This window comes from Kitasatospora sp. MAA4, assembly GCF_029893355.1.
Classification (GTDB): Bacteria; Actinomycetota; Actinomycetes; order Streptomycetales; family Streptomycetaceae; genus Kitasatospora.
Genome location: NZ_JARZAI010000017.1, coordinates 56,370 through 168,276 on the forward strand (window position 1 = coordinate 56,370; position 111,907 = coordinate 168,276).

The 111,907-nt window shown below is 71.7% G+C and carries 104 protein-coding genes, 2 tRNA genes, 1 other RNA gene and 2 pseudogenes (1 of these 109 running past the window's edge); 26 read left to right on the forward strand and 83 right to left on the reverse strand.

Annotated elements, in window-relative coordinates:
* Positions 1 to 79: 79 nt before the first annotated feature.
* The 4 genes from P3T37_RS22775 to P3T37_RS22790 form a co-directional block, all read right to left on the reverse strand.
* On the reverse strand, positions 80 to 859 hold the full coding sequence (locus P3T37_RS22775) for an HAD-IIA family hydrolase (protein WP_280725644.1): 780 nt from the start codon (positions 857 to 859) through the stop codon (positions 80 to 82).
* A 173-nt stretch (positions 860 to 1,032) separates the two neighbouring features.
* Positions 1,033 to 1,230: a hypothetical protein gene (locus tag P3T37_RS22780; RefSeq protein ID WP_280725645.1), complete on the reverse strand. Its 198-nt coding sequence runs from the start codon at positions 1,228 to 1,230 to the stop codon at positions 1,033 to 1,035.
* 634 nt (positions 1,231 to 1,864) lie between these two features.
* Positions 1,865 to 2,926 carry a polyprenyl synthetase family protein gene (locus tag P3T37_RS22785; RefSeq protein ID WP_280725646.1) on the reverse strand — a complete coding sequence of 354 codons (1,062 nt, stop codon included), beginning with the start codon at positions 2,924 to 2,926 and terminating at the stop codon, positions 1,865 to 1,867.
* A gap of 143 nt (positions 2,927 to 3,069) precedes the next feature.
* Positions 3,070 to 4,095, reverse strand: a complete 1,026-nt coding sequence (locus P3T37_RS22790) for a hypothetical protein (RefSeq protein ID WP_280725647.1) — start codon at positions 4,093 to 4,095, stop codon at positions 3,070 to 3,072.
* A 275-nt stretch (positions 4,096 to 4,370) separates the two neighbouring features.
* Between P3T37_RS22790 and uppS the strand changes: the two genes are divergently transcribed.
* The gene (gene uppS, locus P3T37_RS22795) at positions 4,371 to 5,198 is read left to right on the forward strand and encodes a polyprenyl diphosphate synthase (protein ID WP_280725648.1); all 828 of its coding nucleotides are present in this window, start codon (positions 4,371 to 4,373) and stop codon (positions 5,196 to 5,198) included.
* Positions 5,199 to 5,325: 127 nt separating this feature from the next.
* Positions 5,326 to 6,273, forward strand: a complete 948-nt coding sequence (locus tag P3T37_RS22800; RefSeq protein WP_280725649.1) for a MauE/DoxX family redox-associated membrane protein — start codon at positions 5,326 to 5,328, stop codon at positions 6,271 to 6,273.
* Positions 6,274 to 6,621: 348 nt separating this feature from the next.
* Here the strand turns inward: P3T37_RS22800 and P3T37_RS22805 are convergent.
* A pseudogene (locus P3T37_RS22805) lies at positions 6,622 to 6,891 on the reverse strand (hypothetical protein); the annotation flags it as partial.
* Between P3T37_RS22805 and P3T37_RS22810 the strand changes: the two are divergent.
* From P3T37_RS22810 to yidC, 3 genes are all read left to right on the forward strand, one after another.
* The gene (locus P3T37_RS22810) at positions 6,890 to 7,957 is read left to right on the forward strand and encodes a Gfo/Idh/MocA family oxidoreductase (protein ID WP_280725650.1); all 1,068 of its coding nucleotides are present in this window, start codon (positions 6,890 to 6,892) and stop codon (positions 7,955 to 7,957) included. The pseudogene P3T37_RS22805 and the gene P3T37_RS22810 overlap by 2 nt on opposite strands.
* A gap of 59 nt (positions 7,958 to 8,016) precedes the next feature.
* A complete protein-coding gene (locus P3T37_RS22815) occupies positions 8,017 to 8,316 on the forward strand; it encodes a DUF6412 domain-containing protein (protein ID WP_348533273.1) in 300 nt (99 codons plus the stop codon).
* A 64-nt stretch (positions 8,317 to 8,380) separates the two neighbouring features.
* Positions 8,381 to 9,115 carry a membrane protein insertase YidC gene (gene yidC, locus P3T37_RS22820; protein ID WP_280725651.1) on the forward strand — a complete coding sequence of 245 codons (735 nt, stop codon included), beginning with the start codon at positions 8,381 to 8,383 and terminating at the stop codon, positions 9,113 to 9,115.
* Here yidC and P3T37_RS22825 read toward each other — a convergent pair.
* The 16 genes from P3T37_RS22825 to P3T37_RS22900 all read right to left on the reverse strand — a co-directional run bounded on the left by P3T37_RS22825 (position 9,088) and on the right by P3T37_RS22900 (position 22,030).
* Entirely contained in the window at positions 9,088 to 10,119 is a 1,032-nt protein-coding gene (locus P3T37_RS22825) for an adenosine deaminase (RefSeq protein WP_280725652.1), read from the reverse strand. The two genes, yidC and P3T37_RS22825, sit on opposite strands and share 28 nt — an antisense overlap.
* A gap of 71 nt (positions 10,120 to 10,190) precedes the next feature.
* Positions 10,191 to 11,480 (reverse strand): DUF445 family protein, encoded by a 1,290-nt coding sequence (locus tag P3T37_RS22830; RefSeq protein WP_280725653.1) that lies wholly within the window; start codon positions 11,478 to 11,480, stop codon positions 10,191 to 10,193.
* Between the two features lie 14 nt (positions 11,481 to 11,494).
* Positions 11,495 to 12,787 (reverse strand): nucleotide sugar dehydrogenase, encoded by a 1,293-nt coding sequence (locus tag P3T37_RS22835; protein ID WP_280725755.1) that lies wholly within the window; start codon positions 12,785 to 12,787, stop codon positions 11,495 to 11,497.
* A 14-nt stretch (positions 12,788 to 12,801) separates the two neighbouring features.
* Positions 12,802 to 13,986 (reverse strand): glycosyltransferase family A protein, encoded by a 1,185-nt coding sequence (locus P3T37_RS22840; protein ID WP_280725654.1) that lies wholly within the window; start codon positions 13,984 to 13,986, stop codon positions 12,802 to 12,804.
* A complete protein-coding gene (locus P3T37_RS22845) occupies positions 13,983 to 14,951 on the reverse strand; it encodes a Gfo/Idh/MocA family oxidoreductase (protein WP_280725655.1) in 969 nt (322 codons plus the stop codon). Before P3T37_RS22845 ends, P3T37_RS22840 begins: the two co-directional genes overlap by 4 nt.
* Complete coding sequence (locus P3T37_RS22850) at positions 14,948 to 16,048, reverse strand: DegT/DnrJ/EryC1/StrS family aminotransferase (RefSeq protein ID WP_280725656.1); 1,101 nt, start codon at positions 16,046 to 16,048, stop codon at positions 14,948 to 14,950. The genes P3T37_RS22845 and P3T37_RS22850 overlap by 4 nt, the downstream gene beginning before the upstream one ends.
* 99 nt (positions 16,049 to 16,147) lie before the next feature.
* Positions 16,148 to 16,684 carry a hypothetical protein gene (locus P3T37_RS22855; protein ID WP_280725657.1) on the reverse strand — a complete coding sequence of 179 codons (537 nt, stop codon included), beginning with the start codon at positions 16,682 to 16,684 and terminating at the stop codon, positions 16,148 to 16,150.
* Between the two features lie 23 nt (positions 16,685 to 16,707).
* Positions 16,708 to 17,058, reverse strand: a complete 351-nt coding sequence (locus P3T37_RS22860; protein WP_280725658.1) for a hypothetical protein — start codon at positions 17,056 to 17,058, stop codon at positions 16,708 to 16,710.
* A gap of 23 nt (positions 17,059 to 17,081) precedes the next feature.
* A complete protein-coding gene (locus P3T37_RS22865; RefSeq protein WP_280725659.1) occupies positions 17,082 to 17,279 on the reverse strand; it encodes a hypothetical protein in 198 nt (65 codons plus the stop codon).
* A gap of 137 nt (positions 17,280 to 17,416) precedes the next feature.
* Entirely contained in the window at positions 17,417 to 17,677 is a 261-nt protein-coding gene (locus P3T37_RS22870; protein WP_280725660.1) for a hypothetical protein, read from the reverse strand.
* A 58-nt stretch (positions 17,678 to 17,735) separates the two neighbouring features.
* Positions 17,736 to 18,695, reverse strand: coding sequence for an ATP-binding cassette domain-containing protein (locus P3T37_RS22875; protein ID WP_280725661.1), 960 nt, complete (start codon positions 18,693 to 18,695; stop codon positions 17,736 to 17,738).
* 25 nt (positions 18,696 to 18,720) lie between these two features.
* The gene (locus P3T37_RS22880; RefSeq protein WP_280725662.1) at positions 18,721 to 19,566 is read right to left on the reverse strand and encodes an ABC-2 family transporter protein; all 846 of its coding nucleotides are present in this window, start codon (positions 19,564 to 19,566) and stop codon (positions 18,721 to 18,723) included.
* Positions 19,559 to 20,371 (reverse strand): ABC-2 family transporter protein, encoded by an 813-nt coding sequence (locus P3T37_RS22885; RefSeq protein ID WP_280725663.1) that lies wholly within the window; start codon positions 20,369 to 20,371, stop codon positions 19,559 to 19,561. The genes P3T37_RS22880 and P3T37_RS22885 overlap by 8 nt, the downstream gene beginning before the upstream one ends.
* Before the next feature lie 246 nt (positions 20,372 to 20,617).
* Entirely contained in the window at positions 20,618 to 21,118 is a 501-nt protein-coding gene (locus tag P3T37_RS22890; protein WP_280725664.1) for a hypothetical protein, read from the reverse strand.
* Between the two features lie 118 nt (positions 21,119 to 21,236).
* A complete protein-coding gene (locus P3T37_RS22895; RefSeq protein WP_280725756.1) occupies positions 21,237 to 21,563 on the reverse strand; it encodes a co-chaperone GroES in 327 nt (108 codons plus the stop codon).
* 125 nt (positions 21,564 to 21,688) lie between these two features.
* Positions 21,689 to 22,030 carry a DUF3618 domain-containing protein gene (locus P3T37_RS22900; protein ID WP_280725665.1) on the reverse strand — a complete coding sequence of 114 codons (342 nt, stop codon included), beginning with the start codon at positions 22,028 to 22,030 and terminating at the stop codon, positions 21,689 to 21,691.
* Between the two features lie 142 nt (positions 22,031 to 22,172).
* On the opposite strand from P3T37_RS22900, the gene bcp reads away from it, so the two are divergent.
* A complete protein-coding gene (gene bcp, locus P3T37_RS22905; protein WP_280725666.1) occupies positions 22,173 to 22,649 on the forward strand; it encodes a thioredoxin-dependent thiol peroxidase in 477 nt (158 codons plus the stop codon).
* 72 nt (positions 22,650 to 22,721) lie between these two features.
* Here bcp and P3T37_RS22910 read toward each other — a convergent pair whose 3' ends face one another.
* Genes P3T37_RS22910 through P3T37_RS22920 form a run of 3 tightly spaced genes read right to left on the reverse strand, consistent with a single transcriptional unit; the run spans position 22,722 to position 26,339 of the window.
* Positions 22,722 to 23,747, reverse strand: coding sequence for an ABC transporter permease (locus tag P3T37_RS22910; protein WP_280725667.1), 1,026 nt, complete (start codon positions 23,745 to 23,747; stop codon positions 22,722 to 22,724).
* Positions 23,744 to 25,279, reverse strand: coding sequence for a sugar ABC transporter ATP-binding protein (locus P3T37_RS22915; protein WP_280725668.1), 1,536 nt, complete (start codon positions 25,277 to 25,279; stop codon positions 23,744 to 23,746). The genes P3T37_RS22910 and P3T37_RS22915 overlap by 4 nt, the downstream gene beginning before the upstream one ends.
* A 10-nt stretch (positions 25,280 to 25,289) precedes the next feature.
* Entirely contained in the window at positions 25,290 to 26,339 is a 1,050-nt protein-coding gene (locus tag P3T37_RS22920; RefSeq protein ID WP_280725669.1) for a substrate-binding domain-containing protein, read from the reverse strand.
* 262 nt (positions 26,340 to 26,601) lie between these two features.
* Between P3T37_RS22920 and P3T37_RS22925 the strand changes: the two genes are divergently transcribed.
* Together P3T37_RS22925 and P3T37_RS22930 are read left to right on the forward strand one after the other, a co-directional pair.
* Positions 26,602 to 27,474 (forward strand): HNH endonuclease signature motif containing protein, encoded by an 873-nt coding sequence (locus tag P3T37_RS22925; RefSeq protein WP_280725670.1) that lies wholly within the window; start codon positions 26,602 to 26,604, stop codon positions 27,472 to 27,474.
* A gap of 68 nt (positions 27,475 to 27,542) precedes the next feature.
* Positions 27,543 to 27,617 (forward strand) — tRNA-Leu (locus tag P3T37_RS22930).
* Positions 27,618 to 27,673: 56 nt separating this feature from the next.
* On the opposite strand, the gene rdgB is transcribed toward P3T37_RS22930, so the two are convergent.
* The 4 genes from rdgB to P3T37_RS22950 form a co-directional block, all read right to left on the reverse strand.
* Positions 27,674 to 28,285: an RdgB/HAM1 family non-canonical purine NTP pyrophosphatase gene (gene rdgB, locus P3T37_RS22935; RefSeq protein ID WP_280725671.1), complete on the reverse strand. Its 612-nt coding sequence runs from the start codon at positions 28,283 to 28,285 to the stop codon at positions 27,674 to 27,676.
* Positions 28,286 to 28,305: 20 nt separating this feature from the next.
* Positions 28,306 to 28,695, reverse strand: coding sequence for a hypothetical protein (locus P3T37_RS22940; RefSeq protein WP_280725672.1), 390 nt, complete (start codon positions 28,693 to 28,695; stop codon positions 28,306 to 28,308).
* A gap of 160 nt (positions 28,696 to 28,855) precedes the next feature.
* Positions 28,856 to 29,581, reverse strand: a complete 726-nt coding sequence (rph, locus tag P3T37_RS22945; protein ID WP_280725673.1) for a ribonuclease PH — start codon at positions 29,579 to 29,581, stop codon at positions 28,856 to 28,858.
* A gap of 117 nt (positions 29,582 to 29,698) precedes the next feature.
* Positions 29,699 to 29,932, reverse strand: coding sequence for a PTS glucose/sucrose transporter subunit IIB (locus P3T37_RS22950; protein ID WP_280725674.1), 234 nt, complete (start codon positions 29,930 to 29,932; stop codon positions 29,699 to 29,701).
* A gap of 329 nt (positions 29,933 to 30,261) precedes the next feature.
* On the opposite strand from P3T37_RS22950, the gene P3T37_RS22955 reads away from it, so the two are divergent.
* Both P3T37_RS22955 and P3T37_RS22960 read left to right on the forward strand, forming a co-directional pair.
* A complete protein-coding gene (locus P3T37_RS22955) occupies positions 30,262 to 31,509 on the forward strand; it encodes a PTS transporter subunit EIIC (RefSeq protein WP_280725675.1) in 1,248 nt (415 codons plus the stop codon).
* Between the two features lie 199 nt (positions 31,510 to 31,708).
* Positions 31,709 to 32,983, forward strand: coding sequence for a PTS transporter subunit EIIC (locus P3T37_RS22960; protein WP_280725676.1), 1,275 nt, complete (start codon positions 31,709 to 31,711; stop codon positions 32,981 to 32,983).
* Positions 32,984 to 33,051: 68 nt separating this feature from the next.
* On the opposite strand, the gene P3T37_RS22965 is transcribed toward P3T37_RS22960, so the two are convergent.
* Together P3T37_RS22965 and P3T37_RS22970 are read right to left on the reverse strand one after the other, a co-directional pair.
* Complete coding sequence (locus P3T37_RS22965; protein WP_280725677.1) at positions 33,052 to 33,798, reverse strand: MBL fold metallo-hydrolase; 747 nt, start codon at positions 33,796 to 33,798, stop codon at positions 33,052 to 33,054.
* 201 nt (positions 33,799 to 33,999) lie between these two features.
* A complete protein-coding gene (locus P3T37_RS22970; protein WP_280725678.1) occupies positions 34,000 to 34,194 on the reverse strand; it encodes a MerR family transcriptional regulator in 195 nt (64 codons plus the stop codon).
* Positions 34,195 to 34,367: 173 nt separating this feature from the next.
* On the opposite strand from P3T37_RS22970, the gene P3T37_RS22975 reads away from it, so the two are divergent.
* A complete protein-coding gene (locus P3T37_RS22975) occupies positions 34,368 to 34,814 on the forward strand; it encodes a type II toxin-antitoxin system PemK/MazF family toxin (protein ID WP_280725679.1) in 447 nt (148 codons plus the stop codon).
* Between the two features lie 27 nt (positions 34,815 to 34,841).
* Here P3T37_RS22975 and P3T37_RS22980 read toward each other — a convergent pair whose 3' ends face one another.
* The 7 genes from P3T37_RS22980 to clpS form a co-directional block, all read right to left on the reverse strand.
* Positions 34,842 to 35,810, reverse strand: a complete 969-nt coding sequence (locus tag P3T37_RS22980; RefSeq protein ID WP_280725680.1) for a cysteine synthase — start codon at positions 35,808 to 35,810, stop codon at positions 34,842 to 34,844.
* Positions 35,810 to 36,088, reverse strand: a complete 279-nt coding sequence (locus P3T37_RS22985; RefSeq protein ID WP_280725681.1) for a MoaD/ThiS family protein — start codon at positions 36,086 to 36,088, stop codon at positions 35,810 to 35,812. The genes P3T37_RS22980 and P3T37_RS22985 overlap by 1 nt, the downstream gene beginning before the upstream one ends.
* Before the next feature lie 107 nt (positions 36,089 to 36,195).
* Positions 36,196 to 36,312 carry a putative leader peptide gene (locus P3T37_RS37080; protein WP_348533274.1) on the reverse strand — a complete coding sequence of 39 codons (117 nt, stop codon included), beginning with the start codon at positions 36,310 to 36,312 and terminating at the stop codon, positions 36,196 to 36,198.
* Between the two features lie 119 nt (positions 36,313 to 36,431).
* Positions 36,432 to 36,863 (reverse strand): M67 family metallopeptidase, encoded by a 432-nt coding sequence (locus P3T37_RS22990; protein WP_280725682.1) that lies wholly within the window; start codon positions 36,861 to 36,863, stop codon positions 36,432 to 36,434.
* A gap of 34 nt (positions 36,864 to 36,897) precedes the next feature.
* Positions 36,898 to 38,340, reverse strand: a complete 1,443-nt coding sequence (locus P3T37_RS22995; protein WP_280725683.1) for an amino acid permease — start codon at positions 38,338 to 38,340, stop codon at positions 36,898 to 36,900.
* Positions 38,341 to 38,438: 98 nt separating this feature from the next.
* Entirely contained in the window at positions 38,439 to 39,014 is a 576-nt protein-coding gene (locus P3T37_RS23000; RefSeq protein ID WP_280725684.1) for a DUF2017 domain-containing protein, read from the reverse strand.
* Between the two features lie 56 nt (positions 39,015 to 39,070).
* A complete protein-coding gene (clpS, locus tag P3T37_RS23005) occupies positions 39,071 to 39,364 on the reverse strand; it encodes an ATP-dependent Clp protease adapter ClpS (RefSeq protein ID WP_280725685.1) in 294 nt (97 codons plus the stop codon).
* Positions 39,365 to 39,546: 182 nt separating this feature from the next.
* Between clpS and P3T37_RS23010 the strand changes: the two genes are divergently transcribed.
* Positions 39,547 to 40,899 (forward strand): nicotinate phosphoribosyltransferase, encoded by a 1,353-nt coding sequence (locus tag P3T37_RS23010; RefSeq protein ID WP_280725686.1) that lies wholly within the window; start codon positions 39,547 to 39,549, stop codon positions 40,897 to 40,899.
* A gap of 96 nt (positions 40,900 to 40,995) precedes the next feature.
* Entirely contained in the window at positions 40,996 to 41,592 is a 597-nt protein-coding gene (locus tag P3T37_RS23015) for a nicotinamidase (RefSeq protein ID WP_280725687.1), read from the forward strand.
* 11 nt (positions 41,593 to 41,603) lie between these two features.
* Here the strand turns inward: P3T37_RS23015 and P3T37_RS23020 are convergent, their stop codons facing one another.
* Entirely contained in the window at positions 41,604 to 42,656 is a 1,053-nt protein-coding gene (locus P3T37_RS23020) for a hypothetical protein (protein ID WP_280725688.1), read from the reverse strand.
* A gap of 290 nt (positions 42,657 to 42,946) precedes the next feature.
* Here P3T37_RS23020 and P3T37_RS23025 point away from each other — a divergent pair, with 290 nt between their 5' ends.
* Both P3T37_RS23025 and P3T37_RS23030 read left to right on the forward strand, forming a co-directional pair.
* Positions 42,947 to 43,384 carry a hypothetical protein gene (locus P3T37_RS23025; RefSeq protein WP_280725689.1) on the forward strand — a complete coding sequence of 146 codons (438 nt, stop codon included), beginning with the start codon at positions 42,947 to 42,949 and terminating at the stop codon, positions 43,382 to 43,384.
* A 67-nt stretch (positions 43,385 to 43,451) separates the two neighbouring features.
* The gene (locus tag P3T37_RS23030; RefSeq protein WP_280725690.1) at positions 43,452 to 43,766 is read left to right on the forward strand and encodes a hypothetical protein; all 315 of its coding nucleotides are present in this window, start codon (positions 43,452 to 43,454) and stop codon (positions 43,764 to 43,766) included.
* Positions 43,767 to 43,775: 9 nt separating this feature from the next.
* Here P3T37_RS23030 and P3T37_RS37085 read toward each other — a convergent pair whose 3' ends face one another.
* The 5 genes from P3T37_RS37085 to P3T37_RS23055 form a co-directional block, all read right to left on the reverse strand.
* Positions 43,776 to 44,630 carry an HIT domain-containing protein gene (locus P3T37_RS37085; RefSeq protein WP_348533275.1) on the reverse strand — a complete coding sequence of 285 codons (855 nt, stop codon included), beginning with the start codon at positions 44,628 to 44,630 and terminating at the stop codon, positions 43,776 to 43,778.
* Positions 44,631 to 44,641: 11 nt separating this feature from the next.
* The gene (locus P3T37_RS23040) at positions 44,642 to 45,829 is read right to left on the reverse strand and encodes a S8 family serine peptidase (protein WP_280725691.1); all 1,188 of its coding nucleotides are present in this window, start codon (positions 45,827 to 45,829) and stop codon (positions 44,642 to 44,644) included.
* 44 nt (positions 45,830 to 45,873) lie between these two features.
* Positions 45,874 to 47,292, reverse strand: a complete 1,419-nt coding sequence (locus P3T37_RS23045) for a hypothetical protein (RefSeq protein WP_280725692.1) — start codon at positions 47,290 to 47,292, stop codon at positions 45,874 to 45,876.
* 94 nt (positions 47,293 to 47,386) lie between these two features.
* Complete coding sequence (locus P3T37_RS23050) at positions 47,387 to 48,061, reverse strand: DUF2563 family protein (RefSeq protein ID WP_280725693.1); 675 nt, start codon at positions 48,059 to 48,061, stop codon at positions 47,387 to 47,389.
* A gap of 120 nt (positions 48,062 to 48,181) precedes the next feature.
* Positions 48,182 to 48,880, reverse strand: a complete 699-nt coding sequence (locus tag P3T37_RS23055; protein WP_280725758.1) for an endonuclease V — start codon at positions 48,878 to 48,880, stop codon at positions 48,182 to 48,184.
* Between the two features lie 249 nt (positions 48,881 to 49,129).
* Between P3T37_RS23055 and P3T37_RS23060 the strand changes: the two genes are divergently transcribed.
* Positions 49,130 to 49,390 carry a hypothetical protein gene (locus P3T37_RS23060; protein ID WP_280725694.1) on the forward strand — a complete coding sequence of 87 codons (261 nt, stop codon included), beginning with the start codon at positions 49,130 to 49,132 and terminating at the stop codon, positions 49,388 to 49,390.
* 36 nt (positions 49,391 to 49,426) lie between these two features.
* Here the strand turns inward: P3T37_RS23060 and P3T37_RS23065 are convergent, their stop codons facing one another.
* A complete protein-coding gene (locus P3T37_RS23065) occupies positions 49,427 to 50,110 on the reverse strand; it encodes an RDD family protein (RefSeq protein WP_280725695.1) in 684 nt (227 codons plus the stop codon).
* Between the two features lie 81 nt (positions 50,111 to 50,191).
* Positions 50,192 to 51,340 (reverse strand): RDD family protein, encoded by a 1,149-nt coding sequence (locus P3T37_RS23070; RefSeq protein ID WP_280725696.1) that lies wholly within the window; start codon positions 51,338 to 51,340, stop codon positions 50,192 to 50,194.
* A gap of 258 nt (positions 51,341 to 51,598) precedes the next feature.
* Between P3T37_RS23070 and P3T37_RS23075 the strand changes: the two genes are divergently transcribed.
* Positions 51,599 to 52,015, forward strand: a complete 417-nt coding sequence (locus P3T37_RS23075; RefSeq protein WP_280725698.1) for an SsgA family sporulation/cell division regulator — start codon at positions 51,599 to 51,601, stop codon at positions 52,013 to 52,015.
* 36 nt (positions 52,016 to 52,051) lie between these two features.
* Here P3T37_RS23075 and P3T37_RS23080 read toward each other — a convergent pair whose 3' ends face one another.
* The 4 genes from P3T37_RS23080 to P3T37_RS23095 all read right to left on the reverse strand — a co-directional run bounded on the left by P3T37_RS23080 (position 52,052) and on the right by P3T37_RS23095 (position 57,441).
* Positions 52,052 to 53,362 (reverse strand): glycosyltransferase 87 family protein, encoded by a 1,311-nt coding sequence (locus P3T37_RS23080; RefSeq protein ID WP_280725699.1) that lies wholly within the window; start codon positions 53,360 to 53,362, stop codon positions 52,052 to 52,054.
* Positions 53,363 to 53,557: 195 nt separating this feature from the next.
* Positions 53,558 to 55,138, reverse strand: coding sequence for a cellulose binding domain-containing protein (locus P3T37_RS23085; protein WP_280725700.1), 1,581 nt, complete (start codon positions 55,136 to 55,138; stop codon positions 53,558 to 53,560).
* Positions 55,139 to 55,267: 129 nt separating this feature from the next.
* A complete protein-coding gene (locus P3T37_RS23090) occupies positions 55,268 to 56,680 on the reverse strand; it encodes a HAMP domain-containing sensor histidine kinase (RefSeq protein WP_280725759.1) in 1,413 nt (470 codons plus the stop codon).
* Between the two features lie 53 nt (positions 56,681 to 56,733).
* Positions 56,734 to 57,441, reverse strand: coding sequence for a response regulator transcription factor (locus P3T37_RS23095; protein ID WP_280725701.1), 708 nt, complete (start codon positions 57,439 to 57,441; stop codon positions 56,734 to 56,736).
* A gap of 73 nt (positions 57,442 to 57,514) precedes the next feature.
* Here P3T37_RS23095 and P3T37_RS23100 point away from each other — a divergent pair, with 73 nt between their 5' ends.
* The gene (locus tag P3T37_RS23100; protein ID WP_280725702.1) at positions 57,515 to 58,045 is read left to right on the forward strand and encodes a hypothetical protein; all 531 of its coding nucleotides are present in this window, start codon (positions 57,515 to 57,517) and stop codon (positions 58,043 to 58,045) included.
* A gap of 69 nt (positions 58,046 to 58,114) precedes the next feature.
* Here P3T37_RS23100 and hppD read toward each other — a convergent pair whose 3' ends face one another.
* Positions 58,115 to 59,263 (reverse strand): 4-hydroxyphenylpyruvate dioxygenase, encoded by a 1,149-nt coding sequence (gene hppD / locus P3T37_RS23105; protein WP_280725703.1) that lies wholly within the window; start codon positions 59,261 to 59,263, stop codon positions 58,115 to 58,117.
* 221 nt (positions 59,264 to 59,484) lie between these two features.
* Between hppD and P3T37_RS23110 the strand changes: the two genes are divergently transcribed.
* Positions 59,485 to 59,982, forward strand: a complete 498-nt coding sequence (locus P3T37_RS23110) for an Lrp/AsnC family transcriptional regulator (protein WP_280725705.1) — start codon at positions 59,485 to 59,487, stop codon at positions 59,980 to 59,982.
* Positions 59,983 to 59,985: 3 nt separating this feature from the next.
* Here P3T37_RS23110 and P3T37_RS23115 read toward each other — a convergent pair whose 3' ends face one another.
* From P3T37_RS23115 to P3T37_RS23130, 4 genes are all read right to left on the reverse strand, one after another.
* Positions 59,986 to 60,723, reverse strand: a complete 738-nt coding sequence (locus tag P3T37_RS23115) for a S16 family serine protease (RefSeq protein WP_280725760.1) — start codon at positions 60,721 to 60,723, stop codon at positions 59,986 to 59,988.
* Positions 60,724 to 60,863: 140 nt separating this feature from the next.
* Positions 60,864 to 61,514, reverse strand: a complete 651-nt coding sequence (locus P3T37_RS23120) for a helix-turn-helix domain-containing protein (protein WP_280725706.1) — start codon at positions 61,512 to 61,514, stop codon at positions 60,864 to 60,866.
* Positions 61,515 to 61,852: 338 nt separating this feature from the next.
* Positions 61,853 to 62,512, reverse strand: coding sequence for a response regulator transcription factor (locus tag P3T37_RS23125; protein ID WP_280725707.1), 660 nt, complete (start codon positions 62,510 to 62,512; stop codon positions 61,853 to 61,855).
* Positions 62,513 to 62,597: 85 nt separating this feature from the next.
* Entirely contained in the window at positions 62,598 to 63,533 is a 936-nt protein-coding gene (locus P3T37_RS23130; RefSeq protein ID WP_280725708.1) for an ATP-binding protein, read from the reverse strand.
* Between the two features lie 206 nt (positions 63,534 to 63,739).
* Here P3T37_RS23130 and P3T37_RS23135 point away from each other — a divergent pair, with 206 nt between their 5' ends.
* Positions 63,740 to 64,123 carry an SsgA family sporulation/cell division regulator gene (locus tag P3T37_RS23135; protein ID WP_280725709.1) on the forward strand — a complete coding sequence of 128 codons (384 nt, stop codon included), beginning with the start codon at positions 63,740 to 63,742 and terminating at the stop codon, positions 64,121 to 64,123.
* Here P3T37_RS23135 and P3T37_RS23140 read toward each other — a convergent pair.
* The 5 genes from P3T37_RS23140 to P3T37_RS23160 all read right to left on the reverse strand — a co-directional run bounded on the left by P3T37_RS23140 (position 64,120) and on the right by P3T37_RS23160 (position 70,057).
* Positions 64,120 to 65,949 (reverse strand): DEAD/DEAH box helicase, encoded by a 1,830-nt coding sequence (locus P3T37_RS23140; protein ID WP_280725761.1) that lies wholly within the window; start codon positions 65,947 to 65,949, stop codon positions 64,120 to 64,122. The two genes, P3T37_RS23135 and P3T37_RS23140, sit on opposite strands and share 4 nt — an antisense overlap.
* Positions 65,950 to 66,100: 151 nt before the next feature.
* Entirely contained in the window at positions 66,101 to 66,484 is a 384-nt protein-coding gene (locus P3T37_RS23145; RefSeq protein ID WP_280725710.1) for a type II toxin-antitoxin system death-on-curing family toxin, read from the reverse strand.
* Positions 66,481 to 66,684 carry an Arc family DNA-binding protein gene (locus tag P3T37_RS23150; protein ID WP_280725711.1) on the reverse strand — a complete coding sequence of 68 codons (204 nt, stop codon included), beginning with the start codon at positions 66,682 to 66,684 and terminating at the stop codon, positions 66,481 to 66,483. Before P3T37_RS23150 ends, P3T37_RS23145 begins: the two co-directional genes overlap by 4 nt.
* A 41-nt stretch (positions 66,685 to 66,725) precedes the next feature.
* Complete coding sequence (locus tag P3T37_RS23155; protein ID WP_280725763.1) at positions 66,726 to 67,322, reverse strand: class F sortase; 597 nt, start codon at positions 67,320 to 67,322, stop codon at positions 66,726 to 66,728.
* Between the two features lie 62 nt (positions 67,323 to 67,384).
* Positions 67,385 to 70,057 (reverse strand): phosphatidylglycerol lysyltransferase domain-containing protein, encoded by a 2,673-nt coding sequence (locus P3T37_RS23160; protein WP_280725712.1) that lies wholly within the window; start codon positions 70,055 to 70,057, stop codon positions 67,385 to 67,387.
* 274 nt (positions 70,058 to 70,331) lie between these two features.
* Between P3T37_RS23160 and P3T37_RS23165 the strand changes: the two genes are divergently transcribed.
* Both P3T37_RS23165 and P3T37_RS23170 read left to right on the forward strand, forming a co-directional pair.
* Positions 70,332 to 71,612 carry a hypothetical protein gene (locus P3T37_RS23165; RefSeq protein ID WP_280725713.1) on the forward strand — a complete coding sequence of 427 codons (1,281 nt, stop codon included), beginning with the start codon at positions 70,332 to 70,334 and terminating at the stop codon, positions 71,610 to 71,612.
* 182 nt (positions 71,613 to 71,794) lie between these two features.
* Positions 71,795 to 72,367, forward strand: a complete 573-nt coding sequence (locus tag P3T37_RS23170) for a hypothetical protein (protein ID WP_280725714.1) — start codon at positions 71,795 to 71,797, stop codon at positions 72,365 to 72,367.
* Between the two features lie 32 nt (positions 72,368 to 72,399).
* Here P3T37_RS23170 and P3T37_RS23175 read toward each other — a convergent pair whose 3' ends face one another.
* The gene (locus tag P3T37_RS23175; RefSeq protein WP_280725715.1) at positions 72,400 to 73,857 is read right to left on the reverse strand and encodes an MFS transporter; all 1,458 of its coding nucleotides are present in this window, start codon (positions 73,855 to 73,857) and stop codon (positions 72,400 to 72,402) included.
* 295 nt (positions 73,858 to 74,152) lie between these two features.
* On the opposite strand from P3T37_RS23175, the gene P3T37_RS23180 reads away from it, so the two are divergent.
* Positions 74,153 to 74,227: transfer RNA gene (locus P3T37_RS23180), tRNA-Cys, on the forward strand.
* 139 nt (positions 74,228 to 74,366) lie between these two features.
* Here P3T37_RS23180 and P3T37_RS23185 read toward each other — a convergent pair.
* The 6 genes and pseudogenes from P3T37_RS23185 to P3T37_RS23210 all read right to left on the reverse strand — a co-directional run bounded on the left by P3T37_RS23185 (position 74,367) and on the right by P3T37_RS23210 (position 81,924).
* Complete coding sequence (locus P3T37_RS23185) at positions 74,367 to 76,718, reverse strand: xanthine dehydrogenase family protein molybdopterin-binding subunit (RefSeq protein WP_280725716.1); 2,352 nt, start codon at positions 76,716 to 76,718, stop codon at positions 74,367 to 74,369.
* 812 nt (positions 76,719 to 77,530) lie between these two features.
* Positions 77,531 to 77,992, reverse strand: a pseudogene (locus P3T37_RS23190) ((2Fe-2S)-binding protein); the annotation flags it as partial.
* 59 nt (positions 77,993 to 78,051) lie between these two features.
* On the reverse strand, positions 78,052 to 78,933 hold the full coding sequence (locus P3T37_RS23195) for an FAD binding domain-containing protein (RefSeq protein ID WP_280725764.1): 882 nt from the start codon (positions 78,931 to 78,933) through the stop codon (positions 78,052 to 78,054).
* A 334-nt stretch (positions 78,934 to 79,267) separates the two neighbouring features.
* Positions 79,268 to 80,923 carry a beta-N-acetylhexosaminidase gene (locus P3T37_RS23200; protein ID WP_280725717.1) on the reverse strand — a complete coding sequence of 552 codons (1,656 nt, stop codon included), beginning with the start codon at positions 80,921 to 80,923 and terminating at the stop codon, positions 79,268 to 79,270.
* Positions 80,924 to 80,997: 74 nt separating this feature from the next.
* Positions 80,998 to 81,282 (reverse strand): DUF3039 domain-containing protein, encoded by a 285-nt coding sequence (locus P3T37_RS23205; protein WP_280725718.1) that lies wholly within the window; start codon positions 81,280 to 81,282, stop codon positions 80,998 to 81,000.
* Positions 81,283 to 81,354: 72 nt separating this feature from the next.
* A complete protein-coding gene (locus P3T37_RS23210) occupies positions 81,355 to 81,924 on the reverse strand; it encodes a YqgE/AlgH family protein (RefSeq protein WP_280725719.1) in 570 nt (189 codons plus the stop codon).
* Positions 81,925 to 82,222: 298 nt separating this feature from the next.
* On the opposite strand from P3T37_RS23210, the gene murA reads away from it, so the two are divergent.
* Positions 82,223 to 83,569: a UDP-N-acetylglucosamine 1-carboxyvinyltransferase gene (gene murA / locus P3T37_RS23215; RefSeq protein ID WP_280725720.1), complete on the forward strand. Its 1,347-nt coding sequence runs from the start codon at positions 82,223 to 82,225 to the stop codon at positions 83,567 to 83,569.
* Between the two features lie 223 nt (positions 83,570 to 83,792).
* Here murA and P3T37_RS23220 read toward each other — a convergent pair whose 3' ends face one another.
* From P3T37_RS23220 to ftsE, 12 genes are all read right to left on the reverse strand, one after another.
* Positions 83,793 to 85,073, reverse strand: coding sequence for a HAMP domain-containing sensor histidine kinase (locus P3T37_RS23220; protein ID WP_280725721.1), 1,281 nt, complete (start codon positions 85,071 to 85,073; stop codon positions 83,793 to 83,795).
* Positions 85,070 to 85,744, reverse strand: a complete 675-nt coding sequence (locus P3T37_RS23225) for a response regulator transcription factor (RefSeq protein ID WP_280725722.1) — start codon at positions 85,742 to 85,744, stop codon at positions 85,070 to 85,072. Before P3T37_RS23225 ends, P3T37_RS23220 begins: the two co-directional genes overlap by 4 nt.
* Before the next feature lie 85 nt (positions 85,745 to 85,829).
* On the reverse strand, positions 85,830 to 86,111 hold the full coding sequence (locus tag P3T37_RS23230; RefSeq protein ID WP_035793433.1) for an HU family DNA-binding protein: 282 nt from the start codon (positions 86,109 to 86,111) through the stop codon (positions 85,830 to 85,832).
* A gap of 515 nt (positions 86,112 to 86,626) precedes the next feature.
* Positions 86,627 to 88,102: an NAD-dependent malic enzyme gene (locus P3T37_RS23235; RefSeq protein ID WP_280725723.1), complete on the reverse strand. Its 1,476-nt coding sequence runs from the start codon at positions 88,100 to 88,102 to the stop codon at positions 86,627 to 86,629.
* Between the two features lie 394 nt (positions 88,103 to 88,496).
* On the reverse strand, positions 88,497 to 90,809 hold the full coding sequence (locus P3T37_RS23240) for a UvrD-helicase domain-containing protein (protein ID WP_280725765.1): 2,313 nt from the start codon (positions 90,807 to 90,809) through the stop codon (positions 88,497 to 88,499).
* A gap of 276 nt (positions 90,810 to 91,085) precedes the next feature.
* Positions 91,086 to 91,455, reverse strand: a transfer-messenger RNA (tmRNA) gene (ssrA, locus tag P3T37_RS23245).
* Between the two features lie 136 nt (positions 91,456 to 91,591).
* Entirely contained in the window at positions 91,592 to 92,872 is a 1,281-nt protein-coding gene (locus tag P3T37_RS23250; protein WP_280725724.1) for an alpha/beta hydrolase-fold protein, read from the reverse strand.
* A 62-nt stretch (positions 92,873 to 92,934) separates the two neighbouring features.
* Positions 92,935 to 93,411, reverse strand: a complete 477-nt coding sequence (gene smpB, locus P3T37_RS23255; RefSeq protein ID WP_280725725.1) for an SsrA-binding protein SmpB — start codon at positions 93,409 to 93,411, stop codon at positions 92,935 to 92,937.
* Positions 93,412 to 93,419: 8 nt separating this feature from the next.
* Positions 93,420 to 94,604, reverse strand: a complete 1,185-nt coding sequence (locus P3T37_RS23260; RefSeq protein WP_280725726.1) for a S41 family peptidase — start codon at positions 94,602 to 94,604, stop codon at positions 93,420 to 93,422.
* Positions 94,605 to 94,756: 152 nt separating this feature from the next.
* Entirely contained in the window at positions 94,757 to 95,239 is a 483-nt protein-coding gene (locus tag P3T37_RS23265) for a hypothetical protein (RefSeq protein WP_280725727.1), read from the reverse strand.
* A 342-nt stretch (positions 95,240 to 95,581) separates the two neighbouring features.
* On the reverse strand, positions 95,582 to 96,493 hold the full coding sequence (gene ftsX / locus P3T37_RS23270) for a permease-like cell division protein FtsX (protein ID WP_280725728.1): 912 nt from the start codon (positions 96,491 to 96,493) through the stop codon (positions 95,582 to 95,584).
* A gap of 60 nt (positions 96,494 to 96,553) precedes the next feature.
* The gene (gene ftsE / locus P3T37_RS23275; protein ID WP_280725729.1) at positions 96,554 to 97,243 is read right to left on the reverse strand and encodes a cell division ATP-binding protein FtsE; all 690 of its coding nucleotides are present in this window, start codon (positions 97,241 to 97,243) and stop codon (positions 96,554 to 96,556) included.
* A 488-nt stretch (positions 97,244 to 97,731) separates the two neighbouring features.
* Between ftsE and P3T37_RS23280 the strand changes: the two genes are divergently transcribed.
* On the forward strand, positions 97,732 to 97,926 hold the full coding sequence (locus P3T37_RS23280; protein ID WP_280725730.1) for a hypothetical protein: 195 nt from the start codon (positions 97,732 to 97,734) through the stop codon (positions 97,924 to 97,926).
* Positions 97,927 to 98,001: 75 nt separating this feature from the next.
* On the opposite strand, the gene prfB is transcribed toward P3T37_RS23280, so the two are convergent.
* The 3 genes from prfB to P3T37_RS23295 all read right to left on the reverse strand — a co-directional run bounded on the left by prfB (position 98,002) and on the right by P3T37_RS23295 (position 102,510).
* Positions 98,002 to 99,117 carry a peptide chain release factor 2 gene (prfB, locus tag P3T37_RS23285; RefSeq protein WP_280725731.1) on the reverse strand — a complete coding sequence of 372 codons (1,116 nt, stop codon included), beginning with the start codon at positions 99,115 to 99,117 and terminating at the stop codon, positions 98,002 to 98,004.
* Between the two features lie 9 nt (positions 99,118 to 99,126).
* Positions 99,127 to 100,401, reverse strand: coding sequence for a serine/threonine-protein kinase (locus tag P3T37_RS23290; protein WP_280725732.1), 1,275 nt, complete (start codon positions 100,399 to 100,401; stop codon positions 99,127 to 99,129).
* A 198-nt stretch (positions 100,402 to 100,599) separates the two neighbouring features.
* Positions 100,600 to 102,510 carry a serine/threonine-protein kinase gene (locus P3T37_RS23295; protein WP_280725733.1) on the reverse strand — a complete coding sequence of 637 codons (1,911 nt, stop codon included), beginning with the start codon at positions 102,508 to 102,510 and terminating at the stop codon, positions 100,600 to 100,602.
* 354 nt (positions 102,511 to 102,864) lie between these two features.
* On the opposite strand from P3T37_RS23295, the gene P3T37_RS23300 reads away from it, so the two are divergent.
* Positions 102,865 to 105,612, forward strand: coding sequence for an FtsK/SpoIIIE domain-containing protein (locus P3T37_RS23300; RefSeq protein WP_280725734.1), 2,748 nt, complete (start codon positions 102,865 to 102,867; stop codon positions 105,610 to 105,612).
* Positions 105,613 to 105,679: 67 nt separating this feature from the next.
* Here the strand turns inward: P3T37_RS23300 and P3T37_RS23305 are convergent, their stop codons facing one another.
* Positions 105,680 to 110,626 carry an NAD-glutamate dehydrogenase gene (locus tag P3T37_RS23305; protein WP_280725735.1) on the reverse strand — a complete coding sequence of 1,649 codons (4,947 nt, stop codon included), beginning with the start codon at positions 110,624 to 110,626 and terminating at the stop codon, positions 105,680 to 105,682.
* A 379-nt stretch (positions 110,627 to 111,005) separates the two neighbouring features.
* Positions 111,006 to 111,907 carry the 3' portion of an L-glutamate gamma-semialdehyde dehydrogenase gene (gene pruA, locus P3T37_RS23310; RefSeq protein WP_280725766.1) on the reverse strand. It continues 724 nt past the right edge of the window, so 902 of the gene's 1,626 nt are visible here — the last part of the coding sequence; its start codon lies off the right edge, out of view; the stop codon is at positions 111,006 to 111,008.

The following is a 111,907-nucleotide window of genomic DNA, read 5'->3' on the forward strand; positions in this document are numbered from 1 at the left end:
GCCCCGCCCCTTCTTGCACCACGCACGGTACACAGCGGCACCGACAACGGCCCAAAAGGGGCGGGACGCCGGGACCGGGTCAGACCAGGTCGATCAGGTCCGCGATCGAGTCGACCACCCGGGTCGGCCGGTACGGGAACCGCTCGACGTCGGCGGCCGCGGTGAGCCCGGTCAGCACCAGCACGGTCTCCATACCCGCCTCCATGCCCGCCACGATGTCGGTGTCCATCCGGTCGCCGATCATCACCGCGCTCTCCGAGTGGGCTCCCGCGGTGTTCAGCGCCTCACGCATCATCAGCGGGTTGGGCTTGCCGACGAAGTACGGGTCCACACCGGTCGCCTTGGTGATCAGCGCGGCGACCGAGCCGGTGGCCGGCAGCACGCCCTCGGGCGACGGGCCGGTCTCGTCCGGGTTGGTGCAGATGAACCGGGCGCCGTTGTTGATCAGCCGGATCGCCTTGGTCAGCGCCTCGAAGCTGTAGGTGCGGGTCTCGCCGAGCACCACGTAGTCCGGGTTGCTGTCGGTGAGCACGTAGCCGACCTGGTACAGCGCGGTGGTCAGGCCGGCCTCGCCGATCACGTAGGCGGTGCCGCCCGGGCGCTGCCCGGCCAGGAACTTGGCGGTCGCCAGCGCCGAGGTCCAGATGCACTCCTCCGGCACCTCCAGGCCCATCCCGGCCAGCCGGGCGGCCAGGTCGCGCGGGGTGTAGATGGAGTTGTTGGTGAGCACCAGGAACGGCTTGCCGGACTCCTTGAGCCGGCGGAGGAACTCGTCGGCCCCGGGGATCGGCGTGCCCTCGTGGATGAGGACCCCGTCCATGTCGGTCAGCCAGGACTCGATGGGCTTGCGCTCTGCCACGTAGGTGTCTCCTAGATCTGATTCTGAAACGATCTTGCACATCGCTCCGGACCGGACACCGTCGGCCGACCGGGCACCACTGGCTGCCCCAACGCGGACCAGCGTAGTCGCGCCCACCAGCAACGGCCCCACCGCACACCCCCTCAGCCGCTCCTGACCACCCAGTTCGACTGCTACGTGCAGTTACTCCACGTAGCCTCAAGGCCACCCTCGGCCGGTTCGGGAGACGGCTGGCCGGCCTGCAACCGCATCTGCTCGCGCCTCGTGTCCTCGGTGATCTCCAGCCGACGCGTCTCGGCCTCAATCTCGGCCTTGCGGACCTCGGCCAGGGCCTCGATCTTCGCCTTCGCGACCACCCCTGCTGTCGTCACCACAGCGCCCAGCCCGGCCGACATTCTCGCCGCCGACACAAGGGCCAGAGCCCTCCTCGGCGTTGGACCTTGAGTTGGTTGACATAGCGCCAGGCCACGGGCCTGTCCCCAGCGCGAGTAAGGGGTTCGTTGCCCGTCGGCAGCCGACCGGACGGTCAGCCGCGGTGCTGTCCCTGTGCGGCGACCGCGCCGGTTGCTGGCTGGTCCATCACGTCGTTGGATGTCTTCGCCCTCCTCGCGCTAGGACACCTCACCCGCCGCCTGGCCCCGGCGCCACCGCAGCAGATATCGGTGCCGTCACCGGGACGTCCCGGTGAACCTTGAGTGATCGCGTTCGCCGCCACCGGCCACTCCTCGCGGGCAGGGCCCACGGACAACTCCGGGGCCTGCCCCGGGGGAAGACCATCGGGACCGTACCCAAAGTCGTCGAGGGGCTGTACGAAAGTTTGGTCGGTGATCCGCACTGGGGCCCCAGCCCTTCCCTGCCCGGGTGGTCCCGAACTACCCGGCGTCCAAGCACCACTTGCCCGCGCGCCAGCCTCGGGGTCGGGTCGACGACACGACGATCGAGTCGGAGAGGGCTGCCATCTTTGAGTTCGCCCGACTCCTGGTGCGCCCTCCGGGCTGACCGCGGTCAACCATCGGAAGATCTGTGCCCGTTTCGGATCACGTCGTCGGCGAGGAGCGCCAACCGCGTGCGACTAGGCGTGGCCGGCAAGGCGGCGAGCGCATCGCGGGCGTGGCCGATGTGTTGTCGGGCCATGCGGCGAGCGGCAGTCATAGCACCGGTGCGGTGGACCACCTCGCGGATCTGGCCGTGTGCCGTGTCCGGGCTGAGGAACCCGGCCAGCATCTGCTCGATGACGTCGCGGTCGCCGGCCTGCGCTGCCTGGTAGGCCAGCAGGATCGGGAGTGTAGGACGGCGATTGCGCAAGTCGCTGGTCCCCGGCTTGCCTGTGGCGGGACTGTCGTGGTCGTAGGGCAGCAGGTCGTCGTGGATCTGGAAGGCGGTGCCGAGTTGGTCTCCGTAGACGCCGAGGGCATGGACTTCCTCGGATGTGCCGCCTCCCAGGATCGCCCCGACCTGGCACGCGCCCCGGATCCCGGCCGCGGTCTTGAGCCGGGTCATGGTGAGGTAGCCCTCCACCGTGCTGGAGGCGTCACCGCACAGCGCCAACTCGACCATCGCGCCACGACACAGGTCCGCCCCCATTTCGGCGAAGACACCCAAAGCCTGGACGATCCGCTCGGTGGCGACGCCCCGGTCCTGGCATTCGGCCAGACCTTGGAACATCGAGAAGATCAGCCTGTCCCCGGCCAGGATCGCACGGTCGATCCCGAACTGATGTTGCACGGAGGGTCGGCCACGCCGGGTGTCGTCCCCGTCGATGATGTCGTCGTGGATCAGGCTGGCCACATGACCGCCTTCGATGCCGAGTGCGGCCGGCACCACCTGTGCGGCCGTGCCGCCCACTGCGGTCGCCGACTCCAGACACAGCAGCGGGCGCACGAGCTTGCCCGCCGGGAGCAGCGCGTGACGACAGATCGTCTCCGGCTCGTCCTGTTCGCCGCGCCAGCGCCGCTCGGCCTCGGCCCCCAACTCATCACGGCGGGCCCGCAGCGTGAGCCGGTACCCGCCCGCTTGGTCGGGAGCCTGAGATGGGTCGCAGGTGCCGACCTGCGGCGGGTGGGGCATGACGATCCTCTCATCTGCTCGTGGGGACCTTTGGTCCGGTTCTGGCCGGCCTGCGGACAGACGCAACCGCCGCTGGTCGAACTCGACCTTGCGCCTGGCGCGGGGTGAGGCGGTGTGGGCCGCCTGGCTCGGGTGCGTGCTTGTCATGGCGTTTGCGGTGCCCCCGCTGAGGCTTCGTCGGAGCCGACGGGCACGTAGATGGTCCGCTCGGGGTGAAGAACCATGGTTCCCTCGGTGGTGCCGTCGTATTCGAATCCCTTCCCGTGGTAGCGGGGGGTGAGCCGGCTCCAGTGGAGGTTGCCCGCCAACCAGTATTCGAAGGCGGTGATGAACGCGCGCACGCCGGGATCGGATCCCGCCGGGCTGGCCAGGAGGCGGTCGCGCAGCTCGTAGCAGCGTTGTTCCTCGCGCAGCGTCCACTGGGCAACCGCAGTGACCGCGTCGGCGAAGCTGATGCCGCGCTCTCGTGCCAGGGCGGGGACGACGTTGAAGCGCCCTGCGCCGCTGTAGTACTCCTTGCGCAGCGAGAAGATGTCGTTGACGAGTACACCCGCCGAGCAGCCCGCATGGTAGTACTGCCGCAGCAGGCTGTCCGAGTCGAGGTAGGCGGAGAGATCGACGCCGATGGCCAACTCGAGGATCAACTCGGCCACCCAGATCCAGCCCGAATTCAGGTGCCTGTCGTAGATCTCCCCACTGGATTGCTCGCGGACAGAGGCATCACGCTGTTTGCCGATATGGTCGAAGGCTTCGGCCACCGCGACCATCAGACGCTCATACTGCCGCGGGGAAAGCAGCGCCTGGGCCTGGGCCGCGAGGCCGGCGAAGACATCGATGTAGCCGGCAAGGCCGTGGCCGGCGGCCTCGCCGCCGTCGATATCATCGAACACGAAGTCGGTGGCGTACGCGAACTCGTTGATCGCCACAACCAGCGCCAACCGCGCCTTCTTGAGCGTCGGATAGGACCAGTAAGTGAACTCGAAGGCCCGCTGCGCCTGGTAGTCGGCATAGGCCGAGGCGGCGGGAAGCAGCCGGTGAGCCCCAGGTGTGGACCAGAACGCCTCGGCCGCCGACCGCACGGCCTCCGCATCCGGGTAGGGACACGGGCGCGGCAGACGACGCGTCAGCATTGGAATCGGGACCTCAATAAGGGCCAAGCGCTCGGGCACGGTTATTTCGCCTTCCCTGTCCTGTCCAGCACAGCGGCGGATGAAACGCCTCGGCGCGATACACCGCGGATTCAAGGCGGCGAGGACCCGCTGAGATCTATGGCCGGCAACGACTGCCTCGCAGCCATCAATGCCCCATCGCACCCGTGTGACACCGGCAACCCAGCCACTCATTAGTGTGTGATTTGTCGCCGGTCACGGTGGGCACTACTTACGCGATTGGTGACCGGGGTGATCGCGCCTCAGTCCACGCGGGCGGTCAACGGAGGTGGGCAGTGGGCACTCTTCCTGTGGAGAGCGCAGCAAGCGGCCGGCATTGTGCCGGCGAAGACGAAAACGGAGGTGCGACGCCGTCTGGCGTACCGGATGCCGAGATGCCGACGTTGCCGCCCGACCGGATCCCGGCACATGTCGCCCTGGTGATGGATGGCAACGGCAGATGGGCCGAACAACGCGGGCTCGCCCGCTCCGAAGGCCACCGCACAGCCCTGGCCAGGATGTTCGAGATCGTGGACGGCGCACTGGCGATCGGTGTGACGAACCTGTCGGTGTTCGCCTTCTCCAGCGAGAACTGGCAGCGTTCCACTGACGAGGTCACAGGGCTGCTCCAGTGCTGCAAAGACGGCGCCCAAGAACGGATCGGCGAGATCCTCACCCGCGGGATCCGGTTCCGATGGTGCGGCCTGCCTGAGGGGATGCCCGACGACCTGGTCGAATCCCTGCACATGCTGGAAGCGGTCACCGCCTCGGGCACCGCGATCACCTGCAACCTGTGCTTCAACTACGGAGGACGCGCGGACATCGTCCAGGCAGCCCGAACTGCCATGCACCAGGCGCAAACCGGCCAGCTGCACGCAGAGGATCTGGACGAGACCACACTGGGCCGCTTCATGCTCACCGCGGGCCTCCCGGACGTCGACTTGCTCATCCGCACCGGCGGCGAGCAACGACTGTCCAATTTCATGCTCTGGCAAAGTGCCTACGCCGAAATCGAATTCTCGCCCCACCTGTGGCCGGACTACACCCGTCAGCACCTCTGGGAGGCGATCGACACCTACACGCACCGCAATCGGCGGTTCGGCGGATCACCCATCGCGCAATAGCGGCCACCGATCACCCACACGCCTCCTCCACGCACGCGGGCAACTGCGGCACTGGCTGGCCGCTACTTCACGGGTGACGCCCTCTCAGGCGTCTGAGCAAGCTTCGGCGTGTGGAAGGCTGGCTGACATGATCGGTGAGTGTGCGGGGTGGCTGGCGCGGCTGGCGTTCGCCGCAGTGTTCGCCTCGGCAGCTTTCGGGAAGCTGACAGGCAGGGCGCAGGCGCGGGCCGCGGTGGCCGGGTTCGGGGTGCCGCAGCCGTGGGTGCCGCCGGTGGCGTGGGCGTTGCCCAGCGTGGAGGCCGTGGTGGCCGCCGGGGTGCTGGTCTCGCAGACGGCGTCGAGCGCGGCGGCTGGCGGGGTGCTGCTGCTGGCGGCCTTCAGCGTAGTCGTGGCGGTCCACCTGGCTCGGGGTCATCGGCCGGTGTGCGCGTGCTTCGGCACGCTGAGCGCGGAGCCGGTCGGGCCGTGGACGCTGGTGCGCAACGGCCTGCTGATCGCAGTGGGCGCGGGTGCGTGGTGGGCAGGTGCGGCGCTCCCGCGACCGCCTGCGGGCCCGAGTGTCGCGCTCGCGGTGGGGGTGGGCCTAGGCGCGGTGCAGTTGTGGCAGGGCCTGGTGCTGCGCGAGCTGCGTCGGCAACCGGCCCCGCCGCTCGCGGCGCCCGTCGGGCTTCCGGTGGGCGCGCTGGCCCCGGAGTTCGACCTTCCGGCCTCCGCCGAGACGCCCTCGACCCTGGCCGGGCTGCTCGCCACGGGCCGCGGGCAGATTCTGGTGTTCCTGCATCCCGAGTGTGCCCCGTGCCGGATGATCGCCGGGGAACTGCCGGTGTGGGCCGCCAAACCGGATGCCGCCTACCAGATCACGGTCATCGGCACAGGAACCTTGCCGGACAACCGGTTGTGGGAGGAGCAGTACGGGATCACCCGGTACCTGGTGCAGCGCGGCAACGAGGTCGCCGCACGATACCTGGTGCGTGGCACCCCCTACGCGGTACCCGTCGACGCCGACGGGCGCATAGCCGGGCCGGTGGCGGCCGGCCCGGTTCAGATCAGGGAACTGCTGGCAGCCACCCGGTGACCGCACCGGCCGTCACCGCGGATAGTCGCAGACCATGAGTGTCTGGTTCCAGGTCAACCCTTCAGGACACGCCCTCACGTACGCGACGCCGTTGTTGCACTCGACGAAGACCGTAGGGTCGTTCGGAAACGGGTAGTACTCGTCCTGGTCCCAGGGCGCCTTGCATAGAACGTCGAGACCCGGATTTCTGCCCAGCGGGGTCGGCATGGATGCTGCTCCTCACGCTTGTTACGTTGCGGGATGGGATCTCCACACAGTGTAAGAGGGCGGAACGGGCGCTGATGTCCGTTTCGCCATAGCGGAGGAAGTAGCCGCGCCGAACGGCTACGGTCGCAGCAGGTTGAACAGGCCCGGTGCCGTCTCGGCCAGGAACTTGGCGGTCGCCAGCGCCGAGGTCCAGATGCACTCCTCCGGCACCGCCAGGCCCATCCCGGCCAGCCGGGCGGCCAGGTCGCGCGGGGTGTAGATGGAGTTGTTGGTGAGCACCAGGAACGGCTTGCCGGACTCCTTGAGCCGGCGGAGGAACTCGTCGGCCCCGGTGTACGGCGCGCCCGCCCACCGGACGGCCGGGCGCTGCTGCGGCCGTCCGGGCGGGCCGCTGTGGTGAAGTAGGAGCATGAGCACCGCCCCCCACACCCCGTACCGCGTCGGCCTGATCGGCTACGGCCTGGCCGGCTCCGCCTTCCACGCACCGCTGATCGCCAGCACCCCCGGGCTGCGGCTGACCGCGGTGGTCACCAGCGACCCGGGGCGGCGCGAGCAACTCGCCCGCGAGCACCCCGATGCCCGCGCGCTGGACACTCCCGAGCAGCTGCTGTCCGACGCCGGCTCGTACGACCTGGTCGTCATCGCCTCCCCGAACCGCACCCACGTCCCGCTCGCCAGGGCCGCCCTGACGGCGGGTCTGGCCACGGTGGTCGACAAGCCGCTGGCGGCCACCGCCACCGAGGCGCACGCCCTGTGCGGCCTGGCCGAGTCCCGCGGCACGCTGCTCACGGTGTTCCAGAACCGGCGCTGGGACGGCGACTTCCTGACCGTCCGCCGCCTGCTGGACGAGGGCGCTCTCGGCCGGGTGCACCGCTTCGAGTCCCGCTTCGAACGCTTCCGCCCCAAGCCGAAGGCCGGCTGGCGCGAACTGGCCGACCCCGCCGAGGTCGGCGGCACGCTCTACGACCTGGGCAGCCACCTGGTCGACCAGGCGCTCACCCTGTTCGGCCCGGTGAGCAGCGTGTACGCCGAGATCGACATCCGGCGCGACGGCGCCGCGGTGGACGACGACGCCTTCCTCGCCCTCACCCACACCGGCGGCACCCGCTCCCACCTGTGGACCAGTGCCATCACCCCGCTGGCCGGCCCGCGCCTGCGGGTGCTCGGCGACCGCGCGGGCTACGTCAGGTACGGCATGGACCCGCAGGAGGCCGACCTGCGCGCCGGCCGCCGGCCCGACACCCACCCGTGGGGCATCGAGGACCCGGCCCACCAGGGCCTGCTCGGCACCGACGGTGCCTCCGTCCACCTCCCCACCCTCCCCGGCGACTACCCCGCCTTCTACGCCGGCCTGGCCACCGCCCTCGCCACCGGCACCCCGCCCCCCGTCGACCCGCGCGACGCCGTCGCCGTCCTCACCGTCCTCGAGGCCGCCCGCGACTCCGCCGTCACCGGCCACGTGATCCCCATGGGCTAAGCGGGCCCGGTCCCGTACCATCGGCCGGAGAGTCCCCGAGAGCCTGAGGAGGTCCGCCCGTGCATCCGCTCGCGCTGCTCCTCGGGCTGCTCCGGCTGCTGGTCGGCGACCTGTCCGTGCACGACCCGACGGCCGGCCTCACCGCGCTCGCCGCGGCCGCCGCCCTGCTGCTGCTGGCCGGCGTGGTCAGCGGGACGTACCTGGTGGCCCGGCTGCTCGGCGCGGGTGCGCCGCACGCCGTCCGGGACGGCACGATCCGCCGACGCGCGCTCGCCACCGCCTTCCTCCCGCAGCGCGATCCGGACGCCAGGGGCCGTCGCCGTCCCAGGGCACCGGGCGCGGCCCTGACGGCCGCGTAAGCCCTGTTATTGCGCTGCCGTCCTCCGCCGCACCTGTCGTCAGACTCCGGAGGGCCCGCCCAGCATGTCCATCTTCTCGATCTTCGACCCCGCCGTCGGCCTCGCCCACAGCGCGGTCGACTCGCTCGCCCATCTGCTCCCGGCCGCCGCCGCGATCGTGCTCTTCACGGTCTGCGTCCGCCTCGCCCTGCACCCCTTCGCCCGGGCCGCCGCCCGCGGCGAGAAGCACCGCACCCGGCTGGCGCCCCGGGTCGCCGAGCTGAACCGCAAGCACAAGGGCCGCCCCGAGCAGCTCCAGGCCGCGCTGGCCGCGCTGTACAAGGAGGAGCAGGCCTCACCGCTGACCGGCTGCCTGCCGATGCTGGTGCAGATCCCGTTCTTCTCGGTGATGTACCGGCTCTTCACGCTGCCGACGGTGGGCGGCGTGCCCAACGACCTGCTGCACCACACCCTGCTCGGCGTCCCGCTCGGCACCCACCTCACGGCGGCGCACGGCCCCGCGCAGTTCGCGGTCTTCGGCGCGCTCTACGCGGCGCTGGCGGCCGTCGGCTGGGTGGGCTTCCGGCGGGCGCGCCGCGCGACGGCGGCGAACCCGCAGGCGCCCGGGGCCGCGATCATGCCGTACCTCGCGTTCGGCACGGTGCTCTTCGCCGCGCTGGTTCCGCTGGCGGCGGGGCTCTACCTGCTCACCACCACGGCCTGGACGGCCGCCGAGCGCGGCCTGCTGCACCGCGAGCCGGCGCCGGCGGTGCCGCCGACGCCGGCCAGGCGTCAGGTGCGGTCCCAGGCCGCCAGGTAGGCGTCGATCTCGCCGGTCAGCTTCGCCTTGCCGCCCTGGTCCAGGAACGAGGCCTCGACCGCGTTCCTGGCCAGGCCGGCCACACCCGCCGTGTCCAGGCCCAGCAGCTTGGCGGCGACCGCGTACTCGGTGTTGAGGTCGGTGCCGAACATCGGCGGGTCGTCGCTGTTCACGGTGACCAGCAGGCCGGCGTCGACCATCTGCCGGATCGGGTGCTCCTCGATCCGCTCCACCACCCGGGTGGCCAGGTTGGAGGTCGGGCAGACCTCCAGCGGGATCCGGTGCTCGCCGAGGTGGTCCATCAGCGCGGGGTCCTTGACCGCCTGCGTGCCGTGCCCGATCCGCTCGGCGCCCAGCGACCGCAGGGCGTCCCAGATCGTCTCCGGGCCGGTGGACTCACCGGCGTGCGGCACGCTGTGCAGGCCGGCCGCCCGGGCCCGGTCGAAGTACGGCTTGAACTGCGGGCGCGGCACGCCGATCTCGGGGCCGCCGAGGCCGAAGCTGACCAGGCCGTCGGCGCCGACGTCCAGAGCGAGCCGGGCGGTCTCCTCGGCCGAGGCGAGACCGGCCTCGCCGGGGATGTCGAAGCACCAGCGCAGCACCACGCCGAAGTCCCGCTCGGCGCTCTTGCGGGCGTCCTCGATCGCCTCCATGAAGGCGACGTCCGGGATGCCCCGCCTGACCGAGCTGTACGGCGTGACGGTCAGCTCGGCGTAGCGGATCTGCTGGCGGGCCATGTCCTCGGCGACGCCGTAGGTCAGCGCCCGGACGTCCTCGGCGTCGCGGATCAGGTCGACCACCGACAGGTAGACCTGGATGAAGTGCGCGAAGTCGGTGAACGTGAAGTACTCGGCGAGCGCCTCCGGGTCGGCCGGCACAGCGGTCCTGCCCTCGTACCGGGCGGCCAGCGCGGCCACCACGCGCGGCGAGGCGGAACCGACGTGGTGCACGTGCAGCTCGGCCTTGGGCAGGCCGGCGATGAACGCCTCGATCCCTCGGGACATCTGCGTCACTCCCTCACAGTTCGACTGGATCTCGCATCTTTTCACGGGCCCGTCCCGGGCTGCGCCGGGGTTCAGCCGCCCAGCGCCGTCGCCAGCGTGTGGATCAGCAGGCCGGCCAGCGCGCCGACCACCGTGCCGTTGATCCGGATGAACTGGAGGTCGCGGCCGACGTTGGCCTCGATCTTGCGGGACGCCTCGTCGGCGTCCCAGCCGGCCACGGTGTCGGAGATCAGCGAGGTGATCTCGGCTCGGTAGGTCTCCACCACGTACTGCGCCGCGTCCTGCAGCCAGCCGTCCGTCTTGCTCTGCAGCCGCTTGTCGCGGGCGAGCCGGCGCCCGAACGAGCGCAGCGCGTCGCGGAGCCGGATGCGCAGCTCGCTGTTCTCGTCGTCGGCTGCGTTCAGCACCAGCGAGCGGATGGCCGCCCAGGAGGAGGCGATCAGGTCCTGGACCTCGTCGCGGGCCAGCAGCTCGGCCTTCGCCCGCTCGACCCGGGCCTTGGTCGCCTCGTCGGTCTGCAACTCGACCGCGAAGTCGGCCAGGAAGTTGTCGATGGCACCGCGGGCAGGGTGGGCCGGGTCGTCGCGGATCGCGGTGACGAACCGCATCAGCTCCTTGTAGACCCGCTCGCCGACCTGGTGGTCCACGAACTTGGGCGTCCAGCCGGGCGACTTGAGCGCGACCCGGTCCACCACGTCGCCGTGGTGCTCGGCCAGCCAGTCGTGCACCCGCACCGCGACCAGGTCCACGACGCCGCGGTGGCCGCCGTCGGCCACCACCTTGCCGAGCATCCGCCCTATCGGCTCGGCGACCTGGGTCGCCGCGGCCCGCCGGGTGACCGCCTCGCTGACCACCGCCTGGACGTCCTCGTCGCGCAGCACCGCCAGCACCCCGCGCAGCGCGGCGGCGGCCTCGGTGGTGACCCGCTCGGCGCTGCCGGGGGTGGCCAGCCACTCGCCGAGCCGGCGGGCGATGCCGAGCGAGGCCAGCCGGGTGCGGACCACCCGGGCGGAGAGGAAGTTCTCACCGACGAAGTCGCCGAGCGACTTGCCGAAGGCGTCCTTCTTGGTCGGGATGATCGCGGTGTGCGGGATCGGCAGGCCGAACGGGCGGCGGAACAGCGCGGTGACGGCGAACCAGTCGGCCAGCGCACCGACCATGCCGGCCTCGGCGGCAGCCGCGACGTACCCCGTCCAGCTCCCCCAGCCGGACGCACCGGCCCAGGTCGCCAGCGCGTAGACGACGGTGGCGACGGCGAGGAAGCCGGTCGCGATCGCCTTCATCCGGCGCACGCCCTGCCGCTTCTCCTCGTCAGCGGCGGTGAACCGCACGCCGTTGCTCTCGCTTCTGGTCTCCTCCACCCAATCAGTGTGACCTAGACCGACCGGCCACCGATCACCAGACGCCGGACCCCGCGCCAGCGCGCCGGGTCGGTCACGCCGCGCCCGTCCAGCAGCACCCGCGCCCCCGGGAAGTCGACCGAGCCGACGTGCCCGTACTCGGCGTGGTCGGCCTGCACCACCACCGCGTCGACCGGCTCACCCGCGTACGGGGGCAGCCCCAGCGCCGCGAGGGCCGCCGCGTCGTACAGCGGATCGCTGACGTACGCCGTCGCGCCGGCCGCCCGCACCGCTGCGACCAGCGGGAACACGCCCGAGCAGGCGGTCTCCCGCACCCCGCCGCGGTAGGCCGCGCCGAGCACCAGGACCGCCCGGCCGGCCAGCGCCCCGAGCGCCTCGTGCAGCAGCCCCACCGCGTAGCCGGGCATCGCCTCGTTGGCCTCCCGGGCGGCCCGCACCACGCTCGCCTCCGGGTCGTTCCAGAGGTAGAGCCTCGGGTAGACCGGGATGCAGTGGCCGCCGACCGCGATCCCGGGCCGGTGCAGATGGCTGTACGGCTGGGTGTTGCAGGCCTCCAGGACGGGCGCCAGGTCGATCCCGCTGCGCTCGGCGAACCGCGCGAACTGGTTCACCAGCGCGATGTTGACGTCCCGGTAGGTGGTCTCGGCGAGCTTGGCCAGCTCGGCCGCCTCCGTCGAGCCGAGATCGCGGACGCCGTTGCCTCCGGGCAGGTCCGGCCGCGGGTCGAAGTCCAGCACGGCCTGGTAGAACTCCACCCCGCGCCGGGCCGAGGCGGCGTCGATGCCGCCGACCAGCTTGGGGTAGCGGCGCAGGTCGGCGAAGACCCGTCCGGTGAGCACCCGTTCGGGACTGAAGACCAGGGCGAAGTCCCGCCCGGCCGCCAGCCCCGAGCCGGCCGCCAGCCGGTCGGCCCAGCGCCCGCGGGTGGTACCGACCGGCAGGGTGGTCTCGTAGCTGACCAGGGTGCCGCGGCGCAGGCCGGCCGCGACGTCCGCGGTGGCGGCGTCCAGCGCGGTGAAGTCCGGCGCGCCCGCAGCGTCCGTCAGCAGCGGGACGACCACGACCACCGCCTCCGCGCCCGCGACGGCCGCGGCCGTGTCGGTGGTGGCGGTCAGCAGTCCGTCGGCGACCACCCGCTTGAGCCGCTGCGCCAACTCCGCCTCGCCGGGGAACGGCTCACGGCCCTCGGCGACGGCCGCGACCACGGCCGGCACCAGGTCCGCCCCGGTGACCCGGTGGCCCTTGCCCGCGTACTGCACCGCCAGCGGCAGCCCGATCTTGCCGAGCCCGACCACGCAGATGTCCATACCCCTCGCCCCCGTCATGCCCAGCGTTCGTACGTCCGCTCGGTGAACTCCCGCCAGCCCGAGCGCTGGTGCAGCCGGCGCCGGACCTGGGCCGGGACCAGCCCGCGCCAGAGCTGCACCGGCATCGGCAGCTGCCTGGGCTCCGGCGCAGCCTCCTGCACCACCTCGGGTGACTGCTCCCCCTGCTCCACCACCGGGGCGGACCGCTCGCCGTAGGCCGCCTGGTAGCGGATCAGGCGGCGCAGCGCGGCGACCCGGCCGCGCCGGGCCAGGTCCAGGCGCAGCCGGTCGCGCGCCGGGAGCTCGGCCAGAGCGGCCTCCTCGCCGTGCAGCGCGACCAGTCGGCCGACCCCGGCGCAGACCCGCCGCTGGGCCGGCTCGGGCAGCGCGAGGAAGTCGGCCGTCAGCAGGCGCGGGATCTCCCAGGAGAACGCCCGCGCGCACAGCGCGTCGCGCTCGGCGCCGGGCTCGGCCAGCCGCTGCGCCACGCCGAGCATCGCGGCCACCCCGCGCAGCCGGTCCTCGTGCCGGGCCCGCACGGTCACGTTCCCGTGGTCCTCCCGCAGGACCGCGTAGTAGCAGTCGTAGTCGGCCAGCACCGAGATCCGCCGCGAGCGCAGGCAGGCCTCCAGGGTGAACGGCTGGTCGGAGTAGGCCGGCAGGTCCTCGCGCTTGCGCAGCCCGTGCCGCTCGATCAGCTCGCGCCGGAACAGCTTGGTGTCCGAGAGCGCCCAGGCCAGCGCGGAGTCGGTGAAGCCGATCCGGTCCCGGTTGGCCTCGAAGATGCCCTGCGGCACCTGGCGGCCGCCGACCCCGACCATCCTGCCGAGCACGACGTCCGACTCGGCCCGGTCGGCCAGCGCCACCAGCCGCTCCAGCGCCTGCTCGCCGAGCCAGTCGTCGGCGCCGAGGAAGAACACGTACCGGCCGCGGGCCAGTTCCAGCGCACGGTTGCCGGGCGCCGCCGGGCCGCCGGAGTTGGGCTGGTGGACGACCCGGACCAGCCCCGGGTGGCGGGCGGCGAAGGCGCACAGCTCGGCGCCGCCGCCGTCGGTGGAGCCGTCGTCGACCGCGACCACCTCCAGGCCGCCGCCGGGCCTGCGGCGGATGGACTGGCCGGCCAGTGACTCCAGGCAGGCCGTCAGGTAGGGCATCGCGTTGTAGACGGCGACCACCACCGTCACGTCGACGTCGTTCACGGGATCAGTGCCTCCTGGCCGTGCCGGGCGGCGGCCAGTACGTCCTCCGCCAGTTCCACCGCGCGCAGCCCGTCCCGCAGCGTCACGGTCGCGGTCACGCCGGCTCCTCCCGCCACCGCGTCGCGGAACCGCTCGTGTTCGGCCACCAGCGGCTCCCGCCCGGGGACGGCGCAGCCGGTGGACGTGCCGTCGGCCTGGAAGGTCAGCGTCCCCGCCAGGGTGTCGGCGACCAGGCAGCCGCGCTCGCCGGTCACCGCGACCAGCCGTTCGCGCACCGGGCTGAGCCGGCTGACCAGGTGGCTGACCATCGTGCCGTCGTCCAGCGTGCCGATCACGGCCGCCAGATCCTCGTGCCCACCGCCGCTGCGGCGCACCGTACGGGCCGACAGCCGGCCGTACTCCGCGCCGGTGATCCACCGGGTCAGGTCGAGGTCGTGGGTGGCCAGGTCCTGGACCACGCCGACGTCCACCATCCGCCCGGGGAACGGTCCCTGACGCCTGGTCACCACCTGGTGCAGCACGCCGAGTTCACCGGCGGCCACCCGGGCGCGGAGCCCGCGCAGCGCCGGATTGAAGCGCTCGACATGGCCGACCCCGGCCACCAGCCCCCGCGATTCGAAGGCGGTGACCAGGCGGCCGGCGGCGACGGCGGAACCGGCCAGCGGCTTCTCGATCAGGGCGGCCACCCCGTGCGCCGCGAGCCTCAGCCCGACCTCCTCGTGCAGTCCGGTCGGGCAGGCCACCACGGCGTAGTCCAGGCCCCGGGCGAGCAGACCGGCCAGCTCGGCGAAGACCGGCGTCCCGTGCGCCGACCCGGTCGGATCGCCGGCCGGGTCCACCACGCCGACCAGCCGTACGCCGGGCAGCGCGGCCAGCACCCGGGCGTGGTGGCGGCCCATCGCGCCGATCCCGACCAGCCCGGCGCGCAGCGGCGGGCCGGCAGCGGCACCCGTGGCGGCGCTCACAGCTCGCTGCCCAGCAGCGCCGCGACCGCGTCGACCGCCGTGGCCACCCGGTCCAACTCGCCCTCGGTCAGGCCCGGGTGGACCGGTAGCGAGAGCACCTCGGCCGCCGCCCGGTCGGTCTGCGGCAGCTCCTCGCCACCGCCCGCGTAGGCCGGCTGCCGGTGGATCGGGACCGCGTAGTGCACCGCGCTGCCGATCCCCCGCTGCGCCAACTCGCCCTGGAACCGCGCCCGCTGCTCGGCGACGCGCACCGTGTACTGGTGGTAGACGTGCCCCGCCCCCACCGCCACCGGCGGGGTCGGCACCCCGCGCAGCCGGGCGTCCAGCGCCTTGGCGTGCTGCCGGCGGCGTTCGGTCCACCCGGCCAGCGCGGCCAGTTGGACCCGGCCGACGGCCGCCGACACGTCCGTCATCCGCAGGTTCGCGCCGACCAGCTCGTGGCGGTACCGCTCGGCCATCCCCTGGTTGCGCAGCATCCGCAGCTTCGCCGCCAGCCGAGCATCCTGCACGACCACCATGCCGCCTTCCAGCGCATGCATGTTCTTGGTCGGATAGAAGCTGAAGCAGCCCGCCGCACCGAAACTGCCGACCGGGCGCCCGTGCAGGGTGGCGGCGTGCGCCTGGCAGGCGTCCTCGACCACCGCCAGGCCGTGCCGCGCGGCCAGTGGCAGCAGCCGGTCCATCGCGGCCGGGTGCCCGTACAGGTGCACCGGCAGCAGCGCCGCGGTACGCGGCCCGACGGCGGCCGCCGCAGCCTCCGGGTCCAGACAGAAGCTGTCCGCCTCGATGTCCGCGAACACCGGCTCGGCACCCACCAGCCGGACCGCATTGGCGGTGGCCGCGAACGAGAACGACGGCACCACCACCTCGTCGCCCGGCCCGATCCCCAGCGCCAGCAGGCTCAGATAGAGCGCCGACGTCCCGGAGTTGACGGCCACACACGCGCGCCCGTCCACCAGCTCGGAGAACTCCCGCTCGAAAGCCGCGACTTCAGGCCCCTGCACCACCGACCCACTACGCAGCACCCGCACCGCGGCGGCGATCTCCGCCTCCCCGATCACCGGCCGAGCCACCGGGACCGTCTCAGCCCCTGCCATCCCCGAGCTCCCTAGCGCCGGTCCGAACGTCCGGCCCTGTCAACGCCCCCAGGCCCACCCGGGTTACTCACCCCACCCGTTCGAGTGGCGCCAGCCGAACTATCCTTCGGACCGGGCTACGCCGGAGCGTTCCCAGCCCTGCGGATCGAGTTCGTCCAGCACGTCGTGGTCGAGCGCGACGATCGGCTCGGGGTTCAGGTGCTGGTCCCAGGTCTTGAACCGGACCATGGCCAGGGAGAAATCGGCAGAACGATTCTCGGTGCCGAAGCCGCCGCCTCGCTCGAAGAGCATGATCAGTGGCTCGAACGGGTCATCGAGAGCGGGCAGTTGTTCCAGGCCGGCATCAAGGAGCGCGGCCCAGTGCAGAGCACGGAAGCAGCTGTCATAGGCGATGGGCAACCCGACTCTTCCATCCAGGGCCTCCTCCATCCAGGCGACCAGGGCGGGATCGGCACGCACCGACGGGTCAATACGGGCTGCGAGATCGAAGAACGGCCACTCGTCCTCGATACGGTAGGCCTCCGCCCACAACGCAGCCCGCCGCAGGTACTCCCGCATCAGCAGGACTCGCGACCAGTCGTGTGCATAGGCCCCTTCTGGATCCGTCCACTTGACAGCCACCAGACGGTTCGCCATCTGCTGCTCTCGACTGCCCTGCCTCATAGCCCCAGTCCTCTCTTCGCGGCCTCGACCACCTCGTCCAGGTTGGACAGGTCAGGAAGGATCGGTACCGCCGGCCCTTCGATGCCGTAATGGGGCCACAGCTTCAGTGAACCAGAAGGCTCGGTGGTCTGGTACAGCTCGTGCGAATTCCCGTCGGGCTTCTCTGGATAAATGAAACCGTCACCGGAATCGTAACCACCGAGTCCCGGCCGCCCGTCCGCGGTGGCACCCGTATAGCCACCGGGCTTCCCCCGCCCTCCGCCAGGACTCGCCGCGCCGCCCACCGCGCCGGCCAGGACGTCGAGGGGGTTGACGTTTCCGTCGTTCGAGTGGCGCCAGCCAAACATCCACTCGACCTCACCCGCGGAGCTCAGTCGGGGGGCCGGGGCGCCTGCTCTCCCTTGAGGAAGAGGAAGACATAGACCTCCTGCAGGTATTCATACAGTTCGGCATCGGTCTCAAACTCGATGAATGTGAGATCACAGTACTCGCCTCGCGACAGGCTCCTCTCCCTCAGAAGACGCTGAAATCCCAGCCGGAGGCCCTCCATCGTTTCAGGGGCCGCCATTTCGACAGTCCCCCTGAAGGATTGATTTCCAAGGCTGCCCTCACGGATGCTTCCCCTGCACGGGGTTTGCGTATGATGTCAACAGTCTGTAGCCGCCATTCCCGTCCGGAAGATAGACGGCCACGATATTTCCGCCCTCAAAATCCACCGGAAGATCCTGACCAGGATTCGTGGGATCCTTGTAAAATCCGCTGAATTTTTGATGCCCCTGACTGCTTGGCTTTGGCGACCTGGTCGGCGTACTGGGTGAGCGCCCTGGCCATCGCGCGGCAGGATGCGGAGGCATCGCCCAGATTCGCCACCGCAGCCTTGATGTTCTCGCTGTCGGAGGTGAACTCCGGTGCCGCTGCCAGGATCTCCGCCGGGCGGACGGAGAAGCCCCCCTGCTGAATCTGCATGGGACCGGTGCCCTGCGGCAAGCGCCCCAACCGCGCGCCTGCCGCAGGGCTCCAAGGCTCAGCCGATCGGGACCTTGGCGTACATCCGGGCGATCACGTCCTCGATGGCCGGCTCGCGGACCGACAGGTCCAGGAGGGGGTAGCCGGCGGCCACGGCGGCGACGATGGGGGCCGCGCTGTCCTCGGCCGGGAAGGCGAGCCACTGGCGGGCGCCGTCCACCTTGACCACCCGGGCGCCGGGGACCTCGATCGGCGCGGACGGGCCGGCCAGGTCGACGACCAGGGTGCGTTCGCTCTGCCCGGTCGCGTGCAGGCCGTCGAGGCCGCCGTCGTAGACCATCCGGCCGTGGTCGATCACCATCACCCGGCCGCACAACTGCTCGATGTCGGTGAGGTCGTGGGTGGTGAGCAGCACGGTGGTGCCCGCACCGGTGTTGATCTCGCGCAGGAACTCCCGCACCCGCACCTTGCTGACCACGTCCAGGCCGATCGTCGGCTCGTCCAGGTACAGCACCTGCGGGTCGTGCAGCAGCGCCGCGGCCAGGTCACCGCGCATCCGCTGGCCGAGCGAGAGTTGGCGCACCGGGGTGTCCAGCAGCGGTCCCAGCTCCAGCAGTTCGACGCAGCGGTCGAGGTTGGCGCGGTAGCGGGCGTCCGGGATCCGGTAGATCCGGCGGGCCAGTTCGTAGGAGTCGCGCAGCGGCAGATCCCACCAGAGCGTGGTCCGTTGGCCGAACACCACCCCGATCCGGCGGGCCAGCCGGGTGCGTTCTCGGGCCGGGTCGACGCCGGCCACCCGTAGCCGCCCGGCGCTGGGGACCAGGATGCCGGTGAGCATCTTGATGGTGGTGGACTTGCCCGCGCCGTTCGGGCCGATGTAGCCGACGCACTCGCCGGCCTGGACGGTGAAGCTCAGCCCGTCCACCGCGCGCACCTCGCGGCGCTCGCGGCGCAGCCGCCCGACCTTCGCGCGGATGGTGAACGTCCGTGCCACATCTTCGAGTTCGATCAATGCCATGTCGGATGCTCCTGTTCGATGGAGGTCAGTTCCCGGCGCCGCGGTAGGCCCGCAGCCCGGCCCGCCAGGCCACGCCGGCCACCAGGACGCTGCCGGCCGCCGCCAGCGGCGAGGCGAACTGGAAGGCCGCGGGCAGGCCGAGCGGGTCCGGCTTGCCCAGGATGTGCAGCAGCGGGAGCCAGTTGACGAAGGCCAGTGGCAGGCCGAAGGTGACGCCGGCGACCAGCTCCTTGGCGAAGACCGTCGGCGGGTAGTGCAGCAGCGTGGCGCCGCCGTACGTGAAGGAGTTCTGCAGCTCCTTGGCCTCGCCCCACCAGAACTGCAGGGTGGCGCCGCCGATGAAGAGCGCGGAGAAGATCACCGTGCCGCTGACCAGCAGTGCCGCCAGCAGCAGGACCCTGTCCCAGGTCCAGTCCACCCGCACCGCGCTCACCGACCAGGCAAGGACGGCCGTAGCCTGGGCCGGGCGGCCGAGGCGGCGCAGCGAGAACCGCTCGGCGCAGACCTGCGAGAGAGCAGGGGCCGGGCGGATCAGCATCACATCCAGGGTGCCGGCCCGGATCCGCTCGCCGAGTGAGTCGACGCTGCCGACCAGCAGATCGGCGGTGCCCAGCGCGAACGCCGACGTCCCGTACAGCAGGCCGAGTTCGGGCAGCGTCCAGCCGCCGAGCCGGTCGGTGTGCTGGAACATCAGGACCACCACCACGAAGTCCAGCGAGGTGATCAGCACGTTGGCGACGAGCATCAGCGCGAAGGAGGCGCGGTAGGCCATCGCGGCCCGCGTCCACATCGCGGCGGTCAACTGCCAGGAGCGCACCGCCCAGCGCAGCCGCTCCACTCCGCTTTCCCTCTCACCGAGGTACTCAGCCACCCTGGACCACCACCTTGCGAGTGGCCAGCAGCTGCGCCGCCCGGCCGAGGGCCAGCAGCACGACGGCCCAGGCGAGTTGGAAACCCAGGCCGCCGAGCACCTGCGAACCGGTGCTGCGCTCCAGGAAGATGTCCGCCGGCACCTGGACCAGCGCCGCCCAGGGCAGCACCTGGGCCGCCTGGCGCAGCCCGTCCGGGAAGAGGCCGAGCGGCAGCAGCATGCCGGACAGGAACATCGCCACCACCAGCATCACCGCGCGCACCCCGTCGGAGTCGTGCAGCCAGAAGCCGCTGAGCGAGACCAGGTAGCGCAGTCCGAAACTGACCAGCACCGCGAGCAGCACCGACAGCAGGAAGACCGGCCAGGTCAGCGCCGAGTGCGGCAGCCTGGCGTGGAAGGCCAGCACGCCGGCGGTGATCGGGGCGACGCTGCGGGCCAGCAGCTGGAAGGCGGCCCGGCCGAGGTCGGCCGCCAGCCACCAGCCGAGGAAGTCGACCGGCCGGTAGAGGTCGACGGCGATGTCGCCGGTGCGGAAGCGCTCCTGGACGTCGTCCTGGAATCCTCCGCCCCAGACCGCGACGGTGACCAGCAGCGACTGGCTGATCCAGATGTAGGTGACGGCCTGGCTGGTGTCGTAGCCGCCGAGGCCGGGCCGGGCCCGCCACAGCGCGAGGAAGGTGTAGGCGAGGATGAAGCCGAACACCGTGTTGGTGAAGACCCCGGCCAGCGTCGCCGCCCGGTAGGTCGAGTAGCGGCGGAACGAACCGCGTGCGATGGCCAGATAGAGCCTGGCCGCTGATCCCATCACCTGTCTCCTTGTCGACTTTTCCGCGTTCACGGGCAGCACGGAAATGCCCCGACCGGCGGCCCCCGGGGTGTCCGGGCGTCGGGCGGAGCTACGGATATGAGGTTGTCTCAGCCCACCGTAGCGCCGGCGGGCACGGCTTCGCAGGGTATTTATCCGTACACGCTGCGCTACGGATCGTGAAAACCCCTGAGCCGGCCGCCCCCACGGGGGGACGACCGGCTCAGGGGCTACCGGGTGCCGTGACTACCGGTGAGCCTGCGCCGCCTGAGCTGCCGCGACTGCGTCACTCAGCGCCTTGGCGCGCTGCTGCAGCTGCGCCAGGTCGCTGGGGGAGGCGGTCCCGCTGCCGGCGGACGGCGTCGGGAGCGCCGGCACGGAGGGCAGGGCGGGCAGCGAGATCCCGAGGCTCGCGAGCAGATTCGTGATGGTGCTCAGCAGACTGCTGAGCAGCGCCGTGACCGCCCCCAACCCGGGGAGCGAGGGAAGCGACGGAAGCGAGGGAAGCGACGGCAAGGCGGGCAACGAGGGCAGCGCCGGGGTACCCGGCACGGTGGGCAGGGTCACCGACGGCGCCCCGGCGGCGGGTACCCGCACCGGGAGGAGGTCGAGGTTCCGCGGCACGGTCGAGGCCGTGCCGACCCGCGGGGGCTCCGCACCGGCAAGGGGGACGGCGGCGGTCGCCACGGTGACCGACGTCAGGCTCAGAGCTGCGGTGAGGGCGGCAGCCGTCCATATGGCACGCATGAGGGTGGTTCTCCTGTTCGGTGGGGAAAGGCAGGGCGCCTGATCCACACGTTGGAGCAGTCCGGGCCCACCGGCCACCGCTCCTACGCCGAATGTGTGGCGACCTCCCCACACCCCGTCAGAGATACAGCCCGGTCGACCCGTCCGACTCCTTCAGCCGCTCGGCCGCCACCGCGTGCAGGTCGCGCTCGCGCAGCAGCACGTACGTCGCGCCGCGCACCTCGACCTCCAGCTTGTCCTCCGGGTCGTAGAGCACCCGGTCCCCCGGCTCCACGGACCGCACGCTCTGGCCGACCGCAGCAGCTTCCGCCCAGACGCACCTTTTACTTAGCTCGGCGGTCGCCGGGATCAGGATGCCGCCGGTCGAACGGCGCTCACCCTCGCCGCCCTCGGTCCGGACCAGGACGCGGTCGTGCAGCATCCGGATGGGGAGCTTCTCACCCATCCGGTCGTGGCTGAGCTGGTCCTGCCGCTTGTTCTGCTTACTCTGCTCGTCGTTCGCGCTCACGCCCCCGACCGTACAGGGCCGGGTGCGCCGCGCGCTCCCGGCCCTGCACGGTACTCGCGCGCTCAGCCGCGCCGGCGCTTGCGGGCCGAGGCCACCAGCAGGACCACACCCGTGCCGACCAGTGCGGCGGGCACGATCCGCTCCTTGCGCGGCCGGCCCTTCTCGTCCACGAACTGGGCCTTCAGCTGCTCGACACCCCTGCTCGCGCCGACGTAGATCCGGCCGATCCGCTGCTCGACCGAGGCCAGCGCCTTGGCCCGGACCTGCGCGGCCACCGTGGTCGGGTGCACGCGCACCGCGAGCTCGTCCAGGGTCACCGCCAGCTGGGTCCGGGTCCGGGCGATGTCCGCCTCGATCTCGGCGGTGGTCCGCACCGCCTTGTCCTTCGTCTTCCCCTCGCCCACCAGGGCCACCTCACTCAGCTCGCGTCGCAGTCTGCTCCGGCCCAGTTTGTCAGCTCCACCGCCGCCACGCGCAGTCCCACCCACCATCAGAGGTAGGTTGGCGACGGCACGACCGCCAGTCCAGCACGAGGAGAGATCCACCGTGAGTGAGCGCCTCCAGGCCGGGGACACCGCCCCCGCCTTCACCCTGCCCGACGCCGACGGCACGCAGGTGTCCCTCGCCGACCACCTCGGCCGCAAGGTGATCGTCTACTTCTACCCCGCCGCGCTGACCCCCGGCTGCACCACCCAGGCCTGCGACTTCACCGACAACCTGGAGGTCTTCGCGGGCGCCGGCTACGACGTCATCGGCATCTCCCCGGACAAGCCCGAGAAGCTCGGCAAGTTCCGCGAGACCGAGGACCTCAAGGTCACCCTGCTCTCCGACCAGGACAAGGCCGTCCTGGAGGCGTACGGCGCCTACGGCGAGAAGAGCCTCTACGGCAAGACCGTGGTCGGCGTGATCCGCTCCACCGTGGTGGTGGACGAGAGCGGCAAGGTCGAGCGCGCGCTCTACAACGTGAAGGCCACCGGCCACGTCGCCAAGCTGCTGCGCGACCTCAAGGTCGAAGCCTCCTGACGGCACGCCACGGCACGGCGACGGCCCCGGCTCCCCCACAGGGGCCGGGGCCGTCGCCGTCCGCACACAGCGTCAACCGGGCAGGCCCACCAACCGCTCGCCGCTGCGCCGCTGCTGGATCACCACGGCGACCACGAGCAGCGAGCCCTGGGCGACGTTCTGCCAGAACGAGTTGATGCCCTGCACGGTCAGACCGTTCTCCAGTGCGCCGAGCAGCGCCACCGCGAGCAGTGTGCCGCCGATACCGCCCTTGCCGCCCTTGAGGGCGCAGCCGCCGAGCGCCGCGGCGGTGATCGACTGGAGTTCCAGTCCCTCGCTGCCCGAGGTCGGCTGCCCCGACCCGGTCCGTGCGGTCAGCAGGATGCCGGCCACCGCCGCGACCACGCCGAGCAGGCCGTAGACCGAGATCAGGTACTTGTTGATGTTGATGCCGGCCAGCCGGGCCGCCGTGTCGTTGCCGCCGATCGCGTAGATGTTGCGACCGATGTCGGTGTACTTCAGCAGCACGTGCACCGCCAGCGCCACCACGATCAGCAGCCACACCATCACCGGCAGCGCGGCGATCTTGCCGCGGCTGAGGAAGATGAAGACGCTGTTGTTCAGCACGTAGCCCTGCGCCGCGCCGTTGGATATCAGCTGGGCGACGCCCTTGTAGGCGGCCAGGCCGGCCAGCGTGGCGATGGTGGCGTTCACCCGGCCGTAGACGATGATCACGCCGTTCAGCAGGCCGATCACCACGCCCACGCCGATCGCCGCCGCCATGCCGACCATCGGGTTGGCGCCCGCCGAGGTGAAGGCCATAGCGCTGACCACCGAGGCCAGGCCGGCCTGCGAGCCGACCGAGATGTCCAGCCCGCCGCAGATGATCACGACGGTCTGCACGACGGCCAGCAGGCCGCTGATGGTCGCCGCCTCGGCGATCACCTGGATGTTGTTCCAGCTCAGGTAGTTGTCGTTCAACGACCCGAACAGCGTCAGCACCACCGCCAACGCGACGATCAGGCTGAGGTTCTGCCCGCCCACCGAGGCCAGCAGTTCGGCCGCCCTGCCGCGGCTCTTCACCGCCGGAGCAGTGTCGGACACGGTCGTGGTGCTCATGCTGTCCTTCCTTCGTCACTCGACACCAGGTCATCGGCCATCGCGAGCGAGAGGATCCGCTCCTCGGTGGCTTCGGACCGGCTCAACTCACCGGTGATCCGGCCGTTCTGCATCACCACGACCCGGTCGGCCAGCCCGAGTACCTCGGGCAGCTCGGAGGAGATCACCAGCAGTGCGATCCCCTCCTTCGCCAGGTCCGCGATGATCTGGTAGATCTCCGCCTTGGCACCCACGTCGATGCCGCGGGTCGGTTCGTCCAGGATCAGCACCTTGGGCTTGCGGGCCAACCAGCGGGCCAGCACCACCTTCTGCTGGTTCCCGCCGGAGAGCTTGCGCACCTCGTGCTCGATCGAGGGGGTGCGCACGCGCAGCCGGTCGGAGTACTCCTGCGCCAACTCCCGTTCGGCGGACCGGCGGACGAACCGCCAGCGGCGCAGCCGCTCCAGCACCACCAGCGAGGTGTTGTCCCGGATCGAGCGGTGCAGGAAGAGCGCCTGGGCCTTGCGTTCCTCGGGAGCCAGGCCGAGCCCGGCCCGGATCACCTCTCCGGGCCGCCCCGACCTCAACTCCTGGCCCTCCAGGAGGACTTTCCCACTGAGGATCGCACGGTCACCGGCCAGCGCGAGCGCCAGCTCGGACCGGCCGGCGCCGATCAGCCCGGCCAGGCCGACCACTTCGCCGGCCCTGATCTGCAAGCTGATCCCGCTGACGTCCTCGGTGGTGACGTCCCTGACGTCCAGCACCACCCGGTCGGTGGCCACCTGCTGGCGGACGAACATCGTGGAGAGGTCCCGGCCCACCATCAGCCGCACCAGGTCGGCCTCGCCGGCCTGCCCGGCATCCAGCACGCCGGCCACCGCACCGTCGCGCAACACGGCGATCCGATCGGCGAGTTGGAAGATCTCCTTCATCCGGTGCGAGACGTAGATCACCGCCACGCCCTGATCGCGCAGGCGGCGGATCAGCGCGAAGAGCGCGTCCACTTCCTGCTCGGAGAGCGAGGAGGTCGGCTCGTCGAACGCGATCACCTTCGCCTCGCCGGTCAACGCCCGAAGGATCTCGACCAGTTGACGCTGCGCCGGAGTGAGTTCGGATCCCAGCAGATCCGGGTCGAGCACCCGGGCGAACCCGAGCCGCTCCAGATCCGCCTCGATCCGCCGACGCAGCTCGGCACGGTCCAGCCGGCGCCCCGAACGGCGGGGAAGCGCACCGGCGTAGACGTTCTCGGCGACCGAGACGTGCGGGATGATCTCCGGCTCCTGCGGGATGATCCTGATCCCGGCGGCCCGTGCCTGGGCCGGCGAGTGCAGGGCCACCTCGACCCCGTCCAGCAGGACGTGTCCCTCGGTCGGCTGGTGGTCACCGGTGAGGATCTTCAACAGGGTGGACTTGCCGGCCCCGTTCTCCCCCATCAGCGCTGTCACCTGCCCGGGCGGGAACTCCAGGGTCACCCCGTTCAGCGCTCGGACGGCGCCGAAACTCTTGCCGAGCCCCCGGACCGCTGCGCCCGGGTTCGTCAGTTTGGTCGTCACAACCTGTTCCTCAGCTGCACTTGAGGCCGGAGGCCTGCCAGTTGGTCGGGTCGACCATCGTGGTCGGCGCGAAGGCCTCCTGCGGGAACGCCTTGCCGTTCTTGAGCTTGTCGTACATGGTCTGGACGGCCAGGGCGCCGACGTCGCTGCCGTTGATGAAGAGCGCGGCCTTCATGCCGGACGGCTTGCCGCTGCCCCAGTCCTTGCAGGCCAGGTAGGCACCGAGGCCGACGCCGATGACGTTGTCGGGCGTGACGCCCGCGTTGTCCATCGCGGTGACGCCACCCTGGACGTTCTCGTCGTTGCAGCCCCAGATCACCCAGTGCTTGACGCCCGCGTTGGCGGTGATGGTCGCGGCGATCTTGTCCTGCGCACCGGTCGGGGTGTTGTCGGTCGCCACGTCGATGTTCTGCACGGTGGCGCCCGCACCGGCGGCGAACGCCGTCTTGGCGGCCTTCACGCGGTCACCGCAGACGGTGACGTCCTGCTGCCAGGCGGAGATGATCCGGGTGTCGGCGGCGTTCCAGCCCGCCTTCTTGAACTCCTCGGCAGCCCGCTGGCCGACCTGCTGGCCCATCTGGTCACCACTGAAGCCGATCCGGGGAACCAGGTCGGAGGCGGCACAGGAGGCCGGCGCCGGGCCGGTGGTGCAGATCTGGTCGTCCGAGGTCAGCAGCGCCACCTTGGCGTCCTTGGCGGTCTGCACGACCTGCGGACCGACGGCCGGGTCGGGGACGACCACGATCAGACCGTTACTCTTCTGGGCGATGGCCGACTGCTCGTCGCTGATCGTCTGGTTCGCGTCGTTGCCGAGGTTGACCACCTTGAGGTCCACCCCCAGCTGGGCGGCCTTGGCCTTGGCGCCGGCAGCCTCGCCGACGAAGTACTCCTGGTCCCCCTGCTTCTGCAGGTAGGTGATGGAGATCTTCCCGGACACCGTGGCGGTGTCGCCGCCGGACGAGGCGGTCGACTGCTGCCCGGTCGAGCAGGCGGTCAGACCGAGGGTGACAAGCAGGCCGACAGCGGCGGCAGTGCGGCGGCGAGTGCGCGCGGTGATCATGTGGGGGAGACTCCTTCGGCTCACAATCAATCAGAACCAAACAGGTTCCAACGCGATGTGGGATATGACACCCCTTTTCGCCATCCCCCGTCAAGAGCTTTCGCACACATCCGCACAGGTCGAAACAGAACCGTTGCCAGCGGGAACGGGTCGCATGGCGCCATCGGCACTCACTCCGACCCGGCTGCACTGGGAATACCCAAACCGTCACCATCTGTTTCGAGTGATAGGCAATCAGTTACCACTGGCGAAGGGGGCCACCATGCCGAGCCAGATCAGGTACACCCGCAAAGTGCTCACCGACCTCGCCGCCGAGTCGCAGAGCATCAACGACATGATGCGAAAGCTCGGCGTGCCGATGGCTGGCGGCACGCACAGCTACCTCAGCCGGCGGCTCAAGTTCTACGGGATCGACACATCGCACTTCAACGGCGGTCGGCCTGACTACGGCCGCCGCAGGTACACCCGGGAGATGCTGGCGGAGGCGGCGGCCAACTCCTGCAGCATCAGCTCCATGCTGCTGTACCTGGGGGTGCGGCCCTACGACAGTGCCTACTCGTACATGAAGCAGCGGCTGACCCAATTCGGCATCGACACATCCCACTTCTCGTTCGGGAAGACGGCGACCGACCGCTTTGCAAGTGGCGTGATACCCAAGGACGAGCTCCAGGCAGCAGTGGCCGAGCAGTTCAGTCTCGCCGGTGTGATCCGCTCCCTCGATCTGGCGGAGTCCGGCTCCGCGCGACGCCTGGTCAAGAAGAGCATCGCCCTCCATGGCCTCAGCACAAGCCACTTCTCCGGCCAGGGTCACGCCAAGGGGAAGTCCCCTCGCAATCGCAAGAGCGCCGCGGACATCCTCATCGAGCTCCCGATCGGCTCAAAACGCGTCAAGAACGTGCAGCTCCGCCGGGCAATGCAGAGCCGTGGAGTCCCGTACCTCTGCGCCTCGTGCGGGGTGGGGAACCTGTGGCACGGTTGCGAGCTGGTGCTGGAGATCGACCACGTCAACGGCAACTGGCTCGACAACCAGCCCGACAATCTCCGATTCCTGTGCCCGAACTGCCACTCCGTCACACTCACCTACTGCGGCCGGAACAAGCAACAGGGTGCTTCCCAGGAGGCCCAGGCCGCTTGACTGATCAGTCCAGGTCGCCAAAATCCGTGCCGCCCAGCCGCAGCAGAACCGGTATCCTGACCCAGCGCGCGCCTGTACCCCAGCTGGCTAGAGGGATGCGGTTTAGGTCCGCAGTGTCGTGGGTTCGAATCCCACCGGGCGCACAACAGCCCCGGTCCACCCTCACAACGAGGGCGAACCGGGGCATTTTTACTGCCCCTCACCCCAGCAGCTCGCGCACCACCGGCGCCAGGGCGCGGAAGGCCTGGCCGCGGTGGCTGATGGCGTTCTTCTCGTCCGCCGTCAGCTCGGCGCAGGTGCGGGTCTCGCCCAGGGGCTGGAGGATCGGGTCGTAGCCGAAGCCGCCGTCGCCGGCGGGGGCGGTGCGCAGTTCGCCTCGCAGCTGTCCCTCCACGACGCGCTCGGTGCCGTCGGGGAGGGCGAACGCGGCCGCGCAGGCGAAGTGGGCGGCGCGGTGCGGGGCGGCGATGTCGGAGAGCTGGGCGAGCAGCAGCTCCAGGTTGGCGCGGTCGTCGCCGTGCTTGCCGGCCCAGCGTGCGGAGAAGATGCCGGGTGCGCCGCCGAGTACGTCCACGCAGAGGCCGGAGTCGTCGGCGACCGCGGGCAGGCCGGTGGCCTGGGCCAGCGCGTGGGCCTTGAGCAGGGCGTTCTCCGCGAAGGTCACACCGGTCTCGGCCACGTCCGGGATCTCGGGGTAGGCATCGGCGCCGACGAGTTCGACGTCGAGGCCGACGCCGGCGAGGATGGCGCGCAGTTCGGCGACCTTGTGCTGGTTGCGGGTGGCGAGGACGAGGCGTCGGGGGGTGGTCATGGCCCCCAGCGTATCGATCGTCAGCTCGCGCAGACCTTCGTCAGGTTCCCGACCGCGTCGCCGAGCGGGCCGAGGTCGGGGACCTGCTTGGCGTCTATCGCCTGCTGGGTCTTGTCGGCCTGCGTCTGGAGGTCGGCGACGGCCTTGGAGACGTCGGTGTTGCCCGCGTTCTTGCCGAGCTTGCCGAGGTCGCTCTTGAGGTTCGCGAGCGCCTTGCCCGCCGCCGTGGGGTTGTTGCCGGCGTTGTTGTAGGCGTCGTTCAGCTGGCTGAGGTCACCGCCCACCTTCACGGCGGTGTTGCCGCAGTCCATCGCCTTCTGGGCGGCGGAGCAACTGACGGCGCTGAGCGGGAGGACGAGGATCAGCGCGGCCACGGCGAGGGTGGCGGGGCGGGTGATGCTGTGCGGCATCGAGGTCCTCCGGTACGGGCGGTGGCACGGTGAGCCTTCCCCGGGAACGACGGCCGCAGACCGGCTCGCGGTTCCCGCGTCAGCTTCTGCGGGGAACCGTACGGGTTCGGCGGGCGGCCTGTACAGCCCGCCGAACCCGCACTGTTCACCTGCCGGACGCTCAGCCCTCCAGCACCTTGCGCTGGATCTCGTCGAGCTCGGCGCAGCCGAGGGTTCCCAGGTCGAGCAGCTGGTTGAGCAGGTCGCGGTCGAAGGGCGCGCCCTCGGCGGTGCCCTGGACCTCGACGAAGCGGCCGTCGGAGGTGCAGACGATGTTCATGTCGGTCTCGGCCCGGACGTCCTCCTCGTAGCGGAGGTCCAGCATCGGCACGCCGTCGATGATCCCGACGCTGACCGCGCTGACGCCGCCGGTGATCGGCTGGCCCTTGGCGCGCAGCAGCTTCTTCTCGCGGGCCCAGGAGACGGCGTCGACCAGCGCGACGTACGCGCCGGTGATCGCGGCGGTGCGGGTGCCGCCGTCGGCCTGCAGGACGTCGCAGTCGAGCACGATGGTGTTCTCGGCGAGGGCGCGGTGGTCGATGACGGCCCGCAGGGAGCGGCCGATCAGGCGGCTGATCTCGTGGGTGCGCCCGCCGATCTTGCCGCGGACGGACTCGCGGTCGCCGCGGGTGTTGGTGGCGCGGGGCAGCATGGCGTACTCGGCGGTGACCCAGCCCTCCCCGCTGCCCTTGCGCCAGCGCGGGACGCCCTCGGTGACGCTGGCGGTGCAGAGGACCTTGGTGTCCCCGTACGAGACGAGGACTGAGCCCTCGGCGTGCTTGCTCCAATTGCGCTCGATGCTGATCGGGCGGAGCTGGTCGGCGGTGCGGCCGTCGATGCGTGACATAGCGTCTGAGCCTAGTCGTTCCCCGCAGGCCGACGGCCCGCCGCCGCGATGCGGTGACGGGCCGTCGGGGTGTGGCTCAGCGCGTGGCGAGCGTCACACCACGGGTCGGATCGGGGGTCACATCATGTCCTCGATCTCACCGGCGATCGGGTCGGCGTCGGTGCCGATGACGACCTGGATCGCGGTGCCCATCTTGACGACGCCGTGCGCACCGGCGGCCTTGAGGGCGGCCTCGTCGACCAGGGAGGCGTCCGCCACCTCGGTGCGCAGGCGGGTGATGCAGCCCTCGATCTCCTCGATGTTGGCGATACCGCCGAGACCGGCGACGATCTTCTCAGCCTTGGTGGCCATGTCTTTCTCCCTCTGTCTCGGCGTACCGGCTGCCTTGCCGGGGACCGTCCTGCCTCTGTGCCGTGCGGTGGCGCTGCGGTGACGCGGGCTCAGCCACCCGGGTCGTGATCCGGCGCGACCAGCATCGCCCGGTTCGTTCCGTTCCGCCACGTTAGTCCACGTTCGGACCAGTTCCACGCGCGGGTTATGGATCTTCCTCACAGGATGAGGACGCGTGGGATCCGGATCCGGCGGCACGCGCGAATGCACCACAACTGGTCTACACCACTGTCGGCCCACTCCCCAAACGCGCGAGCCGTCCGCGGTGTTCCCGTCCCCCGAGGAGCCTGATGAGTGCGGCGAACACCGCGGTTCCACAGCGGAAAGCGCGGTGGCAGACCTTCTACGGCGGTCTGCAGAAGATGGGCCGCAGCCTCCAACTGCCCGTCGCGGTGCTCCCCGCGGCGGGCATCCTCAACCGGCTGGGGCAACCCGACATCTTCGGCCCCGACGGCCGGATCGCCGACTGGCCGGACGTGGCCAAGGTGCTGTCCGGCGCGGGTGGCGCGCTGCTGGACTCCTCGCTCGGCCTGCCGCTGCTCTTCTGCGTCGGCGTCGCCATCGGCATGGCGAAGAAGGCGGACGGATCCACCGCGCTGGCGGCGGTGGCCGGCTTCCTCGTCTACTACAACATCCTCCACCAGTTCCCGGTGAAGCCGTCGACCACGCCCCCGAGCTTCCAGAACCCCGGGGTGTTCGGCGGCATCCTGATGGGCCTGATGGCCTCCTGGTTCTGGGTGCGGTTCCACCGGACCAAGCTGGTCGACTGGCTGGGCTTCTTCAACGGCCGCCGGCTGGTCCCGATGATCATGGCCTTCGTCGGCATGGTCTTCGCGGTGCTCTGCCTCTGGGTCTGGCCGCCGGTCGGCACCGGCCTCACGCACTTCAGCGACTGGCTCAGCGAGCGCGGCGCCCTCGGCTCGGGACTCTTCGGCGTGGCCAACCGAGGACTGCTGGTGATCGGCATGCACCAGTTCCTGAACACCTTCATGTGGTTCCAGTACGGCAGTTACACCAACCCGGCCGGCAAGGTCTTCAACGGTGACATCAACCGCTTCCTGGCCGGCGACCCGACGGCCGGCCAGTTCACCTCGGGCTTCTTCCCGATCATGATGTTCGCGCTGCCGGCCGCGGCCCTGGCTATCGCGCACTGCGCCAAGCCGCACCGCAGGAAGGAGGTGACGGGCCTGATGATCTCGGTTGCCCTGACCTCCTTCGTGACCGGCGTCACCGAGCCGATCGAGTACTCCTTCCTCTACGTCGCGCCGCTGCTGTATGTGGCGCACGCGCTGCTGACCGGCCTGTCGATGGGCGTCACCTGGGGGCTGGGGGTGCACGACGGCTTCAGCTTCTCGGCCGGGCTGATCGACTACCTGATCAACTGGTCGCTGGCCACCAAGCCCTGGCTGATCATCCCGATCGGCCTCTGCTTCGCGGTGGTCTACTACACGCTCTTCCGCGTCATGATCACCAAGTTCGACCTGACCACCCCGGGGCGCGAGCCCGAGGAGGAGGTCGAGGACGTCACCAAGGCCTGACCCCTAGTACCCTCGAAGATCGCTAATCCTCAACAAGGTTTCGATTTCATAGCGCTTCCCACCTGCAGGGCTGTCTGGGGTTCCTTGGCCTCTCAGGGCGTGCTACAAAACTGGTCTACACCACTAGTGGTGTAGACCAGTTCGCGTGTCGGACCAGGCCGCACCCCGACCGACCCGCCCTGCCGTTAGGAACCACCCCATGAGTACGACCAAGCAGGCACCGGCGCCCGCCTCGTCGCCGGGCCCCTCCCCGCTGAAGAAGCACGGTCAGAGCTTCCTTCAGGGTCTGCAGAAGATGGGGCGCAGCCTCCAGCTGCCCATCGCCGTCCTGCCGGCCGCCGGCATCCTGCTGCGCCTGGGCCAGGACGACGTCTTCGGCAAGGACGGCCTGGGCTGGGACAAGGTCGCCGCGGTGTTCAGCACCGCGGGCAACGCGGTCTTCGGCAACCTGGCCCTGCTCTTCGCGGTCGGTATCGCCATCGGCTTCGCCAAGAAGGCCGACGGCTCCACGGCGCTGGCGGCCCTGGTCGGCTACCTGGTCTACAAGAACGTGCTGACCGCGTTCCCGATCACCGAGGGGCACATCGACGGCGGCAAGTGGGTCGCGGCGACGTACCAGGACCCGGGCGTGCTCGGCGGTGTGGTCATCGGCCTGCTGAGCGCCGTGCTCTGGCAGCGCTACCACCGCACCAAGCTGGTCGACTGGCTGGGCTTCTTCAACGGCCGCCGGCTCGTCCCGATCATCATGGCCTTCGTCGGCACCGGCGTCGGCGTGGTCTTCGCCTACACCTGGGGCCCGGTCGGCAACGCCATCGGCCACCTGAACAACACCCTGATCGGCGCCGGGGCGCTGGGCGCGGGCGCGTTCGGCCTGGTCAACCGGGCACTGCTGCCGGTCGGCATGCACCAGTTCGTCAACTCCTACGCCTGGTTCCAGGCCGGTGACTTCACCAAGCCCGACGGCACCGTCGTGCACGGCGACATCAGCCGCTTCTTCGCCGGCGACCCGACGGCCGGACAGTTCACCTCGGGCTTCTTCCCGATCATGATGTTCGCGCTGCCGGCCGCCGCCCTGGCCATCGCGCACTGCGCCAAGCCGGAGCGCCGCAAGGCCGTCATGGGCATGATGATGTCGCTGGCGCTGACCTCCTTCGTCACCGGCGTCACCGAGCCGATCGAGTTCTCCTTCGTCTTCATCGCCCCGGTGCTGTACGCGATCCACGCCGTGCTCACCGCCGTCTCGATGGCCGTGACCTGGGCGCTCGGCGTGCACATCGGCTTCAACTTCTCGGCCGGTGCGATCGACTACGGGCTCAGCTGGCACCTGGCGACCAAGCCGTGGCTGATCATCCCGATCGGCCTGGTCTTCGCGGTGATCTACTACGCGGTCTTCCGCTTCGCGATCACCAAGTTCGACCTCAAGACCCCCGGTCGCGAGAGCGACGAGGAGATCGAGGACATCACCAAGGCCTGATCCGCGTCAACACACGAGAGGCACCGACCCGCCCGGGTCGGTGCCTCTCTACGTTCCAGGACGCAGCGTCAGATCTCGTACACCGCACCGGCCTTGGCGACCTCGACCGGACCGCTGTAGGCGGCCTCGGCGTCGCGCAGGTTGCGGTCGGGGTCGGTCCACGGCGGGATGTGGGTCAGCACCAGGCGCCCGGCCCCTGCGGCGGCGGCGTGCTCGCCCGCCTCCCGGCCGTTCAGGTGGATCGCCTGGAAGGTCTCCTTGCCGTCCGTGAAGGCCGCCTCGCACAGGAAGAGGTCGGTTCCGCGGGCCAGCTCCACCAGGTCGGGGCACTCCCCCGTGTCGCCGGAGTAGACCAGCGAGCGGCCGTCGTGGTCGATCCGGAAGGCGTACGCCTCGACCGGGTGGTTGACCTGGACGGCGGTGACGGTCAGCGGGCCGAGCTGGAAGCTGCCGGGGGTCAGCGTGCGGAAGTCGAAGACCTCGGTCATCCCGGGCTGCTCGGGCATGTCGTAGGCGCGGGCGAGCCGGCCGGGGGTGTCGCGCGGGCCGTACACCGGCAGCAGGTCGGGGCAGCCCTCCTGGCGGTAGTTGCGGGCCACCCAGTAGGCGAGGAGATCGATGCAGTGGTCGGCGTGCAGGTGGCTGAGCACGACGGCGTCCACGTCGTAGAGGCCGACGTGGCTCTGCAGGGCGCCGAGCGCGCCGTTGCCGAGGTCGAGCACGAGCCGGTAGCCGTCGGCCTCGACCAGATAGCTGGAGCACGGCGAAGCGGGGGACGGGAAGGTCCCCGAGCACCCCACCACAGTCAGTTTCATCCCGAGCCCCTCCGCCGGATCCTGGTCCGCGCGCACGCGGGTTACCGCCGGGTCGCACCGGCGGGTAAGTGCTGCGTTCGCGTGTCGAGAGTAAGGGCGGAGGGGCACTTTGCCCCCGTCCCCGTGCCGCGCTGTGGCTGGAATCACCAGAACGGGGCGAGGGGGCGAGCCTAGGGGTGACGGGGGTCTCGGCGGGTGGATTCAGCGCTGTCCGGGTCGGCGTCGGGCCCACTGGCGGACGGTGTCGGCATACCAGCGGGGGTGCCCGTCGGCATCGACGAAGTCCGGGTCCGGCAGCAGGCCGTGCCGTCGGTAGTTGCGGACAGTATCGGGTTGGACTCCGATATGGCGGGCGATCTCGGCGTAGGACCACTCTTCCGTGCTGCGTGGGCTCATCTGGTTGCCACCTCCGGGCGAGGGTTTCCGAGGCTGAACTCGGACCTGCGGAGGTCAGCTTTTCCAGCACAACGAGGGCGCCCGGGCGCCCGACGGGGCCCGTGGTCGTTCCGTGACAGAGCGGAAGCAGCAAACGGACAAAGCCCCGACTGTCACACCGGTACGGTCAGCACATGAATGTGCTGGTTCCCGTCCTGGCAGTGGTGGCGATCCTCGCCGCCGTCGCGTTCGTCCGCTCCCGGCAGCGAACCGACGAGCGACCCGACCAACGACCCCACGAGCGGCCCGGCACCGTCCAGGCGCCGCACGGCTCCCCCGCGCCCCGGGAGATCTGGTGGGCCGAGGTCCCGTTCGAGGACGGGCCCGGCGCCAAGGACCGGCCCTGCCTGGTGCTGCGGGTGGACCGCCGGACGGCCACCGTCGTGAAGATCACCAGCAAGCACCACGCGGAACGCCCCGGTGTGCTGGCCCTGCCGCCCGGCACGGTCGGCGACCACCAGGGCCGGGCCAGCTGGCTGGAGACGGACGAGCTGCGCGAGGTGCCGCTGAGCGACTTCCGCCGCCGGGTCGGACCGGTCGACGCACAGACCTGGGCCCGCACCCAGCGCGCCGTGCACTGAGAACGGGCCCGATCCACTGCTGGAGTACTACGCCCAGAGCTGGCCCTGCAGCGCCTCGACGGCGGCCTCCGTCGTCTCGGCGGTGTAGATGCCGGTGGAGAGGTACTTCCACCCGCCGTCGGCGACCACGAAGACCACGTCCGCCCGCTCCCCCGCCGCGGCGGCCTTGCGGGCGACGCCCATCGCGGCGTGCAGGATCGCGCCGGTCGAGATGCCCGCGAAGATGCCCTCCTCGGCGAGCAGTTCGCGGGTGCGGCGGACGGCGTCGGCCGAGCCGACGCTGAACCGGGTGGTGAGCACCTCGGCGTCGTACAGCTCGGGGACGAAGCCCTCGTCGAGGTTGCGCAGCCCGTAGACCAGGTCGTCGTAGCGCGGCTCGGCGGCGACGATCTGGACGCCGGGGACCTTCTCGCGCAGGAAGCGGCCGACGCCCATCAGGGTGCCGGTGGTGCCCAGGCCCGCCACGAAGTGGGTGATGCTCGGCAGGTCGGCGAGGATCTCCGGGCCGGTGGTCGCGTAGTGCGCGCCGGCGTTGTCGGGGTTGCCGTACTGGTAGAGCATCACCCAGTCGGGGTGCTCGGCGGCGATCTCCTTGGCGATCCGCACCGCCGTGTTGGAGCCACCGGCGGCGGGCGAGGGGATGATCTCCGCGCCCCACATCCGCAGCAGCTCGCGCCGCTCCTCGCTGGTGTTCTCCGGCATCACGCAGACCATCCGGTAGCCCTTGAGCTTGGCCGCCATGGCGAGCGAGATGCCGGTGTTGCCGCTGGTGGGCTCCAGGATGGTGCAGCCCGGGGTGAGCCGGCCGGTCGCCTCGGCCCGCTCGATCATGTGCAGGGCCGGACGGTCCTTGATCGAACCGGTCGGGTTGCGGTCCTCCAGCTTGGCCCACAGGGCGACCCGCCCGTCCCCGTTGCCGGGGACCGCGGCGGACAGCCGGGGCAGCCGCACCAGCGGGGTGTTGCCGACGGCTTCGAGCGGACTGTCGTACTTCATTACTTGGATCCGCCGGCCACGGCGGGAAGGATGGTGACGCTGTCGCCGTCGGTGAGGGCGGTGGCGATGCCGTCCAGGAAGCGGACGTCCTCGTCGTTCAGGTAGACGTTGACGAAGCGGCGCAGCTCGCCGGCGTCCAGCAGGCGGGCGGCGATGCCCGGGTGGCGGACGTCGAGGTCGGCGAAGAGCTCCCCGATGGTGGCGGCGCTACCCTCGACGGCCTTGGCGCCGTCGGTGTAGGTGCGGAGGATGGTCGGGATGCGGACCTCGATGGCCATGGCTGCGCTCCTGTGGAGGTGGTGGTGGGCCGCAGGGCGCGGCGGGGGGTGGTGCGAAAGGGCGTCGGTGCTGCGGGCGTCGTGCCGCGCTCTCGCCGGTGGGCGGCTCAGCGCAGGGCGGCGGCGTCGGGACAGATCGCCGCGGCGTGCCGGCACAGGTCGATGTGCAGGCGCGCCACAAGGCGGATGCCCGGGGCCTGGGTGCTCACATCGAGGGAACGCATGGGCTCATCGTATAGATTCCCGGCCCTGTTCCGTCATGTCCGTCTCGCAGCGTGGATGGTTTCGTGTCAGGAGCTGAGATCGACCGGCCCGCCGCGCAGCTGCGGCGGGCCCCGCGGGGTCAGGGCGCGGGCGGCCCGACGACCTCGACGTCTTCCTCTGTGATCTCGCCGTCCACGATGCGGAACGAGCGGAACTGGAACGGGTCCTCCGGGCCGGTTCCCTCCGCCGTCGAGACCAGCACGTAGTGGGCCTCCGGCTCGGAGGCGTAGCTGACGTCGGTGCGCGAGGGGTAGGCCTCGGTCGCGGTGTGCGAGTGGTAGACGATGACGGGCTCCTCGTCCCGGTCGTCCATCTCGCGGTACAGCTTCAGCAGGTCCGCGGAGTCGAACTCGTAGAAGGTCGGCGAACGGGCCGCGTTGAGCATCGGGATGAACCGCTCGGGGCGTCCGCTGCCGGCCGGGCCCGCGACGACTCCGCAGGCCTCGTCCGGGTGGTCGGCACGGGCGTGGGCGACGATCGCGTCGTGCAGCTCTCGGGTGATGGTCAGCATGCGGCCAGGATAGCCACGCGCCGCCGGGCCGAGATCACCGTGGCCCCGCGACGGGCAGCTGCTCGTCGGCCGTACCGCGCACCGCCTCCGGCCTGGTCCGCTTGAGCACCTGATAGCCGATCACCAGCAGCACCGCCCAGACCGGGAAGACGTAGAGCGAGATCCGGTTGTCCGCATCGAAGGCGATCAGCACCACCACCAGGCCGAGGAAGCCGAGCGCCGCCCAGCTGCTCCACAGACCCGCGGGGGCCTTGAAGCTCGGCTCCGGGAGGTCGCCGCGCTGCCAGGCCGTGCGGTAGCGGATCTGGCAGATCAGGATGATCGACCAGGTCCAGATCCCGCAGACGGTGGCCACCGCGGTGATGTACTCGAAGGCCTTGCCCGGCGCCACCGCGTTGAGCAGCACGCCCGCGCCCATCAGCAGCGCGGAGGCGGTGATCGCGGCGGCCGGGGTCTGACGCTTGTTCAGCGCGGTCATCCGGCTGGGCGCCTGACCGCGCATCGCCAGCTCGCGCAGCATCCGACCGGTGGAGTACATGCCCGAGTTGCAGGAGGAGAGCGCCGCGGTGAGCACCACGAAGTTGATGATGCCGGCCGCCGCCGGGATGCCGATCTTCCCGAACGCGGCGACGAACGGGCTGACGCCGGGCTGGAACTCGGTCCACGGCACCACGGCGAGGATCACCGCCAACGAGCCGATGTAGAAGAGCACGATGCGCAGCGGCAGCGTGTTGATGGCCCGCGGCAGGGTCTTCTCCGGGTCCTCGCTCTCGCCGGCCGTCACACCGACCAACTCCACGCCGAGGTAGGCGAACATGACGATCTGGAGGGTCATCAGCGTGGCGCCGACGCCCTTGGGGAAGAAGCCGCCGTCCTGCCACAGATGGGTCACCGACGCGGTCTCGCCCGCCTTGCCGAAGCCCAGCGTCAGCACGCCGATCCCGATCAGGATCATCCCGATGATCGCCGTCACCTTGACCATCGAGAACCAGAACTCGATCTCGCCGAAGAGCTTCACCGAGATCAGGTTGGCGGCGTAGAGCACCAGCAGGAAGCAGAGCGCGCTGAGCCACTGCGGGATGCCCGGCGCCCAGTACTTCACGTAGACGGCGGCTGCGGTGGTCTCGGCCATGCCGGTGACCACCCAGAACAGCCAGTACGTCCAGCCGGTGACGTACCCCGCGAACGGGCCGAGGAACTCGCGTGCGTACTCGCTGAAGCTGCCGGCCACCGGCCGGTAGGTGAGCAGCTCGCCCAGCGCCCGCATGATGACGAAGATGACCACGCCCGCGATCGCGTAGGCCAGGATCAGGCTCGGCCCGGCCTTGGAGATCGCGGTGCCGGCACCCAGGAAGAGCCCGGTGCCGATCGCACCGCCGATCGCGATCATCTGGATCTGGCGACTGCCGAGCCCGCGGGCGTAGCCCTCCTCGTCGGGTCCTGAGTCCACCGCTTGGTCACACGTCTGCTCGGCCATGGGCACCGTCGTACCACAGCGAAAACGGTCAGTAGTGCGCATCTGAGCGTTATTTGAGCAAACCGGGGTGGATCGGTCAGCCGGTCGTCAGCCGGCAGTCAGCCGGTCATCGCCTCCAGCAGCGACTCCTGCATCGCGCCGAGCCAGAGGTAGGCCATCACCAGCGGCTTGCGCGGGTCGCTGTCCGGCAGGTCGTAGAGGCCCTGCTCGTCCTCCTCGGTGATCTCCAGCCGGGCACCGAGGGTCAGCCGCAGGTCGTTGAAGGCGCAGAGCCAGCGCGGGCAGTCCTCGGCCGCCGCGCGGACCACGCCGCCGGCGCCGCCCAGGGTGTCCAGCGCGCGGACCACCAGCAGCGCGTCGTCGCGCTTGCGGGCCCGCAGGTCGAGCTCGGTGTAACGGCGGAACTCGCCGGCCGCCGCCCTGGTCTGCGGGTCCGCGGGCTTGCCGGGCTCGCCGTAGGCGTCGGGGAAGAGCCGGGCCAGCGCGGGGTCGACGGGGGCCTCGGTGGGGCCCTCGGCGAAGAGCGCGGCGAGCGGGTCCTCACTCTCACCGCCGGGGCCCGGGCCGATCAGCTCCAGCATCTGCACCTCCAGCGAGCGGAGGATGGCAGCCTCCAGCTCCTCCAGAGCGATCGCCGCTCCGCCGTCGCCGGTCCCCTCGAACAACCCAGCCATCGTTAAGCAACCCGTTCCGGTTCGTGTGTCATCTTCGGTACTGCGGCCCGAGGCCGTCAGTCGTGCTGGAGCGTGGCCCAGAGCCCGTAGCCGTGCATGGCCTGGACGTCCCGCTCCATCTCCTCGCGCGATCCGCTGGAGACCACCGCGCGGCCGCGGGTGTGCACGTCCATCATCAGCTTGCGCGCCTTCTCCTTCGGGTAGCCGAAGTAGGCCTGGAAGACGTACTGGACGTAGCTCATCAGATTGACCGGGTCGTTGTGGACGATGGTGACCCACGGTGTGTCCGGCTCCGCCACCGGGAGGCTGTCCGCCTCGGGGAGTTCGATCTCGGCCGGCGCGACACTCACGGGCGGGCTCTCCTAGCTGGGCACGGTTGGGGCAGGGCTGCTCCGGCCTCCCATGCTGCCATCCGGGCGACCCCGGAGCGATTCCGCCCCGGCCGCCAGCGATTCCACGCCGGCCGTCCCGCGGCGCGACTCTTCCGCGAGAAATCGTCAAACTGACGCTAAGTCGTAGTAGCATCATCCTCATGGACGCCACAGCATTCGCGGCGCAGTCGGCCGCGCCCACCCAGTCGCCAGCCGGTTCGACCGCGCTGCTCACCGACCGCTACGAACTGACCATGCTGCAGGCGGCACTGCGCAGCGGCGCGGCGCACCGCCGCTCGGTCTTCGAGGTCTTCACCCGGCGACTGCCCGACGGCCGCCGCTACGGCGTACTGGCCGGCACCGGCCGGGTGCTGGACGCCGTCGAGAACTTCCGCTTCACCACCCCGCAGCTGGACTGGCTGGCCGACCAGCGCGTGGTGGACGAGGAGACCCTGCGCTGGCTGGCCGACTACCGGTTCTCCGGCGACATCCACGGCTACCCCGAGGGCGAGGTCTACTTCCCCGGCTCGCCGCTGCTCACCGTCGAGGGCAGCTTCGCGGAGGCGGTCATCCTGGAGACGGTGATCCTCTCGATCCTCAACCACGACTCGGCGATCGCCGCCGCCGCCTCCCGGATGACGGCCGCCGCCGGGGGCCGTCCGTGCATCGAGATGGGCGCCCGGCGGGCCCACGAGGGCGCGGCGGTGGCCGCCGCCCGAGCCGCGTACGTCGCCGGCTTCGCCGCCACCTCGGACCTGGAGGCGGGCTTCACCCACGGCATCCCGACCACCGGCACGGCCGCGCACGCGTTCACCCTGCTGCACGACAGCGAGCGGGACGCCTTCACCGCGCAGCTCGCCTCGATGGGCGTCGGCACCACCCTGCTGGTGGACACCTACGACCTGGCCGAGGCCGTCCGCACCGCCGTCGAGGTGGCCGGACCCGAGCTCGGCGCGGTGCGGATCGACTCCGGCGACCTCACCCTGCTGGCCCACCGGGTCCGCCGCCAACTGGACGAACTGGGCGCCCACAAGACCCGGATCATCGTCACCTCCGACCTCGACGAGTACGCGATCGCCGCCCTCGCCGCGGCGCCCGTGGACGGCTACGGCGTCGGCACCAGCCTGGTCACCGGCAGCGGCCACCCGACCTGCGCGATGGTCTACAAGCTGGTCGCCCGGGCCGCCTCGGCCGAGCCGGACGCACCGCTGGTGCCGGTCGCCAAGCGTTCGGCGGGGGCCAAGAGCAGCGTCGGCGGGCGCAAGTGGGCCGCCCGGCGGCCCGACCGCGACGGAGTGGCCGAGGCCGAGGTGGTGGGCACCGGGCCGCAGCCTGCCGAGCTGAGCGCGTACAGCCTGCACGTCCCGATGGTGCACCGCGGCGAGGTGGTCGGACGCGAACCGCTGACCGCCGCGCGCGAGCGTCACCTGCGCGCCCGCGCCGGGCTGCCGCTCTCCGCCACCCAGCTCTCCAAGGGCGAGCCGGTGCTCGCCACCGAACTGCTGCTGCACTGAGCGAGGCGACCTGACAACCGCCTCTTCCCCCTGTCACCGCCACTCCCTAGAGTGGCCCCACTCCCCGTCCCCCGACCGCCAGCGAGGAAGCAAGCCATGCACCGGGCCCTGATCGTCATCGATGTGCAGAACGACTTCTGCGAGGGCGGCAGCCTCCCCGTCTCGGGCGGGGCGGAGGTGGCGGCCGCGATCACCGAGCTGATCGCCACCAGCGGGGACGACTACGCGCACATCCTCGCCACCCGGGACCACCACCTGGACCCGGGGGCGCACTTCTCGGCGGAGCCGGACTTCGTCGACAGCTGGCCGCCGCACTGCGTGGCGGGGACGGAGGGGGTGGGCTTCCACCCCAACTTCGCGCCGTCGGTGACCTCCGGCGCGATCGAGGCGGTCTTCGAGAAGGGCGCCCACTCGGCCGCGTACAGCGGCTTCGAGGGCTTCGACGAGAACGGCCGCACGCTCGCCCAGTGGCTGCGGGAGCGCTCGGTCACCGCGGTGGACCTGGTCGGCATCGCCACCGACCACTGCGTGCGGGCCACCGCGCTGGACGCCGTCCGGGAGGGCTTCGCGGCGCGCGTGCTGCTCGACCTGACGGCGGGGGTCGCTCCCGCGACCACGGCGGCGGCGCTGGAGGAACTGCGCTCCGCTGGTGTGGAGTTGTCGGGTGCGCCGGTGCTGGGCAGCGCTTCGTAGGCTCTCGGCACTCAGCTGTGGTCCGGCCACTGGGTGACCAGCAGTTCCACCACGTCCACCCCGCCGGCCACGTAGGCCTCCCGCAACTCCGCGCCGACCGCCTCGGGTTCGGCGGCCACCCGGTCGCCGCAGACGTACACCACCCGCACCCCGAGGTACTCCATCCGGTGCTGGCCGGTCCGCACCCAGGCCGCCTCGCCCTCGCTGACGCAGCGCAGGCCCGAGTCGACCTCCACCGCGACCGCCGCCTGCGGCCAGTAGAGATCCGGCACGGCGATGAACGTCCCGCCGCGCATCCGCAGTTCGGGGCCGGCCAACGGCACCGGCAGCAGCTGCTCGTCCAGCAGCTCGGCCAGCCGGGCGAGCACCGACTCCCTTTCGGCGGCGAGCAGTTCGTCCAGGGCGGCGCGGATCCGCGGCACCCCGAGCAGGTCCGCCTCGCGCAGTTCGGCGACCAGCTCGGCCGGCGTGCAGGCCGGCCGCGCACCGTCGGACGGCGCCGCGAGCGCCTCGCGCAGCACCGACCGCAGCAGGCCCGGGCCGAGCAGACCGGCGTCCAGCACCCCCGCGTCCGTCCACTCGCGCAGCGCGTCGGCGACCGCCCGCGGCACCGGCGCGCAGGCCAGCCCGTGCACCTCGCGGGCCTGCAACTCCCGTTCGGTGCGCTGGATCCGGACGTCGCCGACGTCCCGCAGCCGGCGCTGGCGGGGAACCAGCACCTGCACCCCGGTGACGGCCGGCAGCCGGGGGACGGCGGCGAAGCCGTACAGCGCCAGGGCCGCCGCGCCGGTGATCACCGCACCCTCGCGGCGACCCTCCTCGCGGCCGTTCTGGGCCGCGTAGAGCAGCGCGGCCCAGATCCGCTGCTCGGGCGTCGGAGCGTTCTCCTGCAGCAGGTAGACGCGCGGCAGCAGGCGCTGCCACGGGCCGCCGCGCCGGCAGTGCCCGCTGACCACCCGGGCGGGAACTCCACGGGCCCGCAGCTGACTTGCCGTGATCACGTTCTGCTGGCGGCGGGCCAGCTCTTCGAGCGAAGGGGCGGGGGAAGGGATCTGGTAGCTCATGCGACAACCCTCCCCAGTCACCCGGTCGCAGCATTCGCAACCTGACGCACCGTTACTGAACCGTCGTCAAATCGGGACGCTCCTGCACTAAAGTCTCCATACCCTCACCCAAACGGAGTAATAGGGAGCAAAGCGGTTGCGGAACCGCAGGGCATGCCATGACATCTGTCATCCGGCGGCGGTGATCGAACGCTCTGTCGTCCGGCCGAGTCGGCGCGGCAGAATCGATCCCACCGGCGGGGCGAACGACGCGAGGCCGGGACACGGACGCTACCGCCGGGGGACCCGCCATGAGCACCATCACCGCCGTCCAGGCCACGGACACCGCTGAGGCCCCGGGGATGGAGGAGATGAAGCTGCCGGTCTGGTTCTTCGGATTCGAGGCCCTGTTCGCCTCCGCCTACGACCTGCTGAAGGCCTACCCCCAGGTCTGGCCCGCCCTGGTGGCGCTGGTGATCATCAACATCACCCTCTCGCTCACCATGATGCGCAAGCGCCTGCGGCTCGCCAAGGCCCTCTGGCGCGGCAAGGGCACCCGCAAAGTCGCCCTCGGCCTGCTCGCCCTGCGCCTCGGCAGCCACGTCGCCCTCGGCGCCCTCGGCGCGGCGGTGACCTCCACCGCCGGCCACCTGGTCTTCGCGCTCGCGATGGGCGCCGTCACCGTCGTCCTGCTCGCCTACACCCAGCGCACCGCACTGCGCGCGCTGGCCGCCCAGAACGCCGTGTGACCTGGACCACGCGCCAGCTTCTGTCCCTCCCGGCACCCGCGCCACAGCCATTGCCTACGATCAGGTCATGCCACATGACGAGACATCAGGTCTGAGCGCCGCACAGCTGCGCATGGGCCGGCTGCCGGGCTACGTACGTCGCCCGGACCCCGCCCGTCGCACGGGCGAGCAGGGCACGACGTACAAGAAGGGATGGGAGGTCCGCTTCACCGCGCGCAGCGAGGCGGAGATAGCGGAGATCCGCGAACTGGTCATAGCCGCCGGCTTCGCCCCCGCCCGGCCGTTCTTCAAGGGCCAGCAGCTGATCCAGCCCGTGTACGGGATGGCGGTGGTCCACACCTACCTGGAAGCCCGCGAACTGACCGGCGCGGCAGCCCCCTGACCCACCCGACTACCCGGCCCGGTGAGGCTCCAGGAACTCCAGACGGTTGCCGAGCTTGTCGAACGCGTGGAACCGGTCATGCCCGGGGAGCTCACCGTCCCAGCGGACCGGATGACCGTGCGCCTCCAGCCGATCGGCCAGCTCGCGCAGCCCGTTCACCCGGATCCCCGGGTGCGCCCTGCGAGCCGGGGCGAACTCCTCCTCCACCCCGAGATGCACCTCCAGCCCACCACCCCGGAACCAGCAGCCGCCCCGGGCCGCCAACACGGGCGGCTTCTCCAGTTCCGTCATCCCCAGCACCCCGCCCCAGAACTCCCGGCACTGCGCCTCCGCCCCGCGGGGGATGGACAGTTGGACGTGGTGCAGGCCGGCGAAGCGCTCGTGCCGCGGTGCCGGCTCGTCCCGCCGTGCCAGCTCGTCCCGCAGACGTGAGGCGATCTCGTCCATCGCGGCCTCGTCCAGCGGCTCCGCCGCGGCGAGATGCCCGAAGACACCCGGCCCCCGGAGCTCCGGCGCGAGATCAGCCGAGCGCGGCACGAGGTGGAAGTGCACATGGCCGAACCCCGGCGCCTCGGCGAACTGGGCCACGTACGTCTTCTCGCAGCCCGTCACCGCCTCCAACGCCCGTGACAGGCGCACCTGCCAGAGCCCCAGCCCGGCCGCCTCCTCGTCCGTCAGCTCGGCCACCCGCGTCACATGCCGCCGCGGAACCAGCACCAGCCACCCGGGCAGCGAACAGTTCACCGCGTGCGCGACCCGCCAGTGCCCGTCCGCGCCGACCAGCTGCCGGGGCGGCAACTCGGAAAGCAGCGCGTTGTTTGCACAACTGAAGCAACCGGCACCGGCAGCGGATTCCAGGGGCACGAGGGGACTCCTCATCGAAGACGTGCGCGGCGAACCAGGACGACGACCCCCAGCGTGACCATCAGCGCCACGACCGCCCCAACACCGTACAACCAGACGGGAACCGCCCCGGAAGCCGCCTTCCCCGCCACCACCGGCACGACTGGACCCGCCGTCTCCGGCGCCCCCTGCGACTCCACCCGGCCGAGCAGCGGATTGGCCCTGGACCCGTTGTCCACCGCCGGATTGGGCGCCAACGCCTTGGACGGGGACGCGATGCCGTAGCCGTAGCGGTCGTTGGGCACCTTGCTGCCGTCGGGGGGCGCGGCGGCGCTGGTGATCATCCGGTTGATGACCTGACCGGCGGAGAGGGCGGGGTACTTGGAGCGGACGAGCGCGGCGATGGCGGAGACGTAGGCGGTGGCGTCGGAAGTGCCGTCCGCATAGCCGTAGTCGTCGGGAGCCTTGTTGCTTGTACTGCGGATATCAACCCCTGGCGCCACGAGGGTGATCTCCGGCCCACAGTCCGACCTGGCCCAGATGTTTCCCTGTTGGTCGATAGCTCCTACCGCGACCACACCGGGAAATGCGGCAGGATAGTCGATTGGGGCCCCCGCGATGTTCCCCAGATTTCCTGTAGCCGCGACAAGAACGACATCCCGGCTCACCGCATAGTTGACCGCCGCGCGCGCGTCAGCATTTGCCCGGAGCGCCCCTGTGCCGATGGACATATTGACGACTTTCGCACCATGGTCAACGGCGTAGCGCAGCGCATCTGCGAACCCCGTATCCCCTGTGGCCGATCCGATCTCACCGTCCTCGGTGAGCGCCATTCTCACCGGCAGGATCTTTGCCTTCGGCGCGAGCCCCATGACCCCGGCCTGGTCACCGTGCCCATGGCCGGCAATCAGTCCGGCCATGCTGGTTCCGTGACCCATTGAGTCAACGCGCCCATCCGTATGGGCTCCTGAGACATCTCCACCACTGAGGATCTGCCCGGTCAGGTCCTGCTGGTCCGCATAGACACCGCTGTCGATGACCGCGACCGTCACGCCCTCGCCCTGACTGATCGGCCAGACCTTGCTCTCCGCCTCGTACGCCTTCAACGCCCACTGCTGGTCACGGACGTTGTCGGCGGCCGCCGGCCCCGCACTCAGCGCCCACAACAGCGTGCCCGCCGCAAGGACGGCCATGCCCCGCACCAGCCGGCTGGTCGTCATGCCTGCTCGCTCCACTCCTCGGATCTGCCGTTCGTACCAGGAACTCATTCCACCACGTGCGGATTGGCGTCCTCGTCCGGCATCCATGTCTCCTCGTCCTCGACGAGGTACTCGGCGCGCTTGCCCTCGCGGCGCTTCTTACGCTTCAACTCCTGGGCGCTGCCCGGCAGGAACCCCATGCCCTCCGGCCCGGTTCCCTCGGGCTCGGCCGGTACGCGTCCGCGAGCGCCCAGGCCCGTACCGCCTTCCGTGAAGGCCTTCTGACGACCTCCGACAGCGCGCTCCTCGCCCTCGGCCTCACCGATCGCCCCCTGCGCCTGTCGGGCGACTCCACCCGCCCTGGCCCCGGCGCCCGAGCCAACGGGCCGCGCAGCGCCCGCGCTCGGCACTCCCTCCGGGTCGAAGACGGCTCCCGAACCACCTGCCGCCTTGGAACCGCCGGACCGCCCGCCGGTCTCCTCGCCCATCAACCCGCCGTCGATCGGTTCACACTTCGCCGGTGCCGCACCCGCAGTCCGCCCGGAGTTGCCGGTGAGCCCACCGCCGAACCCCATGGGCATCGCAGTGCTCCCGCCGCCCGTCACCCCTGCGACGCTGCCGGCAGCCGACGCACCGCCCGTTGGCGCTGGACTCGCCCCGAGGCTGCCCGCGTTGGCCAGACTCGTCCCTGCGCCACCCCCGGTCGCCCCGGAGGCGGTGGGCTGCTGCCCGCTCACAGGAGCTGGCTCAGCGCCGATGCCGACAGTCCTGGGCGGCTTGGGGGCAGGGTTGGCCACGCCGCCCTGGATCCCCGCATCAGTGGGAGCTGCAGTCCGCGCAGTCGACGTACGAGGAGACTCCACTGCTGGAACCGTCGTCCGGACAGGGGAAGACTGATCCTTCCCGGCAGCTGAGGTGGAGTAGCCACCGATGGCCCCGAGCCCGGCTCCCATGATGAACGCACTGGCCGCTGCAGAAGCCGTGGGGTCTGGAGGGGGGATCTTGTCGACCTCCGACGGAGAGGTCATCGCCGGCGGCTTCAACACCGGTGTCGCCGTCCGGTACTTGTTGGCCAGCGTCTGCATCACCGCGACCGCTTCGGCCTTCTTCCGGTCGGCGAGCGGGATCTGCGTGCTGTCGTCCTCGATGCCCACCGCCGACTGGGCGGTGTCCGAGATCGCGTTGCCGACCTGGGCGAGGAAGCCCGGTTCCTCGGGCATCTCGCGCTTCGCCTCGTCGATGGCCTCGGACATCATCTGGAGCGTGTTCGCGGCATCGTTGGCGTATGCGGCCGTGTTGTTGACGCTGCCGGCGAGCTTGGTCATCTTCTCGTAGAAGGCGTTGCTGGTGCTGCCTTCCCAGGTGTCGGTCGCATCGCCGGAGGCGGTGTCCAGGGCTGTGCGGATCTGCTTCAGGGTTGCGGCCGCTCGGCGCCAGGGGTCGCTGGCCGACATCACGTCACCCGAGTTCATGGCCTCGGCCATCTTCCGCAGGTCACTGTGGCTGTAGTTGTTGAAGTCGGTGATATCGGAGCTCATGCCCGGACGCCTCCCGTCCCGTTCGATCCGCGCGGCGTGGTCACCATGTCGGCTGCGCGATGCCGCCGTTGCCGTCCGGGCCGCTGCCGGGTGCCGGCTTGGCGGGCCTGCCCTTGCCGGTGCCTGCGCCGCCTCCCGCGCCGCCCGGGAGGACGACCTCACCGTCGACGACCTGGTCCGACTCCGCCCCCGTCCCTGTACCCGTCCCTGTACCCGTCGCCGTCCCCGCGCTCTTCGCCGCCGCCCGGCCCGCGACCGTTCCGGCCGCTGCCCCGGCCGCTGCACCGGCCGCCGCACCGAGGTACAACGCGTACGACGCCGACGTACTGCCCACCGACCACCCGTCCGAGGTGACCTTGAGGTCCTGTGCCGTCCGGTGCTCCTGGTCCTCGTAGCTGGCGGCGGTCAGGTCGGCCTTCCGCTGCGCCTCGTCGATCGCTTCCTGGAGCGCGTTAAGGACGTCGCGCAGGCCGTCACGCATCAGCTCGTACTGGTCGTGGAGCGCGTTCGCCTCCGCGAAGGTGCCGAACGAACCCCGGCCGATCCCGGTGCGGGCGTGCGTGGTGGCGCCGTCCGCACTCGACTGGAACTCCTTCAGCAGGCCCCGGACCTGACCGGCGAACGCCCGCAGGTTGTCCACCTCGACCCGATATCCCGTACCAGCGCTGCCCGCGCTGCCAGCGCTGCCCGCAGCACTGCTCCCCGTGTCGGCCACGAACCCGCGCCTCCCCCTACTCGCGCCTGCCTGACAGGTCTCCACCCCGGTCTCGCTCCCATGTCTAACACATGTCATGCCCCGTCAGAATGCCGCACACAGCCCACCCGGAACGGTGGCTCAGCCCGTCTTTCGCTCCCCCGCCAACTCCCGCAGCGCCCGGCGGCACAGCGAATCCGCCCGCCGGGTGGTCTCCGGCAGCCGGTAGCGGGGGGTCAGGGCGAGTACGCAGTCGACGGCCTCGGAGATCCCGATCCGGTGGCCGACCGACACGAAGGCCGGCTTCACCCCCGCACGGGTGCGGACCGCACGGCCCACCTCCTCGCCGGTCGCCTCGTCCACCAGCGGGGTCCACTCCCCCCGCTCGGCGCCCGGGAGTTGGTGGCTGAACGTGAAGGGCGTCTTGGCCACCCCCAGCGTTCGCAGGCCGGTGAGCACGCCGAGGTGGCTGGCCAGTCCCAGGCGCCGCGGATGAGCCACGCCGTAGCCGTCGCAGACCACCAGGTCGGGGGTCTGCCCGAGCTTGGCCAACGCGTCGATCACCGCCGGGAGTTCACGGAAGGCAAGCAGGCCGGGCACGTACGGGAAGGCGATCCGGCCGACGGCGGTGGTCTCCTCGACCACCTCCAGCGTGCGGAGGTCGAGCAGGACGGCCGCGGCGGCGACGACGTCGTTCTCGTCGTCGTAGGCCACATCAACTCCCGCCACCAGCACCACCGGACCCGCACCGAAGGGCTCGACGAGCTCCCGCAGGCGCAGTTGCTCGGCGACGGCCTCCGCCTCGGTTCGAGGCCAACCGGCCAGGTCAACAGGGCTGATCGACGGTCGGCGGTCGGTCACGGACTCCCCCGGAGCATCTCGGTACGGCACTCGGCGCGCTGTCACCGCCACCGTATCCGCCCTGCTCGGGCAGCCCGTACGGCACGGTCGCGCGGGGCATGAGTCCATGCGCCCCCTGTGCCCCCCGCATATGCCCGGTTAGCCTGAACTTACCGAACTCCCCTACGGGGTAAGTCTCCTGCGGGGCCATTCCGCTCCGGTCCACCGATGCGCGAAGGACGGACAGCCATGCCGCAATCACTCGCCGCCAGGGTCTGCACCGGCAGCTGCACCGTCGTCGCCACCACGCTGCTCCTGCTCGCGGTCTCCGGCGCCACCGGCTTCCCCGAGATCGCCCTGCTCGTGGTACTCGCCGTGGCGGTCGGCGCGTTCGCCGCGACCCTGGTCTCCCCCCGGCGCGCGGCCCCCGCAGCGCCCCCCGCGCCTGCGCCGGCGGCCCCCGCGGCCGCCTCCACCCCTGCCTCCGTCCCCGCCCCCGGCGGCCGCTGACCTCCCGTCCAGCGGACCGCCACCCCGCGCGGCACATCAGACCGTGGAGACCACCACGGTCTTCGCCGCCTTGTCGTGGACGCACTGGCGGTACGGCTTGTCGAACACGCCGAACATACCGTCGGCCAGCCACCACAGTCCGCAGCACAGCACCGCGGGCAGCGTGTACGTCGCGGCGCGCGTCCACCCGGCCGAACCGTTCGGGCTGCTCCCGTCGATGAGCATGGCGACCCGGACGTTCATCACCTTCTTGCCCAGCGTCTGGCCGTCCCGGGAGAGCATCGTGCCCTCGTAGATGAGGTACAGGCCGTAGAAGAGCCAGACGCCACCGGTCCAGCCGTCCCGACTGCCGAAGCCGGTGAACGGCAGGACCAGCAGGAAGGCGACGATCTGGATGATCACGTAGTCGATCAGCCGGGCCACGATCCGGCTGAGCCAGCTGCCGAGCGGCGGCATCCCCGGCACGGGAGCGGCGGGCCCGCCGTAGCCGGGGGCACGGTACGGGGAGGACGGATCTGCGGAGTCGTACGGACCGCCGGGACGTACGCCGTAGGGCGCACCGCCGCCGAACGGCTCGGCGGACGGGGGCGGCACGGCGTCGTACGGCGAACCGGACGCGGGCGTCCCGTTGGCCTGCGATCCCGGCTGCGGCGGCTTCTTGTCGAAGGAGGGCTTGCCGTCCCCCTCCGGCTCGGGGTTCGAGGGGTCGTAAGTACTCATGCAGAGAGTAGATCACCGCAAATACTACGAAGTACGGATATTTAGCCCGTTCTGTCCATGCCCGTCACTCCGTCCGGGCGCTCAGCCCTCGACCACCTTCGTGCCTGCCACCCGGTCGTGCCAGCCGCGCCTGCCCTGACGATCGACCAGCACGGCGAGGAGGCCCACCAGGGTGAGGACGGAGAGCTGCCCGACCAGCCAGCGGCCCAGCGAGCGGCCCAGCGTCGGCGGCCGGCGGGCGTCCGTCCTGACGACGCGTAGGCCGAGCAGCCGCTTGCCCAGGGTCCGACCGGTCCGGGCGGTGGGGAGCACCTCCCCGAGGAAGCCGACCAGCAGCAACACCCCGAGGAGCAGTCCGAGCCGCCCGAGGACCACGCCGTCGAGCAGCCACACCTGGACCTCCCGGCCCGTCAGCTGACTGGCGGCCCGCGCCTGCGCGACCCTGACCTGCACGTGCGCCTCGGTGTCGGCGACGAACGGCAGCGCGGTCGCCGCGGCGACGGCGGCGAGGACGAGGCCGTCGAGCAGACGCGCGGCCGCCCGCCGCCCGAGGCCGGCCGGTCTCACCGGCTTCACCGGCCTCGGCGCCGCCTGGCGGTTGCGCTGCACGGTCTGAGAAGTCGGCCTGGCCGACTTCTCAGACACAACCGCAGACACAACCGCAGGCACACGCACCGGCACCGGCACCGGCACCGGCTCAACAGGCGCAGGCACAACCGCAGGCACGACGACCGGAGCGACCGCGACCGCGACCTCCACCTCCGCACGCTCCGAACGAACCTCCACCTCCACCTCCGCCCCCGGCGCCTCCACCACGCCCCATGACACCCAGCGCGGCGCCGTCCCCGTCTCCATCAGCCCACGCTGCGCCTGCGGATCCGCCCGCCAGGCGGACCCGTCCGCCAGCTCCGGCGCGATGGTGAACGCAGCCCCGGCCGCCGTCTCGTCCAAGAACACCGGCCCGGTCTCCACCGTCTCCGCCGCCTCCTGCGCCGGCAGCACCACCACCGGCGGCGGGATGTACCGGGCGTTCGGCCGCGGGTTGGGCCGCACCGCGAACCGCGGCACCTCCAGCACCTCGCCGGCGGCGGGCGCCGGCCTGCTGGTCCCGGGCACCCAGGCGCCGCCGTTCCAGTAGCGCACGAACCCCGGGACGGACGGGTCCGGATAGTAGCCGGGCGAGGGGACGACGGCCGTGTCCACGCTGGCAACCGAGGGCTGGTCCGACATTCAGATCTACTCTCCTGTGCACGGTCGGCGGGACACACGCCACGTCGCCGGACAGTCACAAAGGGTAGTGCCTCCAAACCTGCGCGCGCGGAAGTTGTCGATTAACGGGACGGCCGACCGCCGCGCACGCTATGGCCGGAGCCTGCGCCAAGCCCCCGCAGATTGGCACCGAGAAAGTGTGTAAGAACCACCCCTCGCCGCGCTCTCCATGGTGACAAGGCCTTCGGAAGGCCCCAGAAGGACAGAGAGGAACCGATCATGGACCGCCGGCTGAGCGTGGTCGAGCACGAGCTCGAACTGAACCTGGTGCTCTCCCCCGAGCGCAGCGTGCCCGTCCCGGCCCGGCTCTCCTACGGGAGCCACGACCCGTACGCCGTCCACATCACCTTCCACCTCGACACCGGAACCCCGGTGACCTGGGTGTTCTCCCGCGAGCTGCTGGTCGAGGGGACGTTCCGCCCGTGCGGTCAGGGCGACGTGCGGATCTGGCCGACCCGGGCCGGACGGCGCAGTGTGCTCTGCCTCGCCCTGACCTCCCCGGCCGGGGACGCGCTGTTGGAGGCGCCGCTCCCGGCGGTCGCCGCCTGGCTGGAGCGCGCGCACCGCCTGGTGCCGCCGGGCAGCGAGCTGGCCGTGCTGGATCTGGACAGCTCGCTCGCCGAGCTGCTGGCGTGACGGAACGACGGAACCGCCCGGGGCCAGGAGGGGGTGTCAGCGCGCCGCGGGGGTGCGCTGACGTCCGCCACCGACCGCGGCGGCCAGCTCGCGCTGCCGCGGCAGGCGTCCCAGCGGCTCGCCCGCGGCCCGCCGCCGCGCCCGCACGCGCAGCGCGGTCAGCAGCAGGAAGCACAGCCCGACCCACGGGTACATCCCGGCCGGGATCTGCTTGAGCAGGCCCATCTGCAGGTTGGTGATCCCCTTGTGCGGCACGAGCCACATCGAGAACGAGCAGAACGCCAGCGTCGTCGCGCCGAGGATCACCCGCCAGCGCACCCGCCGCACCGCGGCCGGCCGGGACCGCTCGTGCGCGGCCTCGGCCGCGAGCAGCACCAGCACCGGTACGCACCACACCCAGTGGTGGGTCCAGCTGATCGGCGAGATCAGCAGCGCGGTGATCGCGGCGCAGCAGACGCCCCACGCCTCGGCGCGCGGCAGGCAGCGTCCGCTGCGGTAGGCCCAGGCGGCGATCGCCAGGCCGCTCACGGCGACGACGGCGGCGGCGAGGGTGGCGGCCGTCCCGGGGTTGGCGTGGTGCAGGAAGCGGGCGGCGACCCCGCGCAGCGACTGGTTGTCGACGATCTCGGTCTTGCCGACCCGCGAGGAGTCGTACAGGTACTTGGTCCAGAACCCCCAGGTGGCGCCGGGCAGTACGGCGCCGCCGAGCGCGAAGGTGGCCAGGAAGGTGAAGCCCGCCACGAAGGCGGCCCGGACCCGGCCGGTGATCAGCAGGTAGACGGCGAAGATGCCCGGTGTGAGCTTCATCCCGGCCGCGATCCCGATGCCGACGCCCTTCCACCGGTGGCCGTCGGAACGGGTCAGGTCCCAGAGGACCAGGCAGATCAGGATCAGGTTGATCTGGCCGTACCGCAGCGTGGTGAAGACCGGCTCCAGCCAGACCCCGAGCCCGGCGACCAGTACGACGCCCACCGGGCGGACCTCCCGGCGCGGCCAGCCGACCAGCCGGAAGGCCAGCAGCGCGGTCAGCCCCAGCAGCGCGACGTTGCCGGCCGTGATCGCCACCCGCAGGAAGCTCACCGCGGCCCAGGTGGTCGGCACGAAGAGCATGGCCGCGAACGGCGGGTAGGTCGCGGGAAGGTTCCACTGGGTGACCCGCAGCGCGTAGAGGTCGCGTCCGTGGGCGACGGCGGCGCCCTCGGCCCGGTAGACCATCATGTCGACCATCGAGGTGCCGATGAAGTGCCGGACGACGGCGTAGAGGAGCAGCGACACTGCCGCTGCCAGCGAGGCGATCAGCAGCGGCCGCCGGGGCGCCTCCCGCACCGCGCGTACCGGCTCGGTCACCCGCTGCCGCCATGCGGACGAAGGAGCGGGGACGGGCCTCGGTCCGGCACCCGCCGTCCGTGGGTCCTGCTGCACCGCTGTCACTGCCTGCTCCGTCCGCCGGTCGGTCGACCAACAATCGACCATACCGGAGAGGCCCGAACCTCGACCTTGATCGTTTCGCACCGATCACACCGGGCCCCTCCGTCCCAGGGGTCAGCCCGTGTAGGCCCCCAGGGCCCTGGTGAAGTCCAGCGGCTGCTGCGCGATGCTGCTGCAGCTGGGGTCCGCGTACGACTTGGCGCCGCCGTCGCAGGCCTTGTCCCGGGTGCCGGACCACATCGCCAGCCAGGCCAGGTGCTTGCTCTGGGCGAAGGCGGCCAGCTGACCGGCGTCGGCGACCGTGAAGACCTCGGAGGAGACGTCGTTGACGCCGATCATCGGGGTCACCGCGACCTTCGACCAGGCCGCCGCGTCGCTCAGGCCCAGCACGCTCTTGACCTGCGCCTGGGTGGCGGTGGCCGCGTCGATGGCGTACGTGCCCATCCGGCCGCCGGGGTTGGGGGCGACGCCGTCGCCGAAGTCCATCGCCATGATGTTCACGGCGCCGATCCGCACGCCGCTGCTCTGCGCGTCGGCCAGCAGGTTGATGCCGTCCTGGGTCAGGCCGGTGGGCAGCGCGGGGAGCGTGTACGAGACGTCGAGGGCCCTGCCCTTGCTCGCGGCGGTCTGCTGCAGCTGGGCGATCGCCTGGTCGCGACGGGTGTTGGCGGCGGTGTCGGCCAGCGCCCCGCCCTCGACGTCGAAGTCGATCCTGCTCAGGCCGTAGGCGTCGACGACCTGCTGGTAGGCGGCGGCGAGGTCGGCCGACGAGCCGCAGGCGGTGGCGAGTTCGCTGCCGTTGGCGCCGCCGAAGGAGACCCGGACGTCGCCGCCGATCGCGCGCAGCGCGCCGATCTGCGAGGCGACCGGGTCGGATGTGAGGTCGCTGACGCCGCCCCACTTCGGCACGCAGCCGCCGCCGGAGACGACGAAGGCGAGCGTGAAGTTCTTCACGCCGGTCGCCTTCGCGGTGGCGAGAAGGTCGTACGGCGGGTACAGCGAGGTGTCGACATACGGTGCGAACCCGGCCCCGCCGGACGCAGGTACCGGCACCGGCGTGGGCGAGGACGTCGGCGACGACGTCGGCGTGGCAGTGGCCGAGGGACGCGCGCTCGGCTTCGCGCTGGTGGCGGGCGCCGAAGGCGCAGCCGTCGGCGACGAGGTCGGCACCGACGACGGCACCGGCACCGGCGACGGCGGCGCCGTGGTCGGCCGCCCGGACGGGACGGGGGTCGGCCCGTTGCCGGCCTTGCAGGAGACGTTGTCGATCAGGCAGTTGCCCGGCTCGGCCTGCGCCGGCCCGGAACCCTCCACCACGAACCCGACGTCCACGCTCTTCCCGGGGTCGAGGTGCTTGCTCCAGGACTCCGGCTTCACCGTGACGTGCTGCCCGGAGAGCGTGAAGCCGGCGTTCCAGAGCGAGTCGATCTTCGCGCCGGCCGGCAGGTCGAAGGCCAGCGTCCAGTCGTCTGTCGCGCTGCCGGTGGTGTTGCTGACCAGGTACTGGCCGGTGTAGCCGCTGTCCCAGCTGCTGGTTCTGCTGTAGACGGCGCCGACCGTGGCGGCACTGGCCGAGGAGGCCAGCGCCACCACGCCGCCCGCGACGACGGCCGCGGCGACCGCGCTCGCACCGAGGACGGCGCCCTTGCGGCTGCGCCGCCGGTGGCCCCGGCGCGGCGTGGACTGGTTCGTCATGGGTGCTACCTCCGCGGTGAACTACGAGCGATCCGCCAGGCGTTGACCGCCCCGACGCCGCCGACGCTAGCGCTCCCGCAGGCCGGGAAACCCCCGCTCAGAGACGGGTAGAGGTCTCTTAGGGACTACTTAAGAAAGATCCCCTCGGCCCCGCTGTCTGCGCCGCCCCGGGCGCCGCTGACGGCCGGGCCGACCGACGGACGGCCCGCCGAGCGCCAGTCGCAACCGGATCTCCGCGCCGCCGAGCCCGGCCGAGCGCCCCAGCGCCAGGTCCCCGCCGGTGGCCTCGGCGAGCTTGCGGACGATGTCCAGGCCGAGCCCGGTGGAGCCGTCCCCGCCGTCACCCTCGCCGCGCCGCAGCGCGGCCGCCGGGTCGTCGAAGCCTGCCCCGGCGTCGCCGACCAGCACGATCACCGCGTTCTCGGTGGCCAGCACGTCCACCGAGAACGCGGTGCCCATCACGGTGTGCCGGAAGACGTTGCCGAGCAGCGCGTCGACGGCGGCCACCAGGTCGCCGCGCTGCACGGGCACCGGCGCCGGGGCCTCGGCGCCGGCCAGCCGCCAGCGGCGGCCCTCGTCCTCGGCCAGCGCCGACCAGAAGCCGACCCGCTCGCGGATCACCTCGGCGGCGTCGCAGCCGACGGTGATCACCGGGGCGTCCTCGGCCGGGCGGCGGGCCGAGCGGATGATCTGGTCCACCTCGCGCTCCAGTTGGGAGACCGCGTGCCGGGTGGCGTCAGCGGCGTCCCCGTCGCCGAGCGAGGCGGCGTTCAGCCGCAGCACGGTGAGCGGGGTGCGCAGCCGGTGCGAGAGGTCGGCGGCCAGTTCGCGCTCGGCGGCCAGCAGGTGCACGACGCGGTCCGCCATCGCGTTGAACGCGACTGCGGCCTCCTGGAGTTCGGCGGGGCTGCCGTCCACCTGCGGGCCCTGGACGGGGACCCGGACGGCGAGGTCGCCGGCGCCCAACGAGCGGGCGGCGACGGCCAGTCGGCGGGCCGCGCCGACCAGCCGCGAGCCCATCCGGTCGGCCACCAGCACCGCGATGGCGACCAGCGACAGGGCCACCAGCGAGAGCACCAGCCAGGCGGTCCGCACGCCCCGGGTCAACTCGCCGTCGGCGACGTACACCTCGACGACGGCGACCCGCGAGGTGTCCACGGCCACCGGCTGGAGCAGCGCGAACCCGCCGGGGACCTGCACGGTCATCGAGCGGCCCTCGCCGCTCGCGGTGGAGATGTCGGCGTCGCTCGCCCGCGCCGCGCCGATGGTCGTCCCCCGGACGGCCGGGCCGGCGACCGGCGGCGGCAGGTGGACGGCGATCAGGCCCTGCGCGCCGGCGTCCGTGCTGGCCATCGCGCGGGACAGCGCGTCCTGGTCGGTGGTGATCGCCAGCGCCGGGCCCAGCGCGGCCGCCTGCCGGTCGGCGGCGGTGAAGGCGCGGTCGCGGGCGGTCTTCTGGACCATCAGGCCCAGCGGGATGAGGAAGGCCAGCGCCACCATCGTGGTGCCGGCCACCGCCGCCTTGACCAGTGCCCAGCGCAGCGACTGCCCCCCGCGCCGGGGCTCCCCGCCCCCGGCGCCGCCCCCCGGCGATCTCACGGCCGCTGCTCCGGACCGGCCGGCACCGGAGCCTCCAGCCGGACGCCGACGCCGCGCACGGTGTAGAGGTAGCGCGGGTTGGACGCCGTCTCGCCGAGCTTGCGGCGCAGCCAGGAGAGGTGGACGTCGATGGTCTGGTCGCCGCCGTAGGTCTGGCGCCAGACCTCGGCCAGGATCTCCCGCCGCGGCACCACCACCCCGGGCCGCGAGGCCAGGAAGGCCAGCAGGTCGAACTCGCGGCGGGTCAGGTCGAGCGGCCGCCCGTCCAGCATCGCCTCGCGCCGCTGGGCGTCGATCGCCAGGCCGCCGACCCGCAGGATCTTGGCGGTCGGCGCCATGCCGCCGCCGAGCCGGCGCAGCACGGCGGTCATCCGGGCCGTCAGGTGCTCCCCGGAGAACGGCTTGACCAGGTAGTCGTCCGCGCCGTCGTTGAGCAGCCGGACGATCTCCGCCTCGTCGTCCCGGGCGGTGGAGATGATCACCGGGACGTCGGTCAGGCCGCGGATCATCTTGAGCGCCTCGCTGCCGTCCAGATCGGGCAGCCCGAGGTCGAGGATGACCAGGTCGCAGCCGACCTGCGCGACCTCGCGCAGCGCCTCCAGCGCGGTGCCCACACTGCGCACCGCGTGCCCGCACTCGGACAGGTGCCGGATGAGGGCGGATCGTACGAACGGGTCGTCCTCGACCACGAGCACTGTTGCCATGGCCCTGCACGGTACGGCATCGGCCGGACCAGTTGTCCAGTCCACTGGCACGATGCGGCAGGATGGCCGGACGATGCGAAGCGGACTGGTTCAGACGGGCGCCTGGGCGGCGGCCACCGGGGTGGCGGTGCTGCTGTCCTGGCTCGGTGTCAGCAGCGTGCTGTCCGACGACGCGTTCGGGCCGCCGAAGCCGCTGCCGCTGCCGGCCACCTCCGCGGCCCCCGGTCCCGCCGCCGCGCCGTCCCCGTCCGCATCCCCATCGCCGTCCACCATGCCCCCGCCCGCGCCCACGCACCAGTCACCGACGCCGACGCCCGAGAGCAGCGAGGACGGCAACGACGACGACAGCGCCGACGGCGGCGACAGCGCGGACCCGACCCCGAGCGCGGTGCACAGCTACCTGGTGCCCGGCGGCCGGGTCGCACTCGACATCCACCCGGACTCCGCCGAGCTGGTCTCGGCCACCCCGGACGCGGGCTGGCAGATGCAGGTCTGGCACGGCGACGAGTGGATGCGGATCGACTTCTCCCTCAACAACGCCACCAACTCGGTCTTCGTGACCTGGAACGGCCACGCCCCGGACGTCCAGACCGTGGTCCGCTGACCACGCAACGCCGAGCAGCCCCGGAGCGGACGGGCTCCGGGGCTGCTCGGCGTCGGACGCAGGCTGCGGTCAGAGGTTGCCGCGGCGCTCCTGCTCGCGCTCGATCGCCTCGAACAGCGCCTTGAAGTTGCCCTTGCCGAAGCCCATCGAGCCGTGCCGCTCGATCATCTCGAAGAAGACCGTCGGCCGGTCCTGCACCGGCTTGGTGAAGATCTGCAGCAGGTAGCCGTCCTCGTCGCGGTCGGCCAGGATCTTCAGCTCGCGCAGCTGCTCGATCGGCACCCGGGTGTCGCCGACCCACTCGCCCAGCGTGTCGTAGTAGCTGTCGGGGGTGTCGAGGAACTCCACACCAGCCGCCCGCATCTGACGGACCGTGTGGACGATGTCGTTGGTGGCCAGCGCGATGTGCTGGACGCCGGGGCCGCCGTAGAACTCCAGGTACTCGTCGATCTGCGACTTCTTCTTGGCGATGGCCGGCTCGTTGAGCGGGAACTTGACCTTGCGGGTCCCGTCCGCGACCACCTTGGACATCAGCGCGGAGTACTCGGTGGCGATGTCGTCACCGACGAACTCCTTCATGTTGGTGAAGCCCATCACCCGGTTGTAGAAGGCCACCCACTCGTTCATCTTGCCGAGCTCGACGTTGCCGACGCAGTGGTCGATCGCCTGGAAGTTGCGCTTCTTGACCGGCTCGACGATCGGCTCGCGGGGGGCGTACCCGGGCAGGTACGGACCGGCGTAGCCGGAGCGGTCCACCAGGGTGTGCCGGGTCTCGCCGTAGGTCGCGATGGCGGCCAGCACGACGGTGCCGTGCTCGTCCTTGGCCTCGTACGGCTCGGACAGCGAGGTGGCGCCGTGCTCGATCGCGTAGGCGTACGCGGCGTACACGTCCGGGACCTCGATGGCCAGGTCGACCACGCCGTCGCCGTGCTCGGCGACGTGGCGCTCCAGGAAGCGGCCGCGCTCGGTGCTCGCCTTGACCACGGACGTGAACACGAAGCGCGCGCCGCCGGACTCCAGGACGTAGCTGGCGGTCTCGCGCGAGCCGGTCTCCGGTCCGGAGTAGGCCACGCAGCGCATGCCGAAGGCGGTGGAGTAGTAGTGCGCGGCCTGCTTGGCGTTGCCGACCGCGAACTCGACGGCGTCCATCCCCTTCACCGGGAAGGGGTCTGCCTGTCCCGCGTGCGCGGGGATGGACTGAGCGGCGGTATCGGTCATGACGGCCTCCCTGTAGGGCGTGGGACCAGGTGCCCCGAGGGTTGTGGGGCTTGATCTCCCCCGCGGATCGGTGTGGGGACCTCCCCACGGGGTTGTGGGGGGAGCGTGGCCCCGATCACAGCGTTGCGCAACTGTTCCGTTTTCCGCTGGTCAAGCTGTGTCTCTCAGCGGGACAATTCCGGCGGCGGCTGTACAGATTGCCCAGTGGAAGAGGACTCCGCATGCACTCCCCGATCGACCCCCTGGACGGCCGGCTGATCGCGCTGCTGACCGAGGAGCCCCGGATCGGGGTGCTGGAGTGCTCGCGCCGCCTCCAGGTGGCCCGCGGCACCGTCCAGGCCAGGCTGGACCGGCTGCAGGCGCGCGGGGTGATCGGCGGCTTCGGCCCCGAGGTGGAGCCTGCCGCGCTCGGCTACCCGGTCACCGCCTTCGCCACCCTGGAGATCTCGCAGGGGCAGGGCGCCGACGTACGGGCCCACCTGGCCTCCGTCCCGGAGGTTCTGGAGCTGCACACCATCACCGGCCAGGGCGACATGCTCTGCCGGATCGTGGCCCGCTCCAACGCGGACCTGCAACGGGTGATCGACCGGGTGGTCGGCTTCGACGGCATCGTGCGGGCCTCCACCGCGATCGCGCTGGAGAACCCGGTCCGCTACCGGGTCCTGCCGCTGGTCGCCCAGGCCGCCGCCGAGGGCGCCGACCGGCCCGAACGACCGTAGGCGTCAGCAGCTTGGAAGGCTGCCGCCGCTGCCCAGCGCGGTGAGCGCCGCCAGCGAGTCGCTCAGCGTGTTGACCGGGATCAGCCGCAGGCCCTTCGGCGTGTTGACCTGGGCGTCCGCGCACTCCATCCGCGGTACCAGGAAGACGGTCGCACCGTCCCGGGCCGCCGCCTGGGTCTTCAGCGCCACCCCGCCGACCGCACCGACGTTGCCGCTGTCGTCGATGGTGCCGGTGCCCGCGATGTTGCGGCCGTGGGTCAGGTCGCCGCCCTTGCCGTCACCGGCCAGCTTGTCGATGATCGCCAGGCTGAGCATCTGACCGCCGCTGGGGCCGCCGATACCCGCCAGGTCGACGGTCACCTTGACCTGATCGGGTGAGAGGTGCAGGTAGTTCAGCGCCACCGTGGTCGCGCTGTCCTGCGCCTGGACCATCTGCTGGTTGGTGACCTGCTCGGCCTTGGTCGCGTTGCTCTCCGGATAGACGGCGTCCCGCGGCAGCACGGCCACCTTCGGGTCGAGCCAGCCCCTGATCGCCTGGTCCAGGCTGATCGACTCGCCGGGGCCGGTCGCCGTGATGGTGGTGATCCGCAGCGCGCCGCTGGTCTGCCGCACGGGCGCGCCGGTGATCGTCAGCACCTGGTGGCCCTGGTAGGCGCCGAGCGCGTCGGCGGTGTCGCCGGGCGAGGTCAGGGTGAACGGAAGCGGCGCGAACGCCCCGACCGCGAGCAGCGCGGCGACCATGGCGGCGCACACGGCGAGCGCGCGGTACTTGGCGGTGAACGCGGCGGGCGGCTTCGGCGCAGCAGGCTGCTTCGGGGCGGCGGGCGGCTTCGGGGCGACAGACACAAGGGCATCCAAACACACCGGCCGCCCCCGCCGGATCAGCGCAGGGCGTCCGCGACCTCGGTGGCCGCCTCGACCACCCGCGGCCCGACCCGCTCGGGCACCAGTCCGTTGAGCATCACCACGCCGACGCTGCCCTCGATCCCGCTGAGGCCGACCAGCGCCGCGGCCGCTCCGCTGGCGCCGGACTGCTCCTCCGCGCGGGTGATCACGAAGCCGTTCTCGGGCCGCCGCTGCTGCGGGAAGTTGCGGGCCTCCAGGATCGCCCGGCCGGCCGCGCTCTCGTCGAGCGGGTGGCGCAGGCCGGTGCGGTACGCGACGTGGAAGTCGGTCCAGCTGGGCTCCACGACGGCCACCGCGAGCGCCTCGCTGCCGTCCACCAGGGTGAGGTGGGCGGTCGCGCCGAGATCCTCGGCCAGGCTGCGCAGCGCGGGCAGCGCGGCCTCGCGCAGCAGCGGGTGCACCCGGTGCGCCAGGCGCAGCACGCCCAGGCCGACCCGGGCCCGGCCGCCGATGTCGCGACGGACCAGACCGTGCTGCTCCAGGGTGGCCAGCAGGCGGTAGACGACGGTGCGGTTGACGGCGAGCCGGGCGGCCAGCTCGGTCACGGTCAGCCCGCGTTCGGAGTCGGCCAGCAGTTTGAGGACCCGTACTCCACGGTCGAGGGTCTGGGAGGTCTCAGCGGTCACGACACTCTTTCCTTTCCGCGGCGGTCCCGGCACCGGCATTCGCCGGATCGGGACGATGGTGTCGCGCGCAGGGGTGGTGGACGCGGGGACCGGCCGCGTCATCGTCGGCACACCCGGCCCATCTGCACTCGGATCGGAGGTTGTGCCTACGAGAGAGCGTGGAGGAAAGGTAGTAAGTGTTTCGCCGCTACGGAAGTGGTTGTCCCAAATTCGGTCATGATCGATATCTTAGATTCGGACTTTTCCGGCCAATCAGTACCATTCACGCGGGCTTTTCCCGTCCCGCAGGCCCTTCGGGTCCGGAGTCCGGACAACGCCCCTTGGGCCGGGTCCGGAACTCACCCCATCCGCAGCAGTCCCGCCCGCAGTGCGGAGGCCACCGCCGCGCCGCGGCTCTCCACTCCCAGTTTTCCGTAGATATTGGTCAGATGGCTCTTCGCGGTCGCCTCACTGATGAAGAGCCGCGCGGATATCTGACGATTCGACAGGCCGTCGGCGAGCAGTTGCAGCACTTCGATCTCCCTTCTGGAGAGGCTGGGCGAGCCGCCGCGCATCCGCCGCATCAACCGGCCGACCGCCGCCGGGCTGAGCACCGAGCCGCCCTGCGCCACCGTCCGGACGGCCGCCACCAGGTCCTGCGACGCCGCCTCCTTGCCGAGGTAGCCCGCCGCGCCGGCGTCGATCGCGCTGAGGACGTCCTGGTCCGAGCCGTACGCGCTGAGCACCAGGACGGCCGGCGGGTCGGGCAGCGCGAGCAGCGTGCGCAGCAGCGCCACCCCCTGGAAGACCCCCGTCCCCAGGTCGAGGTCCAGCAGCACCACCTCGGGCCGACCGGGTCCGGGCCGCTCGCGCATCAGCCGCAGCGCCTGGGTCTCGTCCGCCGCCTCTGCCACCACGGCCAGGTCCGCGCAGTCCTCCAGCATCGCCCGGACGCCCAGCCGGATCGCCGGATGGTCGTCCACCACCATGACCGGGGTCGGCCCGCCCGGCTCCGCCATTGCGTCTCCCCGTGACTCGCGCCTGGGCCGTGCCCTCGGCAGCACCTCTCACGGGCCGTCGGAAGCAGCCCGAGTCGAGGGACGCTCAGTATGCCACCGGTTCCCGACCCGGCCCCGATCCGGCCGGGTAGGGCACCTCGGCCAGCACGGCGACGCCCCGACCGGGTACCGACTCCACGCGCAGGCTGCCGCCCGCCTGCCGGATCAGCCGGGCGGCACCGGCCAGGCCGAGCCCACCCGGGTCGGCCGGACGGGCCGCCGGCCAGGTCTCGGCCCCCGCCGCGAGTCCCGTCCCGTCGTCCCGGACCGCGGCCGCCAGGTGGTCGGCCCGGTAGTCGAGGTCCACCGTGACGCTGCCCGCCCGTGCGTGCCGCACGGCGTTGCTCACGGCCTCGCCGATCACCCGCAGCACCGCGCTCTCGGTCGGCAGCGGCAGCGCGCGGTGCGCCCCGCTGGTCCGCAGCCGCACCTGCGGGGGCCGGCCGTCCGCCTCGCAGGCCGCGCCGAACTCGGCCAGGCAGGCCAGGGCCCGGTTGGCGAGCGTCACGTACCGTCCGGCCGCTGCGACCAGACCGCCGTTGGACAGCTGGGCGAAGGCGACCCCGCGGGTCAGGTCGTGGGCCTGGTCCAGGCCGAGCAGCAGGGTGTCGTAGGCGACCTCCAGACGCTCCGCCTGCCGCGGCCCGGCGTCCTCGGCCCGGCCGGCGGCCCGCAGCAGCATCGCGGCGGCGGCCAGGTTCTGGGCCAGTCCGTCGTGCACCTCGCGCCCGATCCGCTCGCGCTCCTCCAGCCGGCCCGCCTCGCGCTCCGCCGCCGCCCACTCCTCGGATCCCTGACGAAGCGTCAGCAACCGTTCCCGGGCCGCCCGTCGGGCCTCCAGCACGGCGCCGCGCGCCGCCAGCAGCCGCCAGAGCCCGACGCCCCCCAGCACGCCCAGCGCCGCCGACCGCAGGACGACCGGGCCCGCAGCCGCAGTCGACCTCCTTGCACCGCGCACGTGACCGCCTAGCACTGGGGGCATGGCGCTGTCCACCGCCGATTCGCCTATTTCGACCTACCTTATGGGCGGAAATCAGTCCTGCACATTCGTAGGATGTAACCGTTTGATCAAGCCGAGAACCTGGTCACCGCACCACTGAAAGCGATCAGCACGGGGGGCCTGTGCACCACTTCCACCTCTTCGGGGACCGGGACGGGACCGGAGGGCAACTGCGCACCACCCTGCCCATGGACCTCGAAACCGAGATTCCCGGCGTACGCCACCGCCTCGACGTCGGGGTCCGATACGACGACAGCGACCCCCTGGTGGTCTCGCTGGTCTTCGAGGCTGCCGGGGAGGTGCCGATCAGCTGGGCGGTCTCCCGCGACCTGCTGCTGGAGGGACTCGACCGGCCCAGCGGCCTCGGCGACGTGCACGTACGCCCGGCGGACGACGGGGAGTTGGTGATCGTCCTGCGGACCCCGTCCGGCACCGCCCGACTGCACGCCCCGGCCGCCGCCCTGGAGGCACTGCTGCTGCGCACCCTCATCCTGGTGCCGGTCGGCGCCGAGTTCGCACCGGGCGCCCTGGAGCGCGAACTCGACCTCCTGCTACCCCCGGGCCCGCTCTAGCGGGCCCACTCCTTGACCTTGGCGATCCGGGCCTTCAGCTGGTTGACCGTCGCCTGCGCGGTGAGCGGCCCGCCGCAGACCCGGCGCAGCTCGTTGTGGATCGTGCCGTGCGGCTGGTTCGTCCGGTGGTGCCAGGCGGCGACCAGGCCGTTGAGCTCCTTGCGCAGCTCGCGCAGCTCCTGATGGGTGACCACCGGGCGCTGTTCGGCCGGGAGTTCGAGCAGGTCGGCCTCCTCGGCCGGCTTGGCCTTGCTCCGCTGGATCTGCCGGTGCTGGCGCTTCTGCAGCAGCATCTGCACCTGGTCCGGCTCCAGTAGACCGGGGATGCCGAGGTACTCCTCCTCCTCGTCGCTGCCCGGGTGCGCCTGCATGCCGAATTCCATGGCGTTGTAGAGCACCCGGTCGAAGACCGCGTCCGAGCCGATCGCCTCGTAACTGAACTCGTCGCCACCGGCGCCGTCCGGGCCGTCGTCGGCCCGCTCGGCCTCGGCGAGCAGCCGGTCCTCCTCGTCGAAGAGGCCGTCGCCCTCCTTCTTCGGGCGGTCGAGCACGTGGTCGCGCTGCAACTCCATCTCGTTGGCGAAGCCGAGCAGCGTCGGCACCGAGGGCAGGAAGACGGAGGCCGTCTCGCCGCGCTTGCGGGCTCGCACGAAACGGCCGACGGCCTGGGCGAAGAAGAGCGGGGTGGAGATCGAGGTGGCGTACACCCCGACGGCCAGGCGCGGCACGTCGACGCCCTCGGACACCATCCGGACCGCGACCATCCAGCGGGAGTCGCCGTCCGCGAAGTCGGAGATCCGCTGGGACGCCTCGACCTCGTCGGACAGCACGATGGTGGCGCCCTCGCCGGTGATCTCGCGGATCATCTTGGCGTAGGCCCGGGCCGCGTTCTGGTCGGTGGCGATCACCAGGCCGCCAGCGTCCGGGATGGCCTTGCGGACCTCGGTGAGCCGCCGGTCGGCGGCGCGCAGCACGTTCGGGATCCACTCGCCCTGCGGAGCCAGCGCGGTGCGCCAGGCCTGCGCGATCAGGTCCTTGGTCATCGGCTCGCCGAGCCGGGCCTCCAGCTCGTCGCCGGACTTGGTACGCCAGCGCATGTTGCCGCTGTAGGAGAGGAAGATCACCGGGCGCACCACGTGGTCGGCGAGCGCGTGGCCGTAGCCGTAGGTGTAGTCGGCGACCGACTTGCGCAGGCCGTCGGTGTCCTCGGCGTACTGCACGAACGGGATCGGGTTGGTGTCCGAGCGGAACGGCGTCCCGGTCAGCGCCAGCCGGCGGGCGGCCGGCTCGAAGGCCTCGAAGCAGGCCTCGCCCCAGGACTTGGAGTCGCCGGCGTGGTGGATCTCGTCCAGCACGACCAGGGTCTTGCGCGCCTCGGTCCGGTTGCGGTGCAGCATCGGGTTGACGCCGATGCCCGCATAGGTGACCACGATGCCGTGGTACTCCCGGGAGAGCGGGCCCGAGGAGTAGGCCGGGTCCAGCTTGATGCCTATCCGGGCCGCCGCCTCCGCCCACTGCTTCTTGAGGTGCTCGGTCGGCGCGACGACGGTGATCTGCTGGACCAGGTGGTTGTGCAGCAGGTACGAGGCCAGGGTGAGCGCGAAGGTGGTCTTGCCTGCGCCGGGCGTCGCGACCGCCAGGAAGTCCCGGGGCTGCTTCTCGATGTACCGGTCCAGCGCGCCCTGCTGCCAGGCCCGCAGCTTGCCCGCGGTACCCCACGGCGCACGCCCGGGGAAGGCCGGCGACAGATGGTGCGACCCGGCCGCGCCGGCGGCCGGGCGGACCGGGGCGTGCGGATCGGCGGCGTCGGAGAACAACGGCGACATGGCAGCAGAGGCGGGGGCAGTACTCACGGTCTCCGAGGGGGATCGTCGCAGGTCAGGGCCGTAGGGCTGGCCCGTCCCGCAGTCGGACGGCGATCGGACAACCCGCCTAGCCTACCGGGCCGAGCCGAGCGAACGCCCCCGACACAGCCGCCTAACGGTGGTCGTGAAGGTCACGAAGTCGCCGCGCGATGTCGCTGACCTCGAAGGTCTCGCCGGCCGCGACCTCGACCACGAGGCGGTAGGCGACCTCCTGGTCCACCTCCTCCATGTCGGAGCCGTTGAGGTCGAGGAAGACCACCGTGCTCATCCAGGCCGTGCGCTTGTTGCCGTCCACGAAGGGGTGGTTGATCAGCAGCGAGTGCAGCAGCGCGGCGGCCTTGTCCCAGAGCCCTGCGTACGCCTCGATCCCGAACATCTGGGACTGCGGACGATGCACCGCGGAGTCGAGCAGCCCGAGATCGCGGACCGCGACCGGCTGCCCCTGGCAGGCGAACTCCGCGAGGTCCAGCACCTCGCGGACTGTCAGGTACTTCACTCGCCCAGCCTGCGCAGCAGCTCGGCGTGGCGCGTCGCGTACTTGGCGCCGAGCTTGCGCACCGCCTCGCGGTCCGAGCCCTCGTCCAGGTAACGCTCGATGGCCAGCAGGGCCACCGCGTGCATGCTCCGCCCCTCCTCCTCGGCCCGGGCCCGGAGGGCTTCCTGTAGCTCGTCGCTGAGTCGCAGATTCATCGCCATACCGAAACGGTACGACTTCTGGGGTCATTCTGGTACCACGTTTACGGCCGGCCCCACCCGGGCCGCCGACTGCCGACCAGGTGGGCGTAGACCACCAGGTTGCCCTGGTAGCCGCGGCCCTTGGCGAACGCGCCGCCGCAGGTGATCAGCCGCAGCTGGGGGTCGGCGGCGCGGCCGTAGACCTGCCGGTCGGGGAAGGCGGTCTTGGCGTAGACCTCAAGGGCGTCGACGACGAAGTAGGCGGTACCGCCGTCCCGCCGGGAGACGTCGATCCGGTCGCCGCGGTGCAGCGAGCCCAGGCCGTAGAAGACCGCGGGGCCGGCGGCGGTGTCCACGTGCCCGACCATCAGCGCGGTGCCGCTCTGACCCGGCGTCACACCGGCGCGGTACCAGCCGGCGAGGTTGCGGTCCTGGTCGGACGGGGTGGCGAGGTGCCCGTCGGGATCCAGGCCGAGGCCGGCCACCGGGGCGTCCACGCCGATCGACGGGATGCCGATCCGGGTCGGCGCGGAGGCCGCCAGCGGGGTGCCGCTCAGCGCGGCCCGGGCGGGGCCCGCGGCCGGCGCCTCGGCCGCGCTCGGGGAGGGGGGCAGGCCGGGGCCGCTGCCGTCCTGGACCAGCCAGGCGCCGACGACCATCGTCGCGCCCAGTGCTATCGCCCCCGACCAGGGACTCCTGCGCCCGCCCACCCCGACTCCCCTCATTGCCGGTCGGTACCAGTGCCTCCAGCCAAGCGGGGCCGGGAGCCCGCCGCATCGGCAGCGCCGCCGTCCGGGTGAGCGCCGGAGCGGCGCAGCGAGCGCACGCTGGGCAGCCGCGGGCGGACCAGGAAGCCCTCGGCCATGCCGTTGGCGATGGCGATGGTGGGCAGCTCGGAGGACTTCTCGTAGAGCAGGAAGCGCGGCTCCCAGGCGGGCTGGTACTTGGCGTTGGCCCGGTACAGCGACTCCAGCTGCCACCAGCGGGAGAGGAAGCGCAGCACCTGGCGCCAGAGCCGCAGCACCGGACCGGCGCCGAGCTTGCCGCCCTGCTCGAAGACGTAGCGGAACATCGCGAAGTTGAGCGAGATCCGGGTGACCGGCTGCTCGCCGGCCTTCGCGCGGACCAGCAGCTCGGTGATCATGAACTCCACCAGCCCGTTGTCCGACTCCCGGTCACGGCGCATCAGGTCCAGCGAGAGCCCGTGCGCGCCCCACGGGACGAAGCTGAGCAGCGCGCAGGTGCGGTCGTTGTCGTCCCGGCACTCGATCATCAGGCAGTCGCCGTCGGTCGGGTCGCCGAGCCGGCCGAGCGCCATCGAGAAGCCGCGCTCGGTGCGGCCGTGCCGCCAGGCGTCGGCGAGCCGGACGAGTTCGGTGAGCTCGTTCTCCGGGATGTCCCGGTGGCGGCGGAGCACCGCCCGGTAGCCGGCCTTGCGGACCCGGTTGTGTGCCTGGCGCAGGGTGCGCATCGAGCGGCCCTCCAGGCTGAAGTCGTCCACCTCGACGATCGCCTCGTCGCCGAACTCCAGGGCCCGCAGGCCGGCCCGCTCGTAGACCGTGCCGGCCTGCTCGCCGGCGCCGGTGACCGCGGGCACCCAGGCGTTCGTCCGGGCGGTCTCGCGCCAGACCTCGATCGCCTGCGGCCAGGCCTCCGGATCGCCGATCGGATCGCCGGAGGCCAGCGCCACGCCGTTGACCACCCGGTAGAGCACCGCCGCCTTGCCGGACGGCGACCAGCAGACCGACTTGTCGCGGCGCAGCGCGAAGTAGCCGAGCGAGTCCCGGGCGCCGTGGCGCTCCAGCAGAGCGCGCAGCCGCTGCTCGTCCTCCTCGTCCATGTTGAGCCGGCCGATCGGGGAGCGGAAGAAGACCCGCAGCACCAGCAGGAAGAGCGCCGCGCCCAGCACGTTGATCGTCAGGTCCGCCAGCCGGGTGACCCGCACGGTCGGGGTCACGTCGCCGATGCCGGAGAGGGTGAACAGCCGCAGCACGGTGTACTTCAGGCAGGCGCCCCAACTGGCCTGCGGATCGGTGTCGCCGGCGTGCACCAGGAGGGTGCCGAGCCCGATCACGGTGATCGCCCCGACCACCAGCGTCCACAGCCCGAGCACCGCGTTGCCGCGCGCGCCGCGGGCGTGGAAGGCCCGGCGGCTGGACACCAGGGCGACCAGCAGCAGAGCGGTGAGCACCGCCGATACCCAGTTGAACGGGTGCGCGCGGTCCTCCGGCAGGACGGCCAGCGCGAGCAGGAAGATCGCCGCGTAGACGGCCACCACGGTGGTGGCGACGATCCAGGCAGCCCGCTTGCGCCGGCGCAGCATCACCGCGAGCAGGGCGGCGAACAGCGCCGCCGTGAAGCCCGCGGTCACCAGCACGGGGGTGAAGAAGTCGCCGCTGTTGGCCCGGTGCACCCGCTCGCGGAACGGGGTGATCACGCCCGCCAGCAGGTTGAGCAGCGCGGCGATCCGGATGTACCACTCGGCGAAGGCCGCGCACCGGGCCTGCCAGCGGGACAGCGGCTTGCGCGGCCCGGGGGCGGGCGCCGGCACGGCCCTGGCCGGTGCCTGGGGCGGGGGCGCGGTCGGCGCCAGAACAGGCACTGGCACCGTTTCGATCTGTTCCGTGATGACCTCCGGGGCCGGGAGCGGAGCCGGTACCAGCGGGGTACCGGCCAACAGGTTGTAGATCGCGACCTTCGCCCGGTCCAGCCGCTGGTGCACCCGGGCGTCGCGGCGCTCCGCCCGGGCCATCCGCTTGGGACGGCTGCGGTAGCGCCAGCGGGCCCACGGGCTCTGCGGCCGTCCGAGCCGGATCGCCCCGACGACCGCGAGCACCGGGATCATCACGCCGATCAGACCGGTCCAGAGCTTGCCCTTGAGCAGACTCACCGTCACCAGCGCCACCAGGACCGCGGCGCTGATCAGCTGACTGGGGGTGAAGTGCCGACTGAAGCCGCCGAACGGCAGATTGCCGAGCAGCAGCAGTCCGATGATCGCCACGGCCAGGATCACCGCGTCCACCGACTTGCGCCCCTGCTCGCTCCAGTAGACGTCCTCCAGGTGCAGCACCAGGGCGAACTCGTCCAGCACCAGCCCGCAGCCGATGCCGAAGGCCAGGCCCAGGACGTTCCACAGGTCCCCGCCGTCCCCGCGCACGGTGAACGAGCCGACCCCGGCGATCAGCATCAGCGTCTGGCCGAAGACGACGTGGTGGATGTGCAGGCCGCCCGGCGTCACGTTGCCCGGCCACCATCTGGTGCCGCGCCGGATCATCCGCACGCTGAACCGGATGAAGAGAAACGAGCTGATCAGGCCCACCAGCAGAAGGAAGAGCGGCTCTCTGCCCGGGACGACGATGCGCGAGTGATACGCGTCTTGCACGGCGTGCCACATGGCTGCGGACTCTCCTCCCGTCGCGGCTGAACCACGACCATCAGCTCATCTGATGATGACTCAGCCTGACCCGCGACCCGACGCGCCGCTGAACTGCGCCGGACGAGGGAGCGTGCGTCGTCCGTCCCGCGCCCTTCCGTCGCAAAGCCGTTCTCATGCCATGCTGTGGAACAAACAGCCTATAACGGTCTATCAACCGACTAAAGGCCAGAAATACCACCGCCGCCCGCCGTTGATCGGCCTCCGGCCCTCGAAGCCTCGAAACGGAGTGACCATGGACGCTCTCTCCCGCCGGACGCTGCTGGCGGCCGGCGCCGCCACCGCCGCCACCGCGGCGGCCGGCTGCGGAAGCCGCTACGGGAACATGCCGCCCGGCCTGGCGAAGGCCGACGCCGTGAACCCGCCCGTTCCGGTGCCGATGCCCTCGGCCGCCTCACCGTCCGCCGCCGCCAGCGCCGTCCCCGCCAAGCCGCCGGCCGTCCTGATCGGCGACGGCTCCACCTCGGACACCGGCCCGCAGCCCAACCAGCCGCAGGCCGTTCCGCTCGAACTCGGCCAGCGGCCACCGCAGTTCGTGGTCTTCTCGTGGGACGGCGCCGGCGAGCTGGACAACCAGCTGTTCTCCCGGTTCCGCCAGCTGGCCAAGGACTACAACGCGGGCATGACCTTCTTCCTCAGCGGGATCTACGTCCTGCCGGAGTCGAAGAAGGACCTCTACAACCCCCCGCGCCACAAGGTCGGCGCCTCGGACATCGGCTACCTCAGCGACCAGCACATCCAGGACACGCTGACCCAGATCGGCGCCGCCTGGCTGGACGGCCACGAGATCGGCACCCACTTCAACGGCCACTTCTGCGGCTCCAACGGCGTCGGGAAGTGGACGCCGGAGGAGTGGAACAGCGAGATCGACCAGGCCGTCAGCTTCGTGACGAACTGGAAGACCAACACCGGCTTCACCGACCTGCCGCCCCTCCCGTTCGACTACCACAAGGAGCTGATCGGCAGCCGCACCCCGTGCCTGGAGGGCCAGCGCGGCCTGCTGCCGACCGCCGTGGCGCGCGAGTGGAGGTACGACAGCAGCGGGCCGGGCGGACTCCAGGTGTGGCCGCAGAAGATCCAGGGCGGCGCGCTGTGGGACATGCCGCTGCAGTCCATCCCGTTCCCCGGGCACAGCTTCCAGGTGCTCTCGATGGACTACAACATCATGTACAACCAGTCCGGCGACAACACCAAGGGCAACCCCGCCATGCGGGCCGCCTGGCAGACCCAGGCCCGCGACTCCTACCTGGCCGGTTTCGACCGCACCTACAACGGCAACCGGGCACCGATGATCATCGGCAACCACTTCGAGGAGTGGAACGGCGGCATCTACATGAACGCCGTCGAGGAGGTGCTGAAGACGGTCGCCGAGAAGCCCGAGGTCCGGCTGGTCTCGTTCCGCCAGCTCATCCAGTGGATGGAGGCGCAGGACCCCGCCGTGCTGCGCAAGCTCCAGAGCCTGGCCCCCGGACAGGCTCCCGCCGAGGGCTGGTCCAGCTTCCTCGGCTCACGCTGACCCGAATGGCGCTACCTGCGGCCACCGGCCATCACCCCAGGTAGCCGCCCCTTTCGGCGCCGTCGCGGCGGCCCACTCCGCAGGCGGGCAGGGCTGCCAGCGCTTACCTCTTGATTCCAGGACGCGGTTTCGCCTACTTCGACTCGGGGACGACCCCGTGACCGCGTCCCGGGAGAACCACCATGCGCGCTCGTCACTTCGCCGCCGGAGGGGTCCTGGCCGTGGCCGCCGTTCTCGGCGCCGCCACCGCCGCTGCCACCTCCGCTTCGGCCTCGGCCGGCAGCCCCGTTGTCATCCAGCCCGACGCGGTCACCCCCGGCAGCCAGTTCACGGTCCTCGACGGGGGCAACTGCGACAGCTCCGGCGGCGTCGCCAGCTTCACCTCGCGCGAGCACGACGGCGAGGACATCCCCTCGGTCCAGCTCGGCTCGCTGCGCGGGCTGGTCGGAGCCGTCGCCACCGTCCCCGAGAGTGCCCGGCCCGGCGTCTACCAGGTCTCCGTCCAGTGCAAGTCGGTGACCGAGACCCAGACCCAGCTGACCGCCAGCTTCACTGTCAGCCCGAGCGGCACCACCAAGCCCGAGGGTGGCGCCAAACCCGAAGCCGGCGCCGACGAGGGTCCCAAGGGCCCGACGCACGCGGGCCTGGGAGGCAGCACCGGCCCCAACGTCCCCGAGACGCTGGCCGGCGCGACCCTGCTCACCACGGCGGCCGCCGCCACCGTCCTGCACCTGCGCCACCGCCGCACGTCCTGAGGAGCTCGCGCGCACCTGGGTGCCGGTCGGCCTCAGGTGCGCGGGCGGACCCGGCCGGCGAGGAGCGCGCCGAGCAGCGCCACCGCCGTCATCACCAGGAAGATCACCGCGAACGCCCCGCGGGCACCGCTGCCGGACGGGCCCGCGGCGGCCGCCGCGACCGCGCCGCCGCCCAGAGCCGAGAACAGCACGCCGGCCAGGCCCACCAGCAGGACGTTGCCCAGCGCGTCGGACATCTGCAACGAGGCCGAGTTGGCGCCGGCCGCCTCGGGGGCCGAGAGCTTCAGCATCAGGACGCTGATGCTGGCGATGGACAGTCCCATCCCGATGCCGCCGACCGCCCAGGCCACCGCGGCCGTCCAGGTGGGCACTGCCGGGATCAGCACCAGCGCGGCCCCCGCGATCGCGACCGCGGTGAGCACGAAGCCCAATCGGATCAGCCCCTCGCGGTGGCGTTCGGCGCCGGGGCGGCCCTGCAACCAGGAGCCCAGCGCCCAGGAGAGCCCGCCGCTGGTCAGGGTCAGACCGGCCAGGGTCGGCGAGAGGTGCCGCACGGTGACCATCATCAGCGGGATGAAGGCCTCCGCCGCGAAGAACGCCCCGGCCGCCACCCCGCGCAGCAGGATGAGCGTGGGCAGCCCGCGCGCGGCCCGCAGCGTGCCGGTCGGCAGCAGCCGGACGACGGCGGGGACCAGCAGCCCGGCGCCCGCGAACGCCGGGAGCAGGCCGATCAGGTCCATTCGCTGGCCGGCGTACTGGAGCAGGCCGGCACCGAACGCGGCCATCGCGGCGAGCCCGATCCGGCGGCGGTCCAGCGCCCCGCGCGGACCGGCCTGCGGCGCGGCGGCCGCCTGCTCCCGCTCCGAGCGCCGCAGCGCCGGTCCCATCACGGCCAGCGGCAGCACCACCAGCGCCGGGACGGAGAGGAAGACCCAGCGCCAGCCCAGGTGCTGGGTGACCGCACCGGAGACCACCGGCCCGATGATCGACGGCAGCACCCAGGCCGACGAGAAGGCCGCGAAGACCGCCGGTCGCAGCCGCTCCGGGAACGCCCGGCCGACCACCACGTAGAGCGCGACGATCACCAGCCCGCCGCCCAGCCCCTGGACCGCCCGGCCGCCGACGAATATCCACATCCCCGCCGCCGTCCCGGCCACCACCAGCCCGGCGCCGAAGATGCCGATCCCCGCGAAGAGCGGCAGCATCGGCCCGCGCCGGTCGCACCACTCCCCCGACAGCACCATCGCGAAGAGCGTGCTGGTGAAGTACCCGGAGAACGCGAAGGCGTACAGCCCCAACCCGTGCAGCTGGCGCGCCGCCACCGGCATCGCGGTGTTCACGGCGGTCGCCTCGAAGGCGAGCAGCAGCACCACCGACACGATCCCCAGCGTCAGCGCCCGATGCCGCGGCCCGAGCACCCCGCCGCCGTCGTCCGCGTCGGACGGGACAGGACGGGCCGGGTCGACCGAGGTGGCGGAGGCTGTGGTCATAGCCAACATGGTAAGTGCCATTGCCGCAGTTGACTCCTGACCTGCAGGACCATGATCACTCATCCGCTGGGCCTAGGACTTCATACGCCATTAACACTCGGCTATTGACGACCACCGGACCGTATCGCCTAAGATAAATCACGAAAGCAGCGCAGAGAATCCCGAAGCAGAGAGGAGCCCGGCCATGACCGACACCATTCGCCTCACCGCCACCGCCCTCTCCTGTCGCCACTCCCAGGCGTGTTGTCCCGCCTGTCGCAACGTCTGACCGAGCGCTCAGCAGAGCACTCATCACGGCCGTGTGCCCGAGTGGTTCAGGGAACCGCCTGCAAAGCGGTTTACGCGGGTTCGATCCCCGCCATGGCCTCCACGAACAATGCAGCGGAACGACCGGTCGGCAGCAATTCGCCGCCCGGTAATTCCGCATTTCTGTACAGCGAAATTGAGCCGGACACAAAAAGCGCGGGAAGTCGGTGCTGCCGACTTCCCGCGCCACTGAAACTCGGTACTCACGCCACCACGGCGTCCTCCGGTTGGATGGGGAGGCGGCCGACCGGGAGGCCGGTGGCGGCGCGGACGGCGGCGGCGATGGCGGCGGGGGCCACCACGGCGGGGACGGCGCTGACCGCCTTGGCACCAAAGGTGGCGACCACGTCGCGCTCCTCCAGCAGGGCGGCGATCCGCACCTCGGGAGTGTCCAGGGCGGTGGGCAGCCGGTAGCCGGTGAGGGACGGGTTGACGAGCAGGCCGCCGGAGGTGCGCAGGTCCTCCAGCAGGGCCAGGCCGACGCCCTGGGCCACGCCGGCCTCGATCCGGTCCTCGATCTGGCCGGGGTTCAGCGCCCGGCCGACGTCCTGGGCCACCGTCACGTCGACCACCCGGACGGCCCCGAGCTCGATGTCCACATCGACCACCGCGCGCATCGCGCAGAACGCGATCGAGACGAAGGCGTCGCCCTGCCCGGCCTCGTCCAGGGGCTCGGTCGGGTGCGGACGGCACTGGGCGGTGGCCCAGAGCTCCTTGCCCTCCAGCGCCTCGGTGACCGGCATGCCGAGCACGCCGTCGTAGGAGGTGATCTTGCCGTCGGCGATCGAGAGCAGTTCGACGGACATCCCGAAGTTGGCGGCGATCGGTTGCAGCAGCTGGTGGCGGACCATCAGCGCGGCCCGCTCGACGGCGCCGCCGGAGACCCAGGTGTGCCGGCCGCGGGCCGAGGGGCCGGCGATCGTCTGGTCGCTGTCGACCGGCGCGACGTACACCTCGGACACGCCGAGCACCGACTGCACGATCTGCCGGGCCAGGGTGGCGAAGCCCTGGCCGGAGTCGACGGCCGCGCAGATCACCGTGGCGTGGTCGCCGCTGACCCGGACGGTCGCGGTGGAGACCTCGTCCTCGCCCTCGGCGCCGAGCATGTGCACCATGCCCACCGCGTAGCCGATGCCGCGCCGCACCGCGGCCGGGTCGCCCGCTCCGCCGGGGCCGCCGGGCAGCAGCCAGTCGGTGTCGGGCTCGTCCACCGGGAGGGCGGGCAGCGGGGAGGCGGCGACGGCGTCGAGCAGCGCGGCGACCGGCGCCGGGCAGGTGACGGCCTGTCCGGTGGGCATCGCGTCGCCGGTGGCGAGCACGTTGCGGCGGCGGATCTCCAGCGGCTCGACGCCGATCCGGGCGGCCAGCTGGTCGAGCTGCGACTCGTAGGCGAAGCAGGTCTGCAGGGCGCCCTCGCCGCGCATCCGCCCGGCGGGCGGGTTGTTGGTGCGCACCGCCCAGGCGTCGACAAAGACGTTCGGGCAGATGTACGGGCCGACCGAGAACGCCGTCGCGGCCGCCAGCGCCTCGGACGAGACGTCGGCGTAGGCGCCGCCGTCCAGCAGGATCTGCGCCTCCACCTTGACCAACTTGCCCTGGGCGTCGGCATGGTGGCGGTAGCGCAGCAGGGCGGGGTGGCGGGTGGCGTGGGCCTGGAAGGACTCCTCGCGGGTGAGGGTCATCTTCACCGGGCGGCCGGTGCGCAGCGCGAGCAGCGCCAGGGTGACCTGGAAGGAGAGGTCCTCGCGGTCCGCGGTGGCGCCGGGCACGCCGGTGACCACCAGGCGGACCCGGTCCCGCTCCAGGCCGAGGCAGGCGGCGGTGCGTTCGCGGTCGCCGTGCGGGTCGGTGGAGGACAGGTGCAGCTCGACGCCGCCGTCCGGGCGCGGCACCGCGAGCCCGGCCTCGGCGCCGATCGGGGCCGGGTCCTGGCGGCCGACCTGGTAGAGGCCCTCGACGATCACCTCGCCGACCACCTCCGGGTCGCCGCTGCGCAGCGGGAGGTGGCGGAAGAGGTTGCCGTCCGGGTGCAGCGGGGGCGCGTTGAAGGCCTGCTCGGGGTCGGTGAGCGCCTCCATCAGCTCGTACTCGACCACGATCGAGGCGGCGGCCAGCCGGGCGGTGTCGGGGTGGTCGGCGGCGACCGCGGCGATCGGCTCGCCGTGGTGGCGGACCACTCCGGCGGCGAGGACCGGCCGGTCGGTGCCCGGGCCCGGCGCGCCCGCGTCGCCCTCGCCGGGGTTCGGCAGGTCGGCGGCGGTCACCACGGCGTGCACGCCGGGGATGGCGAGGGCGGCTGCGGTGTCGATCGCGACGATCCTGGCGTGCGGGTGCGGCGAGCGCAGCACCGCGCCCCAGAGCAGGCCCTCGGCCCAGAGGTCGGCGGCGAACGGGTAGATGCCGAGTGCCTTGGGGAGCGCGTCGGTGCGCAGCGGGGAGCTGCCCAGGCCGAACGGCTGGGCCGCGCCCTCCTCACCCTCGGCTGAGGCGGAGGCTGAGGCGGAGTCCGCGGGGGCGTCCGGCGGAGCGAGGGCGGTGTCGGTCGGGGAGGTCATGCGTGGTCGTCCTCGGGGAGGCGGAGGCCGTGCGCGGAGGCCGCGTCGTAGGGCGCGGCGGGCGCGGGTTCGTAGACGGTCCCGTCGTACCCGACGCCGTCGTAGGACGTGCGGTCGTACGGAGTGCCCTCGTAGCCGGCGCCCTCGTAGGGGGCTCCGGCGTACTGCTGGTCGGGGTAACCCGGGTACCCGGTCCCCTGGGCGGGGGTGCCGTGCGCCGGCGTCCCGTACGGCGTGCCGTGTGCGGGGGTCGGCTCGTACGGCGTCCCGTGCGCCGGGGTGCCCTCGAACGGCGCGCCCGGCGCACTGGTGCCGTGAGCGGGGGTGGGCTCGTAGGTCGCGCCGGCGGCGTACACCGTTCCGGGGCCGTACGCCGTCGGGTCGTACCCCGGATAGCCCTGCGGCGGGACCACCCCGACGCCGACGCCGGTGCCGGCCGCCGTCGGCAGCGGCTGGTAGCCGCCGGCCGACTGGTCGGGACCGGGCATCGGCGTGCCCTCGAAGGGCGGCACGTCCTCGAAGGGCTGCGCGGCCTCGAAGTCCTGCGAGGCCGCGTAGGCCTGCGGTGCGTCGTAGACCGGCGGCGCCTCGAAGGGCTGGGCGACGATCCAGCCGCTGTCGTCGTTCCCGAAGACCGGGACCTCGCCGGCCGCGGCCGTCTCGGTCCAGGCGTCCTGGTACACCGGCAGATCCGGAACCTCGGATTCCGCCTGCACCTGTACCGGCTCTGCGGGCTCAGCAGGCTCAGCCGAAGCGGCGACCTCGGCCGCCGCCTCCTCGGCCTCCAGCAGCGCCGCCGAGCGCGCGTCCGCCACCGTCTGGACGGCCGCCAGCGCACTGCGGTAGCCCGTGCAGCGGCAGAGGTTGCCGCAGAGCGCCTGGCGCGCCTCGACCTCGCTGGGCCGGTGGTTGCGCTGGAGCAGGTCGTGCACCGCCATCGCCATGCCGGGCGTGCAGTAGCCGCACTGCACGGCGCCCGAGTCGGCGAGCGCCTGCTGCACGTCGCTGGCCGCGCCGCCGGCCGACAGGCCCTCCACCGTGCTGATCTCGCTGTCCGCGGCCAGCGCCGCCGGCACCAGGCAGCCGGCCACCAGCTGGCCGTCCACCTGCACCGAGCAGGCACCGCACTCGCCCTGCTCGCACCCGTTCTTGGCGCCGGCCAGGCCGAGCCGCTCGCGCAGCACGTAGAGCAGGCTCTCGCCGATCCAGGCGTCCGTGACGGGACGTTCGAAGCCGTTGACGCGCAGCGTGTAGGACGCGCAGGGGCGCTCGTCGACCGGGTGGACCGGGTGGTTCGTCATGTCAACCGCCACATCAGCCGTCACGTCAGCCGTCACTTCAGCGCCCTTCCCAGTGCCCGGCGGGCCAGCACCGCCACGGTACGCCGCAGCCGCAGCGCCACCGCCGTCGGCCCCTCCACGGCGAGTCCGGACGCCGCGTCGGCGCCGTAGCCGTCCGGTACGCAGGCGGTCGCCACGTACTCGCCGAAGGCGGCCGAGGCCGCCGGGTCGATGGCCGGCACGCCCTCCTCGCCCCGGGCGTCCCAGTCGATGCAGCCGGCCACCCAGGCCTCGGCCTCCAGCGGCCGCAGCGGCACCGGTGCGACGGCGCCGACCGCGCAGCGCACGGCGCGACGGGCCGGGTCCAGCACGAGCGCGACGGAGGCGGTGGCCCGGGACGGGCCGCTGCGTCCGGTGGCCTTGAGGAAGACCTGCGGGGCGTTCAGCAGCGGGACCCGGACCCAGGTGAGCAGTTCACCCGGGCGCATCGGGTCGAGACCGGTGAGCAGGTGGCTGACCGGGACCTCGCGGGTGGCGCCGGGCCGGGCCAGCGTGACGCTGGCCTCCAGCGCGGCCAGCACCGGGAGGGTGTCGCCGGCCGGGGCTGCGGTGGCGATGTTGCCGCCGAGCGTCCCGACGTTGCGGGTCTGCGGCGGTCCCGCGGTGCGCGCGGCGTCGGCGAGCGCGGGGATCAGGGCGGCGAAGTCGGGCCGGTCCATCCGGGCGAGCGTCAGCCCGGCGCCCAGCACGGCGGTTCCGCCGTCCTCGTAGCGCCAGCCGCGCAGTTCGGTGATCCGGCCAAGGCCGATCAGCGCGGCGGGACGCAGCCGCCCGGCGTTGACGGCCTCCATCAGGTCGGTGCCACCGGCCACCGGTACCGCGGCGGGGCTGGCGGCCAGGGCCTCGACGGCCTCGTCGAGGGAGGTCGGCAGCATGATCGTCCGGTTCACCAGGATCCCACCGTGCTCCACTCACTCAGGCTGGGCTCACTCGGATCTGAGCCCGGCCTCTCGGCGGCCGACGCGAGGGCCGGCCGGTTCGTCCCGCGCCGCAGGTCTGCGGCACCGCCCGTAGAGTACGGGCCCGGGCTGCCGAACAGAAGCAGCCGGTCTGGGTCGGGCAACTCTGGCACATCGCGCGCGGTGATCACCCCCGGGGTGGCGGACGTATCGGTCACCTTTCGGTCAGATCCGGAACGAATCGGACCTGATGTTCATCTTTTCTTGACGTAGGACCCTCCCAGGAAGGTTCCCTGTGCCGCCAGGATGATCAGACCGCAGGTGGCGGACCCGCCAGCGGCCGTCCCAGCACACCGGGTCGGCGCTGCCACGAGTGCGGGCCGCCGGGCGGGCGGTACTCCACGCCGAGGGCGTCCAGGCGCGCGTAGTGGGTGCGCATCCGGCGCTCGAATCCGGGCCAGTCCCGGGCCGCCGGCTCAGTCGGCAGCGCCGACCAGGCGACCTCGGCGAAGGCCACCAGCCGCGGGAAGGCGCGGAAGTCGAGGTCCCGGGCGTCGTCCGCGAACTCGCTCCACAGGTTCGCCTGGGTGCCGATCACGTGACGCGCACTCACCGGGTCGAGTGACGGCGGCACCGGCTCGAAGCGGTAGACGTCCTCCAACGAGCGTACGTAGCCGACCGGGATCGGCTCGTCCTCGCCGTCCGCCTGCCGGTGGTCCAGGTACACGTGCTGCTCCGGGCACATCACCACGTCGTGTCCGGCCCGCGCGGCCGCCACCCCACCCGCGTACCCGCGCCAGGAGGAGACCGCCGCACCCGGGGCCAGTCCGCCCTCCCGTCGCCCGCCGCCACCCTTCTGCGGAAGCGCTTCGCGCTGCCCCTCCATGATCTCGTCCCAGCCGATCAGCCGGCGACCCCGCGCGGCCAGCCAGCGGTCGAAGTGCCGGATGAACCAGCTCTGCAGTTCGTCCTCGTCCGCCAGCCCCTGCTCGCGGATCCGCGCCTGTGCGGCGGGGCTGGCCCGCCACTGCTCCTTGGGGCACTCGTCGCCGCCGAGGTGGACGAACTCGGACGGGAAGACGTCGAGCAGCTCCTCCAGGACACCTTCGAGGAAGGCGAGGGTCGCGTCGGAGACGTTCAGCACGTTCGGACTGACCCCCCAGTCGCTCCACACGCCGAGCGCGGCCGTGTCCACCACGTCGGTGTTGCCCAGCTCCGGGTAGGCGGCGACTGCGGCCTGCACATGGCCGGGCAGGTCGATCTCGGGGACCACGGTGATGCCGCGCTCGGCCGCGTACGCGACCAGCTCGCGCAGGTCGTCCTGGGTGTAGAAGCCGCCGTGCGGGCGGTCGTCGCGCCGGTCGGCGTCGCGGAAGCCGACCATCGAACGCTCCCGCCAGGCCCCCGTGCCGGTGAGCTTCGGAAAGCGCCGGACCTCGAAGCGCCAGCCCTGGTCGTCGGTCAGATGCAGGTGCAGCACGTTGAGCTTGTGGGCGGCCAGCAGGTCGACGTAGCGCAGCAGGTCGGCCTTGGGCAGGAAGTGCCGGGAGACGTCCAGCAGGACGCCGCGCCAGCCGAACCGCGGGGCGTCGGCGATCTCGCAGGCCGGCAGCGACCAGCCGCCGCGGCGCAGCGGCGCCCGCCGGTAGGCGTCCGGGCCGAGCAGCTGACGCAGGGTCTGGGCCGCCCACCCGGCGCCGCCCGGTCCCCCGGCGGTGAGCCGGGCCCGCCCGTCCGCGACGGTGATCCGGTACTCCTCGGGGCCGAGCGCGGCGTCCAGGCTCAACTCGATGTCCGGCGACGCCGCGGGTTCGAGCGGCAGCCCGGTGGCGGCGCCGAGCACCGCGCGCAGCCACCGGACGGCGGCTGCGCAGCCGGGGGCGCCGCCCAGCGTCGTCCGCGGACCCAGCAGCAGCCCCTCCGCGACGGGGAAGCTGCTGCTCGACGGGGCGGGGATGAGGTCCATGCCGTCATCCTGCCGCGCCTGCCGCGAGTGGTCTATGCCAATCGGACTACTTCTCGGCTGCTACTTCTTGGCGCCTACTTCTTGTCACCCGACTTGTCGCCGCTTCCCGCCGGGTCGATGCCCTCGAAGATCTCCTTGCACATCGGACAGACCGGGTACTTCTTCGGGTCGCGCCCGGGCACCCAGACCTTGCCGCAGAGCGCGACCACCGGGGAGCCGGAGAGCGCGCTCTCCATGATCTTGTCCTTCTGGACGTAGTGCGCAAAGCGCTCGTGGTCGCCGTCCCCGTGGGACACCTGGGGGACGGGCTCGACCAGGGTGCCGGTGCCGAGGCCGCGCTCGGGCTCAAGAGTGCTCATGAGGGCCAAGTCTATGGGGGCCGTACGGGAAACGGACCACCACGACGCCGAGCCGGTCAGCCGCGGGCCCGCTCAGTTGAGCGTCGGGTCCTCCGGATAGGTCGCCAGCATCGCCAACGCGCCGCGCTGGCGCCGCAGCACCGCACGCCAGAGCCGCTCCGGGTCGGGGCAGGAGATGTCCCCCGGCTCGGAGTCGACCAGGTACCAGGCGCCCTCGGCGATCTCGACCTCCAACTGCCCCGGCGTCCAGCCCGCGTAGCCGGCGAAGACCCGCAGGCCGCCCAGTCCGCCGGCCAGGATCTGCGGCGGCGCCTCCAGGTCGACCAGGCCGATCGCCCCGTGCACCCGGCGCCAGCCCAGCGGGTCGGCCGGTCCCGGCTCGCCCGGGACCACGGCGACCGCGAGCGCCGAGTCCAGGCCGACCGGGCCGCCCTGGAAGACCACCGGCGGCGCGCCCGCCAGCTCGGCCCAGCCGTCCAGCACGTCGGAGACGTCGACCGGGGTCGGCCGGTTCAGGACGACGCCGAGCGCGCCCTGCACGTCGTGGTCGAGCAGCAGCACCACCGATCGGGCGAAATTCGGATCGGTGAGCATAGGAGTCGCGACGAGCAGTCGGCCGGTGTGCGAAGGGGCCGCGGTCATGTCTCACATGATCCCGCAGCTCAGGCCCGAGCGGGTACCCAACACGAAAGCTCGTCCGACACCCTGCGCCCCGCGGCGTGACCCCCGCCACTCGCGACCAAACCTCGCACAGCCGCATACTCACCCGTTCGGCGGACATAAGGCCGAGCTTCCACCCGGAGAGAGCATGATCACGACGCGATCTCACGGGAACCAAAGAACCTCCTACTACCATCTACCGAAGGTGGCGCCCGTGCGGCCCGCGCCACGCGCCCCTCCCTCCTGCCACTTCGGCTGCGAACCCCCGATTGCGAGAACGATGACCGACGACGTCCTGCTGGTCCACGGCGGAAATCCCCTCGAAGGCGAGATCCGCGTCCGCGGTGCGAAGAACCTGGTCCCCAAGGCCATGGTCGCCGCCCTGCTCGGTACGGGCCCCAGCAGACTGCGCAACGTCCCGGACATCCGCGACGTCAAGGTGGTGCGCGGCCTGCTCCAGCTGCACGGCGTGACCGTGCGCAGCGGCGAGGAGGAGGGCGAGCTGATTCTCGACCCCTCGCACGTGGAGAGCGCCAACGTCGCTGACATCGACGCGCACGCGGGCTCCTCGCGGATCCCGATCCTGTTCTGCGGCCCGCTGCTGCACCGGCTCGGCCACGCCTTCATCCCGGGCCTGGGCGGCTGCGACATCGGCGGCCGGCCGGTCGACTTCCACTTCGAGGTGCTGCGCCAGTTCGGCGCGACCATCGAGAAGCACCCGCAGGGCACCTACCTGGTGGCGGCCCAGCGCCTGCGCGGCACCCGGATCGAGCTGCCCTACCCGTCGGTCGGCGCCACCGAGCAGGTGCTGCTCACCGCCGTGCTGGCCGAGGGCGACACCGAGCTGCGCAACGCCGCCATCGAGCCCGAGATCGTCGACCTGATCTGCGTCCTGCAGAAGATGGGCGCGATCATCTCGATGGGCACCGACCGGACCATCCTGATCACCGGCGTGGACGAACTCGGCGGCTACAACCACCGCGCGCTGCCGGACCGCCTCGAGGCCGCCTCCTGGGCCTGCGCCGCGCTGGCCACCAAGGGCGACATCTACGTCCGCGGGGCCCGCCAGCTGGAGATGATGACCTTCCTCAACACCTTCCGGAAGGTCGGGGGGGCCTTCGCGGTGGACGACGAGGGCATCCGCTTCTGGCACCCGGGCGGCGAGCTGAGCGCCATCGCCCTGGAGACCGACGTGCACCCCGGCTTCCAGACCGACTGGCAGCAGCCGCTGGTCGTCGCGCTGACCCAGGCCAACGGGCTCTCCATCGTGCACGAGACGGTGTACGAGTCGCGGCTCGGCTTCACCTCCGCGCTCAACCAGATGGGCGCTCACATCCAGCTCTTCCGCGAGTGCCTGGGCGGCTCGCCCTGCCGCTTCGGGCAGCGCAACTTCCTGCACTCCGCGGTGGTCTCCGGCCCGTCCAAGCTGCTCGGCGGCGAGCTGGTGATCCCCGACCTGCGCGGCGGCTTCTCGTACCTGATCGCGGCGCTGGCTGCCGAGGGCACCTCCACGGTGCACGGCATCTCGCTGATCAACCGCGGCTACGAGAACTTCATGGAGAAGCTGCGCGCGCTCGGCGCCCATGTCGACCTGCCGACCGAGGAGCTCGTGGCCGTCGGGGTCTGAGACAGGCATGAGTACGGGGCCGCCCCCGCCAGGGCGGCCCCGCTGCGGGCACCCCCGCCAAGGTGTGACCCGCTGATCCACCGGCCGGGCCGCCGACAGGGTGAAGACGGGCGGCGCGATGGAGGTGCGATCAGCCGACCGGTACTCAGTTCCCTTACGGCTCAGCCAGCTTGGCCCGCATTCCATGAGATGAGGATGAGGCGCCCGGCGGCGGTGACCGGCGTCACTCCTGCGGTGGGTACGGCGGGATCCGGAGTTCGGCCTGCAGGCCGCCGCCCGGCGCCTCCAGCACCCGTGCGGTGCCGCCGTGCAGACCCGCCACCCAGCGGACGATGGCCAGCCCGGTGCCCGTTCCCACGCCGGCCGCGCCCTCCGCGGGCCCACCGGTGACACCCCGTCGGAAGATCTCCTCGCGGCGCTCCGCCGGCACCCCGGGACCGGTGTCCCGCACGGTCACCAGGCCGGGACCGGTGCTCACGGTGACCGGTGTGCCGCCGCCGTGCCGCAGCGCGTTCTCCACCAGGTTGCGCACCGCCTGGGCCAGCAGCTCCGGATCGCCGCGCACCACCACGGGAGCGGCCGGCTCCAGGACGCTCACCGTGGAGTGCCCCGGCAGCTCCGCCACCGCCTGCTCGACCAGCTGGTCCAGCCGAAGCGGCGTCAGCTCCAGATGCTGGGTGCCCGCCTCGATCCGGGCCCGCGCCAGCAGACCGGTGACCAGGCGGCCCAGCCGGTCGGTCAGCCGCAGCGCCTCCTCCAGGGCCTGCGGCGCCCGCTCGGGCCTGGCGGCGCCGCGCTCGACCGCCAGGCGCAGGGTGGCCAGCGGGGTCCGCAGCTCGTGCGCGGCCTCCGCGAGGAACTGCTCCTGCTGCTCCAGCGCCAGCAGCGCCGGCCGCATCGCCCGGCCGGACAGCAGATGGCCCATCGCCGCCGCGGCCAGCACCAGCGCCGAGCAGCCCAGCGCCACCCAGCGGACCAGCCGGCCGTGGTCGGCGCGGCTCTGCGCGGGGTCGTCGCCGACGATCACCGCGGCGCCGAGGGTGTCCCCCTCCCAGACCGGCGCGACGGCCCAGCGGATCTCCCGTCCGGTGCTGCTGGGGCCGGTCACCAGCAGGCTCTCCTGGGTTTCCTGGAGCTGCGTCCAGATCCGGCCGAGCAGGGCCGGTGCGGGCATCCGGTCGGGCCCCGGCCGGGACCAGCGGATCAGCAGCGGCCCGCCGGACGGGTCGGCCTGCACCGCGCCGAGCACGTCGGCCCCGACCGCCAGCTCGTCGTCGGCGAGCGGCTCGACGTTGAGCGTGTCGTTGTCGTACCAGAGCGTGCGGGCCAGCCCGCCGGCCCGTCGGCCGGCGTCGTTGTCCAGTTCGCGGGCGCGCGAGTGGGCGTCGATCTGCGCGGCGAGGGTGGCGAGCACCAGCAGGCAGCCGGCCGTGGTGGCGGCGAAGAGCAGCGTGAGCGTCCAGCGCAGCCGCCGCAGCCGGGCGGTGGCGGGCGTGCCGGTCACGGGCGCTGCGCGGGGTCGGTCAGCCGGTAGCCGACCCCCCGGACGGTCTCGATCAGGTCCGGGCTGCCGAGCCGGCGGCGCAGCTGACGGATCAGCACGTCGACCACGTTGGACATCGGCTCGCAGCGCTCGTCCCAGCAGCTCTCGATCAGCCGGCTGCGGGTGACCACCTCGCCGGCCTGCAGCATCAGCACTTCGAGGACCGCGAACTCCTTGGCGGTCAGCGAGAAGAGCACCCCGCCCCGGGTGACCCGGCGGCGCGGCAGGTCGAGTTCCAGGTCGCCGATGCGCAGCTGCGGCAGTCTGGCGGGCTCCGGGCGGCGGCACAGGTTGCGCACCCGGGCGGCCAGCTCGGCCGCGGCGAACGGCTTGACCAGGTAGTCGTCGGCGCCGTGCTCGAAGCCGGCGACCCGGTCGGCCACCGCGTCCAGCGCGGTGAGCACCAGCACCGGGCGGGTCCAGCCGGCCCGGCGGCGGGCCGCGACCAGGGTGAGTGCGTCGCCGTCCGGCAGCGCGCGGTCGGCGACCAGGCAGTCGTACCCGTTGACGTCGAGCTTGAGGTCGGCCTCGGCGAGGTCGGCGGCCAGGTCGACGGCGAAACCGGCCTGCCGCAGCCCCTCGGCTATCACCGGGCCCAGCTCGGGATCATCCTCCAGGACCAGTACACGCATGGTCCACGACCCTACGGCAGCGGAAACGACGGAGCGGGGGCGGTCCCCGAAAGGACCGCCCCCGCTCCGCGGTGATCAGCTGCGATCAGTTGCCCTTGGCAGCTTCCTTGAGCTTCGAACCGGCGCTCACCTTGGCGCTGAAGCCGGCTGCGATCTGGATCGGCTCACCGGTCTGCGGGTTGCGCGCGGTACGCGCGGCGCGGTGGGTGCGCTCGAAGGTCAGGAAACCGGGGATGGTGACCTTCTCGTCGCCCTTCGCAACGACCTCGCCGACGACCTCGGCAAAGGCCGCCAGCACGGCGTCGGCGTCCTTGCGGGTCACCTCGGCGCGCTCGGACAGAGCGGCCACCAGCTCACTGCGGTTCATGTGTACTCCTGTGGTCTGTTCGTTGCGGTGTGCGGGGCCCCATCGGTCGTCCCGCCGGAGGCACCCGGCCGGGCCGCTGGTCCGCACACTGTGCTCATTCAGGCGGCTGGCGGTAGGAGCCGGGCTCGTGTCCCGAGCCTCGCACTGTGTCAGTCCTGCCACATGCCCGCCTGGGTACGAATCCTGCCCTTATCGGCCCTGAGAAAGCCAATCGGCCCTCGGCCGTTCGCCCCGAACAGCACCCTCCCGAGGCAGCCGTGACGCTCCATCGGCGCCGGCGGACCGGCAGGGTGGCGACCGGGAACGACTCGCCGAGTGGTTGGGGGGACGTTCCGTACTTGTCGGACACGCCTGCCCCGTGCAGGGCTACCGTACGCCCTGACGGTGACAAGCCCAAACACACCCCTTCCCCTTGTGTCGCAAGGGTTCGCACCAGGTCGGCAGGGGTAGGGGCGGTATTCGGCCAAGCGATCGACCGAATACCGCCCCTGACGGCGGGTGACGCCGAGGTCTGCCTAGAGCCTGACGACCGGGAAGGCGGCCGTGTCGAGCGTGCCGACGATGCCCGGGGTCGGGCGGTCGGGGGCCCGGTCGCCCGAACCGCCGGCCGCCAGAGCGGCCTCACGGACGGCCGCGGCGACGGTCTTGGCCACGTCCGGGTGGAAGACGCTGGGGATGATGTAGTTCGGGTTCAGCTGGTCGTCCAGCACGGTGGCGGCCAGCGCGCGGGCGGCGGCGATCATCATCTCGCTGTTGACCGTCCGGCTCTGCGCGTCCAGCAGGCCGCGGAAGACGCCGGGGAAGACCAGCACGTTGTTGATCTGGTTCGGGAAGTCGCTGCGGCCGGTGGCCACCACGGCGGCGGTCTGCCGGGCCACCGCGGGGTCGACCTCCGGGTCCGGGTTGGCCAGCGCGAAGACGATCGCGTTGTCGGCCATCGACGCGATGTCGTCGCCGTCCAGGACGTTCGGGGCCGACACGCCGATGAAGACGTCGGCGTCGCGGACGGCCTCCTTGAGGCTGCCGGTGCGGCCCGAGCGGTTGGTGTGCTCGGCGATCCAGCGCAGCGACTCGTTGAGGTCCTCACGGCCGCTGTGGACCACACCGTGCACGTCCGCGACGGTGGCGTGCTCGACGCCGGCGTCCAGCAGCAGCTTGAGGATGGCGGTGCCGGCGGCGCCGGCGCCGGACATCACCACGCGGACGTCGGCGATGTCCTTGCCGACCACCTTCAGCGCGTTGGTGAGCGCGGCCAGCACCACGATCGCGGTGCCGTGCTGGTCGTCGTGGAAGACCGGGATGTCCAGCGCCTCGCGCAGCCGGGCCTCGATCTCGAAGCAGCGCGGCGCGGAGATGTCCTCCAGGTTGATGCCCGCGAAGCCGGGGGCGATCGCTTTGACGATGGCGACGATCTCGTCGCTGTCCTGGGTGTCCAGGCAGATCGGCCAGGCGTCGATGTTGGCGAAGCGCTTGAACAGCGCCGCCTTGCCCTCCATCACCGGGAGCGCGGCCATCGGGCCGATGTTGCCCAGGCCCAGCACGGCCGAGCCGTCGGTGACGACCGCGACGCTGTTGCGCTTGATGGTCAGGCGCCGGGCGTCCTCGGGGTTCTCGGCGATCGCCATGCAGACCCGCGCGACACCGGGGGTGTAGATCATCGACAGGTCGTCACGGTTGCGGATCGGCAGCTTCGAGGACATCTCGATCTTGCCACCGAGGTGCATCAGGAAGGTACGGTCGGAGACCTTGCCGATCACCACGCCGTCGATCGCGCGCAGCTTCTCGACGATCTCCTCCCCGTGCGCGACCGAAGCGGCCGCCACGGTGACGTCGATCCGCAGGGCCTCCAGGCCCGAGGCGGTGACATCCAGGCCGGTCACCGAACCGCCGGAGGACTCCACGGCGGTGGTGATCGAACTGACGGCGTTGCCGGTGGCCGGGACCTCCAGCCGCACCGTGATCGAGTTGGAGACACTGGGCACGGTCGCCATCGACGTCCTTCTTCCGTCCACTGAGGTATGTGCAGGCCGGGCCGCCTTCAACAAACTGTTGACGCAGCGCCTTGCGCATCGTAGGCCTCGATCGTCGCACCTACCAGGCAGTAGCCAGAAATAACTTTCACCGGTTGCAGGGAACCGACAACACAGGTTCCTGCCGACTGGTGGTTCACCCGAAGAATCTGCCGCGCGGGATTGCCGTGCGGGACCGATGGGTTACATTGGACGGGACACCGGCTCGATCCAAGCCCCCGGGCCCAACCTTAGTCGCTTCGAGCGACCACTTGCCGCGAGGCGAGCATGGCGGGTCGGTGTCACCAACGTACGACTGAGGCCCCCACCACCGGTGGGGGCCTCAGTCGTTGACGGGCGCTCAGCCCGGGCTCGCTCAGCCGAGCAGCAGTGCCGGCACGCCGTCCGCGTCGGGCAGGTCGTCCGGGCCCGAGAGCACGGTCAGCCGCTGCGTCGCACGCGTCAGCGCGACGTACAGGACGCGCAGGCCGGCCTCGGACTCGCCGGCGATGCCGGTCGGGTCGGCGACCACCGTCGCGTCGTACTCCAGGCCCTTGGCCTCCAGGCTGCCCAGCGCCACCGCGCGCTCGCCCAGCCCCTCGATCCACCCGGCGGCCTCCGCCCGGCGGTCCATCGGCACCACGATCGCCACCGTGCCGTCCACCTCGGCCAGCAGCCGGGTCAGTTCGGCGCGGGCCGCGGCGGCGAAGGCCTCCGGAGCCGGCGAGGTGACCGCGGCGAAACGCGGCTCGGTACCCGTCGAGCGCACCGCGCGCGGCGAGGGCGTACCGGGCGCCGCCAGCGCCAGCACCTTGGCCGCGACCTCGGCGATCTCGGCCGGGTTGCGGTAGTTGACGGTCAGCGTGAACCGGCGGCGCGGCTTGCCCGAGAGCACCTCGTCCAGCGCCGACTGCGCCTCCTGCGGGAACGGCCAGGAACTCTGCGCCGGGTCACCGACGATCGTCCAGGTGGCCATCCGGGCCCGCCGACCGATCATCCGCCACTGCATCGGGGTGAGGTCCTGCGCCTCGTCCACGATGATGTGCGCGTACTCGACCCGCTCCACCGGCACGCGGTCGCGCTGGCGGGAGTTGCGGTCGGCGAAGGTGGTCACCTCGTCCAGCCCGGTCAGCAGGTCGACGGCGTCCACCTCGCGGTTCCTGGGCCGGGCCGGCTCGCCGAGCACCAGCTGCAGCTCGTCGATCAGCGCGACGTCGTGCGCCGACAGCGCGCCCTCGCCACGGTCCGTCAGGTGGCGCCAGGAGGCCGCCAGCAGCTTGGCCTCCTCGGGGCTGACGCCGCGTCGGGCGATCCGGTTGGTGTGCCGGGACTGGCGAAGCGTCGCGAGCACCCTGCGCGGGGTCAGCGAGGGCCACCAGGCGTCCAGGAAGTCCAGGAAGGACGCCTCGTCGCTGACGTAGTCGTCGAAGGACTCCTTCTCCTCCTGGCGCTGCTCGCGGCCGTAGTGGTCGGTGGGCCTGGGCAGGTGCCGGACGACCTCCGACCAGAGCGCGTCGAGCAGCAGGCGGCGGGCGCGCGGGCGCAGCAGGTTCAGCGGCGTGCCGGTGGTGCCGATCACGTTGCCGCGGACCGCCCGCAGCCGTGCGGCGTCCAGCCGCAGCACCTCGCCGCGGGCGACCACCTTCAGCTCGGTCGGCGCGCCGATCTCCAGCGCCTCCCGGGCCGCGCGGCGCAGCAGCTGGACCATCCGGTCCGAGCCCTTGACCCGTGCCGCCTCCGGCGTGTCGTAGCGCCCCGCCTCGATGCCGTCGACCAGGCTGCCGACCGCGCGGATGGCGACCTGGCCCTCCTCGCCGAGCGAGGGCAGCACGCCCTCGGTGTACGAGACCAGCAGCGCGGTCGGACTGACCACCAGGATGCCGCCGGCGTAGCGGCGCCGGTCCTGGTAGAGCAGGAACGCGGCGCGGTGCAGGGCGACGGCGGTCTTGCCGGTGCCCGGGCCGCCGGTGACCAGCGTGGCGCCCGCGGCGGGGGCCCGGATGACCTCGTCCTGCTCCTTCTGGATGGAGGAGACGATGTCGCGCATGGTGTGGCTGCGGGCCCGGCCGAGCGAGGCCATCAGGGCGCCGTCGCCGACCACCGCGAGCTCCTCGCCGTTCAGCGTCGGCGTGAGGTCCGGGCGGAGCAGGTCGTCCTCGACGCCGAGCACCTTGCGGCCCTTGGAGCGGATCACCCGGCGGCGCAGCACGCGCCCGGGCTCCAGCGGGGTGGAGCGGTAGAACGGCGCCGCCGCGGGGGCCCGCCAGTCGATCACCAGCGGCCCGTACTCCGCGTCCAGCACGCCGAGCCGGCCGATGTGCAGGCTCTGCGCGACGGCCGGGTCGGCCGGGTCGAGCGGGGTGAAGGACGGGATGCCGTGCTCCTCGGGAGCGTCGGCCTGCTGGAGGTCGATCCGACCGAACAGGAAGTCCTCGAACTCGCTGTTCAGCCGGTTCAGGTGCGTGCCGGCCCGGTAGACCTGCGCGTCCCGCTCGGCGAGCGCGCCGGGCGTGCCGACCTGGACGCGCTTGGCGGCGTCCTCCAGGACGTACTCGGCCTCGGCGAGCTTCTCCTCCAGCCGTTGGTAGACGGTGTCGAGGTGGTGTTGCTCCCCGGCGATCTCCCGCTCACGCAGAGTGTCCGCGTTGGTGTCGTTGGTAGCTGCCGGCGGCGTGCCGGCCTCGGTGATTGCGGCTGCGTGCTGCTGGGCTGTGCCGTGCGCGCCCAAGGAGCCCCCTGTCGTACGTCCCGCGGTGGAGAGGTGGAAGCGTTCCGCCGTCGGAAAACGGCGGACGGAAGATCCTACGTCCTCCGGCGTACGCCCGTCCCGTTTCCTCGCGCGCCGGAGGTGCATGTCACACTCGCCCGCGCCCGCCGAAGGGCTGATACGGAGCAGCACGGGCCTGCCGGGAAAACACGAAGGCCGCCTCTCCGCGAACGGAGGGCGGCCTGCGTGTACATGGGGTGGTGGAGATGCCGGGAATCGAACCCGGGTCCAGTGGAGTAGATTCAGGACTTCTCCGAGCGCAGTCCGCTGTGCTTTTCTCGGCCCTGGCAGTCACACGGACAAGCCGCCAACAGGCCCAGCTGCTGTTTGATTTCCCATCCACCCTCGCAGCCCGGGTGGACGGTTGAGTTCCCTAGATTATGCCAGGATCCGGGTCGGGAACTCCCCGGTCTGACACCACGCTACTCGCTGCTTAGGCAGCGAGCGCGAAGGTATCGCGCTTAGTGTTGGCGATTATTTTTTTGCGGTAGGTGGTTAACGAGATCATTACCGCTTCCTCGGCTCGCTTCTCCTGTTTCGACTTCCCCTGTCGAAACCGATCATCCCCATGTTTTTTTGACAAACAACTGTGTAGCCAGCACCTCGGTCACCGGTGGTCTCCCGCCGGCGCCTGCCGCTCGGGGACTCCCGGTCGGTGGTGCTGCGCCCATGGTACGCGCTCGGCGACTGAGCGGTCCAGCGCATTACGCCTTGGCGGGCGCCGGGTTGACGTGCGGTCCCGGGGTCCCCAGCTGCTGGGCCAGCCAGGGTAGTGCCCGGGCGAACGCGCCGGAGGCGAACTGCCAGGCATGGCGGCCCGGTTCGACCGTCTGCCGGCTGCTGATGCCGTCCTTGAGGGCGGCCTGGTCCAGCTGCTTCGCCGCGGCGGTCTGCCGCTGCTCCTGATCCCCGCTGTCGAACCAGCCGGAGACGTTGCGGTACCTGGCGTGGTGCTCCAGGACCGTCATCGGGTCGTGTGCCGCCCAGGCCGCCGCATCTCCGCCGTACAACTGGTCGATGGTCTGCTGCTTGTCCCCGGTATTGGGCCCGAGGTCACCGGAGATGTCCTCGAAATGCGCGAAGACATTCGGGTGCTCGACCGTGAGGTCGACCGCGCAGGTACCGCCCATCGACCAGCCGGCCACCCCCCACTTGTGCGGGTCGGCGGTTGTCCCGAAGGTCTTCTCGACATACGACGGAATGTCCTTCACCAAATGGTCCTCGGCCATTCCGCCGGGGCCGTCGACGCATTCGGTGTCCGCCTGGAAACCACCGGTCGCGTCGGCGAAGACCAGCACCGGGGCGAAGCCGCCGTGCTGCGCGGCGTAGGCGTCGGCGGTCTGCACCGCGAGCCCGGCCCGCACCCAGTTGTCCGGCGCGGAGTACTCGCCGCCGATCATCTCCAGCACCGGGAGCTTCGGCCGCGCCTTGCTGCGGAACCAGGCGGGCGGCAGGTAGACCAGCTCCTGCCGGTGGGCGAAGCCGCTGGCGGTGTCGGGGATGTCCACCTCGACGATGCGTCCGGTGGTGGTCCTGCCGGTGAGCGAGCCGAGCTGGGCGAGCGTCACCTGCTGCGGCAGCGGGCTGCCGCTGAGCTCGCCGATCGCGTCGTCCACGGTCGGGAAGTACCCGGTGGAGGCGTTGAGCGCGTTGGCCGCGGCGACCACCGCGAGCAGCGCGGCGAGCGGCGCCAGCGCCCGGCGCCACCAGCGCGCACCGCGCCAGCCGACCACCAGGACGGCCAGTGCCGCCAGCGCGGCGCCGACCCAGAGCCAGAGGGCGACGGGCAGCGGGTCGGTGACCCCTGCCACCCGCACCACCAGCAGGTCGGCGAGCAGCGTGAGCACCACCGCGACCGCCAGCGCGACCGGCACCCGGCGCAACCGCCAGCGCCGGTCGCGCCAGCCGAGCGCCGGCAGCAGGACGGCCCCGGCCGCGAGCTGGACACCCCACGGGAACCAGCCGTCCAGCAACGAAACGTTCATTCCAAAAGCGTACTGACCGCGGCGCGGTACTCCCGCCGTCCGACCGCTCGGCTCAGCTCAGGTCAGCGCTGGCGCTTCCGGGCGTTCGCCACCGCGCGGGCGGTCTCGCGGGTGTCCTGCTTCTCGCGCAGGGTCTGCCGCTTGTCGTAGAGCTTCTTGCCGATGGCGAGCGCCAGCTCCAGCTTGACCCGGCCGTCCTTGAAGTACATCGACAGCGGGATGAGCGTGTGACCGCCCTCCTTGGTCTTCACCTCGAGCTTGTTGATCTCCATCCGGTGCAGCAGCAGCTTGCGCTTGCGCCGCGCCGAGTGGTTGGTCCACGTCCCCTGGGTGTACTCGGGGATGAAGACGTTGTCGATCCAGACCTCGTGGCCCTGGGTGTACGCGTAGCCGTCGACCAGGTTGGCCCGGCCCTCGCGCAGCGACTTCACCTCGGTACCGGTGAGGACCATCCCGCACTCGTAGGTGTCCAGGATGGTGTACTCGTGGCGCGCCTTCTTGTTCTGCGCGATCAGCTTCTGTCCCGTTTCCTTTGCCATAGCGCCGCTTATTCTCGCATCTCAGAGGGGTGGTCGGCAGCAGGTTTTCGGGCGCCGCCGAGGCCGGCCAGCACGCGCAGGGCCAACGGGCCCGCGTCGGCCGGATCCGCGGCCGGTACATCGGGTGCCAGGCCCACGCCGTCCGGGGAGCGGCCGGCCGGGGTGTAGTAGCGGCCGACGGTCAGTTCCAGCACCGATCCGTCGGCCAGCCGGCTGGGCTGCTGCACGGTGCCCTTGCCGAACGTACGGGAGCCCACCAGCACGGCCCGGCAGCGGTCCTGCAGGGCACCGGCGAGCAGTTCGGCGGCGCTCATGGTGCCGCCGTCCACCAGCACCACCAGCGGGGTGCCGGTGTCGCCGCCCGGCCCGGCGGTCAGGTCGCGGCGCTCGCCGCCGGACTGGTACGAGGCCACCGGCCCGCCGTCCAGGAAGACCGAGGCGGCGGCGACGGCCTCCTCGACCAGGCCACCGGAATTGCCGCGCAGGTCGAGCACGATGCCGGTGCGCTTCGCCGCGGCGGGCGCACGCTGCACGGCCGCGCGGATCTCGGCGCCCACCCCGCTGGTGAAGGCCGCCACGGCGATCCGCAGCACCCCGGAGGCCGGGCGGTCGACGGTGACGTCCTGGGTGTCGAGCACCGTGCGACGAAGCGTCACCGCCCGCGCGCCACCCCGCGGCGAGCGCAGCGCGAGCAGCACCGACGAGCCCGGTCCGGCCGGACGGGCCCCCGCTGACAGCTCGTCGGCGCGCCCGCGCAGCCGGGCCACCACCTCGGTGACCGGCAACCGGTCGACCGACGCGCCGTCCACCGAGAGCAGCCGGTCGCCGACCGCGATGCCCGCACCGGCGGCCGGCCCGGCCGACTGCACCCCGGAGACCACGGTCTCGCCGTCCTCGTCGCGGTCGACCGAGAGCCCGACCCCGAGGTACCGACCGTCCAGGCCCTGAGCGAACCGGGCGTAGTCCTCCGCGCTGTAGTACGCGGCCCACCGGTCCTCGCCACTGGCCACCAGCCGCTCCGCCTGCTGCGACGAGTACCCGCCCGCAGCCGCGACATCCGCCGACGCGGCCCGACGCGGCAGCGCGCCCGCGCCGCCACCCCAGGCCCCCGCCGCAGCCCCGCCCATCAGCACCACACCGAACACCAGAGTGAGCGTCCCACCCTGACGCACCCGCCGCGATGCTCCCGCCATGGCACCGGAGTGTAGGCGCCCGGTGCGCTCCGTGTTCGCAGAACGCCCGAACATCACCAGGAGTGACCGGCCGTAATACCTTCCGGTCACCGCTGTCCTACCGGTCAGCCCTCACCGCCGATCAGTACGACACCCGATCACGTCCGACTGCATCAGCTGTAGCACTCATCAACCTTGCCCTGCTGGTTGTTGTAGGTCCCGCTCGACCAGGTGGCAACGCCGCTGGTGTTGTAGATGACGAAGTTGCCGTCATCCTGTACGACGGCCCGACCCTCCGGCGCCTGGTTGGGCCAGGACCCGATCTTGCAGCCGTAGGTGGCGGAGTCCAGCTCGATCCAGCCCAGATGCGAGAAGTCGAGCGTGTTCGGGGTGGGACTCCGGTAAGTCCCGGAAGCCCACATGGCGTGACCGTCACTGTTGCGGTACAGCACCAGGTTTCCGTCACACTGGAAGGTGAGGTGGACCGAGTTGGACCACCACGTCGTCTGCGTGCCGCAGGAGTAGTTCGGCGTACTGGACGACAGAGCGATACTGCTGTCAGCCGCAGAAGCAGACGTGGCGCCGGTGAGGAGCATGGACATCACCGCACCCGCGGTTACAGCGACCGAGCCAATGCGCTTAGTGAGCTTCTTCATGCGAAGAGAACCTCTCATGTCGATCGCAGGCATGCGTTGCGCTTGAACGCAGGTCTCAGACGGGGTGTGCATATTCCGCACCGGATCGCGTCGACTTCCCCCCGTCGTCGCTCGGTGACCGTACGTCAGCATCGCGTAGCCGTTCAACTGCTTTTGAGGCTCTGGCCGAATCTGCGTGAATCCGCAGGTCAGGGCGTGCATGCAAGCAGGATCACTCGGCCGGATTCTCGATCACGTGATCGCATACCCCCGTCGAGGCGCTGAGCCGCCAGAGGCAGCAACGAACTCGGCGGCACAACCCACTGGGGGTTGTGCCGCCGAGCCGGTCCTTACGTTCCCGGGTCAGACCTTGAGGTACTTGCGCAGGGTCAGGAAGGCCGCGACCGCCGCCATCACCATGCCGGCCACGATGAGCAGCGGAATCACCTGCAGCACCGAGGAGATCCCAATGAAGTGGATGAACTGGACCTTGTTGGCCAACCAGTGCTGCACGCCGTAGTTGCCGAGCAGCAACAGGCCCGACGCCAGCACCGCGCCCAGCAGCGCCGCGAACGCCGCCTCCGCGATGAAGGGCATCTGCACGTAGAAGTTGGAGGCCCCGACCAGGCGCATGATGCCGGTCTCCCTTCGCCTGCTGAACGCCGACACCCGGACGGTGTTGACGATCAGCAACAGGGCAACCGAGAGCATCAGCACCATGATCACGAAGGCGGCCGTCTGGAGACCGTTGAGCAGCCCGAAGAGGTTCTCCAGGATCTGCCGCTGGTCCTCCACCGAGCGGATGCCCGGTTTGCCCGCGAAGGCGCTCTGGATGATGTCGAAGCGGGTCGGGTCGTTCAGCTTGACCCGCCAGGACGACGGGATGGCGTCGGCACCGAGGACCGACACCAGCGCGTTGTCCGGGTTCATGTCCTTCCAGTGCTTGTACGCCTCGGCCTGGGTCTCGAAGGTCGAGCTCTTCACCAAGGGCACCATCTTGTCCAGATCCGTCTTGACGGCGGCGATCTGGTCGTCGGTGGCCGCGCCGGCCGCGCACTGCGGGGCGTTCTTGGCGTCGGCCTTGGTGCAGAAGTAGATGCTCACCTCGACCTTGTCGTACCAGTACCCCTTCATGGAGTTGACCTGGTCGCGGACCAGGAGACTGGCACCGGCGAGCGCGAGCGAGAGCGCGACACTGACCACGACCGCGATGGTCATCGTCAGGTTGCGGCGGAGACCCACACCGATTTCCGACAGGACGAACTGGGCACGCATTGGTTTCTCTACTCCAAGGTCGGTGCTGCTGGCGGTCCGGAGGCGACGGCTGGACGGCTGCTAGTGCTGGTAGCCGTAGACGCCGCGGGCCTGGTCGCGGACCAGCAGCCCCTTGTCGAGTTCGATCACGCGCTTGCGCATCTGGTCGACGATGGCCTGGTCGTGCGTGGCCATCAGCACCGTGGTTCCGGTGCGGTTGATGCGGTCCAGCAGCTTCATGATGCCGACCGAGTTCTGCGGGTCGAGGTTTCCGGTCGGCTCGTCCGCGATCAGCAGCATCGGGCGGTTGACGAAGGCCCGGGCGATCGCCACACGCTGCTGCTCACCACCGGAGAGCTCGCCGGGCATCCGGTCCTCCTTGCCGCCGAGGCCGACCAGGTCGAGCACCTCGGGCACCACCTTGTTGATGGCGCTCTTCGGCTTGCCGATGACCTCCAGCGCGAACGCCACGTTCTGCGCCACGGTCTTGTTCGGCAGCAGGCGGAAGTCCTGGAAGACGCAGCCCAGCTGGCGGCGCATGTGCGGCACCTTCCAGTTGGACAGCTTGCCCAGGTCCTTGCCCATCACGTGGACCTCGCCCGAACTGGGGCGTTCCTCGCGTAGCGTCAGGCGCAGGAAGGTGGACTTGCCCGAGCCGGAGGAACCGACCAGGAAGACGAACTCGCCCTTTTCGATCTCCAGCGAGACGTCCGACAGGGCCGGTCGGTTCTGCTTGGGATAGGTCTTGGAAACGTTGTCGAATCTGATCACGGCTGCATCACGGAGGCCATCCTAGGTGGAATGGCTGCCTGCTCGGACGAACTACCGTGACCTGATCGTTACTTCAGGCCCAAGGCAGTGCCGGCGGCGCCGTTCCTCGGTCGGTCCCGCCCCCCACATCCGGCCGGGGACGGACGGTGGAAGCGCCTCTGGGCACTCCCCCGGCTTGGGACCATACGCGACCCGTGGGGCAGCGTGCAGGGTCGGCTCATCGAAAACCTGACGGATTGTCCGGTATCGGGCAGAAATGACCGGAAAATTGCGAGGCACCTCACAGCGGGCCCTATGCAACGATTAACCCCCGGATTCAGTGTCCGATCCCGGCCCGCGGGGGCCGGATCCCGCAGAACCTGGCAGAGTAGAGGGGATAGCCGACCGGTCGCGGTTCGCCGCTCCCCCGCTCGGAGCACGGGCAGGAACCAAGAGCCCGCCCGATGCGTTGGCTGTATGCGTGGGTGTAGCAGCAAGGAGGAGATCGCATGACGTGCGACCATCTGGTGTGCGCCAACTGCGCCGGCCGTGTGAGTGACGGCCGTTGCCCTGTCTGCCGTGCCCACCGGGCCCGGATGCAGGAGCAGCAGAGCCCGTTCGCCTCACTCTCCCCGGCCGCCCTGCTCGCCCTGATCGTCGGGCTGCTGGCCGTGGCCATGATCGCTCGGCAGGCGCTGGCCTGATCGGGCCCCATCACGAGGTGTGACGAGGGAGGGCCCCGGAAGCGTGCTTCCGGGGCCCTCCCTCGTCATCTGTGCCTACGACTCGGCGGTCTCGCTCTGCTTGCGCCAGCGGATGCCGGCCTCGATGAAGCCGTCGATGTCGCCGTCGAGCACCGCCTGCGGGTTGTTGACCTCGTGGTCGGTCCGCAGGTCCTTGACCATCTGGTACGGGTGCAGCACGTACGAGCGCATCTGGTTGCCCCAGGAGCTGCCGCCGTCGCCCTTGAGCGAGTCCATCAGGGCGCGCTCCTCGAGGCGGCGCCGCTCCAGCAGCTTGGCCTGCAGGACGTTCATCGCGGACGCCTTGTTCTGGATCTGCGAGCGCTCGTTCTGGCAGGACACCACCACACCGGTCGGCAGGTGGGTGATCCGGACCGCCGAGTCGGTGGTGTTGACGCCCTGGCCGCCGGGGCCGGAGGCGCGGTACACGTCGATCCGCAACTCGGTCTCGTCGATGTCCACGTGGTCGCTCTGCTGGACGACCGGGAGCACCTCGACACCGGCGAAGGAGGTCTGCCGGCGGCCCTGGTTGTCGAAGGGCGAGATGCGCACCAGGCGGTGGGTGCCCTGCTCGACGGAGAGCGTGCCGTAGGCGTACGGCACCTTGACGGTGAAGGTCGCGGACTTGATGCCGGCCTCCTCCGCGTACGAGGTGTCGTAGACCTCGGTCGGGTAGCCGTGCCGCTCGGCCCAGCGCAGGTACATCCGCATCAGCTGCTCGGCGAAGTCGGCGGCGTCCACGCCACCGGCCTCGGCCCGGATGTTGACCAGGGCCTCGCGGGCGTCGTACTCGCCGGAGAGCAGGGTGCGCACCTCCAGCTCCTCGATCGCCTTCTGGAGCGAGACCAGCTCGGCGTCGGCCTCGGTGCGGGTGTCCGCGTCGTTCTCGGCCTCGGCGAGCTCGTACATCACGGCCAGATCCTCGATCCGGCTGCGCAGGGACTGAACCCGGCGCAGTTCGCCCTGGAGGAAGGAGAGCCGACTGGTGACCTTCTGCGCATTCGCGAGGTCGTCCCAGAGGTCGGGGGCGCCTGCCTCCTCCTCCAGACGTGCCAGATCGGCCCGGATCTTGTCCAGGTCGAGGACGGCCTCGATGGACCCCATGGTCGTTTCGAGGGACTTGAGCGCTTCAGAAGGATCGACGGCTGCCACGCCACCAGCCTAATGGCTCGCGGGCGGCGTTGGGACCGGCCGGTAGGAGGTTGCGGCCGGGGCGGGCCCGCCCGACCCGTTCGCCGGGTCGGCGGCGAAGGCCGTGTACGCCGCCGCGGCCCCTGCCAGCAGCAGGACGACGGCCAGCAGCACGGCGAGCATCCGGCGGCGGCGGACCAGCGCTCGGCGCCCCCGGCGGTGCGCGGAGGCGGGCGCCGCGCGCTGGGCGCGCGACTCGGCGGCGTACGCGGCCAGCTCCTGAGCGCTGGGGCGGCGCAGGCTGGTGTGGGTGTCGCGGGTGGAGTCCGGCGCGGGCGCCGGGACCAGCGGGACGGCCGGTCCCCGGCGGCGGCGGTGCGCGCCGGTGCCGGTGTCCGCCTCCGCGTAGACCGCCTCGCCGGGTGTCGGCACCTCCTCGACCGGCGGACGACCCTGCGCGGGCAGCACCAGCGGCGGCAGGCCGGCCAGCGCGGGCAGCTGCTCGCGCAACCGGTCGGCCAGCTCGGCGGCGCGCAGCCGGGAGGCCGGGGCCTTGGCCAGGCACTCGGCGATGATCCGCCACAGGCCGTCCGGCAGCCCGGGGACCGGCGGGACGCTCTCGGTGACGTGTCGGCGCAGCACCGCACCCGTGTGCCCGCCGCCGAACGGCGTGAAGCCGGCCAGCAGTTCGTAGAGCACGGTGGCCAGCGCGTAGATGTCGACGGCGGCCCGCGGTTCCAGGCCCTCGATGATCTCGGGGGCCAGGTAGTCGGGGGTGCCGATGATCCGGGTGGCCCGGGTCCGACGCGGGGCGTCCACCAGCCGGGCGATGCCGAAGTCGGTGAGTTTGGCGCGCGGCGCCCCGCCGGGGCCGGGCGGCTCGGCCAGGTCGAGCATGACGTTCTCGGGCTTGACGTCGCGGTGCACGATCCCGGCGGCGTGGGCGGCGGCCAGCCCGTCGGCGACGTCCGCGATCACCGAGACGGCCGCCTGCGGCGCCAGGACGCCCTCGCGCTCCAGCCGGGAGCGCAGGTCGCTGCCGTGCACCAGCTCCATCACCAGCGCGAGGTCGTCGCCGTCCACCACCATGTCGTGCACGCCGACCACCCGGGGGTGGTCGAGGCCGGTCAGCGCGGCGCGCTCCTGGACGAAGCGGCCGACCAGCACCTGGTCGGAGGCGAGGTCCTCGCGCAGCAGTTTCACGGCCACCGGCCCGTCGGGGCCCTCGCCCAGCCACACGGTGCCGGCGGACCCCCTGCCGATCACCTGGTGCACGGTGTACCGGCTGCCGATCTTGCGTGCCAATGCTGCTCCGTGGGCGGCGGGAGTGTCCCCGATCCCCCGTCGGGGTACCGGGAGCGCTCGGTAGGTCGGTGCGTCACCGACCAACCTACGCGTCCCGACGACCTCCCCGGGACCTCCCAGCGCCTTCGCCGGGCAGCGCTTGACGACAAATCTTGTGAAATGTCGACAAAGCTGCAATGCCGACTGCCGGGCCCAGCGTCAGTTGCCTGCGACGGAGTGCCAGTTGCTGGAGATCCAGCCGCTCGCGGCGCTGTACCACTGCTGGATGTTGGCCCAGTAGTGCGGCAGCGGCGTGAAGTTCCACAGCGCCAGGGCGGCCACCGCGAGGATCAGCAGCACCATCAGGCAGCCCTTGAGGCAGCCCAGGCCCGGGATGTACATCCGGTTGCGGCTGCGCTGGCGGGGCTCGCGGCGCGGACGGGGCTCGCGCTCCGGCTCACGCGCGGGCTCCGGCTCGCGCGGCAGCGGCGGCTCCGCCCGGCGCGGGGGCACCGCGGCGGGCGCGGGGGCCTGCTGGGCGGGCTGCCGGTAACCAGGCGCCGGCTGCTGCTCCCCATAGCCCTGCGGCTGCCCCTGCGGCGGGCCGGCCCGGTACGGCGGCGGCGCGACCGGGGGCCGCTCCTGGCGCCCGTAGCCGCCCTGAGCCGGATCGCCGCCCGGGCGGCGCTGGTCGGGCGAGGGCGGCGGGTAGCCGTAGCCGGGGTTCGGCGCGCCGTAGCCGGGCTGCTGCTGGTAGCCCTGCGGGCTGCCGCGGTAGCCGGGGTCCTGCGGATAGCCGGGCGGCGGGAAGCCGCCCTGCGGCGGACGCTGCGCGCCGCCCGGACCCGCGCCGTACGGCCGGGGCGCGACCTGCGGGTCGCCGTACTCCTCGGCGCCGAAGACCTGGGTCTGCTGGTTGCGGTCCCGGGCGGCCCGCAGCTGGGTCTGCCACGGGTGCGGGCCCTCGGGCTGCGCAGCCTGCGGAGCCTGTCCCGGCTGTCCCGGGCCGACCGGGGCCGCCATGCCCGCGGGCATCACCCGGGTGCGGTCCTCCGCGGCGACCGGCGCCGGACCGGCCGCCATCACCTGGGTCGCCGCCGACGGGTCGAAGCGGCCCATCGGCAGCTGCTCGGACTCGCCGGTCAGCGTGAAGCCTGGTCCCGTCCCCGGCACCTCGGCCGGCTGCGCCTCGGGCACCAGCAGCGCGCCGACCGCGAGCGCCGCGTCCACCGCCATCGGAGAGGCGTGCACGCCCACCCCTGCCGCGACCACGCGCAGCGCCTGGGCCAGCGAGGTGGCGCTCGGCCGCTGCGCCGGGTCCTTGCGCAGGCAGCGCTCGACCACGGTCCACAGCGGCTCGGGCATGCCGGGCGGTCGCTGCGGCTCCTGGGCGAGGTGCGCGTGCAGCACCTGGATCGGCCCGTCGCCCTGGAACGGCGGCTGGCCGGTGACCAGTTCGTACAGCATGATGCCGGCGCCGTAGACGTCCACCGCGGAGGTCTGCGGCTGGCCGCTCGCCGACTCCGGGGCCACGTAGGTGGGGGTGCCGACGAACTCGCTGGTGCGGGTGATGCCCGGGGAGTCGGCGAGCCGGGCGATGCCGAAGTCGGTGAGCATCGGGTGCATCTGCTCGCCCCCAGCCTCCGGCCGGGAGGTGCCCCCAGGCACCCCGTCCACGTACTGGCTCGCGAGCAGCACGTTGGCGGGCTTGAGGTCGCGGTGCACCACACCGTCCGCGTGGCTGACCGCGAGGGCGTCGGCGACCTGGGCCATCAGCAGCGAGCCCGCGATCGGGCTGAGCGGGCCGTTGGTGCGCAGGTAGCGGTAGAGGTCGGGCCCGTCGACCAGGTCCATCACCAGGGCGAGCAGCTCGCCCTCGACCACCAGGTCGCGCACCCGGACGATGTTGGGGTGGTTCAGCCGCAGAAGCACCGAGCGCTCGCGCAGGAAGCGCAGCACGATGTCCGGGTCGGCGGCCAACTCCTCCTTGAGCACCTTGATCGCGACCAGCTGGCCGGGCCGAAGGTCCGGGAGTTCGACGTCCTCGCGCACGCGGGCGCGCCAGACGGTGCCTGTGGCACCGCGCCCGAGGGTCTCCTCGAGCAGATACTTGCTGCCTACGGGCCGCACCTGGTGCACTCCTCGCCCTGCCGACGCCGCGAGCTTGGGACCAACCGTCTCAGCCCGTGTTTCCGGCAACTCTAACGGTGTCCGTATCGCTCCTCATGGGGACGGACGCAGGAGGCGGCCGTCCGGTTGATCCGTCCACCCGGGAGTCGGGGAATTGCGGGTTGACCTGAGTGCCCGCCGGCTTCACCATGGCGATGATCACAAGATCGTCAAATCCGGTACCGTGCGCGGAGTGTCAGCGCCTGGTGGCAGGATGAGAACGCACTCCTGTGGTCCGGCGGTTGTCCTGTTCCGTGGAGCGGGGTCCCGAGACCATCAGGTCGTCATCACGAGCAGAGGGGAACCCCGGGCGAGATGCAGATCCGGCTGACGGTCCTCCGGCCCCGCAGCGGCTCGGCCGCGGCCGCGCCCGCCACCGACGTGCTGGTCACCGCACCGATAGGCACCGCGCTCGGCCTGGTCGCCGGGGCGCTGGCCGGAGCGGTCGGCGTGCGAGGGCCGCGCAGCGCCACCCATGTCCACCTGTACGCCGGTGCGCAGCGCATCGACGAACGCACCCTGCTCGGCCACCCCCCGCTGCTCGACGGCGCGGTGCTGGCCCTCGGCGAGCCCGACCCGGAGGCCGCCGAGGACGACCGGACCGGACCGCGCTCGGACGCCGCCGCCGAACTGCGCGTGGTCGGCGGCCCCGACGCAGGCGGCGTCCACCGCCTGCACGGCCGGCAGATCCGGGTCGGCCGCTCCAGCGAGGCCGACGTCCCGCTCGACGACCCGGACGTCTCCCGCCTGCACCTCGCCCTGCACCTCGGCCCCGACGGCGAGGTCACCGTCCGCGACCTCGGCTCGACCAACGGGACGACGCTGGACGGCCGGCTGCTCACCGGCGACGAGCAGCCGCTCCCCGAGGGCGCCCTGCTGCGCCTCGGCGAATCCACCCTCGTGCTGGCCGGCCCGCCGCGCCCCGAGGACGGCCGCGCCACCACTGCGGACGGCCACGGCCACCTCCAGGTGGCAGCCCCCGCTCGCACCGCCCGCCCCGCGGAGTCCCAGCCGCCGGACGCCCCCGAGCCGCCCGCCGCCGGCAGCACCGGCCGCACCCGCTCGCTGCTCTCCCGCCGACTGGGCCGCGGCGCCGCCGCCACCGCGCCGGCCGACACCGCCCAGCAGCACGCCAGGGCCCGTACCCGGCAGGCCGCCGCCCGGCGCGAGCGCTGGCCCGACCCGGCCACCGTGCTGCTCAGCGCGCTCGGTCCCGGCGCCCGGCTCTGGGAGCGCCAGCCCGCCCACCCCGACGCGCTGACCCTGCGCCTGGGCACCGCCGACCTCCCCGGCGGCCCCGGGACGTCACCCGGCACGCTGCTCCCGGCCGTCCCCGTCACCATCGACCTGCAAGCCGCCGGCAGCCTCGGCCTGACCGGCCCGCGAGCCCGGCTGAGCGGGCTGGCCCGGGCCCTGGTCGCCCAGCTCGCCGCCCTGCACCCGCCGAGCGGCCTGAGCCTGGTGGTGCTCAGCGCCGACGAGCAGCGCCCGGCCGAGGAGCGCACCGAGGACTGGGCCTGGTCGCTCTGGCTCCCGCACCTGCGCCCCGGCCAGGGCCAGGACTGCCGGCTGCTGATCGGCCTCGACCCCGTCCAGGCCGAGGAGCGGCTGACCGAGCTGACCGCCCGGCTCGCCGATCACCAGCCGCTGCCCGCGACCGTGCTCGTGGTGGACGGCGACCCGGGCTCGGATGCGGCCCGCCGCGCGCTCGACCTGCTGGTCAGTCAGGGTCCGGCGGCCGGGGTGCTGACGATCTGCCTGGCCGAGCGGCCCGAGCAGCTGGCGGCCGGCCTCGGTGCCACCGCATCGGTCACCGGCGAGGTGGGCACCCAGCTGACCCTCGACCGGCCCGCCGAGGACGGCGGCCGCGAGCGGGTCGAGGAGATCGCGCTGGACGCCGTCTCGCCTGCCTGGGCCGAACGGCTGGCCCGGGCCCTCGCCCCGCTGCGCGAGGCCGCCCCGCTCGCCCGCGGCCCACTGCCGGACGCGCTGCGCCTGCTCGACCTGCTCCAGCTGGACACCGTCACCCCCGCCAAGCTCTCCGCCCGCTGGGACGACCTGCCCGCCACCACCGGCACCGCGGCCGCCCTGCTCGGCACCACCCGCGACGACCTGTGCACCGTCGACCTGGCCGCCCCCGACCCGACCGGGCAGCAGCACCTGCTGGTCGGCGGCGCGCGCGGCTCGGGCAAGAGCGAGCTGCTGCGCACCCTGGTCGCCTCGCTGGCGGTCGGCGAGCGCCCGGACCGGCTGGGCGTCCTGCTGATCGAGGGCCGCGGCGGCAGCCTGTCCGGCTGCGCCGAACTCCCGCACGTCACCGCCCACCTGGACGCCACCGCCGACCCGCGGCAGGCGATGCTCACCGCCGACTCGCTGCTGGAGGAGCTGGCGCACCGCGAGGAGCTGTTCCAGGGCCGCCCGTTCACCTCCTGGTACGCCGAGCACGCACTCAACGCGCGAACGGCCGCCCTGGTCCGCCCGCGCGCGGAGGCGGCCGGGTCGGCGCAGCCGTCCGCCGCCCCGCCCGCCGCGGCCGCCGTCGGCACCCTGCCGGCGCTGCCCGCCCGGCTGGTCGTGGTGGTGGACGACTACGACGCCCTGCTCGCCCCGACCTCCGCGGCCGGCCGCCCGCTGGCCCGCGCCCTGGCGGCGGTGGCCCAGCGCGGCGGCCGCCTGGGCGTCCACCTGGTGGCCGCCACCGGCCGTCCCGAGCTGACCTCCGGCACCGAGGTGGACGAGTCCGCGCTGTGGCGGATCGCCCTGCGCACCGACCACCCGGCCGACTCCGACCTGCTGGTCCACGTGGACGACGCCGCCGCCGTGCCCGAGGAGACCCCCGGCCGCGGCTACCTGCGCCGCCCGGACGGCGCGGTGCTGGCCTTCCAGACCGCCCGGGTCAGCGGCCGGATCCCGCGCACCGCCACCCTGCGCCCCACGGTCGTCGCCATCGACCCCGCCCAGCTCGGCACCCCGCCCACCCGCCGCCCGGTCCGCGAGCTGGGCAACGGCCCGACCGACCTGGCCCTGCTGGCCAGCGCCCTCCAGCGGGCCGCTCAGCCCTGAGAGCTGCTGAAACGCCAAGCGGGACCGCACCCGAAGGTGCGGTCCCGCTTCGCGTTCGCCGTCGGCGTCAGCGCATCGAACCGGTGCGCAGCAGCGTGCGGATCACCCGCATGGCCACCGAGAGGCTGGACAGCTCGTAGGTGTCCGAACCCCTTATGTCGGACAACGTGGTCGCGGCCCGGGTGAGCAGCGTGCCGTTCAGCTCGGCCCAGGCGTTGTAGCGCTCCTCGGCCGTGGCGCCCTCGGGCCCGCAGGCCAGGATGTCGGCGGTGAGGACGGCGTGCGCCGCGAAGAGGTCCTCGCGGATCGCCGCACGGGCCATCGAGGACCACCGGTCGGTGCGCGGCAGCTCGATGATCCGGTCCAGCAGGTGGGTGATGCCCAACCGGTCGGCGAGGTCGTAGTAGAGGTCGGAGACCTCGGTGACGTCCTTGCCGGAGCGGTCCGCGACCTCGGTGATGTCCAGGGTCGGGAAGGCCGAGGAGAGCCCGGCGACCCGGGTGGCCAGGGCCACCGGAACGCCGGCCTCGACCAGCTCGCCGTAGATCTTCTCGAACCAGGCCGCGTCCTCGCCGCGCAGCGGCTTGGGCAGGCTGCTCCACACCTGGTCCACCCGCTCCTTGAAGAACGCGATGGTGGCCGCGATGTCCAGCGGCTGGCGGCGGTTGTTGAGCATCCAGCGGGTGGCCCGCTCGACCAGCCGGCGCGAGTGCAGCCGCACCCGGGTCAGCACCTCGGACGGCACCTGGTTGTCGAAGCCCTCGACCTGGTCCCAGATGGTCTCCAGGCCGAAGACCGCGCGGGCCGCGGTGTGCGTGCGGGCGATCTCCTCGTAGGTCGCGCCGGTCTCCTCGCGCAGACGGAACGCGAAGGTGCAGCCACCGCGGTTGACCGTGTCGTTGACGATCAGGGTGGTGATGATCTCCCGGCGCAGCGCGTGCCCGTCGATCGCCTCGGCGAACCGCTCGCGCAGCGCGCTGGGGAAGTACTCGTGCAGCGTGCTGTGGAAGTACGGGTCGTCCGGCAGCCCGGTGGCGAGCAGCTCGTCGGCCAGCGTGATCTTCGTGTACGCGAGCAGCACGGAGAGCTCGGGCTGGGTGAGCCCGTGGCCGTTCTGCTGGCGCTCGCGGATCTGGCGCTCGGTCGGCAGGAACTCGATGCCCCGGTCGAGCAGGCCGTCGGCCTCCAGCCGGTTGAGCATCCGCGAGTGGACGTTGACCATGCTGTGCGCCTGGGCGACGGCGTTGGCCAGCACGACGTTCTGCGCGTAGTTGTTGCGCAGGACGAGGTGGCCGACCTCCTCCGTCATCTCGGCCAGCAGGACGTTGCGCTGCTTGACCGTCATGTCGCCCTCGGCGACCACCTGGTTGAGCAGGATCTTGATGTTCACCTCGTGGTCCGAGGTGTCCACGCCCGCCGAGTTGTCGATGGCGTCGGTGTTGATCCAACCGCCGGTCTGCTCCGGGCCGCCGACCTGGGCGTACTCGATGCGGCCCAGCTGGGTGCAGCCGAGGTTGCCGCCCTCGCCGATCACCCTGGCGCGGACCTGGCCGCCGTTGACCCGGATCGCGTCGTTGGCCTTGTCGCCGACGTCCGCGTTGGTCTCCCGCTCGGCCTTGATGTAGGTGCCGATGCCGCCGTTCCAGAACAGGTCGACGGGCGCCTGCAGGATCGCCTTCATCAGCTCGGCCGGGGTGACCCGGCTCTCGGCGATGCCGAGTGCCGAACGGACCTGGGCGGTCAGCTGGATCGACTTGGCGCTGCGCGGGAAGATCCCACCGCCCGAGGAGATCAGCGACTTGTCGTAGTCGTCCCAGGAGCTGCGCGGCAGGTCGAAGAGCCGGCGGCGCTCGGCGTAGGAGACGGCCGCGTCCGGGTTCGGGTCCAGGAAGATGTGCCGGTGGTCGAAGGCGGCCACCAGCCGGATGTGCTCGCTGAGCAGCATGCCGTTGCCGAAGACGTCACCGGACATGTCGCCGATGCCGACGACGGTGAAGTCCTCGGTCTGGGTGTCGTGGCCCAGCTCGCGGAAGTTGCGCTTGACGGACTCCCAGGCGCCGCGCGCCGTGATGCCCATGCCCTTGTGGTCGTAGCCGGCCGAACCGCCGGAGGCGAAGGCGTCGCCCAGCCAGAAGCCGTACTGCTCGGCCACACCGTTGGCGATGTCCGAGAAGGTCGCGGTGCCCTTGTCGGCGGCGACCACCAGGTAGGTGTCGTCCTCGTCGTGGCGGACCACGTCGACCGGGTGGACGACCTGGCCGCCCTGGAGGTTGTCGGTGATGTCCAGCAGCGCCGAGATGAAGGTCTTGTAGGACGAGATGCCCTCGGCGAGCCAGGCGTCGCGGTCCACCGACGGGTCCGGCAGCTGCTTGGCGACGAAGCCGCCCTTGGCGCCGACCGGGACGATCACGGTGTTCTTGACCATCTGCGCCTTGACCAGGCCGAGGATCTCGGTACGGAAGTCCTCACGCCGGTCGGACCAGCGCAGACCGCCGCGGGCGACCTTGCCGAAGCGCAGGTGGACGCCCTCGACCTGGGGCGAGTAGACCCAGATCTCGAAGGCCGGGCGCGGCGCGGGCAGGTCGGGGATGGCGTGCGGGTCGAACTTCATCGACACGTAGCTGTGCCACTCGCCGTCGCCCGCGTGCTGGAAGAAGTTGGTGCGCAGGGTGGCCCTGATCAGGTGCAGGAAGGAGCGCAGGATGCGGTCCTCGTCCAGCGACACGACCTCGTCGAGCGCGCCGGTGAGCTCCTCCAGGATGCCCTCGGTCAGCTCGTCCGCGCCAAGCTGGTGACCCGGGCTCAGGCGCGCCTCGAAGAGGTTGACCAGCAGCCGGGTGGTGTGGGCGTTGTTGCTGAGCGCGTCCTCCATGTAGTCCTGGGAGAAGGTGCTCCCGGCCTGCCGGAGGTACTTGGCCAGCGCGCGCAGCACCACGGCCTGACGCCAGTTCAGCCCGGCGCTGAGGATCAGGCCGTTGAAGCCGTCGTTCTCCGCGCGGCCGGTCCAGGTCGCCGCGAAGGCCTCCTGGAAGCGCTCGCGGGCCTCGTCGCTCAGCTCGGTGGCCTCACGGAGCTTCAGACCGAAGTCGTAGACCCAGGCGGTGCTGCCGTCCGAGCGGCGCAGCGCGTACGGGTGCTCGTCGAGCACCTCCACGCCCAGGCGCTGGAGGACCGGCAGGACCTCGGTCAGCGAGATCGGGCCGCCGACCCGGTAGATCTTGAAGCGGCGCTCGTCGTCGCCCGCGCCGACCGGCTGGTAGAGGTTGAGCCGGAAGTCGCCCTCGGCGTGCAGCGACTCGATCTGCTTGAGGTCGGCGACGGCGGTGCGGGCGGTGAAGTCGGCGCGGTAGCCGTCGGGGAAGGCGTTGGCGTACCGGTGCGCGAGCTCGGCGGCCCGCTCCTCGCCCAGCTCGATGTGCAGCTGGTCGTTGAAGCCGTCCATCCAGAACCGGGCGGCGTCGGCCAGCTTGGCCTCGATCCGCTCGATCTCGGACTCGGTCAGCTCGGGCAGCTCGCTGCCGGGCGCGACCCGGACCACGAAGTGCAGCCGGGTCAGCACCGACTCGGTGGACCAGACGGTGTAGTCGATGGCGGCGCCGTTCAGCTCCGCCATCAGGATCTCCATCAGGCGCAGCCGGATCCGCGTGGTGTAGCGGTCGCGCGGCAGGTAGACCAGGGCGGAGAAGTAGCGGCCGTACTCGTCCTGACGCAGGAACAGCCGCAGCTTGCGGCGCTCCTGGAGGTAGAGCACGCTGCCGGCGATCTCCAGCAGCTCCTCGGCGGGGGTCTGGAAGATCTCGTCGCGCGGGAAGGTCTCCAGGATCTGCAGCAGGTCCCGGCCGTCGTGGCTCTCGCTGGTGAAGCCGGAGCCGGTCAGCACCTCCTGCACCTTGCGGCGGACCACCGGGATCCGGGTGACCGACTCGGTGTACGCGGCGGAGGAGAACAGGCCCAGGAAGCGGCGCTCGCCGATCACGTTGCCGGCGGCGTCGAACTTCTTCACCCCGACGTAGTCGAGGTAGGAGGGCCGGTGCACGGTCGCGCGGGAGTTGGCCTTGGTCAGCACGAGCAGCTTCTTCTCGTGCGCCTTCGCCCGGACGGGGGCGGAGAGGCGGCCGAAGGACTCGCTGACCGGGTGGTGGTCGGTGTCGTGGCTGAGCGGGTCGGAGCGCAGGATGCCCAGGCCCGTGCCGGGGATCGCCCGCAGCACCTCCTGGCCCTCGTGCTCGACCAGGTCGTACTCGCGGTAGCCGAGGAAGGTGAAGTGGTCGTCGGCCAGCCAGCGCATCAGCTCCCAGGCCTCGCCGACCTCCTGCTCGGGCAGGTGGGCCGGAGGCACCTCGGCGAGCTCGTCGGCCAGCCGCAGCGCGCTGGTGCGCATCTTCGCCCAGTCCTCGACGACCTCGCGGACATCGCCCAGGACCCGGCGCAGGCCCTTCTCGATGGCCTGGAGGTCCTCGCGGTCGGTCTCGCGGTCGATCTCGACGTGCATCCAGGACTCGACGGTCGCGTCGGCCGGCCACTCGTGAGCGGCCGACTGGCTGCGCGAGCAGGCGTCGATGTCCAGGATCTCCAGCAGCTTGCCGGTGATGTCACGGCGCACGACCAGCTGGGGGTGGATCACCAGGTGGATCGCCCGGTCCTGGCGGGACAGCTCGTTGGTGACCGAGTCGACCAGGAAGGGCATGTCGTCGGTGACCACCTCGACCACGGTATGGCCGCTGGACCACCCGTTCTCGTCGACGGTCGGGGTGTAGACCCGGACCTCGGCGGTGCCCTGCGGGCGCTTGAGGCCCAGCCGGTAGTGGGAGGCGGCCGCGCCGTAGACGTCCACCGGGTCGCGGTCGACCAGGTCGTCGGGGGCGGTGTGGAGGTAGTAGTGGTGCAGGTACGCGGTCAGAGCACCATTGCTCAGGCCTTCCCCTGGCGCCGCTCCCCCCACCTGGCTGTTCTCAGCGGCTGCTGCTGCTTTCGCGAGCAGTTCGGCCTTGGCTGCGTCCAGCTTGGTCTGCATGGCTCTTTGGCTCCTGTCGCGCGCCGTTGCGTGACTCGGTGGTGGTGGGTGATCACCGCCGGGTCTGCCCGTAATCCTCCCGCACAATCCGGACGAAAGACGCTCAAGGCACGCTTGAAGAGCCCTCCGTCTGGGTACGACAGGCCTTTCGGCCTGCGGGGCTCCCCGACGACGCCAGCCAGCCTAACGGGAGGAAACCAAGGTGTCAGGGGACAGGGAGGCGCAAACCTGTAGGAAGATCGCACATTCCTGGACAGCTTGTCCAAGGACGCCCAGGTGAGACCACCGATCGGCGGGTCCGGGCACCCAGGGCAGGACCGGTCGCCTCCGGCGCACTCGGTGCGCCGGACGCGACCCCGACGCACCTGTGTGACTCCCGTCACCTCATGTGCGGATAGCGGTGGCCGGTCGGCGGGACGAAGGTCTCCTTGATCGAGCGGGCCGAGGTCCAGCGCAGCAGGTTCTGCGCGCTGCCCGCCTTGTCGTTGGTGCCCGACGCCCGCCCGCCGCCGAACGGCTGCTGGCCGACCACCGCGCCGGTCGGCTTGTCGTTGATGTAGAAGTTGCCCGCCGTGAACCGCAGCTCCTCGACGGCCTGCGCGATGGCGTAGCGGTCCTGCGCGATCACCGCGCCGGTCAGCCCGTACGGCGCGGCGGCGTCCACCCGGCGCAGCGCGTCCTCCCAGCGGCTGTCCTCGTAGATCTGCACGGCCAGGATCGGCCCGAAGTACTCGGTGGAGAAGATCTCGTTGCGCTGGTCGGCGCAGAGCAGCACGGTCGGACGGACGAAGTACCCGATGGCGTCGTCGTACTGCCCGCCGGCCGCCAGCTCGACCGTCGGGTCCTGTCGGGCGCGGTCGATGGCGGCCTTGTTCTTGGCGAAGGCACGCTCGTCGATCAGCGCTCCCATGAAGTTGGAGAGATCGCTGACGTCGCCCACCGTCAGGGCGTCCACCTCGGCCAGGAAGTCGTCCTTGATCCGCTGCCACACGCTTCGCGGCAGGTAGGCGCGGGAGAGCGCGGAGCACTTCTGGCCCTGGTACTCGAAGGCGCCGCGGATCAGCGCGGTCTTCAGGATCTCCGGGTCGGCCGAGCGGTGGGCGATCAGGAAGTCCTTGCCGCCGGTCTCGCCGACCACCCGCGGGTAGCTGCGGTAGCCGGCGATGTTGGCGCCGATGGTCTGCCAGAGCGACTGGAAGGTCCTGGTCGAGCCGGTGAAGTGCAGACCGGCCAGCTGCGGACTGGCCAGCGCCACCTCGGAGAGCGCCTTGCCGTCCCCGG

Excerpts from the sequence above, each read along its gene's own strand:
- P3T37_RS22810 (WP_280725650.1), top strand. The coding sequence starts at position 6,890 with ATGAGCACCGCCCCCCACACCCCGTACCGCGTCGGCCTGATCGGCTAC.
- P3T37_RS23225 (WP_280725722.1), bottom strand. The coding sequence starts at position 85,744 with ATGCGTGTACTGGTCCTGGAGGATGATCCCGAGCTGGGCCCGGTGATA.
- P3T37_RS23040 (WP_280725691.1), bottom strand. The coding sequence starts at position 45,829 with ATGACGACCAGCCGGCTGGTGCGGGGCATGGCCGTCCTTGCGGCGGGC.
- P3T37_RS22975 (WP_280725679.1), top strand. The coding sequence starts at position 34,368 with ATGAATGTGCTGGTTCCCGTCCTGGCAGTGGTGGCGATCCTCGCCGCC.
- P3T37_RS23185 (WP_280725716.1), bottom strand. The coding sequence starts at position 76,718 with ATGACCTCCCCGACCGACACCGCCCTCGCTCCGCCGGACGCCCCCGCG.
- P3T37_RS23305 (WP_280725735.1), bottom strand. The coding sequence starts at position 110,626 with ATGCAGACCAAGCTGGACGCAGCCAAGGCCGAACTGCTCGCGAAAGCA.
- P3T37_RS23025 (WP_280725689.1), top strand. The coding sequence starts at position 42,947 with ATGAGCACCATCACCGCCGTCCAGGCCACGGACACCGCTGAGGCCCCG.
- P3T37_RS22955 (WP_280725675.1), top strand. The coding sequence starts at position 30,262 with ATGAGTGCGGCGAACACCGCGGTTCCACAGCGGAAAGCGCGGTGGCAG.
- P3T37_RS22865 (WP_280725659.1), bottom strand. The coding sequence starts at position 17,279 with ATGGCGGCCCCTGAAACGATGGAGGGCCTCCGGCTGGGATTTCAGCGT.
- P3T37_RS23250 (WP_280725724.1), bottom strand. The coding sequence starts at position 92,872 with ATGAACGTTTCGTTGCTGGACGGCTGGTTCCCGTGGGGTGTCCAGCTC.
- P3T37_RS23100 (WP_280725702.1), top strand. The coding sequence starts at position 57,515 with ATGCGAAGCGGACTGGTTCAGACGGGCGCCTGGGCGGCGGCCACCGGG.
- P3T37_RS22960 (WP_280725676.1), top strand. The coding sequence starts at position 31,709 with ATGAGTACGACCAAGCAGGCACCGGCGCCCGCCTCGTCGCCGGGCCCC.
- P3T37_RS23235 (WP_280725723.1), bottom strand. The coding sequence starts at position 88,102 with ATGGCGACCGTGCCCAGTGTCTCCAACTCGATCACGGTGCGGCTGGAG.
- P3T37_RS22925 (WP_280725670.1), top strand. The coding sequence starts at position 26,602 with ATGCCGAGCCAGATCAGGTACACCCGCAAAGTGCTCACCGACCTCGCC.
- P3T37_RS23015 (WP_280725687.1), top strand. The coding sequence starts at position 40,996 with ATGCACCGGGCCCTGATCGTCATCGATGTGCAGAACGACTTCTGCGAG.
- P3T37_RS23300 (WP_280725734.1), top strand. The coding sequence starts at position 102,865 with ATGCAGATCCGGCTGACGGTCCTCCGGCCCCGCAGCGGCTCGGCCGCG.
- P3T37_RS22800 (WP_280725649.1), top strand. The coding sequence starts at position 5,326 with ATGATCGGTGAGTGTGCGGGGTGGCTGGCGCGGCTGGCGTTCGCCGCA.
- P3T37_RS23045 (WP_280725692.1), bottom strand. The coding sequence starts at position 47,292 with ATGGCCGAGGCCATGAACTCGGGTGACGTGATGTCGGCCAGCGACCCC.
- hppD (WP_280725703.1), bottom strand. The coding sequence starts at position 59,263 with ATGACCGATACCGCCGCTCAGTCCATCCCCGCGCACGCGGGACAGGCA.
- P3T37_RS22825 (WP_280725652.1), bottom strand. The coding sequence starts at position 10,119 with ATGTCCCGAGGGATCGAGGCGTTCATCGCCGGCCTGCCCAAGGCCGAG.
- P3T37_RS22895 (WP_280725756.1), bottom strand. The coding sequence starts at position 21,563 with ATGGGTGAGAAGCTCCCCATCCGGATGCTGCACGACCGCGTCCTGGTC.
- P3T37_RS23130 (WP_280725708.1), bottom strand. The coding sequence starts at position 63,533 with ATGCCCCCAGTGCTAGGCGGTCACGTGCGCGGTGCAAGGAGGTCGACT.
- P3T37_RS23280 (WP_280725730.1), top strand. The coding sequence starts at position 97,732 with ATGACGTGCGACCATCTGGTGTGCGCCAACTGCGCCGGCCGTGTGAGT.
- P3T37_RS22870 (WP_280725660.1), bottom strand. The coding sequence starts at position 17,677 with ATGCAGATTCAGCAGGGGGGCTTCTCCGTCCGCCCGGCGGAGATCCTG.
- P3T37_RS23165 (WP_280725713.1), top strand. The coding sequence starts at position 70,332 with ATGGACGCTCTCTCCCGCCGGACGCTGCTGGCGGCCGGCGCCGCCACC.
- P3T37_RS23205 (WP_280725718.1), bottom strand. The coding sequence starts at position 81,282 with ATGAGCACTCTTGAGCCCGAGCGCGGCCTCGGCACCGGCACCCTGGTC.
- P3T37_RS23030 (WP_280725690.1), top strand. The coding sequence starts at position 43,452 with ATGCCACATGACGAGACATCAGGTCTGAGCGCCGCACAGCTGCGCATG.
- yidC (WP_280725651.1), top strand. The coding sequence starts at position 8,381 with ATGTCCATCTTCTCGATCTTCGACCCCGCCGTCGGCCTCGCCCACAGC.
- P3T37_RS22980 (WP_280725680.1), bottom strand. The coding sequence starts at position 35,810 with ATGAAGTACGACAGTCCGCTCGAAGCCGTCGGCAACACCCCGCTGGTG.
- P3T37_RS23200 (WP_280725717.1), bottom strand. The coding sequence starts at position 80,923 with ATGGACCTCATCCCCGCCCCGTCGAGCAGCAGCTTCCCCGTCGCGGAG.
- P3T37_RS23070 (WP_280725696.1), bottom strand. The coding sequence starts at position 51,340 with ATGTCGGACCAGCCCTCGGTTGCCAGCGTGGACACGGCCGTCGTCCCC.
- P3T37_RS23065 (WP_280725695.1), bottom strand. The coding sequence starts at position 50,110 with ATGAGTACTTACGACCCCTCGAACCCCGAGCCGGAGGGGGACGGCAAG.
- ftsX (WP_280725728.1), bottom strand. The coding sequence starts at position 96,493 with ATGCGTGCCCAGTTCGTCCTGTCGGAAATCGGTGTGGGTCTCCGCCGC.
- P3T37_RS23115 (WP_280725760.1), bottom strand. The coding sequence starts at position 60,723 with ATGGTCGCCGCGCTGCTCGCGGTCGGGGCGTTCGCGCCGCTTCCGTTC.
- P3T37_RS22850 (WP_280725656.1), bottom strand. The coding sequence starts at position 16,048 with ATGGCAGGGGCTGAGACGGTCCCGGTGGCTCGGCCGGTGATCGGGGAG.
- P3T37_RS22950 (WP_280725674.1), bottom strand. The coding sequence starts at position 29,932 with ATGGCCACCAAGGCTGAGAAGATCGTCGCCGGTCTCGGCGGTATCGCC.
- P3T37_RS23160 (WP_280725712.1), bottom strand. The coding sequence starts at position 70,057 with ATGTGGCACGCCGTGCAAGACGCGTATCACTCGCGCATCGTCGTCCCG.
- P3T37_RS23260 (WP_280725726.1), bottom strand. The coding sequence starts at position 94,604 with ATGGCGGGAGCATCGCGGCGGGTGCGTCAGGGTGGGACGCTCACTCTG.
- P3T37_RS22970 (WP_280725678.1), bottom strand. The coding sequence starts at position 34,194 with ATGAGCCCACGCAGCACGGAAGAGTGGTCCTACGCCGAGATCGCCCGC.
- P3T37_RS23175 (WP_280725715.1), bottom strand. The coding sequence starts at position 73,857 with ATGACCACAGCCTCCGCCACCTCGGTCGACCCGGCCCGTCCTGTCCCG.
- P3T37_RS23170 (WP_280725714.1), top strand. The coding sequence starts at position 71,795 with ATGCGCGCTCGTCACTTCGCCGCCGGAGGGGTCCTGGCCGTGGCCGCC.
- P3T37_RS23150 (WP_280725711.1), bottom strand. The coding sequence starts at position 66,684 with ATGGCGATGAATCTGCGACTCAGCGACGAGCTACAGGAAGCCCTCCGG.
- murA (WP_280725720.1), top strand. The coding sequence starts at position 82,223 with ATGACCGACGACGTCCTGCTGGTCCACGGCGGAAATCCCCTCGAAGGC.
- P3T37_RS23085 (WP_280725700.1), bottom strand. The coding sequence starts at position 55,138 with ATGACGAACCAGTCCACGCCGCGCCGGGGCCACCGGCGGCGCAGCCGC.
- P3T37_RS23010 (WP_280725686.1), top strand. The coding sequence starts at position 39,547 with ATGGACGCCACAGCATTCGCGGCGCAGTCGGCCGCGCCCACCCAGTCG.
- P3T37_RS23265 (WP_280725727.1), bottom strand. The coding sequence starts at position 95,239 with ATGAAGAAGCTCACTAAGCGCATTGGCTCGGTCGCTGTAACCGCGGGT.
- P3T37_RS23140 (WP_280725761.1), bottom strand. The coding sequence starts at position 65,949 with ATGTCGCCGTTGTTCTCCGACGCCGCCGATCCGCACGCCCCGGTCCGC.
- smpB (WP_280725725.1), bottom strand. The coding sequence starts at position 93,411 with ATGGCAAAGGAAACGGGACAGAAGCTGATCGCGCAGAACAAGAAGGCG.
- rph (WP_280725673.1), bottom strand. The coding sequence starts at position 29,581 with ATGTCACGCATCGACGGCCGCACCGCCGACCAGCTCCGCCCGATCAGC.
- P3T37_RS22875 (WP_280725661.1), bottom strand. The coding sequence starts at position 18,695 with ATGGCATTGATCGAACTCGAAGATGTGGCACGGACGTTCACCATCCGC.
- P3T37_RS23075 (WP_280725698.1), top strand. The coding sequence starts at position 51,599 with ATGGACCGCCGGCTGAGCGTGGTCGAGCACGAGCTCGAACTGAACCTG.
- P3T37_RS23230 (WP_035793433.1), bottom strand. The coding sequence starts at position 86,111 with ATGAACCGCAGTGAGCTGGTGGCCGCTCTGTCCGAGCGCGCCGAGGTG.
- P3T37_RS23195 (WP_280725764.1), bottom strand. The coding sequence starts at position 78,933 with ATGCTGCCGACCTCCCTCGACGAGGCCGTCGAGGCCCTGGCCGCCAGC.
- P3T37_RS22890 (WP_280725664.1), bottom strand. The coding sequence starts at position 21,118 with ATGCGTGCCATATGGACGGCTGCCGCCCTCACCGCAGCTCTGAGCCTG.
- P3T37_RS22910 (WP_280725667.1), bottom strand. The coding sequence starts at position 23,747 with ATGAGCACCACGACCGTGTCCGACACTGCTCCGGCGGTGAAGAGCCGC.
- P3T37_RS23000 (WP_280725684.1), bottom strand. The coding sequence starts at position 39,014 with ATGGCTGGGTTGTTCGAGGGGACCGGCGACGGCGGAGCGGCGATCGCT.
- P3T37_RS22985 (WP_280725681.1), bottom strand. The coding sequence starts at position 36,088 with ATGGCCATCGAGGTCCGCATCCCGACCATCCTCCGCACCTACACCGAC.
- P3T37_RS22965 (WP_280725677.1), bottom strand. The coding sequence starts at position 33,798 with ATGAAACTGACTGTGGTGGGGTGCTCGGGGACCTTCCCGTCCCCCGCT.
- P3T37_RS23155 (WP_280725763.1), bottom strand. The coding sequence starts at position 67,322 with ATGGTCGTCGGCGCCTGGCTGGTCCAGGACGGCAGCGGCCCCGGCCTG.
- P3T37_RS22855 (WP_280725657.1), bottom strand. The coding sequence starts at position 16,684 with ATGGCGAACCGTCTGGTGGCTGTCAAGTGGACGGATCCAGAAGGGGCC.
- P3T37_RS23125 (WP_280725707.1), bottom strand. The coding sequence starts at position 62,512 with ATGGCGGAGCCGGGCGGGCCGACCCCGGTCATGGTGGTGGACGACCAT.
- P3T37_RS23110 (WP_280725705.1), top strand. The coding sequence starts at position 59,485 with ATGCACTCCCCGATCGACCCCCTGGACGGCCGGCTGATCGCGCTGCTG.
- P3T37_RS22860 (WP_280725658.1), bottom strand. The coding sequence starts at position 17,058 with ATGTTTGGCTGGCGCCACTCGAACGACGGAAACGTCAACCCCCTCGAC.
- P3T37_RS22990 (WP_280725682.1), bottom strand. The coding sequence starts at position 36,863 with ATGCTGACCATCACCCGAGAGCTGCACGACGCGATCGTCGCCCACGCC.
- P3T37_RS37080 (WP_348533274.1), bottom strand. The coding sequence starts at position 36,312 with ATGCGTTCCCTCGATGTGAGCACCCAGGCCCCGGGCATCCGCCTTGTG.
- P3T37_RS22885 (WP_280725663.1), bottom strand. The coding sequence starts at position 20,371 with ATGGGATCAGCGGCCAGGCTCTATCTGGCCATCGCACGCGGTTCGTTC.
- P3T37_RS22940 (WP_280725672.1), bottom strand. The coding sequence starts at position 28,695 with ATGCCGCACAGCATCACCCGCCCCGCCACCCTCGCCGTGGCCGCGCTG.
- P3T37_RS22920 (WP_280725669.1), bottom strand. The coding sequence starts at position 26,339 with ATGATCACCGCGCGCACTCGCCGCCGCACTGCCGCCGCTGTCGGCCTG.
- P3T37_RS23020 (WP_280725688.1), bottom strand. The coding sequence starts at position 42,656 with ATGAGCTACCAGATCCCTTCCCCCGCCCCTTCGCTCGAAGAGCTGGCC.
- rdgB (WP_280725671.1), bottom strand. The coding sequence starts at position 28,285 with ATGACCACCCCCCGACGCCTCGTCCTCGCCACCCGCAACCAGCACAAG.
- P3T37_RS22835 (WP_280725755.1), bottom strand. The coding sequence starts at position 12,787 with ATGGACATCTGCGTGGTCGGGCTCGGCAAGATCGGGCTGCCGCTGGCG.
- P3T37_RS23060 (WP_280725694.1), top strand. The coding sequence starts at position 49,130 with ATGCCGCAATCACTCGCCGCCAGGGTCTGCACCGGCAGCTGCACCGTC.
- P3T37_RS23095 (WP_280725701.1), bottom strand. The coding sequence starts at position 57,441 with ATGGCAACAGTGCTCGTGGTCGAGGACGACCCGTTCGTACGATCCGCC.
- P3T37_RS22995 (WP_280725683.1), bottom strand. The coding sequence starts at position 38,340 with ATGGCCGAGCAGACGTGTGACCAAGCGGTGGACTCAGGACCCGACGAG.
- P3T37_RS22785 (WP_280725646.1), bottom strand. The coding sequence starts at position 2,926 with ATGCCCCACCCGCCGCAGGTCGGCACCTGCGACCCATCTCAGGCTCCC.
- P3T37_RS23135 (WP_280725709.1), top strand. The coding sequence starts at position 63,740 with ATGGACCTCGAAACCGAGATTCCCGGCGTACGCCACCGCCTCGACGTC.
- P3T37_RS23210 (WP_280725719.1), bottom strand. The coding sequence starts at position 81,924 with ATGACCGCGGCCCCTTCGCACACCGGCCGACTGCTCGTCGCGACTCCT.